This is a genomic window from Streptomyces sp. NBC_01520 (genome assembly GCF_045040375.1).
Lineage (GTDB): Bacteria > Actinomycetota > Actinomycetes > Streptomycetales > Streptomycetaceae > Streptomyces.
In genome coordinates, this window is the sequence record NZ_CP109406.1 from 1 (window position 1) to 81873 (window position 81873).

The following is an 81873-nucleotide window of genomic DNA, read 5'->3' on the forward strand; positions in this document are numbered from 1 at the left end:
AGCCCGGAGGAACGACGCACGACCCTACGGGTCGTAAAGAACGCTAAAGCCCTACGGGCTTTCAACACCATTCCTCCGGAATGGTGTTGTGATGAATTCCTCCGGAATTCTCGCGCTATTCCGGGGAGTGGTTCGCTGTGTTCGGCGTCTGCGGGTCTGTGGGGGTGGCGGGGGGTCACGAGTCTGTGGGCACCTGCTCGTACGGCTCCGCAGTACGAGCAGGTGCAGGGAGGTGCGCCCCCATCGCGCTGATGGACGGGGTGTCAGGAACAGAGGCGGCGTCAAGAAGAGGGGTCCGGGCTCGGGTGGGGGTGAGTCAGCAGGCCGATGGGGCGGCTCTCCTGACCATGCATCACCATCCGGGCTCGGGTAGAGACTGGGAATATAAGCCACCCCCTCCGGCTGTGCTTGCTCAGGCATGCATCACGATGAACGGCTGGGTAGAGACTGGATTTTTGCGGCGTCACGGGCAGAAACACAGACACCGAAAGAAAACACATCGCCCACTCTAGGGTTGCAACTGTCACAGGCGCGGGGAGCTAATTGAATATGGTTATGTATTGGATACCCAGTGAAACGCCTAGAAGGGCGCCTGCAATTCGAATGACGAGCGGGCTAAATCCGAAGCCAGGACTCACAGGGCTCCGGTTCATGAGGAATTCGTAGACGCGATACGCGGAATCGAAGATATTCAAGGCAAGAAGAATTCCGGCTACCCCCGCAAGTCCCACACCCACGACAAGGAGGTACATCGCTGAAGTCTCATAAGCAGTCGCAAGTGTCTCGATTTCGGTTTGCATTGGTGCCTCTCATTGAGCTTCCTCCTCAGGGGAAGTCCTGGGAGCACCGCCACTTGCCGCCCCGCGTGCGCGGGGAGTCAGGGGCAGCTTAAGAGCTCGTAACACGATCATGGTTGGGTCTTCTTGAGGCGCCTCCAGCAGATGAGACTGCAGGCGAGGGAGACGAAGCGTCGTGGAGTTCGGTGCGGCGTTCCCAGCGGACGGCAAGGCGTTTGAAGTGGTGGAGCAGGGCGAAGGTCTGCTCCACGACGTAGCGGAGCTTGCCGATGCCCTTGATGTTGGGTGATCCCTTTCGGGAAATGACGGGCAGGATCCGCCGGCGACGCAGCTCGTCGCGGTGGGCGTTGGAGTCGTATCCCTTGTCGCCGAGCAGGGCTTCGGGCCTGCGGCGAGGGCGGCCGGGGCGTCCCGCGACGGGCGGGATGCCGTCGACCAGGGCGAGGGTCTGGGTGACGTCGTTCACGTTCGCCGCAGTGGTGATGACTTTGAGCGGTGTGCCGCGTCCGTCGCAGATCAGATGGTGTTTGCTGCCCGTTTTCCGCCGGTCGACCGGCGACGGACCGGTGTCGGCGCCCCCTTTTTCGCGCGGACGTGGGAACCATCCACGCACGCACGTGACCAGTCGAGTTCGCCGGCCGCGTTCAACTCGGCGAGCAGGACCCTGTGCAGCCGGTCGAAAACCCCCGCCTTCTGCCATCGGTCCAGGCGACGCCAGCACGTCTGGCCCGACCCGAACCCCAGCTCCAGAGGCAGGAATTGCCAGGCTATGTCGTTGTACAGGACGAACAGAACGCCCTGCAGACAGAACCGGTCCGACACCGGCCGCGGCCCGGGCGACCGCTCCGGCCACGGCGGCAGCAACGGCTCGATCAACGCCCACAACTCATCGTCCACGATCCACGGTCGAGTACCCACACCTCACGAACGGCCGAATCGTCACACCGGTTACGCCCCACCAGCCCACTTCAACAAGATCGTGTTACGAGCTCTAAGGGCCCGCAGAACAATAAGCTGTGCATTCCTGCTCTTGACACCGCAGGTCATGCACGGTGTTCGACAGCAAGTTGATTCTCTGCGGGCCCTAAGACCTGTCCCGTAAGTGCTGGTCGAGGCAGGTTGGTCATGACCGCCCCGGAGTCCGCTGCGACGAAGGTCCAGTGGCAGGATGGCGGCTTCGACCATCTTGAGAGGCCATCCTCGTGCCCACGCCTGCCGACTACCTCGCTCTGGCACGTGCAGAGAGAGACAGTTTGGTCCTGCAGCGTCTCGCGAAATGTCCGTACCCTTTCGTCTGGCAAGCCCTGGCCACCAATCCCCACACGCCGCCCGAAGCCCTCCAGGAACTGAGTGCGGCCCGCGACAGCGTCTGGAACGACAACAAGCTTCTTCGCCTGCTCGCAGACCATCCCAGTGCGAACCCTGTCGTTCTTCGAGCTGTTCTCGAAGCCGTTGCAGCGAAGCTCGATGAGGGCGAGCGGCCCTACGCCGCCGTACTTGCTCTCACCGACCGCCTGGAGCTTGAGGTGGATGAGGTAAGGAAGCTCGGAACCCTTCGTGGTGCCTCTGCGCGTCTACGCCATCTGCTTAACCTGCGGTTGAGTGTCCGCACCTGAGCCCCCTCTGATCACGGGTGAGATGATCTTGTTGTGGCTGGTGTGATCACGGCGTCTGAGCCGTCCTAATTCCTTGGTAACGGGCAGTGGGAGCCGGGGGTTGCCACCAGTCCGTTCGAGCGCCGGGGACCGATGCTCTTCTGTCGTCCCGGCCTTCCACAGTGCAGGTGGTGGCAGCCTCGCGGGCACCGACCGTACGCCTGGAGCCGTCTGGGCACTCGATCCCTTTATCCAGAGCGGCGGCGTTCGGTGTCTTCCAGGGCTTCGGCTTAGTTGCGTGATGTCTGATTCGTGATCATGTGATGCCAAGCAAGGCGAGGGGGCGGTTCGGGTCGCGGGAGTTGGCCCGGAGCACGGCGGCGATGTTCTGGGCGCCGGCCAGGCTGAGGGCACCGATGGAGAGGTTGCGCCAGGTCGCCATGACGCGGGGTGCGTTGCCGGTCCGCAGTTGCGAGGCGTCCTCGGCGAAGGTGGTGTCGCGCACGTGGTGCAGAGCTTCAATCCGCCAGTGCGAGCGGATCATGGCAGCCAGCTGGCGGGGGTCGGCCTGCTCGGCGCTCAGGTCGGTGACCGCGTAGACGGCCTTGATGCTGATCTTGCCAGTCTTGTGGTTCACGCGGCGCCGCTGGAGCTGGACAGCCTGAGGGCTGCGGGGAAGAGCAGGTTGTTCACGGTGCAGACCTTGATGCGGCGGATCTCGCCGCGGCCGTGGCCGCTGTCACGGGTGCGGCCCATGAGCGGGATCTGGTTCCAAGGAAGTGACTTGAGCTGTCTGTGCAGCTTCTTTGGTTCCCTTTGACGATCACGATGTAGTGCGCGCCGCGGTGGGTGAGGAACTCGGCGTGCTCGCGTTGGGTGTGCATCGCGTCGCTGGTCACGACGGTGCCGGCCAGGCCGGGCACGGACTTTAGCAGGGGCTGGAAACATGTGATCTCGTTCGTTTTGGCGCCGACGTCCATCTGGGCGAGGACCAGGCTATGGGCGTGGTCGAGCGCGGCCAGCAGGTGGATCTTGCGGCCGTCGGCCCTGGCGGCGCCGCGCACCGTCTTGCCGTCCACGGCCACCGCCCGCCGGACTGTCGGGTTGGGGCGGCGGTCGGACAGCCAAGCGCCCACCGCCCGGTCCAGGGCGTCGGCGTCCAGGCGGGCCAGCGTGCGGCGGATCGTCGTCTCGCACGGCACCGGGCGGATGCCGGTCAGCGGACAGCGGCGGGCGCCGAGCCGGTCCAGGACCGGCGGCGGAGCATCGGCGGCCCACTCGCTGATCGCCAGTAGTGAGGTCGCACCGGCCAGCACCGCGCAGGCCGCGAGCGCGAGTACGTACACCAGGCCGTGGCGGATGCCACGGGGCCTACGCGGATCGGGAATCTCGGCCAACCGACCCAGCAGTCCGGGCAGTTCGCCCTCGGCGGCATCGGGCTGATCACGAAGTTGGTCAAGGGCGGGCGGGTTCGGGGATGATGCGACGGCAGGCACGGGCTTCCGTAGGGATCACTGGACTCGACACCCACATGATCTTGGAAGCTCGCGCCTGCCCTGCATCCAGGACTCCAGCAACGCGCGCCAGGACAACACGCTCAAACCGCAACTGCGCCGAAGCCCTGAACAAGTCCCACAAGCAGGTCCGCGCCCGCGTCGAGCACGTCTTCGCCCGCATGAAGACCTGGAAGATCCTCCGCGACTGCCGCCTCAAAGGCGACGGCGTCCACCACGCCATGCTCGGCATCGCACGCCTGCACAACCTCACCCTCGCCGGATAGTCCAACGACCGCCAGCAACCGACCCTGCCCCGGGCGATTCATAGATCATTTGCGGGACAGCCCTTAGGGCCCGCAGAACAATAAGCTGTGCATTCCTGCTCTTGACACCGCAGGTCATGCACGGTGTTCGACAGCAAGTTGATTCTCTGCGGGCCCTTAGCCACCGATTAGCTTGTGCAGAGCGTGGGCGCTGATGCCGAAGCCCGAGAGGCCAGCAAGCAGGGAACCTGCGGTGTCTCCCGTGCTGTGCGCCGCTAGCACGCCGATGACTGCACCCACGCATGCGGCTGTGAGCAGGACGAGTGCGGCATGCATGCTCAGCAGGGGGCCGGAGTTCTCCGGGTTCGGGTGGGGGTTGCTACTTTCCATCGTGCTGCCTCTCTCGTCGGCGTGAGCTCTGAGTGACTAGGCTCTAAGAGGCAGCTCTTGCTGCGGTAGGCGCAGCACTGTTGCCAGCCTGCTGGCAACACCAAGGGGGGCGTTATGGGTGAATTACAGCCACTCAGTGGAGAAGTCACACCTGAGGCTTTGGCCTTGGCTAAGGCGCTCAGGGAACTGCTATCTGCCCTTGAAGTGTCTGCCCGTCGCTATTCCGTACGTCGGCACTACAACCCGGGAACGATTTCCCGTTACCTAAGCGGTCGCAGACTGCCCCCGTGGGATTTTGTCTTCAACTTGCTGCAGGATGCCGCAGAGAAGCGCGGCGGTATTGCTACCGCCGAGGCTGTTGCACTCCTACGCAAGTTTCATAATGATGCGTTCAAAGCCAGCGGAACTTCCATGCATAAAGTTCAACTGCTGGAACAGCAACTGGAAGAAGCGGACCGGGAAGCGCAAAAATCTGCCGCGCGGGAGCGATGGCTAGAGGAAACACTCCAGGATCGCGAACGGCAACTTCGAGACCTTCAGGTACAGGCACGTGAGATCCAAATGGAAGACTTCACGTCATTTAGCCAAACCGCAGCAGCGCCAAGTTCAGCTGCGGATCCCATTGAACTACATGAGGAACGCGACCGGCTTGAGGAGGAGGTCCGACAACTGAGGGGAGCATTGCGAGAAGCGTACAGTAAGCACGAGCAAGCTGAAGCGCGATGCGAGTACTTGGAACGCCAGCTCGCCAAAGTTGAACAGGGTAGCCCCGGCCCCCAATTTGGTTACGAGCTGGATGCTCCAGAACATTTCAATAGGGGTGGGCGACCGCTGCATTCACCTGATTGGCGGGACCAGCAGGCTCTACTGTCAGAAGCAACAGTCAGGATCGACAGAGACGGAGAATTTGCTGGCGCCGGGATCCTATTCGACGCATTTCATGTAATCACCACAGCAAACATTTCCTACGGGGGTATGGACGGTTGGCAAGTCCATCAGGGTAAAAAATCAGCAGAAGGCGTTGTCATCGAGGCAATTCCAGCAAGACCGGACAATCTGGACGAGCAGCCAAGGCCCACCCCTTTCCCGAACTTGGCCGTACTTCGCCTGAGTCCATCAAGTGAGCTTAGTGCGCCAAATCACGGAATCATCCTGGACGACTTCGAGCCGCTGCCTGGCGACGAGTTGGTTGTCCAAGGATGGGAATTCGACAAGGCGGCAAATCGAGTCGAAATGTACTCATGCGTCGTTCGCGTACAAGGGAAGAGTGGTTCATGGATCCGCGTCGATGGAGATTGGTTTGTCCCTGGACTGTCTGGAGCTCCTGCCCTCCACAAGAAGACAGGACGCCTCGTCGCGATCGTCGCAACCAGACTAGACCGACAGACGGGTGGACGTGTTATCCCGCTATCTGCCATCAGCTGCCTTAAATCCCTGGCAAATTAGAGAGTTTCATTTCGACGCCCACCCGAATGGCTTTGGGCTCCGGGTCTGTCATTATCCGAGGTTCAGGGAATCTTGGTGAATTAATTGGCTGCTATTGAACACGGCGAGCGGCAACCAGGGCACGCCAGCGCAGCCGGGTCGAGTGCTCTCCGTCGAGCCAGCGTGCCGGTGACGGGTGTTCGAGTGTAAGTCCGCCCATGAAGTGGGCGATGTCAACGAGGTAGGCGTAGTCGCCGTCATGAGTGGTTGTTCGAAGCTGGAAGATCGTGGCGGCTACGTCGGTGTCGGCGCCGATGACGGCATGGTGGAAGCACGTGGCCAGCTCGAGGGACACCTGCGCGGAGACAAGGCCGGCGGCGTTGATCTCGGCACCGAGGGCGTGGATGCGGGCCTCCATGCCGTGCGGGCTGCCGGCGTCTCGTACGAGGGAGGCGATCTGGACGGTCAGCGCGGTGGCACGCAGGTCCAGTCCGGTGAGCAGCTGCGTGGCGAGGTCGATCTCGTCGTCGGCGTGGGCGGGATGGGTGAAGGCGAGGACGAAGGCGCGCTGGGCCTGGCTGGTGGCGCGTTCGCCCGCGATGCCGTGGGTTTCCGCTTCGGCGCGGGCTGCTTCGTAGGCGGCTGCGGCGCGGGCCATGTCGCCCTGTACCCACCACACATCGCCCGTGACTCGGTGGTGCCGGCCGGGCCAGCCGAGCGATTCGGCTGTGGCGAGGGCGGCGGGGAAGTCGCCGGCCAGGCGAGCCAGGTGGGCCAGGCCGCGGCGGGCGGCCGGGGCGAGCCGGCCTCCTGCATCCGTCACTCGTTGCATGCCTTGGCGGGAGGCCTCGCGGTTTCCGAGGTCTCGTTGGGCCTTGGCCCAGTAGTAGGTGCCCATCTCCTCCAGGTCGGCGGGCAACAGCCCGGTTCCGGTAACCGCGGCCAGGCGCTGCGCGGTGCGTTCGCGGTGTTCGTGCTGGCGGCGCCCGAGCGCGTTGAGTAGTTCGACGAGCGCGGCGGCCGCGGTCTCTGGCCTGGTGGTCGGCTCCTGCCCGGTGGCGGGGGTGAGCGGCTCCCACACGGAGTCGCTGATGTAGGCCCAGGCGGCGTCGGTGAGCCAGCCGAGGTCCACCCGGGTGAGGGCCGGATCTACGTGCAGACCAAGGGCCTGGGCGGGGCGGGTACTCCTCTCCGTCTCATCGGGCACATCCCGAACGGAGACTCCTCGCCCTCACCAAGCCGACACGTAGGACACGCCGATAGTGCGGTCAACGGGTCGGTGGACGGCCTTGCCCGAGTAGGACAGACGGAACGCGAACAGGTAGCAGGTCACCAGCTCGCCGGCCAGCCGCACTGTCACGTCGCCGAAGTCGACTTCCGCCTCTGCACCGGGCTTGTGGGTCTGCGGGACGAACGCCTCCACCACACCCCGGCCGGCCTCGATCCGGATCTCCTCACGGCGCGTGGCCACGTAGCCGCGGACCATCTGGTACGAGATCTCGTCCGCGTCGTGCTCGTCCAGCAGCCGCTCGAAGATCCGCTTCACCGTGTGCCGCTGCTTGCGCGGCGCATCAAGGTCCGCCCGCAGCATCTCGTCGATCAACGGCTTGAACGGATCCAGCCGTGTCGCCCTCGGCGGAAGCGGCTTCCGCGGCTCCGGCCAAGCTGGCTCGGTCGATGACGAGGAGCAGCGTTTCTCTGGCAGTTCGGGAGGCGTTTCCCGCGTCGAATATCGATGGCTTCGGACAGCAGCTCGGTGTCGACCGGCAAGCCGCCGTCTGCCGCCCCTCCGAGGCCCGGGACAAAAGCGCTGGCTACGGGCGCAGGTGGCGGCCGTCGTCTCGCCGTTGCCGAGTGCCGGTGGGTGCCTCCCGTTCTCGGCGACGTCGAGATCCGGGCTCAGCGAGCGCCTCCCGAGGCCGTCGACAACTGCTGTCGTGTGACGTCGACAAAGCCAGGCCAAGCCGACGACAACGCCTTCTGGACCGTCAGAAACCCGACGCCGTACTTCCGCTGCAGAGCGCGGTTCGACAGCCCCTGACGCGAGTCACGGCGGATCGCCGCGTACAGATCGACCTTGGACTTCGGCAGCACCCCGGGCCCCAGCTGCTATCTCCCGCTGGGCATGAACCACAGCATCACGCGGCCCGGCGCCTTCCGTGCCTTCGGTACCTACCTGGGGGGATCAACCTACCGACCGGTGGCGCGTTGCACGTTCGTACCGGCGGCAGACCAGTTCGACGTCACGTGCCGGTGGACCAGCGGGTCAGGCTGAGGCGCGCCTCTAACGTGAAGTGGTGATCCGATCCCAGCGCCCGAGTTGCGTCATCCACCACCTCCGCCATCTGGGCGCGGGCGCTTCCTTCCCGGCCCGCTCGCCACGTCCACTCTGCTAGGAGAGAGCGGCAGGTGAGTGTGCGCACCTGATGTGGACCAAAGACCTCCATGAACAGCGGCACGAGCTGTGTGAGTTCGACAACCGCGTCTTCAATGTGACCCGTCCTGGCGCGTTGCTGGGCAAGGTTGGAGCGGGTGATTAGCACCTCGCTGTGACGCTCGCCGTGCACCATCCGCTGGTCGGTCAGCAGCGATGTGAGAATCTCGGCCGCTTCGTCGTTCCTCCCCATCCGGCCAAGGCAACTGGCCAGAGCGTTACGGGCAACCATGGTGCGAGGGTGGCGCGGGCCGTTCACGCGCTTGGACCCCTCGACGACGCTGTGAAGTTCCGGCAGCGCTTCGGCTTCTCTTCCGCATTGGGTCATGCAGTACGCACGGCTTCGCCGCGTCATGAGAACGTCTGCCTCGTCCAACAAGTCGCCCCGTTTCTGCAGCGTGACGAGGAGACGGTCGTACTCGGTGACCGCACCTGCGTAGTCACCCATGCCGCCACGCCAGTGCGCCAGGTTGTTGAGTGTGGTCAGCGCATGCGGGCTCTCCTCGCCCAGATGCCGACTCTGCAGGACCAGGACTTTCCGAAGCTCCGCCACGGCACCTGCCACGTCGCCGGCCTCGGCCCGCAACCCAGCAATGTCACTGCGCAGAAACAGGGTCTCCGGGTGGTTGTGGCCCAGAAGCCGACGCGCGGTGTGCAGCATGGACGTGTAGTGGCGCAGGCCCTGCTCCCGTCGCCCGGTCGCCTGGAGCTGCCGACCGAGCAGGGAGAGCACGCTGTGCGGCCCCCCTCCGTGCCACAGCGCTTTCGCCGTGTCCTGCGCGACAAGATGCTCCGCGCAGGACACCAAGGAACGGCCCACGACGGTGTCCGCGTAGTCCACCCCCGACGGCCATGCCTCCTGGAGGGAATCGGCCGCTGCTCGGACTGAGGTGGCGAGTTCGGCTGGCTCCGATGCTTCTCGTACAGCACGCTGGATGAGCTGGTGCATGCCGATGAGGTCGTCACGCTCATCGGCTCCCGGCAACCCCGGGTACACGAGGCTGAACCGACGCAGCACCCGCAATGCCTGCCGAACGTGATGAGCCGAGACCGCCCGGTGTCGGCCGCTCAGTCGCGCGGTGAGGTACTGGACCGAAGCGGGGCTGGTAACCATGGCTGCGGGGACCCCGTGAGGGTCCAGCAGGCACAGCATGAGCAGCAGCGGACGCGCGAGACCTACAGGTGTCAGTTCATCCGCTCGTTGCAGCGATACTTGCCATGCGGCTGCCACGATGTGCTGCTGTGCGTCTGGGAGATTACTGACGTCCGGTAGGACATCAGCCAGCAGCAGGGTGCGGTCCGCGAGCAGAGCCCGATACTGCGCGATCGTCAAGGACTGATCCTCGCAGAGGTAGGCGGCTGCCTGCGCCAGCGCGAGCGGCAGATGCCCGAGGTCAGCGGCAAGCCTGTCGAGTTCGGCGGCGTCTCGCTCACGGCCCTGCTGTTCCAGGACTCTTCGCAGGTACCTCCTCGACATGACGGGTGAGTACAGGCCGACGTTGATACGCGCACGATGCTCGGTGCGCCAGGAGGTATCGCTACTGCGGGTGGTCACCACGCAGCGTCCGCTAGCTGTGTTCGGCGGCCACCAGCCACGCAGTGCTCCGAGGTCCGGTACGTCGTCCAGAATCATCAGCCAGCCGCGAGGAGTAGTGGTCAGCCAGGACAGGAAGCGAGAGGCTTCGTCGTCGACATCGCCAGAAGGCCCCATACCGGTGACGGCGCGCCAGGCACGGGCGTATGAGCCCACGATGTGCTCCGTGCTGTCAGCGGTAACCCATACGACCAAATCCGTCGACAGCATCGGCGAGGCAGCAGGGCTGTCCTGCCGAGGGTCGGAGTCTGAGGCGGAGTCGGCCGTCCATGAGCGGGCCGTCGCGAGCACGGTCGTGGCCAGGTTGGCGGCCAGCTGTGTCTTCCCCGTCCCGCCCATTCCGTACAGGACCATCGTCGAAGGTGAAGCGTCAGTAAAAGCCATCCAGTCGTGCAGGGTCGGCGAACACTCACGGGGCTCGAACCACGAGGCGGCTGCCGGCAGAGAGCCCACGAGCAGCGGCCACTGCGGGCGGAAAGCTTCCTTCACCTCGACCGTGACACTCCCGACGTACCCGCTGTTTGCCCATCCGAAAGGGGCAGCGCGTGCGTCGCCGGTGTCTGAGACCTTAAATGTCTTCCAGTCCCTGTTCTTATACATGGACGTCCGTTCAGGTGCTGCTGATGTGGACAAGCGGACGGCCAGGGTCAGCTCAGGCGGATCCCAGAGTTGGCACTGCCCCCGTCGCCCTCGGAATCCCCGGTGCGCTCGGCCCGGAACTCACCGCTCAGACTGTCCGCTGGGCCGGTGATGCCGCTGTTCGCGTCACCCCCCGATCGGGCTGACGTCTTGCCCGTCTGCTGCGCGACCGTGACGGCCGATTGCCCACGGCGCAGTAGTTCGCGGGCCAGGGTGATCACCGCCGCGCATCCGGCCACGACGGAGGCTACCTGCCCTGCCGCATTCAGATCCACGGTGAACCACACCACCACTATCGCGATGATGACGAGCACCGACCCGGCGACCACCGCATACCGCTTCGTGTTGTTCATACCGGGATACTGCCTCAAATAGATCTCGGCAAAGGCCCAGTTGTCATACTGAGCCACTCAACGGTCAACTGGGGCGCCCAGTCACATCACTAGCAAGATTACGATCTACGGCTGGAGTACTAGGCGGGCGATGACGGGCTCCCCTCGGCGCGCGGGCCTGGCGCTCCGCCGCCGCGCGCTGGAGCGTCTACGGGCGCTCCTGCCCGGTGGCTAGCCGAGCCAGATAATTTCCAGGACAGCCAGGTGCCGGGTGAGCTGGTTGATCACGTACACGATGGAGAGCTGGCCGATGGATGCCGCGCGGACGCCTTCGCCTTCGGGATCCCCGGTGTTCCACTGCGGCCAGCCCCACGGGGAGCGCACCGCGATGTCGAGGACATCGCGGACCATCTCCCGGGCGGCCGGGGGAAGGTCGGTGAGTGTTTTCGCAGTCTGCGGTGACAGGCGTACTGCCCACGGTTCAGCGGTCATCCGCGGGCTCCAAGGACGTCGTCCAGGTCGACGAAGGCCGTCTCGTCGTGACCGGAGTCCATGTAGGCGTCGACGGCCGGGGCCGCGGCGACGCGGAGCTGCCAGGTACGCACGACATCGTGCAGCGGGGTCAGGCTGTAGGTGTGGCGGGAGTCCTCAAGAGCCTTGGTCCAGTCCCGTTCAAAGGCCGGCACCCACGTCTCGGCCCGGCGGTCGGCGCGCAGCTGGGCGAGCACGTGGGCTGCGGCGGCCGGGGCCGGCGGGGTCGGGGCTTCCTCGGGCTGCGCGCTCATCAGGTCCTCCAGTGGTCGTATTGCCACGGTAGCCGTCGCCGAGGCGTCGGAGGAGGGGTTGGTGCAGCCGAAGCTGGGCGGCCGGCCATCAGGCCGTCGGTCTGGTCCCTGGTCCGTCCGCGGCCGGGGTCGTGCCCGGGCTGAGGCCCGGGTACGACTGAAGTCTCCAAGGGGTGGCCTTGTCGCCGTCGCCGGACCGCGGGCACTCTACGAGCGGCCTTCCTCCGGGCAGCCGGGCGACCGGTACAAGGGCACCCCGACCGCGACCTGAACCGGTCTCACCGCTTTTGGCTGTCCTTCCTCCCGCTCCTGCGGCTTCGGTGCGCGTCGAGGGCGAACTGGGCGAGTGCGGCCAGGGCGCCAAGGGCTGTGAGGGCTGTGTCCAGGTGGTCGAGCATGAGGGCCTCCCCGAGTAGGTGCCGCAGGGACGGGAATGTCCGGCGGCTGATGGGAGGTGACTGTGGGGGTGGATTGGATTGTCTGGCAGTCATAGGCCGGACAACGCAGGTAAGTTCCGGACCAGGGGCTCTTTGTCCAGGACAGGCCGGACAGCACAGCAGCCCAGGGGCGGGGGCTGACATGACACCGAAGACTGGCGGGGGCAGGCCATGGGGGCCGATCCGCGCCGAGAATCCGGCGGCACGCAAGCTTGCAGAGATGCTGCGTCAGCAGGTGGACTCTTCTGGGAAAAGCTTGGCCGTGCTGGGCGGCGAGGTTCTTGTGAGCAAGGCGCAGACCGGGGTCTACCTGGCCGGGAAGGTGCCGACGGAAGCGTTCATCGTTGCGTTGATCAAGGCGACGGTCCGCCCGGAACTGCGGGAGCGCCGCCAGGAAGAGGCCTTGGCGCTGCGCGAACAGGCGCTGCGTCCCGCTCCCCGCACCACCCCTCGCGCACCCGCCGCGCCTCCGCCAGGAGCGGGGTATGCAGTGGAGCTCGCGGCGGCGCATGCCCGGCAGATCGAGACGTACGACCGGCTGGCCCGGGCTCTGGAGCAGCGGGCGGAGGTCGAGCGGGCGAAGAACAACTCCGACAAGCTCGTCATGGTCCTGCTGAACATGATTCACCAGCTCGACCGGCGGGTCACCGACCTCGTCAAGGAACGTGACCAGCTCCTTGCCCGGCCGGCGGGCGAGGAGCTGGAGAGCGCTGAGCGCAGGCTGGCACGCGCAGAGGAGCAGGAACAGCGAGCTCGCGCAGAGCTGGAGCGGGCGGAGGAGAAGCAGCGCCAGGCCGAGGTCCTCGAAGCTCGTCTCACGGACCAGGTCCTCCGGCTCGCCGACGAACTCGACCGGCTCCGCGCCGGCGACACCAGCTCCCCCCTTGAGACTCTGCCGGTCTTGGCCGACGAGCCCGAGGCCAGCCACTTTTCTGCGGATCCCGTCGGTGACGACATCGACGCCGTACTCGCCCGGGCCAGTGCGGTCAACGACGAAGACAACACCACCCTCACTCGCGTCACCAGCGAACTCAACGACCCGGCTGAAGGAGTTGTCCAAGACAACCCCGAAGGCCTCGATTCCCTGGAAGACCGCTACAACCACGCAGTAAACGTGAGGGAGGCCGGCGATCCAAAGCAGGCCATCGCCCTGTTCGACGAACTCCTCGCCGACTACAACCGCACCCTGGACCCCGACCACCCCAACATCCTGAACGCCCGCTACAGCCGCGCCGTGAGCATGGCGGAGGTCGGCGAGCCGAAGCAGGCCATCACCTTGTTCGACGAACTACTCGCCGACTACAAGCGCACTCAGGGCCCCGATCACCCGAGCATCCTGGACATCCGCTACAGCCACGCCGTAAGCGTGAGAGAGGCCGGCTACCCGCAGCATTCGGTCGCCCTGTTCGACAGACTCATCCCCGACTACAGGCGCGTTCAGGGCCCCGACCACCCCGGCACCCTAAAAACCCGCTACAACCACGCCGTAGGCATGGCGGAGGCAGGCGGCCCGAAGCGCGCCATCGCCCTACTCGAGGAGCTCATTCCCGACTACACCCGCGTCCAAGGCGCGGACCACCTCCACACCCTGCAGACCCGTTACAGGCACGCCGTGAGCGTGAGGGAGGCCGCTAACCCCGAGCGTTCCGTCGCCCTGTTCGATGGGCTGATTCCCGACTACACCCGCGCACTGGGACCCGAGCATCCAAGCACCCTGAACACCCGCTACAGCCACGCTGTAAGCGTCAGGCAGGTCGGCGACCCGGAGCGGGCCATCGCCCTACTCGAGGAGCTCATCCCCGACTACACCCGCGCACTGGGACCCGACCACCCCAGTACCCTGAACACCCGCTACTACCATGCCGTAACCATGGTGGAGGTCGGCGACCCGGAGCGGGCCATCGCCCTACTCGAGGAGCTGATCCCCGACTACATCCGCGCCCAGGGCCCTGACCACCCCAGCACCCTGCGCGCCCGCCACAGCCACGCCGTGAGCATGGTGGAGGTCGGCGACCCGGAGCGGGCCATCGCCCTACTCGAGGAGCTCATCCCCGACTACACCCGCGCACTGGGACCCGACCACCCCAGCACCCTGCGCGCCCGCCACAGCCACGCCGTAACCGTGCGGAAAGCTGGCGACCCGCAGCATTCCGTCGCCCTGTTCAACGAACTCATCCCCTACCAAACCAGCGCGAAGGGGCCCGACCACCTCAGTACCCTGCGCGCCCGCCACGACCACGCCGTAGGCGTGAGGGAGACTGGCGACACGGTCCGGGCCATCGTCCTACTCAATGAGCTCATCCCCGACTGCACCCGTGCGTTGGGTCCTAACCACGCCCATACCTTGCGAGTCCACGCCTACCTTGACGGGGGCCTGAAGGCGCCCGCGCGCCCGTAGCAGGCCGCAGCCGCCAAGAAGCGCGAGACGCTTCACACTGTCGGCTGACCGAGCTGCCTCGCCCATCGCGCCGCCGACCAGGGCAGTGCTGCACACCCCCTGGGGGAAGTGTTCAATGCTGTGGCCGTACGGCTTGGACCCGGATGGCGCCCACGGGTCCATGGTCAGGTGCCGCAGATGTCCAGCAGCCCGCAGTCTGAGGGCCTGTCGGTCTCCGGTCGGGGAATGTCGTCGACTGCGCGCGAAGGAATCGATCAACTTGGCGGTCGGACACCCGGCGAACTGGAATCCTGGGAACTCGTTCGAGAAGCGGAGAACAGCCAGTGATCATTCTGGACACCTGCGTGATATACGGCATGAAACTCGACGGCCCGGAGGCGTTCTTGCTGCGTGCCATCCGGGAGGCCGGGACGGAGCAGGTCGCGGTCCCCTGGATGGTTGTGGAGGAGCGCGCGGCGCAGCTGGCTATCAAGTACAACGAGGCGCATGAGAAGGCGACCGTGGCCCTCCGCCAACTCAAGCGGGAAATACCTAACGACGTGCCCGCGCTCGGCGCCCCCGAGACGGAAGCCGTACGCGAGCACTGGAGGGGCAAGCTAAAGGAGCTGGTCAAGGTCTTGCCCACGAGCGAGGCGGCGCTCCGTGAGGGAATGTACCGGGAGGCCAACGTCCTGCCGCCCGCAAGCTCCATGCCGCACCCAACCAAACAGAACAAGCGTCTGAAGGTCGGGGCACGGGATGCGGCAATCTGGATGTCGACCGTGGAGTACGCGCGGGCCAACCCAGAGGAGACGGTGTACTTCGTCAGCAGCAACACCAGCGACTTCCGGACCGGCACAGGCCCCTACCCGCCACCGATGGATGCCGACGTCGAAGGCCTCGGTGATCGGTTCGTCCACCTGACGCGCCTCGCGGACCTGTTGAAGCTCATCGCTCCCCCCATTGAAGTCACCTCCGAACAGGTGGAGGAACTGCTGCCGCTCTACACGGACAACATCCGTAAAGCGGCCCTGACACGTTGGGGGAATCCACTCAATCCGATGAGTAGCCGCTTCCCTGTGGTGCGCCAGAACGGCCTGGCCCAAGCCACTGACGGCTGGTTGACTAGAGACAGCCTTGACGTCAAGGCGGCCAAGGTCACGGATGTGCAGGGGTACCGCCTCGGCGACCGTGAGTGGTGCACGGCCACGGTCCAGTGGCAGTTCATTGGGGTAGCCATCTTCCCCGGAGCACTGGACGCCAGCTGCTGTATATGGAACACACGCATCCTTATGCCGGTTGTCGAGGGCGGGCTAAGTCTGCGAATTCTCAGTGCTGAAGCCCCGGAGGCTCCAGCGGGCAACCAGGATATTCAATGGCCGGCTCTCCCGGACGCTCATGAGCGCACCCGGGAGGTGCTGCAACTGCTGAAGGGGCTGACGCCAACCCCCAGGCAGGAAGTTCTAAGCGACCAGCTCCATCGCCAAATGCAGCTTATGGGCGATCCCATGCGACGGTTCATAGAGGATGAGCGGTACCAGAAGATCGCTATGGATGCTGCGGCAGACGCGGCAGCGGAGGCAGCGGCAGCGGAGGGATGGGACACGGGCGACGACGATGACCTCTGGAATGCTCTGGAGTAGGGCTATGGGGTGCCATGCTGCGGCTGCGGTTGAGGCCGTAGACCCGTCCGGGCCCGCGGCGCGGTCTTCGGTCCCGAGCTCTACCGTAAAGGGCTGAACACCAGGAAGCGGCCAGCGGCGAGCTGTTGCAGCTCTGGTGGATTCTGGAGACTGACGAGGGCCGGAACAGCGTGATCTACGGCGCCCCGGCCCTGCGGACCGAGTGGCTCCTGCGTGGTGCGGGGATCTTCGGGAGAGTTCCTACAAGGGGCATCCGCCACCGGCCCAGGCTGCGCCGATCGGCCAAGTCCACGTGACGATCAAGGACAACGGCGCCGCCCGCCGTGGAGCTGGCGGGCGGCGCCGTTGACGGGCTGAAGGTCGGGGCTGCCGATGGCGAAGATTCCGTAGTAGGCGGAGATCACCTCAGGAAAGATTCCCCTTACCTAAAAGATCGGTGCTGCTTACGCAGCTCGCTCTCCGCTTTCTCTCTCTGTTCTGGAACTGCATGAGCTAAAAGCTCAAGCCATGCCTGTTGTTCACCAAAAGTGTGCACATTACAGCCTTTTAGGTATGCAATCAAAAGGCGTGGAGTTACTGACCTACTCCCTTGAAGGGCAGAGCCGAAACTAGAGTGAGAGTATAGCGAGATAACCGAAATCTCCCGCAAGGAGATCGAACGGAACGCCTTCAAAGAGCGCATGGAAATACGTAAATCCGCCTCTGTTTCTGCTCTACGGGGAGGCGTGATCAACCCCGTACGCGTCCACCTTTCCCAAACTGCGGGCCACGAGGCAACACGTCTCTGAGCGGGATTTAGAGGTAGCGAGTAGCCAGCGTCATCCACATCATGGATCACTTGCTCCCGCAGCTGCCGACGCATTTCTTCCCACTTTGCACGCCACTGCTCCAAGCTGCCGCCGAAAAGTGCAACGTATGCTTCTGTCACTCTCCAACTAGGAACATTCCTCCCGTTTGTCGCCTGCGACAGCGCAGCTACAGAAACGCCCGCCTTTGATGACATCTCGACAAGAGTTGGGTCTCCAGCTTTAGATCTCAGAGCACGTAAAGCCTTGGCGAATTCATGGAGGTTTCTGTTTTCGTTGGACACATCTTTAGTTGGCCTGGCCACATCTACCCCTTTAACCGCTGGCGGGTCAGGTGAATGCACTACCTCACTTGACCCGCCAACAACAGCTGACTGGTGCGACTACTACCGGCGGAGCTCAGCCAAGGCACAGAACGCCTGAATAAGCGCAGCGATAGCTGCAATCACCTGCGGTTCCGGGCGATCGAACGGCACACGGAAGCCCTGGGTTGAGAGTGGGCGAAGACTCCGGAAGGGGAGCGGGCCAGCTAGTGGCGGCTTGATAAATGCGTGGATGAACATGGCACCTCAGTTCGTGAAGGGAAATGACCGCTTCCCTGACCCGTATCGGACTGCCCTCAGTTGGCGCTGAGAGTGCGGCAGCGGTTTCATCCTTGCTTACCGGTCGAACCATGTCTATCCGCTGTGTACAGATTCTGAACAAGTTATTCAGGAAACGTTTCACTGATCTTGACGCGCTGTAACCAAATTAAAGAATAGACAACACAAACATCCAGGTCAGGACCCTCTTTTTCAGATACTGTCAACAAAAAGGAGGCGAGGACGGCACCTTCGGTGCTGGATGAATTAGATTCTGTGCCATGCTGAAGGACCATGCCTCGTTGCGTGGGACTTTTCTTGATCATCAGGCACCTCAGTCCTGACCCGGACCGCTTGACGACTTGAGAATGGTTCGCTGTCTGTTGGCGCAGACTGCGTGAAAGGGTCGCCCTCGGGCGGCCCTTTCTCATGTTCTGCCGGGAGCAACCGTGAGCGACTACCTCAACCGCACCCGCTCCGGGCCGTCTCGTTGGAGGCGTGGGCCAGCACGTGGACATCGTTAGCCGGCGTTGATGTCTGGTCGGTGTAGGCGTCCAGGTCCGTGAAGTGGCGGTCGGGGCCGAGGACGGTTCTCGGTGGGGGTCAGAGTGGAAGGGGTATGCCGAGTTCCTGCATGGCGGTGGAGGGTGGTCCGCCTTCGGAACGTTCGGTCTTGTAGCCCTTGGTGCCGGCTGCCAGGGCGCGGGGGTCGACGGCTTCTGCGGGGGCGCCGGTGGCGTAGAAGCCTTCGGGCTGGGTGTCGCGGTCGTGCGGGAGGAGCCAGAAGACGCGGCGGCGGAAGGTTCCGGAGGAGCGGGAGGCTTTGGCCTTCGGGCCCAGGAGGGCGTAGCCGATCATGCGTCCGTCACGGTGGTAGGGGGGCTTGCCGCGGCGGGTGGGCAGGCGGTCCAGGCTCTGGCGGACGTAGTCGAGGTCGGTGGTCTCTTCGAGCCAGACGAGTTCGATCTCGTGGCTGATCTCGTCCTCGGTGATCAGGGAGCTCATGTGGTCGCCTGCCTCTCCTGCTCGGGGAGCAGTCCGATGCCCGGGTAGTACTTGCGCTGGTTGGAGAGGATCATTTCCTTGGGGGATGCCAGGCTGGCGAGTTCGCGGGCTCGGGCGGCGAAGGGGCGATAGTCGGCATCTTCCTGATGGGGGATCGCCCCGTCCTGGTGCCCCGCCTGGCCCGTTACCTGGCAGCGCGCCTTCCCCTCGCCCGGCTACGCCTCGAGGCCGGCGAGCCCACGCCCACCCAGCCTGGTCAGACGGTGGCCGTGACGTCGACCGCGGAGACAGTCTCCGTGCGGGTGGCCGCCTTGAGCTCCATGCGGCGCTGCACCAGGCTCTCGCCGGAGAGCGACTGCCAATACGCGTGCTCGGCCACGGTCATCGATAGGGCCAGGCACTCCTGGCGGAGCCGGTGGACGGCCGCCTTCTGTTCGTCGGTCCATCCAGGCGACGGCGGCTTGCCACCCGTGATTTCGCCGGTGCGCGAATGCTCTCTCCCGGGCCAACCGTCGTGCGGATCCACCGACCAGGGCAAGCTACGCCCGAGAGTCACGAGCTCCGTGGTGGCCTGGTGCAGACGGATCTGCGCGGTGCGTAGATCATCAGGGAACGGCGCCTCGACCACCGCAGGCTGCGGGGCAGAGGGCTGAGGCGGGCGGGTTGCTGACGCCGACGTCACTTCTTGTCGTGGGGCCGCGGCCTGTGCTGGGATCGACAGGAGGGGCGCAGTGTGGGAGGGCATGGCGGGCGTCGCTGTGTGTGGCCGGCAGGTCGGGGCCCGGCGGCTGGCCCCGGAGGATTTCTGATCGTGGTCTTCGGTCTCCGCGGATGGAAGTACGGGCAGGCCGTTGTTGAGGTCTGCGTACCGGTCTCGGTCCCTGTCGGTGACCCAGAACCGGTGGGTTCGTGATCCGCCTCGGAACTCGACGGGAACGATGAGCCCCGCTGCGGTTTTTCGCACCAGGTCGTCGAAGAAGACGTCTCGGGGCTTGGGTGTTGTGTGCGTCTTTCCGCAGCGGCTCTGGGTGTCCGGGCACCGGTACAGGGCACGGACATCACACTTCCAGAAGTCGAGAACACGGAAGCCAGAGACGACGCGCAGGTCGCCCGACTTCGCGATGACATCCGCGGGAAGATGGTCGCTTCGCGTCCAGTGGACATCGTTGCGGCTGGCGTAGTCCCCGCGATCGGTATGCCACGCCGGAGTGATCCCGTGCTTCGCAGCCCGGCTCGCCCGGGCGCGGACGCTCCGAGGCCCCTGAACCCCAGCGGTGGACAGTTGCACTTCCCACCCGATCCGGAGCCCGCCCTCCCCCTGAACGAGCGTGTCGGTCTGGATCCACGACCGTGGCCCCACGCTCGTCCTCACCTCGTTGTCCGCAGAGAAGCCGCCGCTCTCAGCGGCCCGCACAATCCGCTCCTGGTACGCCTTGTGCTCGTCCGACAGAGCCGCGTGGTGGCGGTCTTCGTCCTCGGCGCGCTCGTGCACAGCTTCACGACGCCCGTTGGCCCGCATCCGCAGGTACATCCAGGCAGTGACGCCCGCCTTCCGGCACACCCCACCACACTGAAGGCCCCGCTCGGCCACGGGCACGTTCCTCGCCGCGTACAACCGGTCCGTCTGGTAGAGGGTCTCCCATAGGTTCGGCAAAGTTTCATGCCCGAGATCGTCGCGGGTCAGATCGAGCTCGATACCGAATTTCGTGTGCCAGACAATGTTCGCCAACACGCACCGCCTTCAGCTTCGGAGGGGCTTCCCCTGAAGAAGGTAGAACCATGCACTGACAATTCGTCAGGCACAGGGATCAGCCGTACGATTTTGGCCAACGGGTTCGTATCGGGCGGTAAGAGGGCGACGCGTGCAATGCCTGGACGCCGTCCTACACCGGCAACTCAAGAACCTGCCGCATCAGCCACGTCGCGGACGCTGCAAGGCAGGCCGCATCGCTGTTTCGGGGCGACGCACCGCCGGGCGGCCGATGCGCGCGGACGGTCCGCCCTCGAGACTGAACGTCTTGTCCACTGCCAGGCCCGCCAGAGCTCATACAGGAAGCAGGACAGGCGCCGGGGCGGCGGCCGGGCAGGGCGTGGGTCCGCGACCGGTTTGGCTGCCGCGGACGTCACTGGGCTAGCGGTGCCGTGATGTGAATGTGCTGTCCAGTCTGCGAGCGGTGTGCAACGCGTATCGCGGACAGTTGACCCTGATGCTTTTACGATCTTTTCACCATTCGGTCTCCCGACTCCAGGGTCGGCTACAACAGGGCAGGCGCATGTACTTCGACCCGCGATCTCCTCAACAGTTCTTCGAGGCCCTGTTGCAGGCCCTTCCCAACGGCTGGGGCGGGATGTGCACGCAGCCCCATGGAGAGGAGGACGAGTACGAGGAGTTGCGGCTGAAGGACTTGGCATGCGACGCACGCGCCTGGGGCAAGTTCCTGCACCCCTGGGAGGTCACGCCGCCGGGTGAGTGGATTCTGATCGGTACGGAGGGCGAGGACTGGTCCCCGCGGTATGGCGCCACCATCGGCCAGGTGGAGGGCCCTGGTGGGGCGTCAGCGCTGTTCCTGTACTCGCCGGGCAGTTCTGTTGATGACATTGGTGAATTTGTCCGTCTGCCCGCCACCACCACGCCGGAGGGAGTCGCCCATGCTCTGTGCCAGATGAGCCGCGCCGCCGACCGGCGCGTGGTGGAGTTCCTCCTTCGCGAGTGCACCAAGGACTCGCGCCAGTCGACTGGGTGGTTCCCCGGCAAGCGAGTCGTCGTCCTCGATTTTGAGACCACTGGTTTGGATCGGCATCATGACCGGATCGTGGAGGCCGCCTGGTTGCTGGCTGACAGGAGGGCTTTGGCCTGGGACAGCGTCCTCATCAATCCGGCTATACCGATACCTCATGATTCCTACGACATCCATGGCATAGACGACGAGACAGTGCGTCGCCAAGGGCGTGATGCCCGCGGCGCTATCGACGAGGTGACGGGAGCGGTCGCCAAGCACATCATCGACGGCGCCACACTGGTCGTGTTCAACTGGGACTTCGACCTGCCGTTTCTTGACGCTGAGTGCCAGCGGCACGGGCTGCCCACCCTGGAGAGCCGGGTCGGCAAGCTGATTAAAGCCGTGGATCCAATGCTGATTCACCAGCGGGTCAGTCGCAGAGGCAGCAGCAAGCTGGCACATCTCGCCGCCATTCATTCCAGCGGAAACACTGCGGCGCACAGCGCTCTCGGGGACTGCCTGGCCACCTGGGACGTACTTGCTCACCTCTGCCGCAACCAGAAGAACGCCATACTGCGCCGTGCTTTTGGCAGCCGCGGCGCCCAAGGCGAAGAACTTCAACTTTCCCACCTCCTCTCCTTCAGCTGACCGGACGGAGTAGGCAACACGAAGCAGACGCGGAGAACGGGCTACGCAAAGTGGCAGTGCCGGAAGCAGTACGGGCGCAGGCCCGCACCGTCTGTTGAGCATCGCTTTAGCCCTCTTCTGCCCCCGGGCGGCTTCATCCGAGGATCGCCGCCGCCCGGGTGAAGGCGCCGCGCGGCAAGTTTTCGCAGCAGCGCCTGCAGCGTGTCTTTCAGGTCTGAGCCATGTCGACGAAGCGCGAGTAGTGCCCCTGGAAGGCAGTGGTGATCGTGGCCGTGGGCCCATTGCGGTGCTTAGCAACGATCAGGTCTGCCTCACCGGCGCGAGGGGAGTCTTTCTCGTAGGCGTCTTCGCGGTGGATCAGGATGATGAGGTCGGCATTGTCCTCGATGGCACCAGAGTCACGCAGGTCGCTGATCGCGGGCCTCCGGTCGACCCTCTGCTCGGGTCCACGGTTGAGGGTGGAGATGGCAACAACGGGGATCTCGAGTTCGGTGGCCAGCAGCTTGAGGCAACGGGAGATTTCAGAGATCTCCTCGTAGCGAGACGACAGCTGCCGAGTGCCGTAGTTGAGCAAGTGCAGGGCGTCAACGACGATGAGGCGGATGTCGCTCTGCGCACGCAGGCGCCGGCAGTGGGCCCGAAGGTCGGTGAAAGTGGCGTAGGTATCGTCCTGGATGTAGAGCGGGGCGTCGCTGAGGACCGGAATTTTCCGGGCTACGCGGGTCCAGTCCTCATCAGTCATGGATCCGGAGCGCATGTGGTGCAGGGCTACCCGTGCCTCGGCGGCGAGTATCCGCATGCTGACCTCGTTCCGGCCGGCTTCCAGGGTGAAGAGTGCTGCGGGGAGCTTTTGCGTGATGCAGGCGGAGCGGAGGAGGTTCAGTGCCAGCGTGGATTTTCCCATCGCCGGACGACTCGCGAGAACGATGAGATGCCCGGGGTACAGCCCACCGGTCAACGCATCGAGGTCGGTGAAACCTGTCGGGATGCCGGTGCCGCCAGAGTTGGCGGCTTCGAGTTCGTCCAGAACGCCCTCCATCACGTCGCCGAGGCTTTGTGAGGGTGGGAGCCCTGTACGTCGGCGGGCGGTGGCCGCGAAGATTTCTGCCTGCACGGCGTCGACGATCCGATCGACATCTTCTGCGGATCCGTCGTCGGCCAGGTTCTCGATATGGACCGCGGCCTCCTTGGTACGCCGCAGGACCGCCAGAGCCTGGACACGTTCAGCGTGTTTGAGCCAGCCTTTGCCGCGTGAGGTGCCGCTCGCAAGCGTGCGCAGGTAGTCGTGGCCGCCGACCTTCTCCAGCAGTCCCTGCTTCTCGAGCACGCCACCAACGGAAACGAGATCAGGAGTCTCGCCGCGTCCGTACACATCCAGGACGGCGGTATAGATCAGCTCGTGCGCCGGCCGGTAGAAGTCGTGGCTGTGAAGGACTTCGACGGTGTCGGCGATCGCCTCCGGGGAGAGGAGGAGTGAGCGCAGGACTGCTTTCTCCGCGAGAAGATCATGAGGCGGTCGTGCCGTGTCGGCGTCATCCGCGGTCAAGGTTTCATCCCTCCAAGTTGAATGCTGGCTGGTGAGTGGGCTGCTCAGCGGGACTGCCCTTACATTCGGCGCGCCCGCTCAGCCTGAGCTCGGAACAAAGCTTTGGACCGCACCCTGCTCTGCCCCGTCTCTTCCTCGCTGCGGTCGTCAGCGCTGAAGGCTGGGAACAAGTGGTCTGGTTCGCGTGGCATCTGACGGGCTTGCCGCTCCGTAGCCTTCCGCAGCTGAGGGCTTCCACTGCTCTTCGCAAGAGCTTCGCGTTGAAGAGGGCGACGGGCGAGGTCGGCAGCCGGACTCGGGGACGTTTCTGCTGGCTTGGGATGCAGAACCTTCAGGGTTCGCACGGTCCCTTCACCGAGCTCCTGGTTGAGTCTGGCGACCAGTGGGCCGGCAAGCAGCCGCATTTGAGTCGCCCAGGCGGCGGAGTCTGGCTGCACCACCAGCTCGCGAGTCTTCTGGTCGAACCGAACTGGAGACACGTGGTTCGCAAAGAGCCCGACGGTGCGAGCCCACTGCCGGAGTACCGCCGTGTATCCGTCAGACATCCACCCAGCCTGAGTCGCGAGTTCGTAGAGGGCGGTACGCAGCAGAACGCTTTGGGTTTCCCTCTTTCGGCGGGCCGGTACAAGAGCCCGGGAGCGAGGCCGTCGAGCGTTTTCACGCGCATAGCGCAGTGCCAGGAGTGCCAGGTCGGTCTGTCCGCTGACCGCTCGTGACAGCGGACCATCCGCTGGCTGATTCACGGCCTTCTCCCGTCCTCTTGTCGTCCTCTAAGACAGTCTGGCTTCAGGGGCTCGAGGTCGTGATGGTTTGCTCCATTTTCACGCCTGAGACGTGTGGCTCCTGCCGTCTCTCCTTCTGGTCTGAGCAGGCCCAGTACAGGCGGTGGTGATGCGCCGTTAAGGGAGCGCAGGGACTTCGACCACGAGAACAGGAGTCGTTCACCGCTGAGTCCGGAAGGCACCTCAAAGCCGGCCACGTCGATGTTCACCAGCAGGGAGGCCCCCGGCGGCACCCCGTTGGTACAGGGTCGGCCAGGGGCACCTGACAACGCCGGTGGAGGGTGCCGGTAATACCTCCGCCGGTTTCGCTACGCCATGAGTTTGTGCAGGGCAAGCACCGTCGCACCTGCGGCACCGAGCGCGGACAGCGGGCCTGCCAGGCTCAGGACGAGGGCGCCCGCCAGGACGCCGGCGAGCAGGATGATCGCCCAGCGCTGCGGCAGGGGCTGGGGGTTATGGGAATCTGCCACGTATGTCCTCCTAGAGGAGCTCCTCGAGCAGGCGGCCCCGGATGGACCCCGGTGCCGTTCGCGTCTATACGAACGACTGACCGCCGAGCCCGCGTTGAGCGGGCCTGAAGTCCATGGTGAGGGGCCTGGAAGAGCCTTCGCCGGGACGTGATCAACGTTTTGATCCGGGTAAAGGCTGTCATTGACAGCCTTTACCCGGATCAAAACGGCGGGATCAAAAACGCTAATCTTCCTTCGTGGCTGATGCACGGGAGACGAACGAGCGCAGACTGCGCCGGCTGCAGCAGATGCGGAGGACCGACTCGGTCACCAAAGCGTCTGATGCCCTGGGCAAGATCTGGAAGGCAGGGAGGGAGCCGGACTCGATCGTCCTGCGCAGCACTTTGCTGTGGGCCGACGGGGACCGGTCGAGACTCACCAAGCTGGTGCTTCCGCGAGGGATAGCACTGCGCTTCTACCTGCTGGCGGTCTTCGAGGCGCAGTGCCGGCTGGACACAGGAGACCTCTGGCAGAACGCTCGCCCGCTGGCCGGGACCGAATCATGGCCCGCCCTCGTGGCCATCGACGGTGCGTACGACACCGCGTCGGGGACGTACGACGCCGCGCTGCAGAGCATGCCTGCGGAGCTCCACGGTAGTGCGCGCGCGGAGGAGCGGTGGCGCGCGAGGAAGCTGGAAGATCTGCGGCTTCGGCAAGTCAAAGGAGCTTTGAGGACTCTGGAAGAACTCGGCCAGGAAGACGCCCTGGTCTCCGTGCCCCGGGGCACGCGCGGACAGCGGTTGTACGAGGAATTCTCGCTCATGGAAGAGGGCGGGCGGGGCGATATGCCGACCCCGGACCACTACTCCGTCCCCGCCCGTAGCTGGACAGCCGCCAAAACAATCACGCTGCCCAAGGACTTCTTCCTCAAGGGCTGGATCCAGGTGCTCAATCCTTCCGAGGTCGCCACCTGGCTCATCCTGAGAAGGATGAGCCAGTGGGCGCCCACGAAACACCGCCTGTCGGGCGTCTTCCTCACCACGCGGCCCCGCATGCAGATCTTCGGCCTGCGTGACGACGCCTGGGAGGACGGCTGTGGGCGCCTTCGCGAATTCGGTCTCATCCGCCCGGCCGAACCACCCGAGGGACTAGAAGCTGCCGTCGACGCGATCACGGACCCCCTGATAAGGGCGCTCTTCTCCGAGCCGACTCGTGTCCGCCAGGCTTACGAGCCGCACTTTTGGCAGATGACCGACAATGGGCTCACCGCGAACGCCGTGCAGACGCTCGACCGGGAACTCACCTATCGGCGAGAGAAACTCGCCGACGCCGCCATGAAGCGCATGCAGCACGATCCCGAGGGCCCCGCCAGCCATGCGTCGGCCGACGCGTGAGGTGCGCGCCGCACGCCGCTGCCCTGGGGCCGCACCCGGGTCAAGAGATGGGGCCGCAATGCGCGCCGTGCGTAGAAGCTGAGGCCGCGACCGTGCCGACGGGTCAGGCCGGTGCCGGTCAGACATTCGCTCGAACCGCTCAGGAGAATGCTTCGGGACCTTGAGTGCTTCGCGGATGGCCAGCCAGGTGCCGACCATCCGCAGTTGGGTCCGCTACCAGTTGACGGTCAGATGGCGTGGTGCTGGGCCCGAGCGGTCCTTGGCTACCAGGACGGCGACTTCGGCTGGGCCGGTCCGGTCAGCGAGCGCCAGAAGGTCTGCGTGATATTCGAGCTCGGCAGCAGCACCGAGGTCGTCGAGCTCCAGTGCGTGGTCTTCCCGCCGTGGCCGTTCAAGTCTGGCGATCAGCAAGACCGGAGGCGTGCCAAGGGATTCGGTCATCGCGATGCGCTTGAGCTCCTTGGACACCACTTCGATGTCGTCGGGTGAACTCACCCGGTACGGGCCGTCGTCGTCGTGCCGGCTCATGACCTGCAGGCGGTCGATGATGACGAGGGCGGCGCGTTCGCCGCGGTCGGCCATTTTCTGCAGGGTGTTCTCGATGTACTCCGGAGTCAGAGGCCGGCTGCGGTCGATGGTCAGGCCCGGGACGGGGTTGCGCGGGCTGAGGTCGGGGGCGAACATCGCCACTTTCCTCCCACGTGCGGCGTTGTGAACTGCGATGTCGTATCCGGCCTGGGCTTCCCTGCTGCGCGAGCGGGTGCCGAGGCAGGTGAAGTGCGCGCTGGACAGGTCGAGGGCTTCGTCCATTTCGGGCCAAGGCGTCATCTCGGTGCCGTTGGGCTCGTCGGTGCCGGAGATCTTGTCTGACCAGTACTGCACGGAGTATCGGGACACGTAGGAAGTGTTCATGATCTTCGCCCAGTGAGCGAGAAGCTCCTGGGTGGACGATGCATCTGCGTGTAGTCGTGTCGAGGTCTTCTCGTACCCGTCCGTGCCGACCAGGAGGGAGAAGCGGGGGTCGGCAAGCCGGTCGCGGCAAGGCTCGTCGTGGACGGGGAATGGGCCGAAGACCCAGTTCTCCGGGCGATCTTGGGTGACACCGGAGACGGTGATTAAGCCGCCGGTGTCCGGCTCCAGCGGTTCGAGGCAGACCGGGCAGTCGTACATGCTGTTCCTCTCGTGCGCGGGCCATCACTGGCGAGGGCCCGTTGATCGTCCAGGTGGGCGCCTGCGGGGCGATCTCCACCCCGAATGAAGGCGAGTGCTCGGTAGGTCAAATAGGCGGAGAGAGGCGCGTCCAGGCTCACGTAAAGGCCCGTCGGGTGCGCCGGGTGGATCAGGTGAGAGCCATGTCGATGAACCGGCTGTAGTGCAGTTGGTTGGCGACCGTGATGGTGGCGGTGGGTCCGTTGCGGTGCTTGCCGACGATCAGCTCGACTTCGCCGGCCTGGCCCGAGAACGGTTCGTAGGCGTCGTCACGGTAGAGCAGGACGACCATGTCCGCGTCCTGTTCCAGCGAGCCGGACTCGCGCAGGTCGAAGACCGCGGGCCTCTTGTCCGTCCGCTGCTCCGGGCCGCGGTTGAGCTGGGCCAGAGCCACGATCGGCACCTGGAGTTCCTTAGCGAGGAGCTTGAGCTGGCGGCTGATGGCGGAGACCTCCCGTTCCCGGGACTCCTGGCGGCCGGCGACGTTGACGAGCTGGACGTAGTCGATGACGACGAGGCCCAGGTCGGGCTGACGGGTTTTCAGGCGGCGCAGCTTGGCCTGGATCACGCCGAGGGTGCTGGCGCTCTCGTTGATGTAGAGCGGGGCGTCGGTGATCCGGGGCAGGGCGCGGGCGATGCGGGTCCAGTCCTCGTCGGTGGTGCTGCCGGAGCGCAGGTGGTGCAGGGCGACTTTCGCTTCGGCCGACAGCAGCCGCATGTTCAGCTCGTCGATGCCCATCTCCAGGCTGATGAACGCCGCCGGGATGTTGTTCATGATGGTGCAGTGGCGGGCAATGTCCATGGCCCAGGTGGTCTTGCCCATGCCCGGCCTGCCGGCGACCACGATGAGCTGACCGGGTCGCAGGCCGCTGGTGAGGGAGTCGAAGTCGGTGAAGCCGGTGGCCAGGCCGATGATGGCGCCGCTGTTGTCGGTGTCGACCAGGTCCAGGGTCGTTTCCATCGTTTCGCCGGGGGTGTGGAAGTCGTCGTCCTTGCCGGTGCCTTCGACGACGGCGGCGATTTCGGCGGCCGCGGCGGCGACGAGGTCGTCGGTCTCGCCCTGCCCCGCGTAGCCGGACTGGGTGATGCGGATCCCGGCGTCGACCAGGCGGCGCAGGATGGCCTGCTCGCGGACGATTTCAGCGTGGTATGAGCCGTTGGCGGCGGTGTCGACGGCCTGGACGAGGGTGTGCAGATAGGCGGCTCCGCCGACTCGTTCGAGCTGTCCCTGCTTGAGGAGTTCGGCACCGAGATGGATCGGGTCGCAGGGCTCTCCCTTCGCCCGCAGGTCCAGGACCGCCTGGTGGATGGCCTCGTGGGCGGGCTTGTAGTAGTCCTGCGGCTTGAGAATGTCCTGGCAGTCGATGGCGGCCTGCTGCGAGGACATCATGCTGCCCAGGACGGACTGCTCAGCTTCCAGGTTGTGCGGGGGCATCCGGCTGAACCCGCTGCTCTCCTCGCTGGCGGCGTCGTAGGTGTTCTGGTTGGGAATTACAGTCATGGGTGATCTCTCCCGAGGTCGTGCGGCGCCCGGGCCCGGCCAAGGAATCCGGGCGCCGCTCTCGTGTCAGCAGGGTCAGACGGCGGGCTGGCGCATCGCCGCGAGCAGACTCTCCAGCCGGTCCGTCTCCCCGGCCGGATCCGGCATCCGCACAGGGTCGGGGTCGCAAGCGGCCCCGACCGGTGGGTCCTGCGGTGCGACAGGTGCGGGCGTCCCGTCGTGCTTGCACAGGACGGCCCGGCCGTCGATCTCGTACTGCCCGTAGGCGTCGCAGACCGTGCACGCGTCGATGGCCTCCTGGCGGGCATTGCGCCCGTCGCGCTGTTGCCCGGGCGCCGTCTTGCGGCGGAAGGGAAGGCAACCGATGCGGTTGCGCTCCAGCACCAGCTCGTGGTTGTTCACACCGCCCGGGTTGGACATCAACTGGGCCAGCAGCACCTGGTCGAACTCCCACCCGCGCTCGATGACCCTGCCCGCGAGTAGCGGAGCCAGACGGGCCGCGCTTTCCGTGCCCAGCGCCCACGGTCCTGTCAGCGTCAGCAGGAACTCCCGCGCCCGCTCGACCAACTCGGCCGTCACACCCGACGGCAGCTCCACAGCGCCAGGACCCGCCTGTTGGACCTCCGGCAGGCTCGGCTGCTCCTCGCGGCCCAACGGCACGGTCTTGGTTCGTTCCTGCTCCAGAGCCTTGCGGGCGGCACGGTAGCGGGGCAGGTCCTCGATCCGCTCCCGCAGCACCGCCTGAGCACTGCGACGTGCCTGAGACCGGCGAGTCAGCTGCTGAGACAGATCCGAGCCCAGTCCCCAGCCCTGCGCGGCCACGGACTCCGCGAGCAGCGGACCCAGCTCGGTAGCCGTCTTACGCCCACAAGCCCACCGACCCGGCAGCTCTGCAAGGAACTCGACAGCAGCCGTGACCGCTGCTGCGTCTGTTGCCTGAGCGCCAGCCGCGACGAGGGTTGTGGAGGAGGACTTACGGGAGGAGGAATCCTCCTCCTCCCTACGGGGGGGAGTGGGGGGGGCGACATCGGATCCGCCGATTTCCGCCCGATCGGTCTGACCTGCGGAAACGTCCTCGCTCCGATCCGCCGGAATCCGCCGGATCGGAGCCGATCCGCCGATTTCCGCCCGATCGGTCTGACCTGCGCATACGCCGGTTTCCGCCGGATCAGAAATGGCGTCCGAGCCCCGATCTGCCGGTTTCCGCCCGATCGGCCTGACCTGCGGAAACGAGTCCCCGCCGTGACGGGTATAAGCAGCGTTGTTAGCGGGGTTGCGGAAGACGCGGAATTGCCACTCGGGGCGCTTCGTGGACGGGTTGTACTCCCGGAGGTGCTGCACGTGGCCGGCGGCCTTGAGCCGCTTCATGACTTCCCGCAGCCGCTTCTCGCCCATCTTCCAGCCCGACGTCTGGAACTCCTCAGACAGGGCCAGGACGCTGGACGGCCGCTGCGGATCCCGGAGCAGCAGTCGGAGCAGAACGCCGTAATCCTCTGGCTGGAGCCCTTCGGAATGGGCCAGGGCGAAGGGGACCACCACCTCTTCAGGCGGCTCCCAGGCCCTAACGACGGTGGTGCTGGTGAACGCGTCGCCAACAGGGAAATCACTCACGCGGCACCGCCCAAGATGAGCGGGGCACCAGCTGCGACAGCGGGCTGGGTGCGGGCGGAGTGCATCATCCGGTGAGCGGGCACCGGACGGTCGGGGAACAGACCTCGGGCTGCAGCCGGAGGCCGGCACCGAGGGCGGAACTGGTAGTGCATGTGGTGGATCTCCCCTTATAGGGGAGCCGTGACCAGCAGATGTGACCTGACAGGAGACTCAGATGGTGGCGATCCGCGACACGGTCCGCTTATTCTGGGTAGAGGTGACCACGCGGACCGATAGGTCCACGGGCATCACCCCCGGCGAGGTCACCTCACCGGACACGACTCGGGATGCTTGCAGGCTGCGAGTCGACGTATTTGCAGGTGGACGGTCCTCGTTGTGGCGACGAGGACCGTTTCTGCGTGTAGAGAGGCTTAGGCCGGGTTGTCCTCCATGCTTATTTCTGGGTGTTTCTTCGCCAAGCCTTGGAGGAGGCGCAGGTAGGCGGCACGGGATCGAGCTCGCGGTTCAGCCTGGCCCGTCTCCCAGCGATGGAAGGCGACGCGGCTCACTTCCAGCGCCTCCGCGACTTCCGCTTGGGTGAGGCCATCTGCCCGCCGCAAAGCCGCGCGCGCCGCCGGGGGAGGCAGGTTCGGTCGCGACAGCAGAGCTTCAATGGCGTCCATGTGTACTCCTTAGTGCCACTGAAACTATACATGGATCTTTGCTTCTTTGTGTGCCCTGCGGTAAGTGGTGAGTGTTCTTTGCGGTCAGTCACTGACCACCTCGCAGCTCGCGGAGATGAGCGACGAAAGCCTGGGCTTCTGACGCATGCGAGTAGTGGGACTGGAGGGCCTGACCGAGGTCAGCGGAGACCATCGCCAGCGACGGCAGCGACCGTCGACTGCCTGTGAGAACCCTTTCCCCGAAGCCGAGCGCGGAGTCCAGGTCGCCTTCGCGGGCCGCGACTACGCCCAAGGTGACCCGGGCCTCCGCGATCCGCATGGGCGAGCGTTCTGTCCCGTCGAAGTCCGTTCCGGCCCGGATTACTTCGTGAGCCAGCTACTCTGCGAGACGGTTCTCGCCGACCTTGCGTAGCGCGTCCATCCGGTAGAAATCCCACTTGGCAGGGTCCACGACGAAGTGGTCCTCGATGTTCTCCGGGTACGGCAAGCGCTCCAGGAGCTGACGGCCCTGGTCTAACGCCACCTCGGTCTGAGTCCGGTCCCCCAGCCGCGCCCATGCTTTCGCCTTCTGCGCGTGCAGCTGCACGGCAACGCTCTCATTTGGCGCCACGGCAATGCCGGCCTCTGAAGCCGCAATAACGCCACGGTAGTTGCCCCTCGTCAGCGCAAACCATGCTCGCATCTCATGCGCCCACCCCTGCACGCTCAACTCCCCGGCCTCCCGGCCGAGCATCAGCGCGGCCTCCGCATCGCGAGGTCGGCCGGAGTCGTACTCGACGCAGCCCACCAAGAGCGAGAGCTTCCCGGCGAGCGCGATGATCTCGCGGTGCTGTGCCAGGCTGACCCGCTGGTGCTGGAGGCCCACGACGCGGGCCAGCCACGCCTTGCCCTCCAGCAGCAGTTGGTCGGCGGGCATATATGCGTACTCGCAGCACAGTCGATCCGCAGTAATCCGCAGCGCATCCAGGGTGGCCACGTCGATGTCGGAGGCACGTAGCCGAGCGATGATGTCCACGGTGTCCATGCCGCTGACCTGCAAAATCTCGGCTCGCCCGTCACGGCGGCCCCGCTCGGGGAAGAAGGCACTCGTCGTCGTGTTGAAGACGGCGGCGATGGCGGACCGGTACTTCGTCGGCTGGGCGTCGCCGCGTTCCCAACGCTTCCACTGACGAAGCAGGTCCTGCTCGCTGACCTCTTGGTCATCGGGGAGTCGGGCCATCAGCGCGCGTGTGGCGTCGGCCTGCGACCAGTCGCGGGCCGCGCGCTCCTCGACCATCCGGCGCGCCCAGTCGGGACGTTCATCCATCGCCGATTCCTTCCCCGTACGGTCCAGCGGCGCATCCTGCGCCCCAACAAGGTGCTGTCAGCGGAGCGGAAGCCAGCCTCTCCGCGGGCGAGCATGGCACGCACCCATGTTCGCGCGGAGGTGACAAGTGGCGGTGACATTCCGAATGTCACCGGCCGATGTCACTTTGCGCAGTCGCACTACCCGAGCACGGTCATGGTCACTGAGCGCCAGGAGTTGCGTATGGGAGGTCGTGGTCAATGAGGACCGCCAGAACTTGCATGGCGAAGCTCTGCCAGTACGTGCGCCGCATCTCCGTCGTAAACGATGTGCGGTTCGTCGGCGGTGGGCGTCTCGAAGCGGTTCGCATGCCGAAGCAGGTCGTCCTCGCTGAACGAGATGCTGTTCGCGTCGACCAGCGACTTTGCGTTGCGCTTCCGGATCCTTTCCCAGCGCACCTCGTGAGGCGCAGGCAGGTAGATCAGTACGGGCTCGCCGCCGGCTTCCATGATGGTCGCCGCCCACAAGGCACGCTCTTCCCGTGTCCAGAACCCGTGGTCGACTACAACTTCGTGTCCGGCCGCCAGGAGTTGCTGTACCTCCAGGGCGATGTCCTTGAGGACGGGCGCCTCCCGGACAAGGAACTCGCCGCGGGGGAAGTCGCGACCATAGTGTCCGTAGCGGCGGAACATTTCCTCGTCAGGGCAGAGACGCCGGAAGCCGGCATCCTCCAAGGCGCGGGCGAGGGTCGTTTTTCCGGCACCCTGCAGACCAGTCATGAGGATTGCGCGGGGCGCAGGCCCCTGGTGACCGGACAAGGCTGTGGAGATGCGGCTGATCTCGAATCGTCCTTCCAGAGTCAGGGTGTCGGCGTGCTCAGCGCGAATGAGCTCGCCGTGGCGTGCTTCGAGGCAGCTGATGAGGGTGTCGTCCAGGAGTACGGCGTCGCCGGCGTTCACCGCAGCACCTCGGACGTGGTGCGTCGCGTGCGGCCAGGAGCGCCCAGGTCTACGCCGTACTCGAGGAGCTGGCCGTCGACGTCCAGGAACCTGGCGGTCAGTACCAGGATCGCTGCGACGGTTTCGGCGTCCAGCTCCAGGAGCTCCAGGTCCTCCTTCGTAGCGATGCGAGCGGTCTCCTCATCTATGCGCTGTTCAACCTGGCGCCCGGTGGCTTCAGCGATGAGGTCCAGCGACAGACCGCCCTTGAGGCGCTCGCTGCGCGCGAGCTCGGGCAGCACCCGGGCGAACTCCGCCGGGATCCAGGACGTTGAGTGGGAGACGATCCCGTGAGCGTCCCGGTAGACGCGGCTCCGGCGAATCACGTCGTCACCAGGGTCGATGCCGAGCACACGCGCGACGTCCTTGGGGGCCGGCACCATGCCAGCGGTGTGGCCGGAGGACTTCTCGCCCACGCCCCACGACGATTTCGTCTTGCTGCTGCGGTCGTGACGTTCGGACCCCGATGCGAGCGACACGGGCCGCGCCATGACTTCGGTGCCGACGCCCGGGATGCCGTGGACCAGCTTCTCGTCCCGCAGCAGCTTCATGGCACGGTCGGCCGTTGCAGTGCTGACGTTCCACTGATTTGCCAGGGCTCGGATGCTGGGCAGCAGGTCGCCTGGCGCGAGTTCCCCGGAACCAATGAGGTTGCGGTAGTGACCCGCGATGCGCGCGTACGGCGGCCGGTTGTCGGCCCTCGGTTGCCCTGGCATGGCGCCTCGCCTCCTTCATTTCCGTCTAGGTGCCTCACTATACCGCTTGACACCTGAGGGTACCTGAGGCAACCTGATGTATGTAAGGCGGTGGGCCTCACGGAACACCGAGTAATCCACCGTAGGAAGTCGTCCGCCTCGTAAGAGGGGGGCCGGGGTTGATGGCACCAACAAATCCCCCGGGTTCTCGACTCTCTACTGCACGTCGCAGCGCTATGCGCTGTCCGTCCGTCAGGACGCCGGGGTCACCCGCGCGGCCTGACGGGCGGAGAGAGCACCGCGACGCAGCCTCTCCCCCTTCGCACATGAGGAGTTCCCGCATGTCCATCACCGCCGCGATGCCCACCGCCAAGGAACGCCCCCGCCGGACCCGCACGAAGCGGGTCAGCGCCCTCCCCGCCCTCAAGCTCTCCGAGCTCCCGCTCCATCACATCGACCTTCGCAACCCGCTCAAGGCCGTACTCGTCTGCCAGGACTGCGAGACCTGGGTGCCGATCACCGGCATGCAGAGCAAGGTCCAGAAGTTAGTCCCGCACCACACCGGCAAGGCCCACATCGCCGCCGCACTCCACTGCCGGAGCAGCAACCGCCGGATCGAGTTCGACATGACGATCCCCGAATGGCGCCGGGCCTTGACCGACGCCGTGAAGGAATCCTCCAGTCGGACGGCCACCACAGTGCTGCCCAAGGCGTTCAGCCCGCAGACCGACAGAGCCCTGCGAGCTCGTGCCGAGCGCACGTCGGCTGGGCGCCTGGTCGACTGGAATGCAGTGCTGTCCCGCGTGGCCGTTGCCGACAAGAACCGTCGGGTGATGCCCGCTGGTGACGTCTCGGCGGAGGGACCCGAGGTCCCGCTGGAAAAGCTCCGCCCCCAGCGCTCCGCGCGCTAAAGCACCCGCACGAACGACCGCAGCCCCGGCCATCCCGAGCGATCGGGGAGGCCGGGGCTGCGGCTGCTCGTACAGCAGCCCAGGGCCACCGGCCCTGAACGCGACGAACCCCCGGGCGGGCATGCCTGGGGGTTCGTCTTCGCAGCTCACCCTCTGTCGAAGGGCAAACGCGCATGCACAGGATGACATCCACTCAGGCCCGGCACACGCGCCGGGCCGTACTCCAGGCCGCGGTCGACGCCGGCGCACGCTGCGCCAGTGCTGACCCGGACCTCTTCTTCCGCGCCGACGACGAGGGGCTCGCCGCTTGGCGGGCCCGCCGTACCGAGGCGATTAGCCTCTGCACCGGCTGCCCCGTACGGGCCGCGTGCGAGGAACTCGCCCTGCGCGACGGCGACGGACGGCCCGACGCCGATGAGATGGTGCGCGCCGGCCTGACCGGCCGCGAGCTCGCCGCCGTCCGCGCCGCCCACGCCGAGCGCCTGGCCGCCGCGGTCGACGCGGACCGCGACACCGAGGGCCGCCAGCTCGACACGCTGACCACCCGGCTCCACACCGAAGCGGGTACGAACCCCGACTCCAACCGCAACGGCGGAGTCCGCTCGATGGCCGCGAGGACCGCCGCCCAGAACGACCGGCTCCGCGCCCTCGCGGCGCAGATCCGGCAGATCCGCACCGCCCGCCGGGCCCGCGCTGGTTGGGGGGTAGCGGCATGAGTATCTCCACCCTCACCGAACTGCCCGTGAGGACCAGGGCGGAGCAGCGGCTCGGCAGCCACCTCATCCGTGTGGTCCGCGCGGCTGACGCTCGCATCCCCGAGGGCCGGCGGGCTCCGCGTACTGCGGCGGAGATGCGGGCCCGGATCAACATCGCCGCGAACCAGGCCTGTTCCTCCTGCGGCGGCACCGGCGGTCGGATCGTGGACACCAGCGGCGACGGGGTGTCCCGGCAGAACTGGGAGTCCTGCTCCTCCTGCGGCGGATCGGGGGTGGCCCGATGACCACCTGCTCTTCTTGTAGTGGCTCCGGACAGCAGATGGTCACCGTCTGCCACGTCGGCGCGGACGGCACCCCCTACCAGGGTGTCGAGATGCAGTCCTGCCAGCCCTGCGGTGGCACCGGCCAGCGGCAGGGCTGAGCGCTGAACGTCCACATACGTGCCGCCCGGACCGCCCAGCGCCACGCGGTCCGGGCGATCACCTCACTCGGGTTGCTCCACCCGCTCACCCTCGCCCTCCTGGCGGCCGCGGCCACGGCGGCCGCCAGGGCGTGGGACGCGGGCCACCCCGTCGCCGACATCCACCCGCGCACCGCTGAGAGGCACCACCCCCGATGGCCGATGACCTGCACACCCGCTACATGGCCGCCGCCGACACCTGGCGTACCCACCGGGCGGGCTGCACCACCTGCCAGCACGGCACCCCCTGCAAGACGGGCGCCCCGCTGAACGAGCGGTTCGCCCGCCTTCAGGACGCCTACCTGAACTCCCGCCGCACCTGACCCGATCGGAGACCAGATGCTCACCCTCGATCAGTACCGCGACGACCACGGCGACCCGACCACCTGGATGCCCGCCGACATCGACAGCTACCTCGTCATCGGCGAGATCGCCCCGCCTCAGCCGCTCCCCTACACGTACGTGGAGATGCAGAGCATCGCGGCGGACTACCAGCGGTCCGCCGACGACCAGAAGACGATCGCCGACCGCCTGGCGGCCGAGGGGCACGACACGGCGGCTGGCATCTGGCGGCGCGGCGCCCGAGGCGCCCGCGAGCTCGCCGCCGCCGCCCGCATGGGCTGGCCCGCCTTCGAGGCCCACCTCAACGGCTGGTGACAACGGTCTGCAGGTTGCCTGAGCCGCGAAGCCCCACCCACCGATCCACGGCGGGGTGGGGCTTCGCGGTGACGGGGAGCCGGACAGCCGGACAGCCCGGACCACCACACCGCACCGGTCGCCGCCCCCGCACAACGGGGCGGCGACCGGCGCGCTGTCCGCTCCCCCGTTCCGTCGTTCTTTTCCCTGTGCTCGAAGGAGAGTCCCACCGTGGCGACCGCCGCTCGCTCCAAGTCCCCGGCCCGGCGTAAGCCGCCCGCCCGGACCCGCAAGAGTTCCACCCCTCAGCCCCCCGTCGCCCCGAGCGCCGTCGACGTCACCACGCAGACGGCAGCCGCCACCAATGCGCTGCCCGAGGCCGACCCGCTCCTGGCCGACGCCGCCGACCGGGCCGCCGACATCGTCGACACCGCCCGCGAGCAGGTCGCCGCCCTCCAGACGGCAGCCGAGACCGCAGCCGCGCGCACCGTCGCCACCACCCACGAGCAGGTCACCACCCTGATGACCGAGGCGCAGGAACGGGCCGCGGGCATCACCGCCGACGCCGACCAGGAAGCCACCGCCCAGCGCGCGGCGGCGGCGAGCGACCTGGAGGCGGCGCGCGGCGCAGCCGACCGGCTCCTGGCCCAGGCCCGCGACCGTGCCGAGACCATCGTGGCCGAGGCCCGGGCGCAGGTCGTCGACCTGACCGAGCTGGCCGCCGCGGACCGCGACGCGACCGGCAAAGCGGTGGCCGAGCTGCGCCGCCTGGCCGAAGCCGACCTCACCGAAATCAGCACCCTGGTCGACCAGCGCCGCACCGAGGCCGGCCAGATCCTCACCCGCGCCCAGGAGCAAGCCGACCACCTGGTCGCAGCGGCGCAGCGAGAGGTCGACCAGGCACGCGAGCGGTTCGCCCAGCTCGCGGCGACGGCGGCTGAACAGTACGACGGCCGCCGCGCGGAAGCGGAGGCGCTCTACGCGGACGCGGTCAAGGCCGCCGACGACCGGCGCCGCGAAGCCGACACCCACGTCGCCGCCGCACACACCGAGGCTGAGGCGGCCCGCACCGAGCTGCGCACCAAGCTGCGCGAGCTCACCGACCAGTTCGACGAGCAGGCCGCCACCAAACGCAAGACGCTCGCCGACGAACTCGCCGGACTCAAGGCCGCGTGCGACAAGCAGCGCGAGAAGCTGCGCGACGACGCCAAGACCGTCACCGCGCAGCTGCGCGAGGCAGCCCAGAAGGAAGCCGAGCGCATCACCGCCGAGGCGGAGCGCAAGGCCAAGGCCGTCACCGAGCGGGCCCAGGCCGATGAGTCCCGGGCCCGCCGCCTGCTGGAGGAGGCCCGCGAAGCGAAGCGGGCCAACTCCCGCTGGCGCGGCTGGCACAAGAATGTCAGCCGCACGGCGTGGAAGACGGCACCGTGGATCGCGCTCGCCGCCGGCGTCGGGCTCGCCGCCTCCGGCGAGTACGAGCTGGCCCGCATGGTCGGGATCAACAAGTACGTCGCTCCGCTGCTGCCGGTCAGCATCGACGTCTACTGCGTCACCGCCTTCCGGGCCAAGAAGGACATCCCCTACGCGCTTCTGCTGATGGCGTCGGCGAACGTGACCTACCACCTGTCCGAGCAGGCGCACCTCGTCCAGGACGGCCAGTCGGCTCCGTGGCAGCTGACCACGTTCGTCGTACTGATCTTCGTGGCCGTCATCTGGCGCGTACACACCCTCATGCACGACGACGGTACGGACGGACACGGCAGTACGGCCGCGGTGGACGGACGTACAGGTACGGACGGCGGAACCGGAATGCCTGTCCGTACAGGTACGCACCGGCGTACCAACGGAACGGACACCGTGTCGTCCAGCCGTACAGAGGGCGCGAGCCACGACCTGTACGCCGGGCACAACGGGGTTCGGCCGGATGGCGCGGGTGCTGGATGGGACGGTACGGACCCTGTACGCCCCGTCTCGCACCCGCCGCACGACGGCGACCCCGAAGCGGCGCTGACCAGGGCGTACAGCGACCGTACAGGCGGCGTACACACCACCCCTGGCGGGGCGGCGCGTACAGGTACGGCGACTGCGGGACGTACCAGGACGGCCAGCGCGGCCGTACAGGTACGCACCGGCGCCGTCAGCGTCCGTACACAGTCCGGCGCAGACGGTGTTCCGGGTGCCCGTACAGGTACGGACGCCGCATCCTCTCCCGCAACCGGAACCACCGGTACGGCGGGTGCGGAGCGTCCCGGGACGCCTGTACGGACGGACGAGGAGCTCCTGCCGCTCGTACACAACCTCCCCCGCGGCGAGGACGGGTTCGTGACGCTCTACCAGGTCCGCAACCAGCTCTCCGTCAACAACAACCGCGCGGTGCGCCTGCTCTCCAAGGCCGGCCTGCTGCGCCCCGAGGACGCGGACAAGCACCTCACCTGATCCGACGTCCGGCACACACCAGTGAGGGCCAGCCCGCAGCTATCGGGCTGGCCCTCGCCGCGACTGCCGGAAGACAGTCGACAGCCCCCCGAGTACAGCAGATCCGACCCCCACGGAGGACCCCGTGAGCACCGAACACAACGGTCAGCCCTTCTTCGACGACCCGAACGCGGCGCTGCGCGAGATCGCGCAGAACCCCGCCGCCTACGCGCACTACCTCGCGGACTTCAACCGGGTCGTGCTGGACATGCAGGCCAAGCTGGAGATCCTCCAGCGCGAGGCCCGCGTGCACTGCCGCGGGACCCGCGTGGAGGGCGACAGGATGGGCCAGGCTTTCCTGCGCTCCTTCCCGGTGGAAAAGTCCCTGAACGACGTTCTCAAGAACCTCAGGAGCGTCACTTCGGGACTGGAAAAGAGCGCCCATAAGCGCCACGCCCACGACGAAAAGGTGACGGAGGTCAAGAAAAGCCGAAAGGAAAAGGCGCAGCTCAAGGCGCGTAAGAACAACCCGCCGCTCCAGGCCGCCCCGGAAAACCCGGGTAAGCAGGGTGCGCAGAGTCCGAATCCGGGCTATGGTGGCCCCACGTCGATTTACAACCTGGACCGCAGGGAGTCGGCGTGAGTGCAGGTCGCCCGCTCACGAAAGTCGAGCGGAAGAAAATGAACCGTGCGGAACACGAGCGGAAAATCAAGCAGGATTTGATTGCCGCGCACGGCAAGGACCTCGGCACTTTCTACTACTGGCTCCGGGTTACGAACATCCGAGGCACCCAGGCGTATCGCGACGGGAACACGGAGTTCATCCGTGAGGCCGCGCTCGCCCTGCACAACGTCTACAGCCGCTACTTCGGCTAGCTTCCCGCGCCCCGCACGAAGGGCCGCTCCCGATCTCCGGGGGCGGCCCTTCGGTGATCCCAACGCGTGCCGCGCGTACCGCGTGCCGCGCGTGGCGTGCGCGCGTGTACGTGAGGCCGATGCCAACTGTCAAGCCCAGAAGGAGGGGTCGCGTGTCCGACGACATCGACAGCAACGTGATCAGCCTCCCCACCCGGGGCGGAGATTCCGGCGTAATGCCGGATGCCCCTGATGGTGGGGACTTCTTTTATTCCGAACCGCCCAGCGGTGATGCTAGTGACGGTTTCCCTCTGGGGTTTCAGGAAAGTGCGGGTGCGAGAATTCCGCCTATCCGCGACCCTATTTCACCAGAAATCGCTCTGCGGGAAACGGGAATGCCAGCGGCTCCGGATTCTGGCGAAGGGGAATACGGGGAAGGTGAATACGTTCAGCCTCGTTCTCTTGCTGATCGCCTTGGTGACTGGCTGGAGCTCCGTTTGGAAGTGGCGCGGGACCGTCATGCCGGTGAAGCGCCGTTCCGGGAGGCGGAAATAGCGCGTAAGGCCGCGCTTTTGGAGGCCCGCACCGCTGAGGAAACCGCGATGATGGAGCAGAACGCGAAGCTCCACACCGCGCAGATGAAAGCGAAGTCCGACAAGGCGGCGGCGCGCGGCAAGGCCGACGCGTCGCGGTCCTCCGGCTCCGGCATGGGCGCCGACAAGGGCGGCCGCTCGAAGGCCGGTGGCGGCAGCTCCGGCGGTTCCGGCCGCGGTGGGGGCCGGGGCTCGGGAACGAACGGGTCCGGCGGCTCCGGTCGCGGTTCCGGGGGCGGCAACTCCCCCAAGGGTGCCGGGAAGGGCCCTGATCGCTCCGCAGGTGGCGGTAAGGGCTCCTCGAAAGGCAATGAGTCGTCCGGCGGCCCGAAAGGCCGCCAGAACGGCTCTGGAGGCTCCGGGGCGGGCAAGGCTGGTACGGGCAAGGGCAGTTCGGGCGGCTCCGGCGGCAAGAACGGCTCGGGCAGCTCCGGGACCGGCAAGGGCGGCTCGAAGGGCGACGGCGGCCAGTCGAAGGACTCGCCGGCCGCCGGCCCCAGGGCTGAGCGGACCCGCGGCCGCCAGGAGCGCGCCGCCGCCCGCCAGGCGGCCCGCCAGCAGCGGCGCAGCGCCAGCCAGGCCGCCGACCTTGCCGACCGCAGTAAGGACCGCGACCAGGACCGTGCCGCCGTCCAGGCGGCGCGCGAGGAACGCCGCAGGGTGAAAGCCGAGCGGAAGGCCGCGGCACGGGCGAAGCGGGAGGCGTCGGCCAAGGCCGACGAGGGCCGCACCACCCTGGGCGCGGCCCTCGGTGAGGAAGCGCAACGCCGCTGGGACAAGCGCCGCGCGGCAGAGAAGGACAAAGCCGCGAAGGACGGCAAGGCCAAGGACGCCGTCGGCGACGACAGGGACTCCGAGGTCACGACCAAGAAGATGACCAAGGACGTCCCTGAGAAGCGTTCAGACGGCCCGAAGGGCTCCGCGACCAAAGAGCCGGACGACGGCAAGAAGAGCGGCGAGAAGCAGTCTGACGCCTCCGCAGACACGGATGCGAAGGACAGCACTGGGACGGACACCGATCCCAAAGCCGACGACGTCAAGGACCCGCCGGACGCGGACGACAACGCCGACGAGCGTTCCTTCAAGGAGCGGCTCAAGGACTTCTTCACGAAGGCCGGGGAGGACACCACCCCGCCCGAGCCGGAGGAGTCCTCAAGGCTCCGGCCCGAGGACCTGGGCGACGTCACCGTGGACCGTCCCGGCGGCCCGACCCGGACCCCGCAGCCTGAACCGGCTGAGGACGACATCCCGGACGCGGTCATCGTCGACGACCCGTCCGACCCGTTCGGTGCCCATGTCAGCAGCCCGGCGAGCCTCCCCCGGGCGCCGGAGCCCCACACCCAGCGTCCCGGCACCAGCCGACCCACTGCACAGGAGGACCCCGTGGCATCGCACATCAGCAAGCCCGCGACGGGCCAGGCCCGTATGGCGGCCCAGCACCGCACCGACGTCACTTTCGGCGAGTACCTGACAGAGATCGTGAACATCGCGATCGCCGCCGGAGCCGACAAGGACCGCGCCCAAGAACTGGCCGGCGCGCTCGGGAAGGTGGCCGACGCCCTGCGGGACATGGCCGCCGACCTGGTCGGTGACCACAACATCGCCACCACCGTCGTCGACCAGGTCACCGACCTGGCCGACGCCGCGGCCCGCATGAAGGCGCTGGCCGAACGGTGCGCCACCGAGTGCGAGATCGCCTCGGAGGCCGCCCTGCTCGCCGCCACGGCGGTCGGCTGGACCTACAGCGCGGACATGAAGGCCATGGACGACGCGGGCCTGGCCCACGCCTCCTCCGCCACCCACCACGACTAGAAGAAGGAAGGGAGGTTCGCTGATGAGCGACCTCACACCCCACACCGGCGGCGCCGCAGCCCGGACGGAGGACGGCAATCGGTACAAGGCGGTCCAGCACAAGCTCAAGACGCTGGGCACGGCCATGGACATGGTCGGCACCGAGCTCGAGACGCTGTTGCGCGGCATGCGGATGAACGCCCAGCGCTCCGAGGGCCTGGCCGTGGAGATCGCCAACGCCGAACTCGACAAGAAGTTCGTGGAGATGACCAACCAGGTGTCCGTCGCCCTGGGCGGCGCCGCCGTCGAAGTGCAGAAGCTGCACGAGACGGCCCAGGAGGTCTCCGGCCTCGCCCACGACACGCGGCGCACGCACGCCCGGCTGTACGAGGGCCTGGACACCATCCGCTCCAGCCGCAAGGAACGCACCCCCAAGCCCGGTTTCTTCGCCCACTGACCCCAGCTCACCGAAACCCCTGATGGGCGGCCCGCCACGTAACGGCGGGCCGCCCATCGCCATATCCCCGAAGGAGAACCCCCGTGTCCGTGCCGCGCAGCGTCGCCCTGGAGCGCACCCTCTACACCCTGACCGCCCCGGTCCTCGCCGCGGCCCCGAACCTCTTTCCCGACAGCCCCGTCAACACGGTCGTGCAGCTGGCGGGCGCGGCCGGCGTCGGCGGCTGGGTCCTGGCCGCCAAGAGCGACGAGCCCGGCACCGGACGCAAGATCCTGCGCTGGTCGCCGCTGGTCCTCGCGGCCGCCGTCGACATCGCCGCGCAGCACACGGTCGGCTGGGGCCCGTGGTGCCTGGACGGCATCCTCGCCGCCAGCTGGGCGGCGGCCGGATGGGCGGTGATGCCCTTCTCCCGGCACACCCGCCGCCGTCACCGTCCCGCCCTCGCCGCCCCAGCCTCCGCGCCGCAGCTGCAGCCCGCCCCCGCACCGGAGCCGTCCCTCGTGCAGCCGGACGACGGCGCCGACGCCTTCACCCGCCAGGTCCGGTGGCTGTGGGAGACCCGCGGTATGCCCGGCCGCACCATCGTCGTCACGGCCACCCCGCACGCGGGCATGCCCAACGACCTGTCCCTGCTGCTGCGGGCCACCGAGGCCGGACGGCCGATCTCCGGGCTCACCGAGGAGGCCGTCGCCGCCGCGTTCGGTGTCGACGTCAGCGACGTGCGGATTGAAGACGTGGTCCGGCAGTACGGGCGTGAGGGCGGACCCGGCTGGAAGGAAGTCCACGTCACCCCCGACATGAACGAGCGGCGCCGCAAGGCCCCCACCACCCACGAGTGGTGGGCCGACCGTATCGGCACCGCCGGCGGGCCCGTGCCCGGCTCTCAGTTCATCAAGAAGGTCCGCGACGGTGAGCGCAGGGTCACCCACTACATCGCCCAGGTCCCCGACGAACTGGGTGAGCCGCGCGTCAACCAGCACACGCTGGCCGCCGCGCTGAAGACGAAGTACGACGAGGGCCGGCTGTTCGTCACCGTCGACGGCAGCCAGGTCCTGGTCTCCCTGTGGGACTCCAGCCCGCTGGCGCAGGTGTTCCCCGCCACCAGGGAGCTGCTCACCCCGGACAAGGACGGCCGGTGGGTGACCGGCTACCTCGGTAACGGCCAGCCCGCCCGCAACCGGGTCTACACCGACCGGGGCGCGGCCCACGGCCTGTTCGTCGCCCCGTCCGGCGGCGGCAAGACCCAGCTGATGGGCCTTCACGTCGCCGCCGACGCCCTGTTCGGGTCGGTGGTCTGGCTGGCGGCGGAAGCCCCCGACGAGAAGGCCGCCAAGCTGGGTGAGTACACCGACCGCTACGGCATCGGCGCGCTCTACATGATCCGGCTCCTGCGCACCCTGGACGCGCTGATGGAGATCCGCGGCGAGATGGTGTGGGAAGACGGCAGGGTCTACGACTGGGACCCCAAACTGCCGGGCTGCCCCTACCGGATGCTGTCCGCCTACCTCGATGAGTTCCTCTCCGCCGCCCGCAACGGCGACTACGGCGCGGAGATCATGGACCTCGCCGAAAGGGTGTCGGTCAAGGGCCGCAAGTACGGCATCGGCCTCAAGGTGGCCGGCCAGTCCATCTACGTCCAGGACGGGTTCACGCAGCTGCTGTGCGAGAACCTCCGCGAGAACTGCATCCCCGTCGTGCTCAAGGTCGCCCCCCAGAAGGTGACGGCCATGTTCAAGGCCCTCGGTATCTCCTCCGAGAACACCCCTGATCCCCTCCCCCGTTCCTTCTCTCCCGAAGAGGCGGGCCGGATCGAGCGGGTGATGGCCGGCGAGCCCGAGCCGCCCGCCAACTCCAACACCGGCGGCGCCGGATGGATCGTCGAAGCCAAGCAGCCCGAGGTCCTGCGCACGCTGTTCATGGACTTCAAGGCCGGCCTGGACGACTACTTCCCCGACACCATCGCCACCCTGACCGACTACGAGATCCGCGAGCTCGAAGCGCGCGACCTGTGGTTCGACTGGACTGAGCCGCCCCGGCCCGGCGAGTTCGGCGACGAGCCGGACGACGAGGACGGGGACGACGACGCACCCCGGAAGGGCGGCGGCAAGCGCCGCGGTGGCGGTGGCAAGTCCGCCGCACGCCGCGACACGGTCACCTCGACCCGCCAGGCACTGGAGGCCATCAAGAACCTCTCCGGCGTCTGACCCACCCCTACCCACACCACTCCACCTCGCAGGGCCCGGCCGCACCGGCCGGGCCCTGCTCACACCTGGAAGGACACACCGCCCGTGGCCGTATCGATCTCCGTCGTCATCCTGCTCGGCATCGTCGTCTTCGTCCTCATCCGAGGCGGCTCCGTACGCCTCCTGCCCGCCCTGGCCTGCGCCGGATTCGGCTTCTTCCTCGCCTCCACCGGCGCCGCACCGCTCATCACCGGCGCGATCAACGCCGTCACCGGCTGGATCTCCAGCATCTGAAACCGCCCCGGCCGCCGGCGTCGAAGGCGCCACCCACCCCTCGCGCCTTCGACGCCCCCAGGAGCCCCGATGCCCCAGACCCACCCCGCCATAGACCAGGCCACCCCGACCACCGCACCGCCCACGCCGCCGACGCCGCCGACGGCACTGTCCCTCGAGGAACGCATGGAGGTCATCAACGCGGCGATGACCATCCGGCTCGAAGAAGCGGCCCTCGCCTACGAGGTCAACACCGCGCACATCCCCACCGAGCCCGTCGACCTGGCCGACGTGCTCACCGTCCCGCTGGCCCCGACACTCCAGCCGCCACCGGCATGCTCCCCCACCCCGGTCGCCGCCGTTCTGCAGCGCGCCCACCGCCGGCTGCTCACCGGCGGCTGGTGCAGGAACGCCATAGCCGACGAGGACGGCGCCCTCTGCCTGTTCGGCGCGGTCCGCTTCGAGGCCCACCGCGACCTGGGACTGGAGATGTCCGCGATCTCCGTCCTGCTGGAGGCGATCCGCCGCCAGTTCGGTGACCGCTTCGAGTCCGTACCGGCCTTCAACGACTCCTGCCGCGACGGACGCCTCCCCATGCGGATCCTCGGCCAGGCCGCCGACCTCGCTCACGCCCGCGGCCTGTAGCCCGCATTTCCGGACCACCTGCCTCGCACCCGAACCCACCCGGCCGGGTGCTGGTTATGCCGTCCGGCCTGCACACCACCACCCGTCACACGAACCCGATCAAGGGAGCACCCCCGCCATGCAGTCCGACGACAAGCCCATCAACGGCCAGCCCAACCCGAGCTTCCTCGACCTGCTCAACCAGACACCCCCGCAGCCGGACACCGACCTGGACAAGGACCACGGCACCACGCGCTTCGCCCAGCTGCGCGCCGGGTGGAACGCCTCCTGGGAGCAGAGTGGCTTCCTGCACGGGCGGTGGGAGGAACTGCGCCAGGCCCCGCAGGCCGGATGGCACTGCATGGCCAACTGGATCAAGGCCCTGCTGATCCTCACCGGTCTATGCGCGGTCATCATCCTGCTGGACACCGCGGGCGACGTCCTGGCCGACTCGATCCGCAGCCTGCTCACCCGCCGTCCCGCACGTCCAGGTCGGCGCCGACACCTCCAACGGTGTCTTCGTCGTGGTCGACCAGCCGATCCGCTCGTACATCGCGGCCCACTCCGCCTCGCTGCCGATCAGCGCCTCCACCGTCTACACCGTCTGGCAGGCGGTCGGACTCTTCGGCCTGGTCGGCGGGTTCTTCCGCAGCAGCGGCGCCCGCCTGACCTGGACGGTGTTTGGCGCGTCCAGCATCGCCATGGTCTACAGCGCCGCACCGGCCGACGGCCGCACCATCGCCACCGGGCTCGCCGTCCTCGCCTGGACCGCCGCCTCCGCGTTCGCGCTGCGCGGCCTGAGCCTGCGCCCGACCTTCTTCACCCACATTCACAACGCCGGTCACCAGATCGAGCCGCACATCCACCTCCCCGCCCCGGCCGCCCGGCCGGCCGAAGAGACCCCGGACAACGTGCACCCGCTCCAGAAGCGCTGACCCGTCGCTCTGCCTGGCTCTCGCCCGCCCTGCGCGGGCGAGGACCGGACAGGCCGCCCGGCCACCCGTCACGCCTCACGCCCTGTCGACGGACCCTCCGCCGGCGGGGCGCAGCACTGCCCCGTCGGTATCTAGTCGCGTTAGTGAGATGGGTGTTCTGCTCAGCGCTGTTGAGCAGAACACCCGCTGGACGAGCGACGGGAGTCACCCGTGTCGACGGCGTGAGATTCAGCGAGGGGCACGGCGTCGCAGGAGGATCACGAGCGTCTCGCGTGCATCACGGCGTCGTTCCGGGCTTCGTGCGAAGACCGAGGCGGTAGCGACCGAGGTCACACTGACGGTGTAGAGGACGCCGGTGGCTCCGGCGAGCACGGCGCCGTCGTGGAGCAAGGTCATCACGGACATGGCTGGGGTACCTCCTGGGAGAGTGCCCGGCGATCGTCTCTGCCGGACGTGGTCCCTCAGGTGTCCACCATCCGGAAGGTTTCCGGCGATCTCCCGCCACCCGGATCTGTGCTGAATACACTGGTCAGCCACATGGAATGAGTTTTCCGGAGGACGCCTGCTCTGGCGCTCCGAAAGGGGGAGGAGGGGAAGTTGACCGTCGCCGGTCCAGCCCTGCAGGCATTCGGCAAATCATTGCTCGCACTGCGGGAAGCAGCTGGTAGCCCCCCATACAGCGCACTGCTGGCGCTCGACGGAAAGAAGATCAGCGACTCAACTTTGAGCACGTGGTTCAAGGGCCAAGGGGCTCCCAGCACCGGGAACACAGCGTACTTTCAGGCCCTGGTCCTGCGCCTAAATGGCAAGGCGAAGGAGAAGGGCACCACCTACGTGCCCCTGCCTCTGGGCCAGTGGACGTCCCTGTTGAAGGCCGCTCAGAATGAGCGCGATCAAAACCGGGGCGGTCGACCGAGTCAGCGCCAGCCCGCAGAACGCACGGCGGAAGAGGAGAGAAGGGGCACGAAGCTCGCACGGCGAGACCGTATGTTCCGCGGTCATAGGTCATGGATCGAGCAGAAGGATCTCCTACCCGACCGCCTGTTGGACCGTGAGGACGAATTACGGGAGCTGGAGGCGTTCTGCGCTGCTGAGGACGTCGCGGGCCAGTCCAGGTACGCGTGGTGGCAGGCCGAACCATTCGCAGGGAAGTCGGCCCTGCTTGCCTGGTTCGTGATGCGCCGTCAACCGGTCAACGTGGACATCGTTAGCTACTTCATTGCGGAGCGCTTCGCCAACAACAACCGAGCAGACTTCCTTTTCACGGTGACGGGCCAGCTGGTCGCTCTCGCTGGGGGCGGGGCTCCGCCCCCGGACGCCGGGCGGCTCCAACAGGATCTACCAGCTCTCTACGAGGATGCGGCGCGAGCCTGCGTCGCGCGCGGCCGGACTCTGCTCCTCGTCGTGGATGGCCTCGACGAGGACGGGCATTCTGACGGGCACAGCATCGCCGCCTTGCTGCCCAAGGCCCCGTCGCCCGGTATGCGCGTGGTGGTCGCAGGTCGGCCCAACCCTCCTGTGCCTAGTGATGTTCCGGATGGCCACCCCCTCCGAGACCCGGCCATCCTCCGCCCCATCGCAGCCTCACCCGAAGGCGGACGCGTGAGGGAACGGGCCGAGCACGAACTGCAGCGGCTGCTGGACGACGAGCCCCTCGGTAACGACCTTCTCGGCATGCTGGCGGTGGCTAGGGGCGGGCTGACCGACACGGACCTGGCCGAGCTGACCGATGCCCGGCCGCACCAGGTTCGGAAACGGCTTCGTGGCATCACCGGCCGCAGCTTCGTCCCCGACCGCAACGGCAACGTTCGCGTGGCGGGTGCGGCGGCAGACTCTGGTAGGTATGTCCTGAGTCACCGAGAGCTGCGGCAGAAGGCCCTGGAAGGGCTGGGCGAGCGCGCTGCGGCCGAGTACGAGGCACAGTTGCACGCCTGGGCAGACACTTACCGGACCGAAGGGTGGCCATCCGGTACTACCCCGCTCTACCTGCTCAATGACTACACGCGGATGCTGCGCGACAAGGGGGACACCGAGCGGCTGTCCCTGTTCGTCCTCGACCCACGTCGTCAGCGGGCTCTCCTGGGCCGATCATCAGTCGATGTCGCGCTGTCCGAAGTCGAGTTGACCCGTCACGTGGTCGAACGCGAGTCGCCAGGCGATCTCAGCGCGTTGGCGGCGCTTGCGGCTTCCAGGGGCGTCCTTTCCGAACGCGCCAAGGTGCTGCCAGCAAGTATCCCGCTGGCATTCGCCTGGGTGGGAGATTCGCAGCGCGCCATGGACCTTGCCCTTGCCTCTCCGTACCCGGGTGACAAAGCCATCCGGTTGGCCGAGGTGGCCTGTGTGCTGACGAACACCGATCTTGAGCACGCTACCCAGGCTGCTGAGGAGGCAGCCCGGTGGGCGAAACAGGCCCGTCAGGAGTCGACGCCAGCCAATGGGGACGTAGATGACGCCGAAGTGGCTGCGGGTAAAGCTGCGGTGGCCCTGATCGCGGTCGGTCAGAGCCATCGGGGGCGGGACCTGCTTGTCTCACTCCAGCCCCACATCTACGGAGGTGAGCCATTTCAGTGCGAGATGGCAGTGGAAGCGGCCCTCGCGGTCCGCCCGCGGTCTCCCGCGCTCGCCGAGGAGTTGCTGGACAAGGCCGAAACCTATGTCGAGGAAATGACAGGCGGCTATCTCACGGACCCGACCGCGCCCATCCACGCGTGGATGGTGATTGCCGGTGCCGGCGCCGAGCGAGCAGCCCGGTTGTACGGACGGATCAACGAGTACGCGAATACGCGTCCGGCCGGCCTTGAGGCTGTCGATGTCGTGGCCGCCGCCGCGTCGGCTCTGGCGGCAGGCCGCCCTGATGAGGCGGCCGCCCTGGCTCAGCGGGCAGGTCAACAGCTGGGGGCAGCACTGCGTGCTCCGCAGTCGCTGCCAAGTAACGAGGCATCCCATCTGTCCTGGTTCCTTAACTCCATGCTGAAGAATGTGGCGCAAGCACTGGTGGACACTGGACGGGTCACCGATGCCCGGGAACTTGTTGCCTCGGTGCCCGACACACTGAGGACGGACTGGCTTGGGGGAGATGTCCTCTCTGGGGCCCACGCTGCGATTGGCGGTGACCCGCTCGGGGCTCGGAGAGTTACGTCTGCTGCGGATGCTCTGGCCCAGCAGGCGTGCCAGTGTGCAGAGCAGCGAAAGTTGGAGGACGCGAAGGCACGGCTGCAGGAGGCCATGGAGTCGTTCGCGCGATCTCCGGAGGAGACTGGCCGACCGCGATGGTTGGTACCCCTTGCCGGTGCACTCGGCAGGATCGGTGATCCTGCGGCTGGCGAGCTGCTCGCCAAGAGCCTTCAGGGCCGAGAGCAGGTGCAGGCCCTCGCCGCCGTCTCGATCTCAACTGGGGCCGTGGGACATCTCGCCGATGCACGCCGCCTGGCACACGAGGCAGCCGGCCGTGCACGGACGCTGGAGGACACAGATCACTTCTTCTTGCGTGAAGGCGACCCAGGCATGGACGAAGCAGCCGTGAGGGCCGCCGCGCAAGCCCTGGCGCACGCCGGAGAACGTGATTCTGCTCTGTCGCTCGCCAACGAGGTGGGCAGAAAGGACGACGGCGCGCGAAACAGCAGGAGCCGACGTGTGTACGTTGCTGTGGCAGCCGGGTTGCGTGTCCATGACCCGGCCACCGCCGTCAAGCTCATCAATCGGGAGAGGGAATTTCTGCTGGCCGCGGAGGTTAGGCCGGGTGGCCTGCAGAATGGCATCGCCCAGCTTGCGGAGCTCCTCGTGGCCATCGGGGACGCGGACCGGGAGTGCAGGCAGCACCTTCGTCGGACGGTTAAGCGACTGTGGGAGGAACCGCGCTCAGGGCGGCCATCGGTTAAGGACATCCTTGTGGTGGTCGTCCTTGCTGCCCGAAGGCAGCGTGAGTTTGCTCGCCGTCTACTCGCGGAATGCGAACGGAGTGCAGAGAGCGTCCCTCCGTGGGAGTTACCGATCGGAGGCTTCGCGATCGCCCACGCCCTGTTAGGCGATCTTGCCGCTGCCCAACGCTCCGTGAGTTACGACAACGTTCCGTACGACCATGCCGAAGCGTTTACGGCCGTCGCTAGCTACCTCACGACGACACGGGCAGACATGGCGCCAAAATCCTACTCAGGGTTCCCTCAAACACTCTCGTCCCTCGCCCTGCTGGAAGCACCTCCCACCACGGAGGGCACCACCGACGCGACGCATCGCTTCCTGGCAGCCGCCCTCGTCGGCGACGGCTGGCACCATACCCTTCCGCTCCTGGCACGCATCGCACCCGAAGCAGTGGAACGTGTCCGGGACATCGTCTTCACCCACCGCTCACTTAAGATCGACGTCCATCCGCCCGTGCCTGAGGTCACGTAGAGCTTGGCCTCAGGCACGTGCCTCCGATGGGACTCATGAGGGTTCCATCGGCGCGGCCGGTTCGGGCAAGTTGACGGTTCTCTTGTCGAGTTCGAGGACCTGGGTGGCGGGCCGAGCACGGCACCAGCCGGCCTCGCCGGATGCACCAAGTGCAGCTCGGCGACCACTTGGCAGGCTTTCCCGCCGACTCTCTTTTTGGCGACGGTGTCACACCGGCCCGCTACGGTTCGGCTATGGCCGCGCACACCTCGGGTCCCAACGGACTCGTCCCAGTACACATCGCTGTCCACGACCCCGCCCAGATGGATAAGCCCGATCCAGGCGCCCACGAGTACGTACGCGACATCGTCGCGGCCTCGGCCAAGTACACGGCCATCTCCTGGACCAAGTTCGGGGCGGAGCCGCGTTGGGTCGATATGGACACCAGTACCTGCCCCGTCGCCATCATCCCGAGCAAATTCTCCGGTCATGGTGCCGAAGAATTTGACCGGCTTCTGGCCGGGGCGGCTTCGCGCGGTGAGCCTGCGGTCATTATCGCGACGATGGGCACGGCGGATGATGACGATGACCGCGTGCGGTCGGTCTTCGGTCGGCCGGGCGGCCGCGTGGACTTCCCCCAATTCAACGGCGGGATCAGCGGCAAGCGACTGCCGACGGGGGCAGAGGTCTCCCTGGTTCCTGGTCTGGGCGCAGCTGATCACGACCTCGGCGGGAGACTTCTCAGCCGGCCTCCAAATGCGCCCTGGTGGGCGATGACCTTGCGGCGGGGCGCCTCGGAGGGCCCGCGCGGGACCACGGTTCGTGAACCTGAAGGTGAGTTGGTGCCGATCCTCGTTGACAACCTGGGCGAGCCCGTTGTCGCGCGCTGGATCTCCGGCAACGGCCAGCAGATCTGGTACGTGATCCCTGACGGGGTCGACTGGAACCGATTGGTTGACTGGCTTATTCAGCGCGCCCTTCCCGAGCACGTCCCGGGTGCCCTGCGTCGCGTTCGCTCACGCCACGATGTTGATCCCGCCCTGGAAACCCCCGCAGAGACGCAGGCGCGTGACGCTCTTGAAGAGGTGGAGCGCCGGTACCTGGAGGACAAGGCCCGATTGGAGGACGATCTGGAACTGGCGCGGCAGGAAGCGGAACCCGTGCGTAACGGCCTTCTGTACGGCAAGGGCAGCGAGTTGGAGGCCGCAGTAGCCATGGTGCTGCGCGCTGCCGGCTTCGCAGTCATCGACCTGGATGAGGAGTTTGGCGACACCCTGTCGGCAGACTTGCTCGCCGAGCTGAACGGGTCCACCTGCCTGGTCGAAGTGAAGGCAGTTGCTGGGGCAGCGGGAGAGCAAATGATTTCGCAGCTTCAACGCCACCTGGACAAATGGCCGCAACTGCGGCCCGGCCAGCCCGTCACGTGCGCGGCCTTGATCGTCAACCACCAACACCGCCTCAACCCTGCCGAGCGTCCTGCCGAGGTGTACCAGCGCAGGGTCGTCGACAAACTCCCGTTTCCGGTGGTTGCCTCCGTCGACCTATACCACTGGTGGCGCGCAGAGGACTGGTTGGCCGTGCAGACCGCTGTGCTCGGCCAAGCCCACCCAGGAGGAGAACACGACATGCCCGCTACCAAAGAGCGTGAGAGCACTGCGGTCGACCGCAAGCGATGGCGCCCCTGGGGTAGAAGCGGAACTGCGTAGCGGCCGCGACCGCTATTTTGATCGTCCGAACGAAGGGCCCGCGCTCACATATCCGTGAGTGCGGGCCCTTCGTCGTTTGTGGCATCGTCCAGGCGTCGCCGGAACCGAGAGAACCGACTAAACCGCCCAAATGCGAAGCGCTGGAAGGGGTGTCAGGCGGCCGATCCTGCGGCACCTGATACGAGGAGGTCCCTGGCGAGCTCACAGGCCGCCAGAAGGGCGCCTGGAGGCGTGTCGGGATACTCATCCAGCATGAAGGTAAGTAAGCTCGCCTCATGTTGCCTCAAGAAGAGTCAGACGATAGGCAGAAGGTTACCTTCAAGCTGCCGTCGTCCCTGAAAGCCAACTTGAAGATCCGCGCGGCAGAGCTCGGCGTCGACATCCAGGATGCCGTCGCAACAGCCATGGACGAGTGGGGGGCGGCTTCGCCCGAGGGCGTCGCCTCCGTAGACACAGCCGGAGCGCCCCCGTTCGCGACCTGGCTGACCGACGCAATGATCACCCGGTTCAAGGACGAGTGCAGCTCCCGAGGCATCCCCTATGTGCAAGGCCTCGCTCAAGCAGTCACCCGGTGGCTCGACGCGCACCCCTCACCGCGTCACCGGCCACTGGAGCGGAACACCCGCCGGATCATTGTCTGCAACCAGAAGGGAGGCGTCGGGAAAACGGCTGTCACATCAGGGCTCGGCGGCGCCCTCGCGGAGGACAAGGACCGTGCACTCGCAGCCGGCGGCGCCTTCCCCGGAGCTGCCGAAGTAGCACGCCTCAACGCTCTCCTGCAGAAGACGGACGAGAAGCCAGACGCAGAGTCGGAGGCACTCGTTGACGCGGACGGCTCGTACGAGGCCCCCGAACTCCGTGTGCTGATGGTCGACTACGACCCTCAGGGCCACCTGTCCAAGCAGCTCGGCGTCAAGCAGCTCCCCGCAGCGGGCCCCAGCCTCGCGAAGTTCATGGCCCGCCAGGCGTCCGGCGACATCCGGGACCTCATCGTCCCTATCGAGGACGATGCATTCGGCGGCCGGCTCGACTTGCTCCCCTCATGCCAAGACGCCTTCCTCCTGGACGTCATGATCTCCACAGCCCGCAATCGGCAGGCAACGCTGGAGCGCGCCCTTGAGCCGCTGGAAGAGCACTACGACGTCATCGTCGTCGACTGCCCTCCCAGCCTCGGCATGGCGATGGACGCCGCGATCTACTACGGCCGCCACCGGGACGGAGAGCGCGAGGGCGAGTCGGGAATCCTCATCGTGGTCCAGGCCGAAGACTCCTCGGCCGACGCCTTCAGCATGTTGGTCGAGCAGATCGACGACGGCATGACCGACTGGCGTATCGAAGCCACCTACCTCGGCCTCGTGGTCAACCTGTATGACGCACGCGATGGATACGTCGTCACCAGCTCACTCGACGAATGGCACTCCCTCGGAGAGCCCCGCGTCATAGGAGTCATCCCCCGCCGGAAAGAGCAGCGTGAAGCGGCCCGCGCTCGGCGCCCGCTCCTCGCCTACGACCCGTCGTGCCCTCAGTCGCGCGTCATGCGCCAGATCGTCAAGGAAATTTCATGAGCGCAAGCCGCGTCAGCGCAGCCGAACGAGCGGGAGCCAGCGCCGCGTTCGGCGCCGCACGAGCCCCTCGCAGTACCCGTGGCCAGATCATCGACTCTGTTGTCGGCACTCCCCCGGCTTCCGTGTCACCAGACCTGGTGGCCGAGAACCCGGAGAACCCTCGGGAGGAGTACGACAAGGTCTACATCACCAGCCTCGGCCAGAACATGCGCGAGGTCGGCCAGATCCAGGCAGCGACCGTCATGACCCGTCTGGCGTTCCTCGTCTCCCACCCCGAGCACAAGGAGGCCATCCCCTCCGACCGCGAGTACGTGGCCATCGATGGCCACTGCCGCCTCCGGGCCGCCCGGCAAGCTGGGATCGATCTTCGGATCACAGTGGATGACTCCCCGGCCGGAACCCGGGAAGACCTTCTGGCCGCCGCGTTGTCCGCGAACCACTTCCGAAAAGACCTCACGCCGATCGAAGAAGCCAAGGCGATCGAAGCCCTCGTGGAGTTCCACGGCAGCGCTGCAGCCGTCGTGAGCGTCCTTGGCGGAGCCATCAACGACTCCTGGATCTCGACACGTCGCGCTCTGCTGAAGCTGCCCGACGAAATCCAGCAGAAGGTCGCTGACAAGGAGGTACCCATCGCCATCGCACGGAAGGCCGGCAGCCTGCCAAGCCCTGAGGAGCGGACGGCCTACGTCGACACTGCAATGGCGGAGAGGGCAGCGGCGCAAGCCGAGAAGCCCAAGCCGGTGCGAGGCCGAGCAGCAGCCGCAGCAAAGCGGCAGACTTCCCCAGCCGCAGCCGAACCCGTGCAGGAAACACCACCCACCCCCCCGGCCGGTACGACCACCGCAATGCCCGCCACCAGCGTTCCTGAGCCCCGCGGCGAGACAAGCACCGCCCTGGACAGCGAATCGACCCTAGACTGGACAGACCCTGACGGCATCGCCGCCGCCATCCTGGAACGGTGCTCGCCCGCCGCGGTCGAGGAGATTGCCCAGAAGCTGCTCAGCTCCCTGTGACGCCACCCGGTTTTACGCGGTAAAACTCACCCGTCCTGCGAGCTCCATGCGTGGGCCCTCACGCCCGGCGGTCACGTCCTCCGGAGCGTCCGAGTTTTACCGCGTAAAACTCGGACGCCCTGCGAGCCCCGTGCGTGGGCCCTCACGCCCGGCGGTCACTGTCCGGTCTCACTGAACTTTGACCGCTCGTTGCTGCCCAGCCGGCTTCGGTCCGGGCCACGGGCGACCGGCCGACCCGGACAGTCCGAGCGACTCTGGCCGGACGGTCGGGCGTGGCCGCGGCAGCGGCGAATAGGAGGTCGAGCGGATCACCCTCGTACCTGACGACGAGACAGGCCGCTGCGACCGATCTCCGGGAAAACTCCACAAGCCGGGCCCGGAACCGGGGCCTCGGCATATCGCGTACGGCTGCCCGGCTGAGCGGTCAGTGGGCGGACCGTGGCTGCTGGGCTGCGAGTGATTCGATGATGTCCTTCTGGCGGCGGATGTCTGAGGCCTGCTGCGGGCTGGGCTCGTAGCTGGATAGGCCGTCGATCTCGGCTCGAGCTGCGGCTATGTCGCCCGTGTGGGCGAGGATGACCGCACGATGGGATCGCAGGCCGATCATCATTTCTGACAGGTTGTACTCCTGAGCCACCGGCAGTAGCTGGCGCTCAAGGATGTTCAGGGCCTTCTGCATGCTGCCGGCGTTCACCAGGATGTCGACTACCTCTTGTCCAGAGTCGACGGCCTGGAGCCAGGAGCCGGTGAGCGAGTAGAGGTTCATTGCGGGGATCGCGGCCATGGTCATGGGGCCGCTGACAATGCCCTGGCGGCGGCGGGCCCTGACGGACAGAGAGAAACAGTCGGCGAGTCGTTTGTACTCTTCGGGTGAGTCGCTAGCGTGGAACCATTGCTGAAGGTCGGCGGTCGGTCCGTAGAGGTTGTCGACGTCGAGTCCGAGGTGTTCGCAGTAGTCGTCAGCCGACTTGGCAGCCAGCACGTCGGCCTGGGCGAATTGGTCCGCGTGGTAGAGGGCTTTGGCGAAGTTGTAGCGCAGGACACGGTCCTGCGAAGAACCGGCCACCACCTGCTCGACGCTGGCAAGGAACGCTCCCGCCAGGCGGCGTAGGTCCTTGGTGTGACCGAAGACGCTGAACTGGTGCGTGGCCAGAAGTACTCTCTCCCGCGAGCCGATGCCACTGTCCCCAGTCTCGACGAGCCTCTCCATGGCGCTTACGTGACAGGCGTATGCCTCCCAGTCGGCGTCGTAGTAGGCCCAGGCGCCCAACGTGTTGTGGGCCTCGAACCGCACGGCGATATCCCGGGTCGGATCCTCAGCGGCATCCGCCACTGCGGCTCGGATTGCCCGGGGGTAGCCGGCTTCGAAGAAGCCGTCTTCTGAGGCGAGGTCGAGGAGTCTCTCGACACGACCCGTCTCGGTCAGCAGACGCATCCAGCGACCGACCCGCGCAAGCCCATGTTGGCCTTCCAGAATCTGCAGGAGGACGTCGCGCACACGGTGGGCGACGTCATGGGGCAGGTCGTCCGCAGCAGACGAGGCTATCGGGCGCACTGCGTCATGCAGGGTGACCCGGCCATCAGCGAAGTCCTGCGTCAGCCCATGGGCGGCCAGGTCGCGCACGGTCCGGGCGGCTTGGGCAGGGCCCTGGCCAGCCGCCTCCGCGAGCTGTTGCAGCTCGGCGCCCGTGACAGGTACTTCCGCGATCGCGAGGAGTCCGGCTGCAGCCCGCGCCCTTGGCGTGAGGAGGTCAAAGGCCCTGTCCAGGATGAACTCCTGGGCAGTGGCAGTGGTGTGGGTCTGGGCCAGCACAGCGTCGCAGAAGGCGGCCCCGTCCCCAGCAAACGCGGTGCGGGTCAGCTGCGTGGAGTTGAGTACGTACAGCGGCAGGCCCGCGGTGAGAGTCAGGACACGCTGCGCGGTGCCGTAGTCCAGAGTGCACCCTTCGTCGTCGAAGATCGCGGCGATGGTGTCTGTACTCCAGCCCGGCAGTGCCTCGGGGGTGATGCCGAGGTGGGCGGCGAGCGGGAGCTGATCTGGCCAGGGGTGCCCCAGCAGAATCATCCGGGCTGTCGGCAACGCGTTAGCCAGCAGACGCACGTTCTCAGCTTCGAGCTGGTGAACGTTGTCGATAACCACGGCGACGTTGATCTGCGCGTCGGACAGCGCGGCATGCACGGCACGCAGGACGTCGATACCGTCGCCGGCAGGCAGAGTTTCGGCATCCGGCCCGCTGAGATGCCGCGCGGCCAGTTCTCGCGCCAGGGCACCTGGAACGGATGCGGTTGGCATGCCTGCGGCGTCAAAGTACGTGATCGGATGTGGGCAGTGCGCGGCGGCGTGTGCAGCCCAGGTGGTCTTTCCAGCCCCGGAGAACCCGACGATCAGCCGCACCGGCGCGTCGCTCAAGAGCTTCGGCTCCCCGACGTGCGACCAGTAGATAGCGGGCAGTTGCGGGAAGGCCTGTAGTTCCTCTACAAACTGTTCACACAGCCGGGGCAGTGTGGCGGCAACGAACCCGTGACCGTGGGCGCCGGTGCATGCGTACTGCACGCAGGCAGCGAGCTTCCACACTAGGGTCTCGGCGCTCAGGGATCCGAACGGGACCTGCTTGGCCTGTTCGATGCACCATTTCAGCATGGCGGCGAGGTCGCAGCCCGGTGTGGGCAACCACGGCTCCAGAGGGTGAGGTGTGCCCGGACCCACGAGCGCGACATCCGTAGGCCAGGATAGCTTCAGCGTTCTTTCGAGCAGGTCCGGTCCCAGTTTCGCGTTGGTGACCACGATCAGCCAGGGAATGCCGACACGGCGACCTGACGTGTGCTCGCCACGGATCCTGGCGAACTGCTCAACGGCGCCCTGCACGTCGCTCCACGTCAGGCTGCCCTGGCGGGTTTTGACTTGCAGATAGAGATACCGGTCGTCGAAGACGACCTCGACGTCCTCGTCGCGTTCCACTCGAAGCAGTCGCGCGCCCGCCTCTCTTAGCTGAAGGAGGCATCCGACCGCGTACAGATGTTGGTAGGTGAACCCGCGATGCAGCGATGTGATGCGCTGAAGCTGTGCGCCATCGAGAGCCTCGGGAACCTCTCGACCATGTTGAGGCTCGGCACCAGTGGCTTCCGCCTGCGATTCATCTGCCTGCATCGCACCAGGGTAGGGGCGCACGCTGTTGACGACGCGGTCTGAACCGGACATTGCGTTCGCCTGGACTCACCAGGCCATGGCTGTGAGTGTCGGGTGTGCTCTGACCTGGGCACTGACGAAGGAGTCGTCGTGTTCGACGCTGTCCTCGGCCACCCCCGACCGTCCAGCCACTATTGGCTCGGGGTGTCGAGTCGTGGTCGCCCGTGGCCTGAACCGCAGCTGGCTGGGCACCAGCGAGCGGTCAAAGTTCAGTGAGATCGGTCAAGGTTCAGACCGGACAGTCACGTCCTCCGGAGCGTCCGAGTTTTACCGGGTAAAACTCACCCGCCCTGCTGGCGTGCAGCGCGGATCAGGACCCGCCCCGCGAGGTTCTCCCCAACTCTCGGCCACGTTATGGAGGAACGGAGCGCAGGACGGATGCTCGCCGGGGGCAGCCACCCTGCGCTGCCAGACACCGGCAGGGCACCGGATGGCAAGGCGAGTGAGGCCGGAATAACCATGGCCACAGTCACTCACCTCCTGGTGCCTGGATGGGCCGAGGACCTGGACCGCTATACCGCGGTCATGACTTCGAACCTCCCGTGACGGGGACTCTGCAGCCGGAGCCCGCCGCGAACGTGAGAGTGTGAAGCGTGCGCGTCAGCTGATCGAGACTCTTTCCCTGTCCCCCGCAGTCGGCCCGGCGGCACACCGGGTATTCATCGGAATCGTCGTTGCCGGTGCGGTGGTCATCGCCGCGATCGGTTTTCGCGGGCTCCTACGCGGCGGCTGGTAGGCCGGGTTCTGGGGCATCAGCCACACTCGCCAGGTCTTGCGATTCTGCTCTTTGACGTCGTGGCTGTTCCGCGACCGTTGGGGCTAGAGCGGCTGCGGTTTGCACATTCCGCAGCTCGGCCGTCGGCTCTTCTTCGTCCGTAGTTCCTGTGCGGTCAGGAGGGCCGGGAGAGGGGGCCAGTCGAGATGCCGAGCCTCGTTGTCGTTCTTGCTCTTACGTGCATGCCTGATCATGAAGTCAAGTTGGCTCAAGCAACTGTCCACACTGGGAAGGCTCTTGCAGTCCCACCGATGTAGCCGGTTCGAGGTCAGCACATAGATGTGCCCCTTTGCCATCTGGTCCTTGTAGCGAGCGATGTCCTCCTCGGCTCGCATCCGCACGAGCCTGATCTGCTGGCACATTTCGCAGACCCCCGGTCCTGCTGGAGTGCGGCAGGAGCATTTGCCGCACTCCACGCACGCGATGCAGATGTGCTGCTGCAGGACATCCCTGGAAGCCGCCAGCGGCGAGGGAGAAGGCTCGTCTGGTGACATCTCCTGCACTGCGCTGGGAGCCGAAGGTTCCATGGCGGATGCGGTGGCGACGTACCCTCCTGCCAGCCCGAGAATCGTTTGCGACCGCTTCAGTGTTGAGCCGGGAAGGTCCTTACCTCGCACTGCCTGCTGGATCAGCCACCGCGCCGCTGTCACCGCGTACAGAGCACCCTCTACCCGCACGCCTCCCGGCATGGAACCCTCAAGCGCGGAGGGCAGCCCGATGGCCTGCTGGTCGTAAGCTTCCAAGACTCCGGACTCGATGGAGCCCGCCAGCGTCCTCTCAGCGGCGTGCAGCATGTCGAGGACGCCTTGCCATTCACGCGGTGACGGTGGAACTGGTTGAGTCTGATTCACGTGCCTTCAACGTTTGGTCCTCAGCGTGGTTACGGAGCAAATAGCGGGCTGGGCGGCGAGGCACACACGGCCTGTCGGACCAGGACTGCCGGAGCGACGACATTCGCGTCCGGCCCGGGGCGCAGTATTCGCACGGCTCGTTCGGGGCGGCACGCCCACGTAAGGAGGACATGGCCAGTTGGCGATCGGTAGCGCTCTACGATTCGGGGTGGCATGACACGAGCGCCTACCGCCGCCGTCGCAGCGCCCACGCCGCTTGTGACCCAGCCCGGCCAAGGCTCCCCCGGCATCCGTCGGCAAGGGCCCGTGCAGACTTCCCGCCGCCGGACTCGTTCTGCTGACCTGGGAGGAGCGTGGGTTCCCTGGAGAAGCACATGACGAAGAACGGCTCCAACGCCCGCAAGGCCCGCATCCGCGCCCAGGCCGACAAAGCCGGCGCGACTTATCGCCAGGCCGCTCGGACTGTCGACGATGACCGCGCCGCGTGGATCGCAGCTTCGCGTGCCATCTGGCACAGCCCGGAGAGTCTCCGCGACGCACGCGACATCTACCTGATGAGGCTGTCCGAGGACGGAGCTGACCTCCCCGAGACGGTGAAGGTCTGCCTTTTTGCCCTCACGGATCGCCTCGGCACCGGCACCTTGATCGATCCCCGGGGCGTGAGCTGCACCGTAGAGGAGTTGGCAGCGGCCACCGGTCTGACGCTGTATGCAGCCGAGCACAACATTTACCTCGCGCGAGCCCACGGCTGGATCGCCGACGCTGGCAGCCAGGAGTACACCCTGACCGTGCCAGGCGAAGACGTCGACATCTACGAGTCCCTGCTGCAGAAAGTGAAGAATCCGGTTCGCGACGCAACCGTGTACCAGCAGGCAAGGGAGCGACTCGACGCCGCGACGATGTGTCGCTGAAAGACGCCCACCGGACTGCTGCTGGCGGCCCGCCTGGCGGGCGCCACGGTAAAAGACTTGGTGATGCCCTCCCGCGCGGCGGGAAGAACCCCGGATCGCTCTTTTCCGCAGGTCAACCCCGGCGTTCCATGGGCCGATGATCAGCAAAGCGGAGCTCCGCCCGGGTGACGGGGTGCGTTACCTCTTCCGCGGTGTGATGGTCGGCGACGGCCACCGCCCTGCGGGCATGGCGTTGGGCGACGCCCAGGATGAGGCCGGTGTCCCACCCGGCGTCTGGCGGGGCCGGGGCTTGGCCGCGGTCGGCTTGGTGGCTGGGGACGTGGTGGCGGAGCGGCAGGCCGAACTGCTCCTGGGGGAGGGCCGGCACCCGGACGCCGACCGGATCGAGCGCGAGCGCCTGGCGGCGGGACAAGGCCAAGGAGCGGAGGCCCTGGCTGGGCATGGACTTCACGTTCCGGCCGCCGCCGACGGCGCACATCGCGTTTGCGTTGATCGATGACGAGGTTCGTCGGGTGCTGGAGCTGTGCCAGGACATCTCCGTGGACAAGACGCTGGCGTGGGTGGGGAAGGCGGTCGCGCAGATCCGGTGGGGGAGCGGAGGCACGCGCCGCAAGCCGATCCGGGACGGCGGGCTGATCGTCGCAGTGTTCCGGCACTACGAGTCCCGAGCTGCGGAGTCGAGGCCGCTCCTCCACGATCATGCGGTGGTGTCGATCCGCGCCCGGCGGCCGGACGAGAAGGGCACGTGGGGGAACCTGTCGGCGGATTCGATGCTGGCCCACATCGTCGCGGCCGACACCCTCTACGTACTGACCTTCATGGAGGAGGTGTCCGCCCGGCTCGGGTGGGCGTGGGAGCCGCGCGAGGTGACGCCCGGCCGCCGGCCCGTCATGGAGATTTCAGGCATCGACCAGCGGCTCATCGGCTGGCAGTCGACCCGCCGCCAGCAGGTCGAGGACGCCATGTCCATCCTGACGGCCACGTACGAGAAGAAGCACGGGCACACGCCGGGGGAACGGGCCGCCCACGCGCTGGGCTGCCAGGCCGCCGACCGCACCCGCCCACCCAAGCGCACCGAGCTGCTGTCGCTCACCGAGCTGCGCAAGCGATGGCGGGACTCAGCGATCCGGGCTCAAGGCACCGACGTCGTCGACCAGCTGGCACAGCGGGCGCGGGCGGCGGCCACGGCGGTGTGGGCGCGGGTGCGGCCGGTCGTCGACATAACGCTCGCGGCCGTCGACGTTGTCGCCGTGGTCTACGTGATGCGCGGCGCGTTCAAACGCCACCACCTGCTCGCCGAAGCCCGCCGCCACCTCACTTACGTCCTGCGCGGCCTCCCCCACCAGGCGGGCCTGGACGAACAGATCGTGCAGACGGCCATCGACGACTACACCCGCCCTGCCAGCCGACGGATGATGACCGCCGACCTGTCCGCCCTGTACCCGCACGACACCGAGGACCAGGCCGTGCTGCGCCCGCTGACCCGCAACCGGTCCGCGCCCCCGTACGAGCGGGCCCGCCTCGCCGCCGACGCCCTGGCCGCCCGGGTCCACGCGGTGCGCCGGGCGGAGCGACTGGGCTCTCGCACCCGCCCGCGAACCGTCTCCGTGCCCGCCGCCTCGAGGTCGCACCTGCGGCCGTTCCGCACCGGCCCGAAGGACAGCCGCCTCCTGGAGCCGGAGACCGGCGTCGACACGGTGGAGCAGACCCGCCGGACCTTCGAAGCCGCCGCCCGGCTGGCCGCCAGACTCCAGGACGGCAAGCGGGAGCGCGCAGTCACCCACGGGCCCCGACCGCAGCGCGCCCCGGCGACGCCCCCGCACACCCAGCAGCCCGGCACCCAGCGCACACCGGGCCGGACCACAGGAGGAGTTGCATGAGTACCCCGGAAGAACGCCCAACCCCGACGACGCACTCGCACGCGCCCACGCGGCCCGCGCGAGGATGGCCGCCGCGCTCGACGAGGACCAGGAGCCCGAGCCTGATGGGCCCGTGGGGTGGCAGCCGGTCTGGAAGCGGCCCCGAGAGCCGAAGTTGAAGGCGGCGAAGAAGGCGGAGATGCGCAAGCAGCGGCGGCGGCTCCGGGATGCCGGGAAGCGCCGCCTCGCCGCCGGGCAGTCGCGCCGGCCCCGCTCCCGGCAGAACCGGATCGGCAACGCGACCGCGCACCGCGATGCCTGCGCCTTGGCCCGGGTGCGGCATTCCAATGCTTGGCTGTGGTGGACGATGCCGGGCATCGTCCACCGAGCGGAACCTGCCAAGCCACCTAGAAGAGAGAAAGTGGGGCCTGAGGCTTCTTCCTCCTTCGCCACGGCTTGTGCGAGGTCGAGAGCCGCTGCACCGAGAGCGGAGGGTTGCCAGGCATAGGCAGGCGGGATGGGCGGTCGGACGGCAATCCGAATGCCTCCCTCAACTCCTGGGCTTCTGGCACCACTGTGAACCAGGGAGACTCGTCCATGATCTTTCTTCCCATACCGAAAGATCCAATGGCATCCTGTTTCTCGTACCGCCACGCACGTGTCCAGGCCGTCTCCCAGCGGGGCCAGTCCGCCTCCGGTACCTCACAAGCCCGCAGGTACGCCAGAAACTGCGGCAGGTCGTGTGGTACCGCCTGCTTGTTCACGATGCGGCGTGCTGTGCTGCGAGGCAGGACGCCGTAGCTGCCCGCACGCTGTTCCATCGTGCGCTGTGCCGGAGAACCAGCCTTCTCGTACAGATCCACCAACGCGGCGCCCAGGTCAACGAAGTCACGAATGAACTCCGGACGAGGCGCGGGGTGGCCGCGACGACCCCGCGCCATGCGGCTTGCCTCATACCGGGCCTGTTTCCACAGGCGCCGCGCTTCGTCCGATGAGGCATCGCAGGCGCGGGCATACCCGAGCACCACTGACAGCTTTGGCACTGTCTCGCCGGAAGCAGCCCGCTGCAGTGTCGTGGCGTGACACCCCGCCCGTACTGATAGGGAACGGTAGCCCTGTCCAGTACGGGCCCGCTCGACGCGGAGCCACTCCTGGAGCTCGCGCAGTGCTTTGCTACTGGTAGTGATCGGCTTCTCAGGGCGACCCACGACCATCAACCTCACGCTGCGGGAGCCAGCAGAGCACGCAGCGCGGCTCGCAACCCTCGGACCGGCGCTCCGGTAACCAGGCCGACCACCAACACAGAAGTCAGCCCGGCCCCCAGAACTACCTGCAGTACGACCACTACGGTCATGCCCGCGCCTGCCGTCATGACCGCCGCCACAGTGACGATCACGATGATGACGATGGCCTCGGCACCGCTCAGGCCTCGGCGGGAGGGGGAACCGTTCTCCACACAGGAGACGGATTGGGACTTCGACACTGGTGTACTCCCTGTTTCTTGTCCGGCGACCCGCAGGGCGCCGGACACCAGCTGACTCCAACTCAACGGACCACGACAGCGGTTGCAGCCGCCCTCACCGTGGTGCGTGGAGTAGATGGTGGCAGCCTCCGGGAGCGAGGCTTCCCCCTGCACATCCAAACGGCTGTGATTGATGCATCTACGCCCTAACGCACTACGAAGTGCGTTGAGCTGAAAAAGGCGACACCGGGTCAGCAACTTGTCATGCGCGGCTTGCTGACCTGGGACGTCGTTATCCAGCTTCACGACGACAGAAGTGTCGGTCCCCCGTGATACGAGACGAATTGATGCGGGCGCGCGCCCATCGGGCTTGCAGGACATCGGAAGCCGCTGCTTACATCCAAACAACTAGGCTCGCCGAGCAGGGCGGGCCCTGCCCTGATTGCTGCTGACTCCAACATCAAGCCAACAGGGACTTCATGGCCTCGGGTTGCAGCCCGAGACCGCCAAGAGCCGTCGCTGCCCTGCAGCGCCAGCTCGTAAGAGCGGCCCTCGCCCCGGTACAGCCGGGGCGAGGGCCGGCCCAGCAACCAGCACGACCGCCCTGGCGGCCGGTATCTGAGGCAGTGTTGCGCGAAGCGAGGGCTCACATCTATGCCGAGCGCTAGCATCCGGGTCTTGCGCTAGGGGGAGGTTTGGGTGCCGGTGCTTGGGCAGTGGAAGGCTCGATGGGCATACCTGGGCGACTTTGTTGTGGCCGATTTGCTTGAGGTTTACACGCGTTGTCTGGAATCGACCCTGGCGGATCCGAGGATGGCACGGCTGCTGGGCAAGCGTGATGGCGTAACCGCCGCTTCGGTCCGACAGCACATGCTGATCGGGTCGAACGTTGCGCGAGTGCATGCGGCGTGTCAGGAGTCGCTGAGTACCGCTCGAGAGGCAGAAGACGCTCACTTTGAGATTCAGGACCGTCGTAACGCTGCCGCAGCGAACACAACATGGGCCACTTGGGCAGCCTGCCTGGCTGTGGCACTCGCAGCGCTTGCGGTGTCAGCCCTATGGGGATTCTTAGCACTGGTCGTCTTAGCGACAGTGACTGCGGGCCTGTTGCTTCTGCTTCACAGACGGGGTTCGGCAGCCTGGCGGAACACACGGCGCTGTCTTCGGTTCGGATGGCTGGCCCTGGGTTCGTTGGCCCTCCGTGTCCAGCTTGGGCTCATGGCAGCAGACTGGGGCCGGGACCTACGTACATACGGCATGGCCCCCGTCGTTGACAGGGCGATTCGTACCCTGCTGGGAGACGATCCAGATTCGCTATTGGCGCCGGAAAGCTACGACGGCCTGCGTTCTCCAAGAGAACGTGGCTACGTCGTCGAGAGCACGGCAGCCCTACTTCTGAAGCGGAAAATCGCGCAGATCGAAGCTGGAACCATTGCCGTCTGTGGTCCACGCGGAGCGGGCAAGACCACGCTCCTGGAGAGCTCTGTTGAAGACGCTGACTTCGCCCTGCTTGCGCAGGCTCCAGCCACCTACGCTCCACATGACTTCCTTCTCTCCCTGTCGGTCCAGCTGTGCGAGACCTACATCAAGCACGAAGGGTACGAGGTCCCCGAAGTCACACGCCTGTCCAATGTGCGCAGAGCCCTACGACGGGCCTGGACACGATGCAAGAGAGCGCTCAAGTGGGCGGCTTTTGCCGTTCCCGCACTGGCGCTTGTGGTGATGGGTTCTGCCGCGGCGACCCGCTCTGTATCGACAACGCGCACCGAAGAAATGGTTTCACGTGCCACGCAGCACGTGGAAGCGCTAGGCACGTTGGCTAGCGACACCTGGCATGGTCATGCGGCAGGAACGGCTGTGTCCCTGCTCCTTGTTGGCGCAGTCTGGTGGAGGCTACGGCGGGCGACCCGGTGGAACTACTTCGGGCGCATCATGCTGGTCGCTACTGCGACCGCTGGCCTTCTACTCCTGACAGGGAGTGCGGTCTGGGCACTCGTCGACAAGGACGTACAACAACGACTCTCGGGGCTGTCTCCAGGAGTCGTTGGAAACATGCTGTTCTACCTCGCGGTGTGGCGCCTGTGCAGGTGGGCGGTCGAGGAGAACTGGCGCATTCCGGCTGGCTTCCTACGAGACGCTGCCCGCAAGTACTGCCCAGCGATCGGCAGCTTGATGCTGTTCATTCTGCTGATCATCCTGCTACGTAACCCGCAGACGCAGGCCATTCTCGCCGAAGAGGAGAACCCGCTGCGCGTGGCACTGGGCCTACTGGGCCTTGCCCTGATGAGGGCGGGAGCCTGGGAACCGCGTCCTGCCGAGCCGGCGCTCGTGACGCAGTGCCGTAACCACCTGTACCGGCTGCAGACCACACAGATGTCCACCGCAGCCATGACTACGGGCGCCTCCCAGATGCTGACGTTGGGCACAACCCACAGCACCTCAATCTCCACAATCCCGCCGAACTTCCCGGAGCTGGTCTCCGACTTCCGAGAGGTGCTGGGAAGCATTGCGGGAACCCTCAAGAGGCGAGGCGGCAAGGTTGTCATCGCGATTGACGAGGTAGACCGCCTCGGGTCGGACACCCAAGCGCTGGCTTTCCTCAGCGAGGTCAAAGCCGTCCTCGGCGTTCCTCACGTGCACTACCTGATCTCGGTGGCCGAAGACGTCGGTGCAGCATTCGTGCGTCGCGGACTACCTCACCGAGACGTGACCGACAGCTCCCTCGACGACGTCGTCTACGTACAGCCCACCGTCCTGTTCGAATCCCGAGCCATGCTTGCCCGGCGGGCGCCCGGACTCTCCGATCCCTACGTGATGCTGGCCCACATCTTGTCCGGAGGGATCCCCCGTGACCTCCTGCGCTACGGCCGGCACATCATGGAGACTCGCGAAAAGACGCAGTCCGACGAACTCGTCGACATCTCCCGCGGCTTGGTGCTCCAGGAACTGGCCGAGACGCTGGCAGGGTTTCGCACCCTGCTCAGCAAACAGCAATGGACACCCGACACCCACGAAATCCTCAACGCGTTCCGAACCCTCGGAGCTCACCTCAGGGGCGCCTGCCCCTGCACCGAACGCGAGGTCCAGTTCGCACTCGAACACTTCGCTATTCACTCACCCGAAGAACTCCGCAGGGCCCCCCACCCCGCACTACCCGACACCGCCCGGCAACTCATCGACGAAGCGGCCGCCTACGCCTACTTCTCCCTCACCCTGCTAGACATCTTCGGCAGCGAAGGATTCGACCGTCGCAGACAGGCTGCGGAAGCACTGGGGACGAACGGCGACCCGGAGCTCCTCGCGGAAGCCAGACAGGAACTCGGCCTGTCCCCCTACAGCGCACGCCCACTGATCTCTGCGATCCGGGAGGCGTGGGCGCTGCCCCTCCTGCCGCACCCAACCACCAGGGTCATTCCGCCGCCGAGAGCCCATGGTTGCGCACACCGCGCTTCCCGCAGGACTGGATGAGGGACCGCCTCTGCGCGGGCGAGAGCCCTTCAGCGTCCCACTGGCATGATCTCTCTCGAATCGCCCCCGCGCGGCTGAAGCGACAGGACATACTGGCCTCTGGGTAAGCACAGCGCGGCTTTCAGTCCTCCTCGACCGGAGAGCCGCACCTCGCTGAGACCGTCCCCGCCGAAGAGACAGTCCCCGCTAGCGCACCCATGGGCCCGGGTGCACCTCGCTGACGCGCACTCAGAGGAGCACGGCACGCCAGGGCCCCCGCTGCGGCGTGCCTTGCCCCTGTATGTATGACGTTCTCCGTGCCGCTCTGCCTGAATTTCTTGGCAGTCTCGGCGCAGCCTTGGTGCTCACCGCCTCAGCCTGGAGCGCCGCGCATTTGCGCGGCCGCCGCACCCGGACTCGCCGGCCGGAGGTTGACGACCAGTCGTAGGCATCCACCATTCGACAGAGGCGTCTGGGTGATCCGTACCGCTGCTAGCAGGACAGATCACCCAGACGCCCGCCTGTGGCCTTCGGGACCGTACGTCATTCGGCATTTGGGGAACATTCATGCCAGATCGTGCGCTTAGGGGCCCTCGCCCCAGATGCCAGGGGGGCCACCGCGGTCCTGCACCCGCCCTCCGTGAATCCCGCGCGGCGCGTGCGGAGACGACCCCGCGCCACCAGCATGCCGTCCCGCAGCGCGCTCGTTGCCACAGCTCGTACCAACGCCGAACACGAGGCTCCCGGGTACCGGGCTCTACCGGCCGAGGGAACTCACCACTGGCCCGGCTCGCTGCCCCGGAACGCTGTACTGAGTTCGGAGCGAGGAACTCACCATTGGAGGTCAAAGGTGTTGCAGCGAGGGTGGTTGTCGTACCGGCGAGGAGTGATCTCCGGTACGACCCGTAAAGGATGCCAAAGGCTCTTCCCGCCCGTGGTGAGTGGGCCCGGCGGGGGTGTGCCTGTCGTGGTGAGTTTTTCGGATACTCGCCACGGCGGCGCTGAGATGCTGTGGCTTCCAGGGCTGGATGGGGGTGCCCCGGAAGCCACAGCTGGTCGGGCGCTCCCTGCCGGCCGGGCAGAGCGGAGTGTCCAGCCGCTGTCACCCTTGCCTCCTGGGGTCTGCCTCAGGCGCCGCCACGCGTGAGAGAGGCGCACGCATCACCGGTCCGGCCCTCGGCCGCCTTCGCTGCACACACCCAGGTGTGCACGTCTGGCATGGCCGCGGTGAGTTGAGTAAGTCCTGAGCGCGTTTACGTTTTCCCCTACAGCTGTCCCTACGGTTGCCCCTACACTCCTCCCTACAGTGATCATGGTCGGGCAGGTCGGTTCCGGTGCAGGCCAGACCCCGTTTCGGGGCGTGCCTGCTGTGCCGACAACCCTCTTTCCCTTTGTTGTTGTGTGGTGAAAGGGGTTGGGACCGGTGGTCGCGGCGGCGCAGGCCGCGGGCTGTCGCCCTGTCCCGCGAGGAGGAGCACCCGGGACCAGGAGGCGCCGGGTGAGCTGGAGAGAGGGAGTCGGCGTTATGGGTGGGGCGAGTGCGTGGCCGTACAAGTCGACGGCCAAGAACCGGGGCCTGGTGCTCCTCGCGCTGGGGATCGTGAAGGTCGCGACTGCGGAGCAGCTGCGCCAGCTGGTACTGCCGGGAACCTCGGACGTGCAGACGGTCCGTAACGCATGCAAGGACCTGCGGTCGGTCGGCTTGGTGGAGTCGGTGGGCCGGACCTCGTTCATGTCGGCGTCGGGTCGGCCGGTCTGGCGGGATCTGTGGAACCTGACGACGGTCGGCCTGGCGTCGGCGGCGACGGAGGTGGGGCGTCCGGTGCGGGAGATGGGCGGCACCGCACGCGAGGCGGCGAAGGCGGGCGCCCCGCACGCCCTGGCGGTCACGGACACGATCGACGCGTTCCGCCAGTCCCCGCCCCTGCCCACGAAACCCGTCACCCGCCGCACCGCTTCGGTGCCCGTGCAGGCCCGGGTGCTGCCGGCCCGCCCGCAGGGGCTGGGGCATCTGCGCGGGTGGGAGACCGAGGTGCCCCTGCCGGTCTCGGGCACGTTCACGACCCCGGCGCGGGGGAGTCTGCGTGCGGACGCGGTCCTGACGGCGCCGGAGGACGGGGTGCCGGTCATGTTCGTGGAGGTCGACAACCACACCGAACCCACCGCCGTCGTCGCCAGGAAAATCGAGAGCTACCGCCGGTTCTTCCAGCGCACAGTGAAGGACCATCAGGGCGTGGATGTGCCGTTTTGGTCGACGCTGTGGGACGACTCCCACCGGGCCGGCTACCCGCCGCTGGCCCTGGTCTTCGCGAAGAACGTCAGCCCTGAGACCGCCATGAACCGCATGAAAGCCATCGGCGACCTGTCCACCAGCTGCTGGAAAGGCACCTGGCACGGGGGCAGCATCTACGACCGCGCATCCAAGGACGGCTACCGCGACTACACCCGCACGATCCCCGTCCTCGCCACCACCCTGACCCGCCTCCAACAGCACGGCCCCCACGGACCCGTCTGGTGGCGCTACGGACACCCCGCCTTCGAAACCCTCGAGCACGCCCTCGACAACCCAGACGACTCCCGCGCCTACAACCTCCGCGAAGAGCAACACCGCACCGAGCACACCGCCCGGGAGGAACGCGAGCGCCAGGAGCGGGAGGAAGCCCAGCGCTGGCGGAAGGCAGCGGCGTGGCCGTGTCCGATCTGCGGTCGCGAGGTCTGGCCCGACGACGGCTGGGAGACCAGGCCCCTGGGCGGCGACTGCAGCATCTGTACCAGCGGCAAGAGGCGCGAACGGGAGGAAGTCGAGGCCCGCGCAGCCGAGGAGGCCGAAGGCCGGGAGGAAGCCAAGAGGAACGGCCTCTTCGGCTTCTTCCACTGACCCGTCAGTGGAAGAAGCCGGTGACAGAGGCGGCCCTAATTACGAGTAGATCGTGCTATGGCTACAGGGGCCGGCACGCCCGCGCGCTCGCGCCGACGTGCCCACTGCGCCGACAGCTAGGAAGAGCAGCAGGCTCTGAGCCCATCCACTGCCTACCCATACGTTTTTGCCAAAGCCGGTGCCACCGGGCTTCCGCAGCCCTCCGGTCGCTTACGAGGATGGCCTCTATGAGTACCTCGGTGTGGATCGGTGCGGTTGCAGGCATTGTCGGAACGGCCACAGGTGGCGCGCTGTCCATCTGGTCAGGACGGTGGACCCACAGGGCACAGGAGCGTTCCGCGCGCACCGCGCAGCAGAGGGCGCGCGCGGCTGCGGCCGCGGAGGCCGCGCTGACTGAACTGCTGGAAATCCATCGCGATTTCCGTAAGGCCAGGACGTCCGACGAAGACGAGTGGCAACAGCGCCTCCGCTTGCTACACGACCGTATTGCGAAGGTACAAGTCCTGCTTCACAGCATCCCAGACACCAAGCTGCGTACCCGCGTCAGGGAGGACACGTTCTACATGCCTCTGTCCCCGCCCGACGACACACGAACAGGAAGCGAGCGGCGGGTCGCCATCATCGATCTCTGCGCCGACGCCGTGGCCTGCCTCGGTGCCTTCCTCCGAGACGAGGGACTGCCCGCACGAAGTGCCGGGGTCGAGAACACACGCAATCTTTGGCCCGAGTGGAAGCACAAGGACGACAGTCACTTCTACATGTGGGAATCCGACGACGGTGACTCGTTCGATTGACACGTTCCGAGCCCGGGTCGGTGATGTCCCAGGTCATGTCCCCTGTCGTGGTGTAGGGGCCAGTCGTTCGGCGCAGCGGGTAGGACGGTTGGGGCGTCGGGGTAGAGGCGTCCACGCTCTCGTTGGAGGGGTAGCGGCGGGGGGAGGTGATCCATTCGTCATGGAGTTCGGCGAGGACCGCGGCGGAGAGCAGTGGGCGGGTTCGGGAAGACCTGGACAACGTCGGTGCGGTGCTCGTCCCACCCGACAACCCGTCCGGTCCGGGTCACGCACGCACCTGTTGCCCGCAGGACGCGCGCCCCCTGCAGCCGAGCGGTGGCAGCGGGCCGGTGGGTCAGGGACAACTCACCACCGCGCGGTGTACAGCGCGCGCAGGGCGTCGGCCTGCTAAGTAGAGGCTTCGCCGAACGGGCCCGCCTCGCCCCGGTCATGAGAGAGCGCGCCCGCCCAGTCCTCCCTGCTGCCGAGCTGGGGATACCCGTAGGCCGGGTATCGGCCTATCAGGGCACCGAGCGGACGACCAGCAGCCTTGATACCTGCGGAGGCCACACCAGAAGCGATCAGATCCATGCTCGGTTCTATCACCTATGCCGCACCGAACGCCGGTTGGCTCGGTCGATGACGAGGAGCAGCGTTTCTCTGGCAGTTCGGGAGGCGTTTCCCGCGTCGAATATCGATGGCTTCGGACAGCAGCTCGGTGTCGACCGGCAAGCCGCCGTCTGCCGCCCCTCCGAGGCCCGGGACAAAAGCGCTGGCTACGGGCGCAGGTGGCGGCCGTCGTCTCGCCGTTGCCGAGTGCCGGTGGGTGCCTCCCGTTCTCGGCGACGTCGAGATCCGGGCTCAGCGAGCGCCTCCCGAGGCCGTCGACAACTGCTGTCGTGTGACGTCGACAAAGCCACGCCGGTGGACTGCTTCGACCAATACTGGCGAGGCCCGGGGATTCCGGGCGCAGGCGCACGATGCTGAGCGGGTGCGCGGAGCAGGCTGCCGAGTGCGAAGAAAGCCTTCGCCTCCAGGCGTGCCAGCTCCCCGTGCCGGGTGGCCGGGAGGCTGCGGGGCGAGGGCCTGGGGCAATTCGTAGCGCTCCGCCTGGCCCGGCGTCAGCCCCGGCTGTGACACTGGTGGAACGGTGAGTGCACCCTCTACTACGGTCTGTTCGACCGGGCCGTGGCCTCCGGCGGGCGCGCGAGGGTCGGGTGCGGCTTTGCGTTCAGATAGGCCAGCGTGGTGCGGTGGGGGAAGTCCGGGGCCAGCGTCTTGCCGGGGCGAGGCCATGAAGTCGGCTGCGCAAAGATCGTCCGGGGCGGCCGTTCCGCCACCGGCCCATACGCCAGCCGTCTGCCCCGGACCAGCGCAGCTTCCCACGCCGACCGCGTCCGCTGCGGATTGGGCCGGAGCTCCTGGTGGTGGTCCGGCTGGCTGTCGGAGGCTGTGAATGGGCGCGGCGGTGGCGTTAGATGGGCGTCAGCCAGGATGGCCACGTCTGTCCCTGCTCACGCTGCCTGGCCGTCGTGCTCATGGCTGTCACGAGGTGACCAAGCTGCTGCCGTTAGGCGCCAGCCCGAAGTCCGCGGGCTGGCCTGGAGGTGCCCCTTCACACGGGATGCTCTCAGGGCCTGCCTTGAGTAAGTGGATGGCGCTGTTGCGCCGTTGCTCGTGCGCGCGGTGGGTGGGGTGCTTCATCGTCGTCGAGTTGCTCGACGTGGGTGAGGAGGAAGCGCGGCCCGTCGGCGGTGTCGGCGACTACCGAGTTGCGCAGGGAGACCCAAAGGTAGGTCCCGTCCCGCCGTGCGAGCCGCAGCTTGGCCCGGCCACCTTCGGCCGAGGTACGCAGCAGGGTACCGATGTCCTCGGGGTGGACCAGGTCAGCGAATGAGTAGCGGCGCAGGATGGAGGCGGGGCGGCCGAGCAGCCGGCAGAGAGCGTCGTTGCTGCGGAGTAGCCGGCCGTGCTGGTCGCCGCCCGTCTCGGCGATGGCCATCCCGCTGGGCGCGTACTCGAAGGCCTGGCGGAAGGACTCCTCGCTGGCCCGCAGCGCCTGCTGTTCGCGCTCCAGCCGGACCAGCGCGCGCTGCATGTTCGCTCGGAGGCGAGCGTTGCTGATCGCGATGGCGGCCTGAGAGGCGTACAGCTGAAGTGACTGCTGTTTCCAGGGCCCGGGACGGCGGCCGTTCCGCGGCCGGTCGACGGATATGACCCCGAGGAGATCCAGTCCGCCCCCGGAGGCGTACATCGGGGCGTAGAGCCTGTCAAGGGGGTGCCACTCGTCCTCGAACTGGGGCTCGGGGCCCTTGGTGTGCCACTGCGGTACGTCGTCGTCGAGCAGAGACCAGCCTTCTGTGTGCGGGATGAACCGCAGCTGGTCCCATGCCTCGCCCATGGAAAGGCGGCGCTCCCAGGAGGCGCGGGAGCCGACGCGGCCGGTGAGCCGGGCCTCGGCGTCAGCGTTGCCCGCGAAGGCGGCGACGACGAGGTCACCGTCTGGCCGCACGAGATTGACACAGGCCAGCTCGTATCCGAGGCCTGCCACGATGCCGTCGGCGGCGGTCTGTAGCGTGTTCGCGAGACTGCTCGCAGTGCTGAGCTCTGCGAGCAGATCAGTCACATGACGCAAGGATACGAGTCGGTTGGTGAGTTCTGCCGCGACAGTTGGATCATCGGAAACCTCTGAAATGTCGTCTACCGAGGTCCAGATCGTCAGCGAGGAGGGAGATGGCCGGTCGGTGTGAGCAATGTTCCGAAGAAAGGGAGCGCCGCCCAGCCCGTCACGGCATAGCCGGTGGGGTTCGGGCCGTCCTTTCAGCCCGAGCGTGATCTGGAGGCCGCGATAGATCGTGTCGAGGTCCAGAAATTCCCCTCCGTCCTGGACTCCGTTCTCGATGAGGGCGATCAGTTCGCCCGTAAAGGAGGTAAAGCTCTCGGTGGGAGGGGCGAGAGCGACAGCATTTTCAGCGGTCGCCGCGAGGAGATAGGTTCCCCCGACCTCCAGGTCGGCCTCGGCGGACTGGACGCCGAAGGCTCGAGCGCTATAACAGCAGTCGATGATGACGACGCGCCGTCGGGCTGGGCTTTGCTCGACGGCCCGGCGTATCCAGTCGTAGGGGGCGGCGGTGTCGTGGACCGAGTGGCCCAGGCTGTCGCTCACCGCTAGGTGGAGCAGGCCGGTTCTGGCCTCCAGCAGTCCGTGGCCCCCGTAGTAGACCAGCAGAGTATCGGTGGCCTCACTGGCTGCCTGCGCAACGGGCGCGGACAGCTCACGGGGAGTGCGAGGATCGGAGACGATGCGGCAGTTCTCCGAAGGCAGTCCCCAGAAGCGCTGTTGCGACAGCAGCTTCGCCAGTTCCTCGACGCTGGCCTTCACGGGCAGGAGATCTGTCAGTGTTTCGAAGCGGCTGGCTCCGATGAGAACCGCCCGCGATGTTGCCGGATCAGGAAGTTGCACCGGAAGCGTCACCAGGGTCGTTGTCGAGTAGGGATTCCACCGCCCGCTGAGCTTCCTGGGGCGAGGAAGCGGTCACGGTGACCGATCTGCCATCCGAGCGCTCCAACGTCACCGTGATCTGACGTGGACGCGTGCTACGCCATGTTGCGATGGACAGAGCGAGGGCTCCGGTGTTGAGACCCGTCCCGAGGACCAGCGACAGTACATCAATCATGTCGCCTTGAGCGCCGGGCTCAGGAGCACGTGAGCTGGTCAGTGACAGCCGAGCGTAGCGCCGGAACTCGGGATCGGAGAGGAGCCAGGCGTACAGGGATCGCAGCTCCTCTTCTGCCCGCTCAGGCTCGTCAAGCTGTACAACGAGTTCCACGCTCGCACCCTCTTCCCGGCGAACTGATGACAGCAGAGGCAGACAGCTTAGGAAACCCGCGGCGGAACGACACAATCCGGCTTCTAGCGCTCATCAGAGGCCCGCGCTCCGTTTTCGGGACAACCCCTCCTTCCAGGAGCCGTCCGGCCGATCATGTGACTGTCACCCGGTCTGCTCGCCATTCAAGTGTCGGCACGGAGAGCGCGGTGACCCGTCAGACGCATAGTAGGAGCGGATAAAGCCATTCCTGCCGATAAGCAACGGTCGGTACGGATACCCGGGTGAGTGACTGTGCGGGCAGCGGGTCCGGGTGCCGCCCCGGGGGGGTTGTGGTCCATCACTGGCACCGCCGTGCTGCTCAGGCCGGTGGGGTGGGTGTATCCCTCCCGTGACGGCGTCCGCTCCGATATCGCCCGCCGGCTGGTCAAGAAGCCTGGGGGCGCGTGGAAGTCGACGGGGGCTCGAAGCGCGCGTCCCGAGAGGGCAGCCACGTCGAGACATCCTGAGGCCGGGACGGGCATATCGGGCCCGAAGTGCCCGCCACGAGTACGTCACCGCCGTCGACGACAACGGCGAGCCGCGGTCCCTGCCCGTGGTCTCCGAGCGCGCCCGCGCCAAGCTGGAGCAAATCGCCGCCCGCAAGACCCGCCCGCCCAAGAAGGACAAGGCCCGCTCGCTCGCGCAGCTGCGCGAGCGGTGGAAGCAGAGCGCGATTCTCACCTCGGGTGTCCCTGCCGACGGCATCTCCCCCTCCTCGAGTACGCCCGTGCCGCGGCCGCCGTGATCCGGGCCCGGGTTTCGGGCCGTGTTCGACATAGCGCTGGAGGCCGTCGACGTCGCAGCGACCGGTGTTCGTGATGAACGAGGGCGGGCGCTTCCACCGCCGGCACCTGCTCGCCGAAGCCCGCCGCCACCTCGCCCTGGTCCTGCGCGGCCGCCGCCGTGACCCCGGCCTGGACAACCAGTTCGTGGCCGCCGCCATCTCCACCCACAACGTCCGCGCACGCCGCTCTGAGCGCTTTGTAGCCGTCCTCGGCCTCCCCAAAGGTCGGGGGCGGCTCTGTTCTCCCGGCAGATCGCCGTACAGGGCTTTCTCGGGGCGGGAGTGAGAGGCCGTCAGATCGCCACACAGGGCCCTCGCGTTCAGGGCGGCCCACCTGCCACCCGCTCCGCGCCGGGAATCCGCGGCGCCGAATCACCCCGCCCGGGGGCTGCCGGAGCTGGCGAACTTCCTTCCGCAGGGCCCTTCGGAGCGGCCCCACCGCGTGCCACGCGTGTCCCGTGCCGCCCGTGCCGCGCACACATACGCGAGGCGCCACCGTCCAGGACCGCCCTTGCGGACCTAGCTACTCGGTACCCCACCCTCGGGTCAGGGGGTGTCGCCGACCCAGTGCAGCCGGGCGGCGTCGCCGGGCTGCCCTTCGTACAGGGCCCGCCCGCCCGGCCCGAACTGACCGAGCTCGGTGATGAGTGCCGCGCCGTCCACCAGCTGCTGCGCGGACCACCCGGTGACGTCGAGGCGCTGCCCGTCCAGCGGGCCGCCGATCAGCGCCGCGTACCGGTGCCCCGGCACCTCGATGTCGGACTCGCCCGGCCCACTCCCGTAGATCCTCATCCCGGCATTCTCCCGGCGGCCGGCCCCGCCCGTGGGCACAACCGCAACCACCGGGCTCCCATACCTGTACAGGGCGTCGGATTCAAGAAAATCGCGCCCGGATACTCGTCGCCCGAATTTCTTGAATGGGCCCGCCCGGCGGCCAATGCTGTGCCTGCGATCAGGACTTGACCCGCTAACCCACGCCTCCTCGATCGTGCTGCCACCACCCCGAACCACCGGTACATCAAGCGCCCGCGAACCCGCCCTACGCCCCGTCAGAGACCCCTCTGCGGCGCCCCGGAACGGAAATTCGCGAGAACTCGATTCGCCGTTCGGGACTGCGGACTGTGGCCCCGCGCCCAACCCACCCATCGAAATGGAGATCCGCCGTGTCCACCCTCGACCTCGCCCTCGTTCTGTTCGTCGGGCTGCTCCTGGTCCTCGTGTCCGGCCTCGTCCTGGCCGGCCTGGCCTACGTCACCCACCGCCACCCCCGCCTGGAGAAGCCCCTCACCGTTGCGTTCGGGGGCGGCGGCGTCCTCGTCGCGGTCGTCGTGGGCCTGGTCGCCGTCGTCGCCCTCACCACGTAATGACCGGCCGTGCCCCCGGGGTTCGTTTGCTCGTTGCGTGGCTGAATTCATGTAACCGCCCATGGACAGGCGGTTACGGTGATCAGATTCTGATCGCGAACCCCCGGGGGACTCTGGTGACGGCTCGACAGACACGGCCCCGCACACGCGCACTGGCGCTGTGCGGCGCCGTGGGCCTCCTACTCGGCCTGACCGGCTGCGGTGGCAGCAGCGACGACACGAAGCCGCCCACGGCCCCCTCGACGGCGTCCTCGGCTGCGCCTGCCGTGTCGGCGTCCCCGGCGGATCCGGACGCGGCGGTGAAAGCCGCGGTGCTGGAGGTCTACTCCTCGATGTGGGTGGAGCAGATGAAGGCCTACCGGGTGGCATCGCCGGACGGCACGAAGCTCGACCACTACGCGACGCTCGACGCCCTGTCGACCTTCGAGCGGGACCTGGCCCACATGAAGAAGAGCGGCACGATCGGCACCGGCCAGCTCGGGCACGAGCCGGAGGTGACCGAGCTCGACCTGGAGGCCAAGATCCCGACCGCCACGGTCGAGGACTGCATCGACCTCTCGAAGTGGAAGGCGGAGCGCACCCCGTCGGGCGAGGTGATCCCCTTGCCCACCGCGCAGCCGCTGCGCTACATCGCCACCGCGACGGTGGAGCGGTGGGACGAGGGCCGGTGGATGGTGACCGCGTACAAGCCGGACGGAAGCCGCTCGTGCTGAGCCGTCCGGCGACGGCAGCAGCCGCGGTGGTCCTGGCCGTCGCCCTGGCCCCGGCCGCGCACGCCGACGGGCCCGGTGGCGGCGTCTGCGACAACTCCGGCGTCCTGGTCACCATCTGCGCCGCCGACGGCGGAGGCTCCTCCGGCTCGTCGGGCTCCTCGGGCTCCGGGCCGGCCGGGGCGGACCCGGCCTCGACCGGCAGCAGCAAGCCGACCGACAAGTGCTCGTACACCCTGGTCGACGACCCGCCGCCTCCAGCCGGGCATCAGGCGTGGAAGGGCCACACCCCGGACGACGGGGCGGTCTACAAAGTCCAGTGCGACAGCGGGCGCGGCGGCGTCGTCTTCGTCCCGACCGGTGAGGCCGGCCCGGCCGCCCCGACCATCGACCCCGAGACCGTCGCCCGGCGGGCCGCCGCCTCGATGCGCCTGGACGGCCCCCGGGTCGCCAGCCCCCGCGCCGCGGGGACCTACGTGATCGGCATGCCGATGTGGATGTGGGTGACCCCGTCCCCGTCGACGTCCGGGCCGGTGTCCGCTTCTGCCACGGCCGGAGGCGTCACGGTCACCGCCACCGCCCGTGTGACGTCGGTGCGGTGGGCGATGGGCGACGGCACCACCGTCACCTGCCGCGGTCCCGGTACCCCGTACAAGAAGTCGAGGGAGGTCACCGAGTCGCCGGACTGCGGCCACCTCTACGAGCAGCCCTCCTACGAGGAGCCAGGCAGCCGGTACAAGGGCACCGCCACCTCGACCTGGACCATCACCTGGACCGCCCCCGCCCTCGGCGACGGCGGGACGCTCACCGAGACCCGCGCGACCCCGTTCACCGCCGACATCCGCGAGGTCCAGGTCGTCAACACCAACTGATCCGGCACGACAGGCCGCTGACCTGCGGTGGTGAGTTTTCCTGGTGAGTCCGCACGGCCGTAGTGAGTTTTCCTGGTGAGTCCCCACGGCCGTAGTGAGTAGACGCCCGACCGGTGGTGAGTTTTCGGACCGAAAACTCACCACCGCAGGTCAGAGCAGGTGCGGCCACTCACCACGACGAATCCGCGGCGGCCTCACCGCCCGCACCCTCGCGGGCGTCCTCGCGGCTCCGGGACGGTCTCGCAAGGTCTGGGGCGGGTGTTCCGTAGCCGGTACCGGGCACCAGCCACCCGCCCCAGACCCACGGCACCCTGCCACACGACACCGCGAGCACTCCCCGGATCCGCTGCACGGACGGGCTCGGAGCAGCCGCGCCGGCTCGCCGGGCAGGCCCTGGCAGGGGCGCGCTATCCGTACCGCTATCCGTACCGCTATCCGGTCCACTATCCGTACCGGTATCCGGTCCACTATCCGGCGCGCATGATTTCGCCCGACCCTTGCATAAGTGCAGGTCAGGCACCGGTTTTCGTCTGGTGAGTGCTCAGACTTCCCCTTGTTCTCCTGGTCTGCCCTGCTGTGGTGGTGGGTGTGGTGGCTGGTGGTGGGGGCGGTCATGGGGAAGCGGGCGGCGCTGCGCTGGCCCTCTTCTTCGGCCCGACGCGGGGCGCCGGGCCGACCGTGGGAGGCACGACGGGGCGTAGCCGGTCCTACTCCGGGGCCGACCGCTGCGCCTGGTGCTCGTGCTCCTCGTCGTACGTGGTCCGGGCGGCGTTGACGGCCCGCTCCCACGTGCTCGCGCCGCCGCCGTGCGTACGGGCGAGCCGGGCGGCCAGGCCACGCTGGTAGCCACCGGCCCGCCGCAGCTCCGCCAGGGCCACCTCGACCGCCTGAGCGCGCTCTGCAGACACCGGGCGCCCTCCGCCGCGCTCTCCGTGCCCGGGACCGCTCCTGCGCCCGGAGACGCCCAACCGCGCCGTCCCTACGGCCTCCTGGTGCGCTGCCCAGAACCGCTGCACTTCCGCCTGGTCGTAGTAGTCGACCCGGTCGATGGTGACCACCCGCTCCGGGTGGCGGCGCTCCTCGGGCTGCTCGTGGCGCAGCGCGTACCACCGGGCCACGGTCGAGCGGCCCGCCCCGGTGAAGGCGACGATCCACGCACGACTCACGACCGCACGCCCCTCGACGACATGGCGCAGCCCGGCATCCATTTCGGTCGGCTCCATCAATTCCCCCTCTTTCCATGCGTAGAATAGAGACGCTCCGCTCGGGTGAGTGGGCGCAGCTGGCGGGGAATTAAATTGGAAATCGGGTTGCCTCCCATTCCAATTGCAGTAATTCCCCGCCAGCCTAAAAACAATTGTGCGCGCGTCCTCCTCCGGAGGAACGGCGCACGACCCTACGGGTCGTCAAGACGATGAAACCCTACGGGTTTTGGGACCTGATTCCTCCGGAATCCTCGCCCGCCCCGGGCGGGTGCTGCGGCAGGGACGGCGGCGCCGAGGCGCAGGTGGTGCGGCCCTCGCGGGCCGCACCACCACCCGTGGGCTACGCGCTCAGGGCCACGACGGGCAGCGGGGTGATCCGGCCCTCCCAGAGGTCCCAGGAGCGCGTCACGTGGCTGCTGGCCGGGGAGATCACCACGATCTGGCCCTCCCGCTCAGCGTCAGCCACGCCGACCGCCAGCAGGCACATGACGGCCTCCCAGTCCTCCCGGTCCACGGTGTGCCCGCCGCCCGTGGGCACCTCCACCTGCACGGTGAGGGTCATACGGTCCGGCAGGGTCAGGCTCTCGCCGTCGACCACCACGGTCATGGTGTGCGACCCCGGAGACAGCTCCGCGAGCAGCAGACGCATTGCGTCAGCAGCCACGGCCCAGCCCGAGTTGAATTCGGAGTAGTGCATGTACGCGGGAATGATCTCCATGATTTTGCTCCTCATTTTGGGTGAGTGACGCGGCAGAAGGAAAAGGTTGCCTCCCTTTCCTTCTGATCTAACTCTAGGGAAATGGTGACGGTAATTCAAGAACCACCGGGAGTGCATTTCTTGGCATCGAGTGACGCCCGATCAAGAGGGGAAGATGCGGGCCCACTCGAAGCACTCTCCTCAGGCGTCAGAGTTCCTGCCGGTGGTACCGCAAAATCCCAGTCTCTACCCAGCGATTCATCATGATGCACGGCAGCGAAGAGTGGCCTTGCGGGGGTGGTCGATATTCCCAGTCCCTACCCGGTGCCCGGTGGTGATGCACGGTCAGGAGGTTCACCCCACCGACCCGTTGGGTCACCCCCACCCGAACCGGCCCCCTCCTGTAGCCAGCTAGCCCGCGTAGCGGGCTCATCCTGTAGGAGTAGCCGGAAGGAGCGTCACGCGACGATCCGTCACCACCCGGCCCAGCGCGGAGCGCAGGGCCGTGCCCGACCACCACTCACTCATGAATTCCGGAGGAATTCATAAACAATTCCGGAGGAATTGTTTAAAAGCCCGTAGGGCTTTAGCGTCTTTACGACCCGTAGGGTCGTGCGTCGTTCCTCCGG

The 81873-nt window shown here is 67.0% G+C and carries 63 protein-coding genes and 6 pseudogenes; 36 read left to right on the top strand and 33 right to left on the bottom strand.

The annotated features are described in order from the left end of the window. Positions 1–907: 907 nt before the first annotated feature. A pseudogene (locus OG524_RS36760) lies at positions 908–1697 on the bottom strand (IS5 family transposase). A 353-nt stretch (positions 1698–2050) separates the two neighbouring features. On the opposite strand from OG524_RS36760, the gene OG524_RS36765 reads away from it, so the two are divergent. Beyond that, positions 2051–2413, top strand: coding sequence for a hypothetical protein (locus tag OG524_RS36765; RefSeq protein WP_331764241.1), 363 nt, complete (start codon positions 2051–2053; stop codon positions 2411–2413). A 460-nt stretch (positions 2414–2873) separates the two neighbouring features. On the opposite strand, the pseudogene OG524_RS36770 reads toward OG524_RS36765, so the two are convergent. Both OG524_RS36770 and OG524_RS36775 read right to left on the bottom strand, forming a co-directional pair. After that, positions 2874–3029: pseudogene (locus tag OG524_RS36770) on the bottom strand (ISAs1 family transposase); the annotation flags it as partial. 52 nt (positions 3030–3081) lie between these two features. Next, complete coding sequence (locus tag OG524_RS36775; protein WP_331764243.1) at positions 3082–3888, bottom strand: ISAs1 family transposase; 807 nt, start codon at positions 3886–3888, stop codon at positions 3082–3084. A gap of 119 nt (positions 3889–4007) precedes the next feature. Here OG524_RS36775 and OG524_RS36780 point away from each other — a divergent pair. Both OG524_RS36780 and OG524_RS36785 read left to right on the top strand, forming a co-directional pair. Next, positions 4008–4172, top strand: a pseudogene (locus OG524_RS36780) (transposase); the annotation flags it as partial. Between the two features lie 483 nt (positions 4173–4655). Next, positions 4656–5987 carry a hypothetical protein gene (locus OG524_RS36785; RefSeq protein ID WP_331764245.1) on the top strand — a complete coding sequence of 444 codons (1332 nt, stop codon included), beginning with the start codon at positions 4656–4658 and terminating at the stop codon, positions 5985–5987. Between the two features lie 91 nt (positions 5988–6078). On the opposite strand, the gene OG524_RS36790 is transcribed toward OG524_RS36785, so the two are convergent. The 6 genes from OG524_RS36790 to OG524_RS36815 form a co-directional block, all read right to left on the bottom strand. After that, entirely contained in the window at positions 6079–7173 is a 1095-nt protein-coding gene (locus OG524_RS36790) for a hypothetical protein (protein ID WP_405812575.1), read from the bottom strand. Positions 7174–7197: 24 nt separating this feature from the next. Next, positions 7198–7569, bottom strand: a complete 372-nt coding sequence (locus OG524_RS36795; protein ID WP_405812576.1) for a hypothetical protein — start codon at positions 7567–7569, stop codon at positions 7198–7200. Between the two features lie 640 nt (positions 7570–8209). Beyond that, positions 8210–10483, bottom strand: coding sequence for a tetratricopeptide repeat protein (locus OG524_RS36800; protein ID WP_405812577.1), 2274 nt, complete (start codon positions 10481–10483; stop codon positions 8210–8212). 158 nt (positions 10484–10641) lie between these two features. Continuing rightward, complete coding sequence (locus OG524_RS36805) at positions 10642–10986, bottom strand: hypothetical protein (RefSeq protein ID WP_405812578.1); 345 nt, start codon at positions 10984–10986, stop codon at positions 10642–10644. A 210-nt stretch (positions 10987–11196) separates the two neighbouring features. Then, positions 11197–11457, bottom strand: coding sequence for a hypothetical protein (locus OG524_RS36810; protein WP_331764250.1), 261 nt, complete (start codon positions 11455–11457; stop codon positions 11197–11199). Then, entirely contained in the window at positions 11454–11750 is a 297-nt protein-coding gene (locus tag OG524_RS36815) for a DUF6247 family protein (RefSeq protein WP_331764252.1), read from the bottom strand. The genes OG524_RS36810 and OG524_RS36815 overlap by 4 nt, the downstream gene beginning before the upstream one ends. 657 nt (positions 11751–12407) lie before the next feature. Here OG524_RS36815 and OG524_RS36820 point away from each other — a divergent pair. Then, positions 12408–14585 (top strand): tetratricopeptide repeat protein, encoded by a 2178-nt coding sequence (locus tag OG524_RS36820; protein ID WP_405812579.1) that lies wholly within the window; start codon positions 12408–12410, stop codon positions 14583–14585. 323 nt (positions 14586–14908) lie between these two features. Further along, entirely contained in the window at positions 14909–16207 is a 1299-nt protein-coding gene (locus tag OG524_RS36825; RefSeq protein WP_331764255.1) for a PIN domain-containing protein, read from the top strand. 421 nt (positions 16208–16628) lie between these two features. On the opposite strand, the gene OG524_RS36830 is transcribed toward OG524_RS36825, so the two are convergent. From OG524_RS36830 to OG524_RS36840, 3 genes are all read right to left on the bottom strand, one after another. Continuing rightward, positions 16629–17357, bottom strand: coding sequence for a helix-turn-helix domain-containing protein (locus tag OG524_RS36830; protein WP_405812580.1), 729 nt, complete (start codon positions 17355–17357; stop codon positions 16629–16631). 840 nt (positions 17358–18197) lie between these two features. After that, positions 18198–18599 carry a DUF6009 family protein gene (locus OG524_RS36835; protein WP_331764258.1) on the bottom strand — a complete coding sequence of 134 codons (402 nt, stop codon included), beginning with the start codon at positions 18597–18599 and terminating at the stop codon, positions 18198–18200. A 256-nt stretch (positions 18600–18855) separates the two neighbouring features. After that, the gene (locus OG524_RS36840; RefSeq protein ID WP_331764260.1) at positions 18856–20328 is read right to left on the bottom strand and encodes a hypothetical protein; all 1473 of its coding nucleotides are present in this window, start codon (positions 20326–20328) and stop codon (positions 18856–18858) included. 544 nt (positions 20329–20872) lie between these two features. Here OG524_RS36840 and OG524_RS36845 point away from each other — a divergent pair. Further along, entirely contained in the window at positions 20873–21967 is a 1095-nt protein-coding gene (locus OG524_RS36845) for a 3'-5' exonuclease (protein ID WP_331764261.1), read from the top strand. 208 nt (positions 21968–22175) lie between these two features. On the opposite strand, the gene dnaB (OG524_RS36850) is transcribed toward OG524_RS36845, so the two are convergent. From dnaB (OG524_RS36850) to OG524_RS36860, 3 genes are all read right to left on the bottom strand, one after another. Then, a complete protein-coding gene (gene dnaB / locus OG524_RS36850) occupies positions 22176–23513 on the bottom strand; it encodes a replicative DNA helicase (RefSeq protein WP_331764262.1) in 1338 nt (445 codons plus the stop codon). Between the two features lie 59 nt (positions 23514–23572). Then, entirely contained in the window at positions 23573–24256 is a 684-nt protein-coding gene (locus tag OG524_RS36855) for a DciA family protein (protein WP_405812581.1), read from the bottom strand. A gap of 347 nt (positions 24257–24603) precedes the next feature. Next, positions 24604–24765: a hypothetical protein gene (locus tag OG524_RS36860; RefSeq protein ID WP_331764263.1), complete on the bottom strand. Its 162-nt coding sequence runs from the start codon at positions 24763–24765 to the stop codon at positions 24604–24606. A 236-nt stretch (positions 24766–25001) separates the two neighbouring features. Between OG524_RS36860 and OG524_RS36865 the strand changes: the two genes are divergently transcribed. Further along, positions 25002–26138 carry a hypothetical protein gene (locus OG524_RS36865; protein ID WP_331764264.1) on the top strand — a complete coding sequence of 379 codons (1137 nt, stop codon included), beginning with the start codon at positions 25002–25004 and terminating at the stop codon, positions 26136–26138. A gap of 213 nt (positions 26139–26351) precedes the next feature. On the opposite strand, the gene OG524_RS36870 is transcribed toward OG524_RS36865, so the two are convergent. The 7 genes and pseudogenes from OG524_RS36870 to OG524_RS36900 all read right to left on the bottom strand — a co-directional run bounded on the left by OG524_RS36870 (position 26352) and on the right by OG524_RS36900 (position 34120). Continuing rightward, positions 26352–27308, bottom strand: coding sequence for a DnaB-like helicase C-terminal domain-containing protein (locus OG524_RS36870; RefSeq protein ID WP_331764265.1), 957 nt, complete (start codon positions 27306–27308; stop codon positions 26352–26354). 169 nt (positions 27309–27477) lie between these two features. After that, positions 27478–28848 (bottom strand): replicative DNA helicase, encoded by a 1371-nt coding sequence (gene dnaB, locus OG524_RS36875; protein ID WP_331764266.1) that lies wholly within the window; start codon positions 28846–28848, stop codon positions 27478–27480. A gap of 75 nt (positions 28849–28923) precedes the next feature. Beyond that, positions 28924–30459 (bottom strand): hypothetical protein, encoded by a 1536-nt coding sequence (locus tag OG524_RS36880; protein WP_331764267.1) that lies wholly within the window; start codon positions 30457–30459, stop codon positions 28924–28926. 410 nt (positions 30460–30869) lie between these two features. Then, positions 30870–31121 carry a helix-turn-helix domain-containing protein gene (locus OG524_RS36885; protein ID WP_331764268.1) on the bottom strand — a complete coding sequence of 84 codons (252 nt, stop codon included), beginning with the start codon at positions 31119–31121 and terminating at the stop codon, positions 30870–30872. 88 nt (positions 31122–31209) lie between these two features. After that, positions 31210–32427, bottom strand: a pseudogene (locus tag OG524_RS36890) (XRE family transcriptional regulator). Positions 32428–32663: 236 nt separating this feature from the next. Next, a complete protein-coding gene (locus OG524_RS36895; RefSeq protein ID WP_331764272.1) occupies positions 32664–33365 on the bottom strand; it encodes an ATP-binding protein in 702 nt (233 codons plus the stop codon). Beyond that, positions 33362–34120: a GntR family transcriptional regulator gene (locus OG524_RS36900; protein WP_331764273.1), complete on the bottom strand. Its 759-nt coding sequence runs from the start codon at positions 34118–34120 to the stop codon at positions 33362–33364. Before OG524_RS36900 ends, OG524_RS36895 begins: the two co-directional genes overlap by 4 nt. A 320-nt stretch (positions 34121–34440) precedes the next feature. Here OG524_RS36900 and OG524_RS36905 point away from each other — a divergent pair, with 320 nt between their 5' ends. The 14 genes from OG524_RS36905 to OG524_RS36970 all read left to right on the top strand — a co-directional run bounded on the left by OG524_RS36905 (position 34441) and on the right by OG524_RS36970 (position 46948). Beyond that, positions 34441–35010: a hypothetical protein gene (locus OG524_RS36905; protein ID WP_331764275.1), complete on the top strand. Its 570-nt coding sequence runs from the start codon at positions 34441–34443 to the stop codon at positions 35008–35010. A gap of 182 nt (positions 35011–35192) precedes the next feature. Next, positions 35193–35726, top strand: a complete 534-nt coding sequence (locus OG524_RS36910; RefSeq protein ID WP_331764276.1) for a WhiB family transcriptional regulator — start codon at positions 35193–35195, stop codon at positions 35724–35726. Next, on the top strand, positions 35723–36010 hold the full coding sequence (locus OG524_RS36915) for a hypothetical protein (RefSeq protein WP_331764277.1): 288 nt from the start codon (positions 35723–35725) through the stop codon (positions 36008–36010). Before OG524_RS36910 ends, OG524_RS36915 begins: the two co-directional genes overlap by 4 nt. A gap of 331 nt (positions 36011–36341) precedes the next feature. Further along, a complete protein-coding gene (locus OG524_RS36920; RefSeq protein WP_331764279.1) occupies positions 36342–36509 on the top strand; it encodes a hypothetical protein in 168 nt (55 codons plus the stop codon). Between the two features lie 16 nt (positions 36510–36525). After that, entirely contained in the window at positions 36526–36843 is a 318-nt protein-coding gene (locus OG524_RS36925; RefSeq protein ID WP_331764281.1) for a hypothetical protein, read from the top strand. A 210-nt stretch (positions 36844–37053) separates the two neighbouring features. Next, positions 37054–39258: a hypothetical protein gene (locus OG524_RS36930; protein ID WP_331764282.1), complete on the top strand. Its 2205-nt coding sequence runs from the start codon at positions 37054–37056 to the stop codon at positions 39256–39258. Between the two features lie 124 nt (positions 39259–39382). Continuing rightward, on the top strand, positions 39383–39880 hold the full coding sequence (locus OG524_RS36935; protein ID WP_331764283.1) for a hypothetical protein: 498 nt from the start codon (positions 39383–39385) through the stop codon (positions 39878–39880). Beyond that, the gene (locus OG524_RS36940; RefSeq protein WP_405812582.1) at positions 39877–40113 is read left to right on the top strand and encodes a hypothetical protein; all 237 of its coding nucleotides are present in this window, start codon (positions 39877–39879) and stop codon (positions 40111–40113) included. Before OG524_RS36935 ends, OG524_RS36940 begins: the two co-directional genes overlap by 4 nt. Positions 40114–40694: 581 nt before the next feature. Continuing rightward, entirely contained in the window at positions 40695–42497 is a 1803-nt protein-coding gene (locus OG524_RS36945) for an ATP/GTP-binding protein (RefSeq protein ID WP_405812583.1), read from the top strand. 22 nt (positions 42498–42519) lie between these two features. Further along, complete coding sequence (locus OG524_RS36950) at positions 42520–42933, top strand: conjugal transfer protein TraB (protein WP_331764287.1); 414 nt, start codon at positions 42520–42522, stop codon at positions 42931–42933. 83 nt (positions 42934–43016) lie between these two features. Continuing rightward, a complete protein-coding gene (locus tag OG524_RS36955; RefSeq protein ID WP_331764289.1) occupies positions 43017–45137 on the top strand; it encodes a chromosome segregation protein ParM in 2121 nt (706 codons plus the stop codon). A gap of 84 nt (positions 45138–45221) precedes the next feature. Next, positions 45222–45410, top strand: coding sequence for a hypothetical protein (locus tag OG524_RS36960; protein ID WP_331764290.1), 189 nt, complete (start codon positions 45222–45224; stop codon positions 45408–45410). 69 nt (positions 45411–45479) lie between these two features. Further along, positions 45480–46034 (top strand): hypothetical protein, encoded by a 555-nt coding sequence (locus OG524_RS36965; protein WP_331764291.1) that lies wholly within the window; start codon positions 45480–45482, stop codon positions 46032–46034. A 503-nt stretch (positions 46035–46537) separates the two neighbouring features. Then, positions 46538–46948, top strand: a complete 411-nt coding sequence (locus tag OG524_RS36970; RefSeq protein ID WP_331764292.1) for a hypothetical protein — start codon at positions 46538–46540, stop codon at positions 46946–46948. A 228-nt stretch (positions 46949–47176) separates the two neighbouring features. On the opposite strand, the gene OG524_RS36975 is transcribed toward OG524_RS36970, so the two are convergent. Then, positions 47177–47353 carry a hypothetical protein gene (locus OG524_RS36975; RefSeq protein ID WP_331764294.1) on the bottom strand — a complete coding sequence of 59 codons (177 nt, stop codon included), beginning with the start codon at positions 47351–47353 and terminating at the stop codon, positions 47177–47179. Between the two features lie 192 nt (positions 47354–47545). Here OG524_RS36975 and OG524_RS36980 point away from each other — a divergent pair, with 192 nt between their 5' ends. From OG524_RS36980 to OG524_RS36995, 4 genes are all read left to right on the top strand, one after another. Further along, positions 47546–51337, top strand: a complete 3792-nt coding sequence (locus tag OG524_RS36980) for a hypothetical protein (RefSeq protein WP_331764295.1) — start codon at positions 47546–47548, stop codon at positions 51335–51337. A gap of 233 nt (positions 51338–51570) precedes the next feature. Beyond that, complete coding sequence (locus tag OG524_RS36985; protein ID WP_405812584.1) at positions 51571–53022, top strand: hypothetical protein; 1452 nt, start codon at positions 51571–51573, stop codon at positions 53020–53022. A gap of 275 nt (positions 53023–53297) precedes the next feature. Continuing rightward, positions 53298–54587, top strand: coding sequence for a ParA family protein (locus OG524_RS36990; protein WP_331764298.1), 1290 nt, complete (start codon positions 53298–53300; stop codon positions 54585–54587). After that, on the top strand, positions 54584–55600 hold the full coding sequence (locus tag OG524_RS36995; protein WP_405812585.1) for a ParB/RepB/Spo0J family partition protein: 1017 nt from the start codon (positions 54584–54586) through the stop codon (positions 55598–55600). Before OG524_RS36990 ends, OG524_RS36995 begins: the two co-directional genes overlap by 4 nt. 424 nt (positions 55601–56024) lie before the next feature. Here the strand turns inward: OG524_RS36995 and OG524_RS37000 are convergent, their stop codons facing one another. Beyond that, positions 56025–58748, bottom strand: coding sequence for an ATP-binding protein (locus OG524_RS37000; RefSeq protein WP_405812586.1), 2724 nt, complete (start codon positions 58746–58748; stop codon positions 56025–56027). Positions 58749–59606: 858 nt separating this feature from the next. Beyond that, the gene (locus OG524_RS37005; protein ID WP_331764304.1) at positions 59607–60356 is read right to left on the bottom strand and encodes a hypothetical protein; all 750 of its coding nucleotides are present in this window, start codon (positions 60354–60356) and stop codon (positions 59607–59609) included. A gap of 431 nt (positions 60357–60787) precedes the next feature. On the opposite strand from OG524_RS37005, the gene OG524_RS37010 reads away from it, so the two are divergent. The 3 genes from OG524_RS37010 to mobF all read left to right on the top strand — a co-directional run bounded on the left by OG524_RS37010 (position 60788) and on the right by mobF (position 63204). Continuing rightward, complete coding sequence (locus OG524_RS37010; RefSeq protein WP_331764305.1) at positions 60788–61324, top strand: hypothetical protein; 537 nt, start codon at positions 60788–60790, stop codon at positions 61322–61324. A gap of 226 nt (positions 61325–61550) precedes the next feature. After that, positions 61551–61823: a relaxase domain-containing protein gene (locus OG524_RS37015; RefSeq protein ID WP_405812593.1), complete on the top strand. Its 273-nt coding sequence runs from the start codon at positions 61551–61553 to the stop codon at positions 61821–61823. Beyond that, positions 61765–63204 carry a MobF family relaxase gene (gene mobF / locus OG524_RS37020; RefSeq protein ID WP_331764307.1) on the top strand — a complete coding sequence of 480 codons (1440 nt, stop codon included), beginning with the start codon at positions 61765–61767 and terminating at the stop codon, positions 63202–63204. The genes OG524_RS37015 and mobF overlap by 59 nt, the downstream gene beginning before the upstream one ends. 386 nt (positions 63205–63590) lie before the next feature. Here mobF and OG524_RS37025 read toward each other — a convergent pair whose 3' ends face one another. Then, positions 63591–64208 carry a hypothetical protein gene (locus OG524_RS37025; RefSeq protein WP_405812587.1) on the bottom strand — a complete coding sequence of 206 codons (618 nt, stop codon included), beginning with the start codon at positions 64206–64208 and terminating at the stop codon, positions 63591–63593. 194 nt (positions 64209–64402) lie between these two features. Next, positions 64403–64951, bottom strand: coding sequence for a hypothetical protein (locus OG524_RS37030; protein WP_405812588.1), 549 nt, complete (start codon positions 64949–64951; stop codon positions 64403–64405). Between the two features lie 912 nt (positions 64952–65863). Between OG524_RS37030 and OG524_RS37035 the strand changes: the two genes are divergently transcribed. The 3 genes from OG524_RS37035 to OG524_RS37045 all read left to right on the top strand — a co-directional run bounded on the left by OG524_RS37035 (position 65864) and on the right by OG524_RS37045 (position 71764). Next, entirely contained in the window at positions 65864–68113 is a 2250-nt protein-coding gene (locus OG524_RS37035) for a hypothetical protein (RefSeq protein WP_405812589.1), read from the top strand. A gap of 1504 nt (positions 68114–69617) precedes the next feature. Next, a complete protein-coding gene (locus tag OG524_RS37040) occupies positions 69618–70970 on the top strand; it encodes a replication-relaxation family protein (protein ID WP_331764313.1) in 1353 nt (450 codons plus the stop codon). A 227-nt stretch (positions 70971–71197) separates the two neighbouring features. Next, positions 71198–71764, top strand: a complete 567-nt coding sequence (locus OG524_RS37045) for a hypothetical protein (RefSeq protein ID WP_331764314.1) — start codon at positions 71198–71200, stop codon at positions 71762–71764. A 1684-nt stretch (positions 71765–73448) separates the two neighbouring features. On the opposite strand, the pseudogene cdgB reads toward OG524_RS37045, so the two are convergent. The 3 genes and pseudogenes from cdgB to OG524_RS37060 all read right to left on the bottom strand — a co-directional run. After that, a pseudogene (gene cdgB / locus OG524_RS37050) lies at positions 73449–74438 on the bottom strand (diguanylate cyclase CdgB); the annotation flags it as partial. 204 nt (positions 74439–74642) lie between these two features. Further along, a pseudogene (locus OG524_RS37055) lies at positions 74643–75218 on the bottom strand (caspase family protein); the annotation flags it as partial. Next, positions 75193–75573 carry an effector-associated constant component EACC1 gene (locus OG524_RS37060; protein WP_331764315.1) on the bottom strand — a complete coding sequence of 127 codons (381 nt, stop codon included), beginning with the start codon at positions 75571–75573 and terminating at the stop codon, positions 75193–75195. The gene OG524_RS37060 and the pseudogene OG524_RS37055, both read right to left, overlap by 26 nt. Positions 75574–76165: 592 nt before the next feature. On the opposite strand from OG524_RS37060, the gene OG524_RS37065 reads away from it, so the two are divergent. Together OG524_RS37065 and OG524_RS37070 are read left to right on the top strand one after the other, a co-directional pair. Beyond that, positions 76166–76357 carry a hypothetical protein gene (locus OG524_RS37065; RefSeq protein WP_331764317.1) on the top strand — a complete coding sequence of 64 codons (192 nt, stop codon included), beginning with the start codon at positions 76166–76168 and terminating at the stop codon, positions 76355–76357. A gap of 73 nt (positions 76358–76430) precedes the next feature. Continuing rightward, positions 76431–76682 (top strand): hypothetical protein, encoded by a 252-nt coding sequence (locus OG524_RS37070; RefSeq protein WP_405812590.1) that lies wholly within the window; start codon positions 76431–76433, stop codon positions 76680–76682. A gap of 260 nt (positions 76683–76942) precedes the next feature. Here OG524_RS37070 and OG524_RS37075 read toward each other — a convergent pair whose 3' ends face one another. Next, positions 76943–77188 (bottom strand): hypothetical protein, encoded by a 246-nt coding sequence (locus tag OG524_RS37075; protein ID WP_331764320.1) that lies wholly within the window; start codon positions 77186–77188, stop codon positions 76943–76945. 371 nt (positions 77189–77559) lie between these two features. Here OG524_RS37075 and OG524_RS37080 point away from each other — a divergent pair, with 371 nt between their 5' ends. The 3 genes from OG524_RS37080 to OG524_RS37090 all read left to right on the top strand — a co-directional run bounded on the left by OG524_RS37080 (position 77560) and on the right by OG524_RS37090 (position 79342). Continuing rightward, positions 77560–77760, top strand: a complete 201-nt coding sequence (locus tag OG524_RS37080; protein WP_331764321.1) for a hypothetical protein — start codon at positions 77560–77562, stop codon at positions 77758–77760. A 116-nt stretch (positions 77761–77876) separates the two neighbouring features. Then, positions 77877–78473, top strand: a complete 597-nt coding sequence (locus tag OG524_RS37085; protein ID WP_405812591.1) for a hypothetical protein — start codon at positions 77877–77879, stop codon at positions 78471–78473. Beyond that, positions 78467–79342 (top strand): ATP/GTP-binding protein, encoded by an 876-nt coding sequence (locus OG524_RS37090; RefSeq protein ID WP_331764324.1) that lies wholly within the window; start codon positions 78467–78469, stop codon positions 79340–79342. Before OG524_RS37085 ends, OG524_RS37090 begins: the two co-directional genes overlap by 7 nt. Before the next feature lie 707 nt (positions 79343–80049). Here OG524_RS37090 and OG524_RS37095 read toward each other — a convergent pair. Then, positions 80050–80565, bottom strand: coding sequence for a hypothetical protein (locus OG524_RS37095; RefSeq protein ID WP_331764325.1), 516 nt, complete (start codon positions 80563–80565; stop codon positions 80050–80052). 322 nt (positions 80566–80887) lie between these two features. Beyond that, a complete protein-coding gene (locus tag OG524_RS37100) occupies positions 80888–81265 on the bottom strand; it encodes a hypothetical protein (RefSeq protein ID WP_405812592.1) in 378 nt (125 codons plus the stop codon). Positions 81266–81873 lie beyond the last annotated feature (608 nt).

Coding starts and splice junctions, on each gene's coding strand:
- mobF (WP_331764307.1), top strand. CDS start 61,765: ATGGACTTCACGTTCCGGCCGCCGCCGACGGCGCACATCGCGTTTGCG.
- OG524_RS36820 (WP_405812579.1), top strand. CDS start 12,408: ATGCTGCGTCAGCAGGTGGACTCTTCTGGGAAAAGCTTGGCCGTGCTG.
- OG524_RS36835 (WP_331764258.1), bottom strand. CDS start 18,599: ATGAGCTCCCTGATCACCGAGGACGAGATCAGCCACGAGATCGAACTC.
- OG524_RS37070 (WP_405812590.1), top strand. CDS start 76,431: ATGAACGAGGGCGGGCGCTTCCACCGCCGGCACCTGCTCGCCGAAGCC.
- OG524_RS37095 (WP_331764325.1), bottom strand. CDS start 80,565: ATGGAGCCGACCGAAATGGATGCCGGGCTGCGCCATGTCGTCGAGGGG.
- OG524_RS36870 (WP_331764265.1), bottom strand. CDS start 27,308: ATGTACGACTGCCCGGTCTGCCTCGAACCGCTGGAGCCGGACACCGGC.
- OG524_RS36815 (WP_331764252.1), bottom strand. CDS start 11,750: ATGAGCGCGCAGCCCGAGGAAGCCCCGACCCCGCCGGCCCCGGCCGCC.
- OG524_RS36965 (WP_331764291.1), top strand. CDS start 45,480: ATGCCCCAGACCCACCCCGCCATAGACCAGGCCACCCCGACCACCGCA.
- dnaB (WP_331764266.1), bottom strand. CDS start 28,848: ATGACTGTAATTCCCAACCAGAACACCTACGACGCCGCCAGCGAGGAG.
- OG524_RS36905 (WP_331764275.1), top strand. CDS start 34,441: ATGTCCATCACCGCCGCGATGCCCACCGCCAAGGAACGCCCCCGCCGG.
- OG524_RS37000 (WP_405812586.1), bottom strand. CDS start 58,748: ATGCAGGCAGATGAATCGCAGGCGGAAGCCACTGGTGCCGAGCCTCAA.
- OG524_RS37015 (WP_405812593.1), top strand. CDS start 61,551: ATGGCGTTGGGCGACGCCCAGGATGAGGCCGGTGTCCCACCCGGCGTC.
- OG524_RS36885 (WP_331764268.1), bottom strand. CDS start 31,121: ATGGACGCCATTGAAGCTCTGCTGTCGCGACCGAACCTGCCTCCCCCG.
- OG524_RS37010 (WP_331764305.1), top strand. CDS start 60,788: ATGACGAAGAACGGCTCCAACGCCCGCAAGGCCCGCATCCGCGCCCAG.
- OG524_RS36925 (WP_331764281.1), top strand. CDS start 36,526: ATGCTCACCCTCGATCAGTACCGCGACGACCACGGCGACCCGACCACC.
- OG524_RS36920 (WP_331764279.1), top strand. CDS start 36,342: ATGGCCGATGACCTGCACACCCGCTACATGGCCGCCGCCGACACCTGG.
- OG524_RS36785 (WP_331764245.1), top strand. CDS start 4,656: ATGGGTGAATTACAGCCACTCAGTGGAGAAGTCACACCTGAGGCTTTG.
- OG524_RS37075 (WP_331764320.1), bottom strand. CDS start 77,188: ATGAGGATCTACGGGAGTGGGCCGGGCGAGTCCGACATCGAGGTGCCG.
- OG524_RS37100 (WP_405812592.1), bottom strand. CDS start 81,265: ATGGAGATCATTCCCGCGTACATGCACTACTCCGAATTCAACTCGGGC.
- OG524_RS36985 (WP_405812584.1), top strand. CDS start 51,571: ATGGCCGCGCACACCTCGGGTCCCAACGGACTCGTCCCAGTACACATC.
- OG524_RS36900 (WP_331764273.1), bottom strand. CDS start 34,120: ATGCCAGGGCAACCGAGGGCCGACAACCGGCCGCCGTACGCGCGCATC.
- OG524_RS36990 (WP_331764298.1), top strand. CDS start 53,298: ATGTTGCCTCAAGAAGAGTCAGACGATAGGCAGAAGGTTACCTTCAAG.
- OG524_RS37005 (WP_331764304.1), bottom strand. CDS start 60,356: ATGCTGCACGCCGCTGAGAGGACGCTGGCGGGCTCCATCGAGTCCGGA.
- OG524_RS36805 (WP_405812578.1), bottom strand. CDS start 10,986: ATGAACAACACGAAGCGGTATGCGGTGGTCGCCGGGTCGGTGCTCGTC.
- OG524_RS36910 (WP_331764276.1), top strand. CDS start 35,193: ATGACATCCACTCAGGCCCGGCACACGCGCCGGGCCGTACTCCAGGCC.
- OG524_RS36810 (WP_331764250.1), bottom strand. CDS start 11,457: ATGACCGCTGAACCGTGGGCAGTACGCCTGTCACCGCAGACTGCGAAA.
- OG524_RS36845 (WP_331764261.1), top strand. CDS start 20,873: ATGTACTTCGACCCGCGATCTCCTCAACAGTTCTTCGAGGCCCTGTTG.
- OG524_RS36945 (WP_405812583.1), top strand. CDS start 40,695: ATGATGGAGCAGAACGCGAAGCTCCACACCGCGCAGATGAAAGCGAAG.
- OG524_RS37035 (WP_405812589.1), top strand. CDS start 65,864: ATGGCAGCAGACTGGGGCCGGGACCTACGTACATACGGCATGGCCCCC.
- OG524_RS37040 (WP_331764313.1), top strand. CDS start 69,618: ATGGGTGGGGCGAGTGCGTGGCCGTACAAGTCGACGGCCAAGAACCGG.
- OG524_RS36995 (WP_405812585.1), top strand. CDS start 54,584: ATGAGCGCAAGCCGCGTCAGCGCAGCCGAACGAGCGGGAGCCAGCGCC.
- OG524_RS37045 (WP_331764314.1), top strand. CDS start 71,198: ATGAGTACCTCGGTGTGGATCGGTGCGGTTGCAGGCATTGTCGGAACG.
- OG524_RS36975 (WP_331764294.1), bottom strand. CDS start 47,353: ATGTCCGTGATGACCTTGCTCCACGACGGCGCCGTGCTCGCCGGAGCC.
- OG524_RS36915 (WP_331764277.1), top strand. CDS start 35,723: ATGAGTATCTCCACCCTCACCGAACTGCCCGTGAGGACCAGGGCGGAG.
- OG524_RS36950 (WP_331764287.1), top strand. CDS start 42,520: ATGAGCGACCTCACACCCCACACCGGCGGCGCCGCAGCCCGGACGGAG.